The organism is Streptomyces sp. NPDC055632 (assembly GCF_053618675.1).
Genome location: NZ_JBSHHY010000032.1, coordinates 1 through 90,073, shown reverse-complemented (window position 1 = coordinate 90,073; position 90,073 = coordinate 1). Strand labels below are relative to the sequence as shown.

Sequence of the window (90,073 nt, the reverse complement as noted above, 5' to 3'; positions counted from 1 at the left end):
CCAGGAACGGGACCACGTCGTCCGGCCCCTCGGGGCCGCCGAAGGAGAGCAGCAGCAGGGCGTCGTACGGGGCGGGATCGTGCTGATCGGACATGAGGAAGGGGATCTCCGGAAACGTCGTGGTGTGGTTCCCCTTCTTCCGCGTGCGGGCCTCCCCGGATGCGGGCCACGCGGGGACGACGCGTGACCCGGCCTTGTGCGCAAACGGCCGCGAACAGCGCTTCGGTCCCTCCGTCGTCCGTGCGAGTCACGGTCCGGCGTCACGCGCACCACGGGCGGTGCCCGAAAACCGTGCGCGACCGTGCCATTACAGGTTGCATCCGAGAGGGTCATATCGCTCGAAAGGTCCTCGAAGTAGCACCTTCGAGTTGCCGACCACGGGAAGAACGGCGACCGCCGGGGTGCGTACGCGACGGCTCCGCCCCCTCCCGACCACAGGGACGTGACATGAGCGTATGCGCGTCGGGCTCCGCGCCCTTCACGAACGCCGCCGCCGTCTGGCAGGCGGAACTGGCCCAGGCGTCGGTCGGACTCGTCGTCGCCGTGGTCATCGACGCCTTCCTCCTCGGCGCGAGGATCAGGGACGGGGAACTTTCGCCCCCCGACCCCGCCTCCCAGCCGCGTCGTCCCGCGACCGACCGGCGGCCCGACAGGACGTCGGAGTACCGGCACCCCGTCAGGACGCCGTTCGTGGACGCGACGCGCCGGCTCAGGCCGTACCAGTTCCTGGGCGGCCGCACCGCGACGTCGCCCGAGCCGCCGACCGAGGAGCGGCGCAGGTGAGGAGTGGCCCGCGGAGGTCCGCCGGGCCGACCCGATCGCGGCGAACGCCCGGGTGCGGTGGGGCCGATCGCGCGAAGCCGGGACGACGCTTCGGCGAGAGCTGCCCGGGGCGACGGACGCCCGGCACGTGCCGCATGCCTCTCGATCGCGTTTCGACGCAAGAACGACGCGACTGGCACCCATCTCTCCGTCGGGGAATGGTGGAGACGGCAGCGAATCCGCCTCACCGATCGGAGGAGAGGTCATGGCCGAACCGCTCGTACCCCCCGAGGAGACCCCGCCCGTCGAGGGTTCCATCTCCTCCGCCCATCCCGAGCGGCCCGACGGGGGCATCTGGGAGCACCCCATGATCTGGGTGTCCCTCATCCTCCTCGGCTCGCTCTCCGTGGCGCTCTTCTTCGCGCTCCGGATCATCGACCTCTGACTTCCGCGTGGGGGCTCCGGGACACCGACCGGGGCCTCGGACGCGGCACGGCCGCACTCTCCAGCCCATCGCCGAACCTCACTGTCCAGTCTGTTCTCAGGCCGTCGGGACCGGTCGGCAGTGAGCTCTTTCCAAGCTGGCGATGTTGACCGTGAGCTGGACATGCCTGCGCAACGACGAAGCTCCTGGTAGACGGGTTCTCGACCAAGATCACCCGTGTCTGCCAGGAGCTTCGCGTGCTTGCCCACCCGTCGGCGATTGATCTGTCCGGCCGTACTCTGCGGTTCCTGACCGGACGGCTGACAGCCAGGCGGCGGGAGATCGGGACGCGCCGGCGGCGCCTTCCCCCCTCGCGACAGGCTCTGCTCGCCCCGGCCCACCTGCGATGCGGCGATACTTACGCTCAGCCGACCTCCGGGTTCGGCGTCGGGATCGCGACCGTCTACCGCTACATACGCGAGGCCATCGAGGCCCTGGCCGCCATCGCCCCGTCCCTGGCCGAGGCGATGCGGACGATCCAGCAGAAGGCGTTCGTCATCCTCGACGGCACCCTGCTGCCGATCGACCACATCGCCGCCGACACCCCTATCACTCCGGGAAGCACAAGCGTCACGGCATGAACGTGCAGGTCCTCACTGATCCGTTCGGACGGCTGCTCCGGGTCTCACCGGTCTTGCCCGGCTCGACTCACGACCTGACCGCCGCACGGCAGCACGGGATCATCGAAGCCCTCGTCGAAGCATGACTCAGATGCTGGAGGGACAAGGCGTACCAGGGCGCCGGCGGAGCTGTCCGGGTCCCGTTTCGAGGCCGGCGCCTCAAGCGGTGGCAGCGTCGCTACAACAGCACCCACGCCAAGATCCGCTGCCCCGGCGGGCAGGCCGTGGCCACTCTGAAAGGCTGGTGTCTCCTACGGAAGCTTCGCTGCAGCACCAACCACATCACAGCGATCGTCCAGGCCGTCCTCGTCCTTCACCACACGTCAGCGTGAGGTTGGAAAAGACTCCGTGAGCTTCTTCCATCCTGAATAACTGCAGTTCAGCAGCGTGTGTACGGATTTGGCGATGACGGTCATGCGGTTGGAACTGATGCGGGATCTGCGGAAGATCTGCCAGGACTTCAGCCGTGCCATGCCGCGTTCGACCGGTGCCCGGGCCGCCGCCAAGGCCCGATTGACGGTGCGCTGGGTGAGGATGAGCTCGCCGCCCGGTGGACGTTTGAGCCCGGTGGTGACCCAGGGGCCGGCGCCCTGATAGGTGCAGTCGGCGAGGACGGGGACGCCCTGGCGTTCGCGGATCCGGATGATGTGGTGAGTGCGGGCGGCGGTCAGGTCGTGGGTGCGGCCCGGCAGCGCGGGCGAGATCCACAGCACCTCACCGGCAGGTCCGGTGACGACCTGGACGTTCACGCCGTGCCGGCGGTGCTTGGCCGAGTAGTCGGCCCGGCTGCCGCCGACGCGGTCGCACTCGGCGAGAGTGCCGTCCAGAGGACGAACTCCGGATCATGTTCGCGCAGCGTCTTGAACAGGCCGGGAGCTCGTTCGGCGAGCAGACCGGTCACGGCGGCGACGTAGGCGTGGGCGGTGCCGACGGATATCCCGAAGCCGGACGCGATCCGGGCCAGGGTGCCGTGGCGGCGCAGATACACCAGAGCGATGAGTGCGCGCTGGTGCGGCGGGAGCTTGCAGCGGCGGTCACCCTCACGGGTGACGACGGGCATCGTGACCTACTCGACGAGGGCATGCGGAAGGGCGAGTACAGCAGGATAGGGAACCAACAGGGCTCCTGTGTCCGCGCGTTGATACTTCGAACACCTCCACCAACGACCACGACGCGCCGCGCCACCGCCACCGGCATCGGCATCGGCATCGGCATCGGCATCGGCATCGGACGTGTGCACCGGATGCCGGTGGCGTGTGCGATCAGGGGGAGCGACGCGGCCGTGGGGCCCATGGCGGGTTCGGCCGACTCCCGGGGTACTGCCGTGTTCGGCTCCCCCGGACCGGCGAAGGTACAGCGGGCGCCACGTACAGCGCCGCCCGTAGCCGGGCCGCGTCGGTGATCTGTCTCAGACGCGCCAGGAGGTCCGGGGTGAGATCCGGGATCGGGTAAATCATGACGAGGATCTCTGTACATCCGTGACAGGCTCTTCCCACCCTGACTCTTCTTCCCCACCGCCAGGGCGTGGCCGCCGACCACGTCCCGACCGGCGCATCCGCGACCTCGGCCACCGGTCCCCCCGGCGGACCGGTGGCCGAAGATGTGGGCTCCATTCGGTGGGCTCTGCTCTCCACGCAATGGAGCCCACCCGTGGAGAGCGGAGTCCACTCAGCGGCTCACCCCTCCGTGTCCGGTGCCCGGCTGCCTGGGACGCTGTCCGCGCTCTTGGTCCTCGAGGACCGGCCGGCAGGCAGGCAGGAACTTCGGGGCCGTAGGGGTAGCGCTCCTGGAGTACCTTGCCGCGCGTTTTCGTCTCCTCGATGCGGGCCTGGATGCTGCTGATCTGCTCGGCAGCCAGATCCTGTACGTCCATCCCGGCACGCGCCTTCTGGAACGCCCGCAGCCTCTTCATGTAGTTCGCCGACTCGCCCTCGGCCTTCGGCTCCTCGGTACTGGTGCCGGTGTCGGTGTCGAGGACGTGGAGGAGTTGTTCGGGCATCGCGGCCTGCTGGTGCGCGGCGACGCCCTCGTAGTACCGGGCACGTCCCGCACCGCGCGCGGCACGCAGCTGGTGGGTGAGGGCGGTGGAGGCGATGACCGCGCGGTCGTAGCGCAGCGGGACACGCGGGATGTCCCACTCCCCCACTCCCACCGGCAGGGCCGGACCGTCCGGGGCGGTGAGGCCGGCCGGGGGCCGGTGGTCGACGTCAGAGGCCGCCTGCGGGCGTGGGTCGAATCGGGGCGGGCCCAGTGGGCGGTGTAGAGGCGGTAGTCCGCCAGGAGGCCCCGGGTGGTCTTCGGTTCGGTGATGTCCAGGCAGTGTGCCGCGATGGCCGCGTTCACGATCTTGTCGTCCAGACCCAACTCGTGACGGCGGCCACGCTGGACCAGGGCGAGGAAGCGGCGGGATTCGGCCAGCAGATGACGGCGGTGGAAGAGGCCGTTACTGCTCATCACGAACACCATCGCCGGGACACCGAGAGCCGCAAGGGCGACGTCCAGGATCTCGGCGACGCGGGCGCGGATCGCGGCGGCCGCGGCCCGCACCCGCTCCAGCAGCGTGTCGACGAGATGCGCGGCCTCCCCGAGGAACGCCTTCGCGCTCGCCCGCCAGTCGGAACGCAGTTGCGTGAGCGAGCGGGACTTCGGCTTCGGCGGGCGGGTCTTCCTGGCCGCGATCCGGTTGATCTTCGTGCGGGCCTCCTCGGAGACCACGGGCCCGAAGCGCAGGTCACCGTCCTCGTCGGCGGCGGTGACGTCCTCGTGCTCCAGCTCCCGGCGGCACAGGTCGATCTCGTGGCCGCGCTGCAACATCCAGCCGATCAGCTCGTGCGGCACCCCGGCCACCTCCATCACCGGCCGACGCCCCGCGCTGACGATGCACGGCTCGAAGGCCACGTCCAGCGCCTCGCACACCCCGGCCATAACGAGCTCGTTATCGAGGGAGGAGGCCGCGACGACGTTCTCCAGCAGGGTTGTGGAGTGCACCGCGCCCCACTTCCCGTCCGGACGCAGCCCCGGCAGGTACACCAGGAGGTGGTCGTGGAGCAACGGTGCCCCGGCCCTCGACTCGTAGTGGCGGAAGCGCGCGAAGGCCAGACCGCGCACCGGCCGGGTGGGGTAACGGCCCTGAGCCCCGACGCGGATGGTCGAAGCATGGTCCTCGATCCACGCGAGCGTCGCCTCGATCGCCCGCTCGTGCGCGGCCCCGACCACCTGCCGCGTCTCCTCCTCCCCCAGCGCCCACATCAGCTGGATGGTCGGCTGCGGACGGAAGACGATGTCCATATCCGTCACTTCCACGGCTCGGCCCAGCATCCCGGCCCTCACCGAACAACTGGCGCAGCTCGTCCTCGATACGATCGGCCAGGCCCCGTCCCGTCCACCGGCCCGGCCGGACACCTACCTGTACCTGAGCTATGCCGAGGGGTGTACGGACGGGGCAGCGGTAGTCACCGACGACGACCTGCCGCAGGAAGTAGCGGTACATCTGACCGCGCCTGATCAGCCTGACATCCCTCATGACCACCACCACGCCACACCGCCCTGACCAGCAAGAAAAGGCCAGTCCGGTACACGTCCCGCCAGGCGGGAAGAAGAGCTCGACTTTCTCGCCCGCGTCCCGCCAGGCGAGGTACGGCCCGAGGCGGGCCCGGAGTGTCATCGCTCTCCGGCACCATCCCCAACCCGTCGCCTATCAGCACCACATAGCGCACTCTTTCCGCTTCACCCCGAACGCTCCCCCAGCCCCCGGTATCCACCGGGGGCCTCGTCGTGCTGCCCGGAGGTGCCGTTCCCACGTTCGAGACCCTGCCCCGCCTCACCACCGACCTCGACCGCCTCACCCCCGCCCAGCACCAGCGCTTCCGCCCCGCCGTCCTCGAGGCCTTCGTCCCCGACCTGCACACCGGACGCCGCTTCCACCCGGGCTCCGCACCAAGGGCGTCCGCTCCGCTCCGGGCGTCTACGAGCTGACCTGGACGCCGGACGGGCGCGCGACGTGGTGCTACGGCCAGGCGCGGATAACCAGGGATCGGCACATCGTGTGGCGCCGGATCGGGACCCACGACATCTTCACCCGGCCCTGAACCGAACAGGCGCCCGCGAGGAGGCCGAAGGCCGTCCTCTGCCGTACACGGCAGAGGACGGGAATCTGGCAGGGGCCTGATGGGGAACCCGTCCACCAGCCTGTGTTTCCGGCGTAGAACGAGTGGGTTCAGTCAGCTGGGCGATGAGGCCTGTCAGTGGCGGCCGATACGTTGCGACCATGGGTGTCTATCTGGTGAGTGTCACCGCACAGGACTGGTCGCAGCCCGGGGAGGACGGGTACGGGGACATCGCCGCCGCGCTGAACACCGAGCTGCAGCAGCGCGGGCTGCCCCCATACGAGGTGCCGCGGGCCGCGCGGGAGGCGTCGGGCTGGTTCGAGGAGAAGGTCAGCCCGTCCATGGACGGCTTCGTGGCGCTGTGCAGGACGCTGCTGACCGATGCGGAGCTGTCGGCCCTCCTCGACTGGAGCGTACTGGTACCCCTCGCGCTGGAGGAGACGATCGTCCTGCCCTTCGGCACCGCGTACTCCGGCGAAGAGACAGTGGTCGCCGGGGCCCCGCAGGTACTCACCCTGGCCGAACGGCTCGCCGGCACCATCGCCCTGCCCGTGGACGCGCTACCGGCAGGCGAGAACCTCGCACTGAGCCTGTGGTTCCTGGACGGCGGAGCTGAACGAACCGCCCGGACGCGGCCGGGACCGTGGGCCGAGGACCGGGACGCGGCCTTCTACGTGGCTCTCTATCTGCGCGCCGCACAGCACTCCCTGCGGTACGGCTGCCCCATGACCTACTCCTGAGCCTCGACTGCGGCCAAGGGCCGGGGGTCGTGTCCGCCGTCTGCCCGAACCCGAAGGCAGCACCGGCGTGGAGCAGGCGAAAAGGACTGTCGACAGACCGAGGCCGGGACGAAGCGGGGATCAGGGCCCGGCAGAATGCACACGATAGAGCGGAGGGGGAGGGTTGCGCCGGCCCGTGGTACTGCGTCCCAGAGCGCATCCGGGCACTGGGCCTGACTCGTGCACGCCATACCGGCACGGGCCGACACGGACCCCATCCGCCCCCGGCCGCGACCATGGTTCCGGGCCCGGGACCGGAACGTGCCGAACGGCCCGCACCATCGCCCAATGATGCGAGCCGTCCGACAACCCGAGAGCCTGCCAGCAGGGTTACAAGCAGACCCATCTCTCCACAGCGGTCCCATAGGCTCCGCCCCAACATGCCCCCGAACCCCAATCTCACACCCCGACTCCCCGACTCCCCGAGTCCCCGAGTCCCCGAGTCCCCGAGTCCCCGAGTCCCCGAGTCCCCGAGGATGTCGGTCAGGGGGTGTCGCCGGTGTAGTAGAAGCGGCAGGTAATCCCCGGGCCCGGCTTGCGGGCCTCGCCAGGGCGCGGCCGCCGGGCCACCGGCCGAGCTCGGCGGTCAGGGCGACGCCATCGTCGACCTCCCCGGCCCGCCATACAAACGACGCGCTGACCTCCATCAAGTCCTGCTGGAGATGGCTTGCAGCCTCGTGTGCCTCCGGACCTCATTCTGAAATGATCAGTTGGGTGGTCACCGGTTCTAGCCGTAGCTGCTGCGCCGGCCAGGGCGGGGGCTGCGCCGGGCCGAACCAAACCCGGATGTCCTTCCCGGTGCGGACCGGCAGGCGGGGAAAGTCGTTCTCGGTGTGCTCGGTGCGGTGCAGCGCGTGGTCCGGGCCGAGGTGCCGGGCGGCATAGGCGTCGAAGGCGCTCGACCCGGACGGGTGGCAGACGGTCGCGAGCACCTCACGGACGCCGGGCGCAGGGGTGAAGCCGGGGCCGCGCAGCAGCAGGACGTCGTCGCTGTCGATCATGGTGGCGTTGGCCGCGTCGCGGTGCTCCTGCCACACGGGGCCGCTGTAGAACGCCTCCAGTGAGCGCCGGCGCCGCGCCATGTCGGGGAAGGCGCGCAGCCAGACGAACCGGTCCGGGTCGTCCAGGTCGCGGAACCGCCCGCCGACGGTGATGCCGACCGCTTGCTGACCGGTCACGAACTCGCGCTCGAACAGCTCGATCAGGGTCTCCCGGGTTCCGGGGTGCAGGGTGTACTGCCGCAGTTCGACGATGCTCATGCGCCGGACCGCCCGGTGCGGGTGAAGTCCATGGTCCAGTTGTGCTCCCAGGTACGGCCGTCGTCGGCGGAGAACTCCTGCTCCCAGCGGGCGTGGTCCGGGCCGAGGCGGTGCCAGGTGAAGTGCACCCGGATCGGGCGCCCGTCGTAGGTGTCGTCGCCGTGGAAGTCGCCGCGGTCGCCGGTGAAGCCACCGACGACGGGCGGGTCCAGCCGGCCGGTCCGGCTGTCGGACCAGTGGATCGACCAGCGTTGCGTCTCGCGGTCGAACAGGCGCAGGGTCGCGCCCTGGCGGCCGAGGGTGGGAAAGGTGATCTCGTCGATGTTGCCGGCGCCCCCGAACAGCGGCCGGACCACCGTGTGCCCGGGGAACTCGACCCAGGTCCCGGGGCCCGCTGCGAGCGGTGCGGTGAGACGGCGGTTGGTCACGTCCCAAGTGCCGTGCAGGAAGTCGAAGTCGTTCATGCGCCGCAGAGTAGAAAGGGTCCCCTGACATCCGCTGTCAGTGAATAGGAATACTGAACGGCATGCGCGCGAGCCGGCTGGTCACCCTGCTCCTCCTGCTCCAGAACCGGGGCCGGATGACGGCCCGGCAACTGGCCGACGAGCTGGAGGTGTCCGTCCGTACCGTCTACCGGGACGTCGAGGCGCTCGCCGCCGCCGGCATCCCGCTGTACGGCGCCGCCGGCCACGCGGGCGGCTACCGGCTGGTCGACGGTTACCGGACCCGGCTCACCGGACTGACTGCCGACGAGGCGCAGGCCGCGTTCCTCGCCGCGCTCCCCGGCGCCGCCGCCGACCTCGGCCTCGGCGAGGCGCTCGCCACCGCCCAGCTCAAGCTGCACGCCGCGCTGCCGGCTGAGCTGCGCGAACACGCCGGGCGGATCAGGGAACGCTTCCTGCTCGACGCCCCTGGCTGGTACAGCGACGCCGACCGCACGCCCCACCTGGCCGCGGTCGCCGCCGCGGTGTGGGAGCGGCGAACGACGCTCCTGCGGTACCGGCGCTGGCGGGCGCCGGAGAAGATCGAGCGGCGGGTGGAGCCGTACGGCCTGGTCCTGAAGGCGGGCCGCTGGTACCTGGTCGCGGGAGGGCCGTCCGGGATCCGCACCTACCGCGTCGACCAGATCCTCGCTCTGCGTCCGCTGGCGGAGTTCGCCGCTCCGGAGGGGTTCGACCTGGCCTCGTACTGGAAGGACCATGTGGCGGGCTTCCGGGCCCGGCTGCACACCGGGGAAGCCCTGGTACGGCTCACCCCGGAAGGCGCCCGCCGCCTCGGAGTGACGCCCACGGGCGACGGGTGGACCAAGACCCGGGTGCCGATCGAGTCGATCGACCACGCCCACGGAGAGTTCCTGCGCCTGGGCATGGACATCGAGGTCCTGGCCCCGGCCGAACTCCGCGACCGCATCACGGCGACCGTCCGCACCTTGACCACCCGTTACGGGGACCGCCCCGAACAGGGTGACGCCTAGAGCCTGTCGTTCGGATCAGGCCGGCCGCGAGCTGTGGTGCATCTCGGCCGACCCGAGCGGGTTCTGGTGCGTGCAGCTGCAAGGCGGAGGAAGGCGCCAGCGCGGAGCGTTGGCAACCGACGACAACGCAGCAGATGTGCGGGCCTGACCCCGCGACGCCGGGATGATCCAAACGACAGGCCCTAGGCTGAGGGGCGCAGAGGGGGCGGGCATGGTGCGGTTGGAGAAGGCGTCGGCGCGGGTGAGACCCACGTACCGGCGGAGCGTGTGGACCACGCTCCGCCGGTTGGGGGACGCTGCTCAGCGCCGCGGGGACGGTCGGCTGCGTGTTGTGGGGCGTCGGCCCGTACCCGCCGCTGGTCACCGAGACGGGCCTGGCCGCACTGACCGTGGTCTTCGCCGTTGCCTGGATCATCGCCTCCCGTCGGGCCCCGCAGCACACGGGTCTTCTCCCGAGCAAAGGCCGCGCGCTGGTGTGGTTGGTCGCCCGGCTGGTGCCGCTGGCTACGATGGCCTGCTTCAACCTCGGGTTCATGGTGTCCCCGGAGTACGGGCGGGAGACCGAGCGCCTGGAAGCGGCCCGGCACGGGCAGTATTCCGTCACCGTCGTCCGGCTCGCAGGGGACCCGGTCCGTGGCGACAACGCCTCCGACGAGCCGGTGTTCTTCGAGACCGACCTGGTCCTGCGCATCCCGTACGACAGCGGTCCGCGCGAAGTGACCGTGCCCACGATGTACACCCGTCACCAGCCGCCGGAGGCGGGCATGAGGATCGACGTCTACTACGCGCCGGGCGATCCCCGCCCGGACTCGTCGGTCCTGGAGGACGGCCGCCGCTGGGGCACCGGCGTGATCGGCTCCCGAATGCTCCTCATCACCCTCTTCCCAGTCATTTTTGCGGGGGCCTTCCTGGCGGGGACGCTCTCGTACGAAATGCCGTGCGAAGCAAGGCGGTTCACTCCGTCCGTACATCTACCTGCCCTCGGCATCCTCCTCCTCGGTCTGCTCCTCCTCCTGCCGACAGCCCTGGGCTGGGAGGCCGGCGGCCTGGCCCGCCCGGCGGCCTTCCTGTCCTGCGTGACGCCGGGGGCCGCGCTGGCCTGGATCTGGCGCTCGCCCTTCCGACTGATCGCTTCAGAATGAGTTGAGCTGTGGGTCCTGCAGTCGCCGACCTCGGTCGGAAGGGTGTCCGTGCGCGTGTTGATCTTGTTCCGGACGACCTGTGGGAGCGGGTGGCCCCGCTGCTGCCACCCGCTCCCGAACGACGCCGCCGGCATCCCGGGCGGCTTCGCGTTCCGGACCGGGCGACTTTCACCGGCATCGTGTACGTCCTGCGGACCGGCGTTGCCTGGCGCGACATCCCGACCGAGCCCATGGACTGCTCCGGCGTCACGGCCTGCCGCCGACTGCGGGACTGGACCGAGGCCGGTGTCCGGCCACGCCTGCACGCCGCCCTGCTGACCGAGCTGCGCCGCGCGGACTCGTTGGGCCTGGGCGACTGTGCCATGGACGGCTCTCATGTCCGAGCCCTCAAAGGGGGGCATGTCTGGCCCTCACCCGTCGACCGTGCTCGACCCGGTTTCAAGCACCATCTGATCGTCGGCGGTCGTGAACGGCAGTGCCGACTGGCGGAGGTCGGTGTCCGCTTCCCGTCCGGCGGCGAAGACCAGCAGCGGGACGGCGCGCTGGAGCGCGGCGCGCAGGTCGGCGCTCTGCTGGTCGCGGATGTCGGCGGCAGGGGCGGGTGCGGGCGGGGTGTCCATGGGCGGTTCTCCCTTGGCGGCCGGTCAGGTGATGCGGGCGATCAGGGCGGTGGCGTTGTCCGCGTACGGATCCCGCTGCGCGCGGACACGCCGGACGGCGGCGCCGATGAGAACGCAGGGCAGTGTCCGGGCGACCGCGCGCCGGGGCGGGGCGCCGTCGCGACGGTAGCGCCCCAGTGCGCCCGGCCCGGCTACCACGTTGAACAGCAGATTCGTCGGCGTACTCGCAGGATTCGGCGCGCCAAGAATGATGAAGTACGGCACCTCGCGGGCCGGTGCGGTCCAGGTCCCGCTCCACCGCACCGCCGCCGTCGACGCCCTCCCCGACGCGCACCCCGAGGCCGGCTGGGAGGAGCTCCGCCAGGTCGGGGAGGGCCGACGCTCACCGCTCGCCGCACTACGCCCGGAGACGGAGACGAAGGCGGTGTCAGGACCGGCGTAGGGGCCGGGCAGGCGAGAGAGGCGGCCGCCCGGGGAGACGGTGGCTGGTTCCTCTCGGGGCTGATGCTGCCGGGGCGGTAGTCGTCGGCAGACCCGTCGCGGCCGGATACCCGAGGCGGCAGTCCCTTGGCGTAGCTGGAGAGGTTCTGACGGCGCATGCGCCCGGCGCGCGCCGCCCTGCCCTCCTGTGTGCGCTGCTGCCGGGTCCGGGCGTGACAGCCAGACTGGTCACCGTTTCGCGGCCAGGCATCGCCCGCCGGGTCGGGCCGCGGCCGTCGGACGGCCCGCGCCGCTCGGCAACGGGCTTCCCGCGCGCCGCGGTTGCGGTCTGCGGGGCGAATCGAGGAGGGGAAGACGTGTACAGACACTTACCGGGTCGGCCGCGCCGGACCGTACCGTTCCTGCATGCCGTCGCGACGTCCGGTTTGGCGTGCGTGGCGGTACTGGCCGCCGCATTGCCCGCGGCCGCCGCACCCGCGCCCACCGGAAGAACCGCGACCGTGTCCGCGCCGGTACCCCGTGCGGCGACCGTGCTCTTCGAGGAGGGGTTCGAGAACGCCCCGGGGGCTCCCCGCCTGCTGACCTCGTACACCGGGGCTCCGCCGCTCGCCGAGACGTACACCGCCGACCCGGCCTGGCTGACCGCCTGCAACGGCTGGCTGGTCTCGGCGGCCGACCCCGCCACCGCCCCGGTCGGCAGCGGCTGCGGGACGTCCTGGCCCTCTCAGCAGGCCATGGCGTTGGCGCTGGCCGAATGGGCCGGCGGCGACCCGGCCGCCAACCATGCCGTCACCGCGTACACCGCGGGGAACCCGGGAGCCGGAAAGACGCAGCTGGAGACGGTGCAGCCGGTGCCGGTGCCGGTGGCGGCGACCGGCCGCTTCCTGACCTTCTCGGTGGACGCGGCGGCCGTCAACTGCTTCGCCGCGCACCCACTGCTGGAGTTCTCCCTGCTCGACGGACAGCGGGCCGTCCCGGCGTTCACCGATCCCATCGACACGTGCACCGACGCCGGTACGGTCACCGCGAACGGCACGCACGTCGGCACCTACGCGGGCGACGACGCCGTGCTCTTCTCGGGCCCCTCGGTCGGTGTCCGCATGGTCAACGCGCAGGCCAGCGGGACCGGCAACGACGGCGCGATCGACAACCTCCGGATCCTGGACGCCACACCGCAGCTCAGTACGGCCTTCGACCCCGACCCGGTGGGCGTCGGCGACTCGACCACGCTGACCTTCACCGTCACCAACACCACCGAGAAGGCGGCGAAGCGCGGCTGGTCCTTCACCGAGCAGCTACCGCCCGGGCTCGTCGCCGACCCCGGCTCCGCCACCACCAACTGTCCTTCCGGCACGGTCACCGTCGACCCCGGTGGGCACGGTCTCACCTCCGGCGGTGACCTCGCCGCCGGGCAGGAGTCCTGCACGATCACGGTCCGGGTGACCTCGGCCCGCAGTGGCACGTACACCCTGTGCGCCACGGCGACCACCGTCCGGCACGGCATCGACCCGCCCGGCTGCACCTCGGTGACGTTCGTGGCACTGCTCATGGACGCACACGCCCAGGCCGTCACGGCCGCCCCGATCGCGCCACTGGCCCCTGCGGACGTCACCTGCACCGAGGACCCGGCCACCGACGGCGCCCAGCTCGGCACCACCCATGTCGGCTCCTCCACCGGCTCATTCACCTCCGCCACGACCCACGCGGCGGGCATCGCGGGCACCGGCGGCGCTCGTACGGCCACCTCCACCGCCACCGTGAACGGACTGCACCTCCTCGGCGGCCTGGTCAGCGCGGGCACGGCGACCGCCACGGCCACCGCGACCGCACCCACGGCACTGGGCACGATCACCGTCACCGGCGCGACCACCCTGACCGGAGCCCGCGTGGGCAACACCACGCTCGCCGCCCGCCCGGCGCCGAACACCGTCATCACCCTCCCGCAGCTCGGCACGGTCACCCTCAACGAGCAGCGGGTGTACGGCGACGGGCGCGGTCTCGTCGTCAACGCCCTGCACGTCCGGCTGTCCGACGGCACCGACATCGTCGTCGGCGGCGCCCGCGCCTCCCTCACCCGGACCCCGGGCCCCTGCCCCTCGCCCTGACACCAGATTCCCCGGATCGCCCCCCACCGGCCCCGGCGATTCCGGGTGCCGACCCGCGCAGCCCCTTCCTGTACGCGCCGACGGCAAGGGGGCCGCGCCGTGCCCGGGCACAACCGACACGTGCCCGGCCCCGGGCAGAGGGCCGGCCTCGCGCGCCGGGTGGTCGACTGCGAGGTCCGGCGGGCGGGCTCGCCGTCGGCGGGCCGGGCAGCCGGACGCACTTCCGGGGCGACGGGCGAGGTCGTCGGTCGAGGCGCTGGACGCCGGCGCTGTACGGGCCGCGATGGGCGAGGAGCCGATCTCCGGAGCGGCGGCGAACCGGACCGCCGAGGCGCTCGGCACACCGAATGTGCGCGGACAGAAGGCGGCGGTGACGTCCTTCGTGGTCGGCCGGTTCATCGCCCGCGGGCTGCTGGTCGACCTGTCCGGCAGCCCGAAGGGCACGCTGCATCACCCCGGTCAGGTCGCCGAGGCCTGCCGGGCGAGGGGACCTCGCCGGGCTCGTCGCCGCGGACATGTCGGTGAAGACGACCGCGACCGGGAGGTAGCCTTCGGGGCCGGTCGCCGGGTAGACCCGCTATCACAGCCGGGAGTCACGCCGAGCGATTTACAGTCCCCGGGAACACGGCCGCCGACGGTGCCGTGGACGCCGTGCCGCTGCGTCGGCGCGGGGTCAGTCGAGCAGTGCGGTGGCTTCCACTTCTACGAGCACGTCCGGTTCGAAGAGGTAGTCCACACCGATCAGGGAGGCCGGCGGCAAAGGGAGCCGGAGCCCGATTTCATCGGCGACGGCCTCCACACCCGCCATGAAGTCGCCGATCTTTTCAGGACTCCACCGGGTGACGTAGAACGTCAGGCGCAGTACGTCCGCGAACGACGCCCCCGCGCTCGCCAGTCCGACGGAGGTATTGCGCAGTGCCTGGGCGACCTGCCCGGCCAGGTCGCCGGGCGCGACCGGGGTTCCGTCGGCCCGGCGTGCGATCTGTCCGCTGACATGGACGTGTCTCGATCCGGTGCCGACTGCGACGTGGTGATACGGAACCGGTTGCAGCATGCCTTCCGGCGTGAAGTGCTGGACAGCCATCGTGCCCTCCTCCTGTACGGGGTATCCATAAGATACTTAGTGGAGTAAGGACACTTCAACGAGACCAGGTTTCTCCATGGATACCGTCTTCATCGGCCCCCCGCACCGCGAACTGCTCGACCAGGTTCTCGACAAATGGTCACTCAGCGTTCTCAGTGAACTGTGCGAACGGCCATGCCGCTTCAACGAGTTGCGCCGGGCGATCCCGCACGTGACACAGAAGTCGCTGACCGCGACGCTTCGGCGACTCGAGCGAAACGGGGTGATCGAGCGCGAGGTCGTGTCCACCCGTCCGGTGGCGGTCAGATACCGGATCACGCCCTTGGGCAAGACCCTGCGTCCCCCTGTCGACGTGCTGCTCGCATGGGTGTCGGAGAGCATGCCGGCCATCACACGCGCCCGTGAGGCCTTCGACGCACGGGAAGAGGCAGACCTCTGATCCCCCCTCCGCCCACAACGTGGTCACGCCGGTGTCCCGTGCTCCTTCGGACCGCGCGGGTACGTTGCGGTGGTCATGGCCGCCTTCCGAAAAGGGCGGGCGATTCGTTACGGGTCGGCACTCCGACCGGCCGCGCGATCTCGAGGCGGGGCGTACGGGGGCACGGGCCAAGTGGCCGGGCGGCGCCGATTACGGCGCCGCGCACGCGGCCAGCGCGGTTCGCGCCAGTTCGCGCAGCCAGGTGTGCTCGTGATCGGTGTCGTAGCGCTGATGCCACGACAGGTACACCGGTGCCGACGGCAGTTCGAACGGCAGGGGAAACGTCATCAGGCCGAGAGCGGCGGCCTCAAAGCGCGCGGTGGCTTCCGGGACGCTGACCAGGAGGTTCGAGCCTCGCGCGAACTCCAGCGCGGCCGCTTCCGTGGGCACGGTCGCCACCACGCGGCGGGTGAGGCCGAGCCGAGCGAGGGCGTCGTCGAGGGTATTGCCGAAGTTTCCGCGCCGCGAGACGGTGACGTGCTCGGCGGCGGCGTACTGCTGCGCGGTGACGGCCCCGGCACGGGCCAGGGGGTGTTCCCGCCTCATGGCGAGGACAAGACGGGTCTCCCCCACGTTCTCGACGCGGATGTCCGGCGCGCCAAGACGGTTGGCGTTCGCCTCCAGGTCGACCTCGCCGCGCCGCAGTCCGGGGGTGTCGGCGCTCGATTCCGCGATGAAGCGCAGTCGCACGCCCGGCGCCTGTTCACGTACGGCCGCGAGCAGCGCGGGGCCGCCGAGGGCGACCAGGGAATCGTGCCAGCGAAGCGTGAAGGTGCGCTCCAATGTCGCCAGGTCGAGCTCGCGGCTCGGCGCCAGCACCCCCTGGACCTGGTGGAGTAGCTCGTGCACCTGTTCCCGTACGGCGATCGCGTACGGCGTCGGGGTCATCGTGCGGCCGGTTCGAACCAGGATCTGGTCTCCCGTCGTGCGACGGATCCGGCCCAGGCTCCGGCTCATCGCGGGAGCGGTGACATGAAGGCGCGCGGCCGCCCCGGCCACACTGCCCTCTTCCAGCAGCGCGTCGAGTGCGGCAAGCAGATTCAGGTCCAATTGCATGACAGTAATCCTAGGCGTTCCTGACATGCAGTTGAAGTTAATCATGAGGCTCTATACGTTCGAAACGAAGCACGAGCGGGCCGCACAGCTCGGCTCGACCGCCCCGGTCACCCCTCCTTCTTCCGACGGGAGCACCACCATGTCCGAAACACTCCGGGCCACCGATGTCGCCGCCTCCGACACCGACCTGCTCGACCGGACTGCGGCCGCCGTACGCGACGCCGGTTCGGCGTTGCGTGAGCGTTTCGGCGAAACGGTTCCCTATCGGACCCGAGAAGAGCTGATGCGCGCGCTCGCCGCCAACGACGAGACGGCTCTGGACATCCTGCGACCCCGTCTGACGCGCCTGCGCCCGAACGCCGGCTGGGTGGAGGAGGAGTTGGACGGCGGGGCGCTGCCGCCCGGCGAGTGGTGGGTCGTGGATCCGGCCGAGGGCAATGTCAACCATCTGCACGCCCTGCCGGAGTGGGCGGTGACCGCCACCCTCGTGCGCGACAACCAGCCGGTGCTCACCGCGGTCCACCTGCCGCTGACCGGCGACACCTACACCGCGCTCACCGGGGCGGGCGCCCACCTCGACGGCCGGCCGCTGCGCGTCTCCGCGACGACGGACCTCGGACTGGGCATCGTGGCCACCAGCCAGGCCCGGCCGGACGAGGACGAGAAGGTGGTGCGGCGCGTCGGCTCCTCGATCACCGCGATGCTCTTCGACGCGCTCGTCGTCCGTACCTCCGTACCCGCGACCCTGCACCTGCTGGACGTGGCCGCCGGCCGGATCGACGCCTTCTGGCAGTTCGCCGGCGCCCGCGCGGACCTGCTTCCCGGGGCGCTGCTCGTCACCGAAGCCGGCGGACAGATCTCCGACGCCGAGGGCCGCCCCTGGACCCCGCACAGCGAAAGCTTCGTGGCCGCCGCGCCCGGCATCCACGCCGAGGCCGTCACCACCCTCTCCCACTGACCCCGCACCACGATCCGCAACCCGTGGAAGGACCCCGTCATCATGACCACGATCGCAGTTCTCGGAAACGGCCGCGTCGGCAGCAACCTGGCCGCGGCACTCACCCGGGCGGGACACGAGGTGTCCGTGGCGGACCGCACGCCGGGCACCGCCGCCCAGGCGGCTCGGACAGCCCGGATCGTCATCAACGCCACCCCGGGCGCCGGCTCGCCAGAGCTGCTCACAGCCCTGCGCGCGGAACTGCGGGGCAAGATCCTCGTCGACGTCTCCAACGCCACCGTGGACGGACCGGACGGACTGCCCGCCGACCTGCTCCACCCCGGTTCGAGCCTCGCCGAAAAGCTCCAGGAAGCCCTTCCCGAAACGCACGTCGTCAAGACACTCAACACCATGCTCTTCCCCGTGATGACCGCACCGGTCACCCTCACCGAGAAGCCCACCGCGTTCCTGTCCGGCGAGAACCCTCGGGCCAAGGAGACCGTACGCGAACTGCTCGTCGACCTCGGCTGGCGCGAGGAGTGGATCACCGACCTCGGCGGCATCCGCACCGCCCGCGCCACGGAGGCCGCAGTCCTGTTCGTACCGCACGTGATCCGCTCCAGCGGATTCATGCCCTTCGCAATCTCGATCACCCGCTGATCCGCATACTTACGGCGCCGCACCGGACAGACCTACGCCCCGGAGGGACACGGCAGTACCGGCCCGGAGGCCCAACACCGCACGCCGGCCTGAAGCGTGTTGCAGAAGGTTGTGTCCGGGCAGGTCAGGGCTGTTGTCGAGGCTTGCCCGGTCACGCGGTGAAAGCGATGTCGTACAGGGCGGCGACAGCTTGGACAGCGTGGTGGAGACCGTCGCCCCTTGGACGACAGTCGCGCAGGGCCTTCCAGTTAAGGATCTTCAGCGTCCCCTCTCGAGGGTGAGGACGGCCTTGGTGGTTGACGTGAGTCGGTTGGGGCTGATCCGTGCTTCGCGGAAGATTCGCCAGGCCTTGAGCCGGGCGAAGGCGCGTTCGACGGGGAAGCGGAGTCGGGCGTGCGCGCGGCTGACGGCTGCCTGTCTGGTGGTAAGAGGCCGTCCGAGGTGGCGTTTGAACGGCACTTGGAAGGTTCCGCCGGCCCCGGCGTGGGCCTTGTCGGCAAGGACAGGGATCCGCAGTCGTTCACAGATGGTCACGATGTGGTGGGTGCGGGCGGCGGTGATGTCAACCGTGCGGCCGGGCGGTGCGGGTGAGTACCGGATGAGCTCGCCGGCAGTGTCGGTGACGGCCTGGATGTTCACTCCGTGCCGTCCGGCCTTGCCCGGACAGTCCCGTTCACGGTCGCCGACCCGGTCACACTCGGCGATGGCGCCGCCCACCAACACGTACTCGGGACGGGCCCGGCACAGAGCCTGCGTCGGGGACGGCGCCCTCGAGACGAGGAGTTCGATCACACTCTGTACGTAGGCGTGGACAGTGCCCTCGCTGATACGGAAGCCCGCAGCGAGCTTCGCGTGGGTGGTGTGCTCGCGCAGGTAGACCAGGGTGATGATGGCGCGTTGCGAGGGACGCAGCTTGCACCGGCGGTCACCCTCACAGGTGACGATCAGCATCGTGACCCACTCCACGAGCACGTGTGGCAGGTCGAGTGCGGCAGGATAGAGGACCAACGAGGCCTCCGGTCAAAGCGGTTGAGACGTCAGACATCTCGAACCACTGCCCGAAGGCCTCGCCTGCTGTCCGCCCCTGTCCGTCACCCGATTGGTGACCACTCTGAAGATCCTTAGTCATACCCTCCATGCCAGGACAGCGACAACCACCAGCTCAGAACACGATCCGCTGCTGAAGTGCTAGGCCGTGTGTCGAAAGTGGATCTTGGACTGTGAATGATCACGGTTCATGGGTCGGGGAGATCTCACGGACGAGCAGTGGGCGGTGCTGGAACCGCTGATGCCGAAGGGCACGAAGGCAGGTCGGCCACCTGTTTGGTCCCGGTGGCGGTTGATCGACGGCATACGGTTTAGGGTCCGGACCGGTGTGCCGTGGCGGGACGTGCCCGTCGAGTACGGGCCGTGGGGCCAGGTCTACGACCTGTTCCGCCGATGGCAGCGGAACGGCACCTGGCACCGGATCCTCAGCCGACTCCAGGCCCTGGCCGAGGCGAAGGGGCGATCACATGGGACCTGAGCGTCGACTCCACGGTCTGCCGTGCCCACCAGCATGCGGCCGGGGCCCGCAAGCAGGGCGACCTGCAGAAGGAACCACCGGGCGGGCTCTTCACCGAGCTCCCTGATCACGGGCTGGGACGCTCGCGCGGCGGGTTCACGACCAAGCTGCACCTGGCGGTTGAGCAGGGCCAGAAGCCCCTGTCGATCGTCATCACGGCCGGGCAGCGCGGCGACTCGCCGCAGTTCGAACCCGTACTGGAGAAAGTGCGTGTGCCCCGCATCGGGCCGGGCCGGCCATGCGTCCGCCCCGACCGGGTCCGCGCGGACAAGGCGTACGCCTCCCGCAGGAACCGCGCCTACCTGCGTCGCCGCGGGACTCGCTGCACCACCCCTGACAAGGCCGACCAGGCGCGCAACCGCCGAAGGCTCGGTTCCCGCGGCGGCCGGCCGCCGCGCTTCGACCCGGCCGACTACCGTGAGCGCCACGCGGTCGAGTGCGGGATCAACCGCCTCAAGAGGCATCGCGCCGTCGCCACGCGGTACGACAAGCTCGCCGTCCGCTACGAGGCGACAGTCCTGGTCGCGGCGATCAACGCGTGGCTGTAATCCTTCACTGAAAAGGCATCAGGGTCCACGGCAACGCCTCCCGCCATCCCTGTCGATCGTGAGCCCGGTCCATCATCACCTTGGCGGTCGATTCTTCCGGGCCGAACACTTCATGGAGCCTTGGAACGTGGGCCTGGTAGTGCTTGTCTGCACTGCCTTCGCGGTACTCGACCTGGTAGCTGAGGTCGTCGTTCAGGTACACCTGAATGTAGTGCTGATCCACAGGCTCCAGATCGAGTCTTTCCAGGATCACAAACCGGTGCGACAGGTTCATCTCAGACAGCAGGTCGTGCAGAGCCTCCTCGGTCGGATCGTCCACGGTACGACCACCCGCTTCAACTACCCGCAGCACTGGCTTCAACATGCACGCGACTGTACCGACCCACAGGACTCAACTGCCCAGCAGTGCACTTCCACAACAGGCCCTAGGGAGGCAATCCCGCATGCCCTCCGTCACTACGCTGGTTGCGACAGTGACGCAGGGGGGCAACGGTGGGGCGAAAGGCACGACGGGCCGCGGGGACGCAGTCCTTCACAGATCTGCTCCGGCATCCGAGTCGTCTCATCGAGCAGCTCACAGGAGACGCTCGGCATCGCGCCGAGGAGGACCTCGTCGCGTTGGACGCGGGAGAGGCTCGCGAGGTCTCCGCGTTCGTCCGCGACGGCCACCGCTTGCGGCAGGGATCGCTGATTCTGGACCCTGCCGCAACATCGCCAGTGGTGTGGCGGCCGTTCCGAGTCCTCGGCGGACCCGGTGAAGACATCGCCTTGGTCGCTCCGTTCCACGTCCATGGGGCCGGCCCGGTCACCGGCCCGGGAAGTGTTGCAGTCGACAAGGACATGTTCCGTCTGCTGTCCCTGCAAGCCGCTGATCGCTACTGGGAAATCGCCATGCCCGCCGCGGACGTTGCTCTGGTCCGTGCTGCGCTGCGCGGGGACGGCACCCGAGGCTAGCCGGAGAGCCGCTGCCTACGGGCACCAGTCCGAAGTGCTTCACAGCCACTCGTTGAGGACCGCGGCCGGCACGGTCGCTTCGTAGCGGACGGCGAGTTTGTCATACCTGGTGGCGACCGCGCGGTGGCGCTTGAGCCGATTGATGCCGCACTCGACCGCGTGCCGCTGCTTGTAGTCGGCCTTGTCGAACCTCAACGGCCGACCACCGAGGGAACCGAGCTTCTGTCGGTTGCGGTCCCGGTCTGCCGGGACTGGGATCGTTGCCTTGATACCGCGCCTGCGCAGGTAGGCGCGGTTCTTGCGGGAGTCGTACGCCTTGTCGGCCCGGACTCGGTCCGGTCGCTTGCGCGGCCGTCCCAAACCGATCCGGGGAACTAGGATCGCCTCCAGGACCGGCTCTAACTGCGGTGAATCGCCTCGCTGGCCGGCCGTGATCACGACGGACAGCGGTTTCTGTCCCTGCTCGACAGCGAGGTGGATCTTGCTGGTCAGACCACCGCGCGATCGTCCGGGCCCGTGGTCGGCCGGCTCGACGGCAATCCCGCCCGGCGGCTCCTTCTGGAGATCCCCCTTTTCGCCGCTCCGGCGGCGTGCTGATGGGCCCGGCAGACCGTCGAGTCGACGTTCACGTCCCAGGTGATCAGGCCCTTCGCGTCCGCCTCAGCCTGAAGCCGGGTGACGATCCGGGCCCAGGTGCCGTCCCGCTGCCAACGCCGGAAGAGGTCGTAGACGCGATCCCACGGGGCGCCAGTCCGAGTCCGCCACCTTATGCCGTCTGTCAGCTGTCAGCTGTCGCCGAGTCCACACCGGCGGACGGCCCGGCTTGATGCCCTGCGGCAGCAACGGCTCAAGCCGGGCCCACTGGTCATTCGTCAGGTCCCCACGTCCCACGGAAGGTGATCATCCATGGCCAAGATCCACTTTCACAACAGACCCTAGGCGACCCGCCCGCACTGGCCACCGCCATCGGCCGGCTGGCCGCCTACAGCATGGTCACCGACTGCGGCGACGGCACCGTCACCCTCCACCGCCTCGTCCAGGCCCACACCCGCACCTCGGACCAGGACGACCCCCACCGGCAAGCCGACGCCATCGACCGCGCCCGTGACAAAGCCGCTGAACTCCTCGCCCAGGCCTTCCCCGCCGACGGCGAGCACCTCGCGAACTGGCCCCGGTACCGGACCCTGCTCCCCCACCTCGAAGCCCTCACCCGCCACCACACCCCCGACCACGACACCCCCCACACCGCCCGTGCACTCGACCGCGCCGCGAGATATCAAGTCGGGCAGGGCGTGCTCGCCCCTACCATCGAGGCCTTCCGACGGGCGCTCACCACCCGCGAGCGAGTGTTGGGCTCCGGGCATCCCTTGATCACGGTGGTGCGGGGGAATCTGGAAAGGGCGAGGTCAGCGCAGTAGTTGCGAAGCGTTGATCGCCTTCGCAGGGCATCGGATCGAGCGCGGGTGTTTCACGGGTGGTCTCCCCGGCGTGGTGAAGGTCTTTCCCGCATCCTTTGGGAACGAGCCGTAAGCGCTCTTGGAGGGTGCCGCCTGAGACGGCGGCGCTGTGCCGCTCGCCGGCGCCATGCGCCGTCGTGCGGCCTTGAACCGTTCCGACTTTCCTGCCGGTGTTTTGCTGGCCGGTGATCAGTCGGCTCGTGGTTCTGTGTCAGCGTAGTGGGCTGCCTCGAACTCGGTGGGGCTGATCATGCCCAGACTTGAGTGCAGGCGCCGGTTGTTGTACCACTCGACCCAGGAGGCGGTGGCGTACTCGACGTCGGAGACGGTTCTCCAGGGGCCGTCATGGAAGACGCTGGTGCGGATGCATTCGGACTTGTAGAGGCCGTTGATGGTCTCCATCAGGGCGTTGTCATAGGCGTCGCCGACGCTCCCGACCGAGGGGCTGATGCCCTCGAGCCGGAGATGTTCGGTGAACCGCACGCTCGTATATTGCGAGCCCGCGTCCGAGTGGCATATGAGCCGGTCCCGCCCGACCGGTGTGCCCTCGTGGCCGCGGCGCCACAGCGCCATCCTGAGTGGCACGTCGGCCAACTCCACGTCTCGTTTCACGGACGCGTGCCAGCCCACGATCTTCTGGGAGAAGCCGTCCACGATGAACGCCACGCAGGTGGACGACTGAGCATTTTCAGCGTTGACGCTCCAGGGTGAGGATGGCTGCGGCGATGGCGGTCATGCGGTTGGGGCTGCAGCGGGTCCGGCGGAAGATGCGCCAGGACTTCAGCCTTGCGATGCTTCGTTCGACCGGCGCTCGTGCCGCTGACAGGGCCCGGTTGATCGTTCGCTGGGTCGAGGTGAGGTCCCGGCCGGGGAGCCGTCTGATCGGTGTGGTCACCCAGGGCCCGCGCCGATGTAGGCGCGGTCGGCGAGGACGGGGACGCCCTGGCGTTCGCAGATCCGGATGATGCGGTGGGTGCGGGCCGCGGTCAGATCATGGGTGCGGCCGGGCAGTGCGGGTGAGATCCACAGCAGCTTGCCCGCGGGATCGGCGACGACCTGCACGTTCACACCGTGACGGCGGTGCTTCTGTGAGAAGTCGGCCCGGCTGTCGCCGACGCGGTCGCACTCGGCGAGGGTCCCGTCGAGCAGGACGTGGTCCGGATCGGTCTCGCGCAGGACCCGCAGCAGGCCGGGCGCCTTCCGGGACAGATGCCCGACGAGGGCCGTGACGTGGGCGTGGGCGGTGCCGACGGATATGCCGAAGCCGGCGGCGATCTGCGTGAGCGTGTCGTGGCGGCGGAGGCAGACCAGGCCCACGAGGGCCCGCTGGTGGGGCGGGAGCTTGCAGCGGCGGTCACCCTCACGGGTGACGATGAGCATGGATACCCACTCGACCAGAGCACGAGGCAGATCGAGTGCGTCAGGGTAGGGAACCAATGAGGCTCCTGCGCTGATGAGTTGAGACGTCGAACACCTCTCTCAACGGCACAGGAGCCTCGCGCGTTGTGGGACGTCTGCCCGTCACCCGATCAGTGGCCGCCCTGAAAGAGCTCACTGTTCTCTCTGCGCACGAGGTCAGCACCATCATGTGCAACCCGCTGGAAACACAGGGCGACGATCCAGGAGAGGCCTCGGTCGAGGCCGGTCTCGATCGGCGCGAAGGGGAGCATAACGGTGCGGAGCCAGCCGTGGAGGCGGCTGGCCGGGTCAATGAGGTACTCGGCGTAGCGGGTGAGGGAAGCCCTTACCGAACCAAGCCCAGGCCGCCGCGCGCAGGTCACCACCACCGGAGAGGTGCGATGGGAGCAGGCACTACTGGCCGACCTTGGCCGCGTGGACCGCACACCCGTGATCACACCGCCCGCCGTATCCGTGATCCGTACGTCACCGGCTCGGCACACGGCTGCTCCGGCCGGCCATGCGCCCGCCGCCGACCCACCCGGGAAAACAGCTCCGCCCCGCACCGGTACCGGGGGTGGAGCGTGTTCCTCAGCCGAGGTCGGCGGCCGAGGCGGCTGAGGGCGCGTCTCAGTAGCGGGCCGCGTCCGAGGCCCGCCGGAACCGGCCCTCGAAGGCCTCGAAGACCCGGCGCGGCGGCAGGCTCTTGTACTGGGTGATGACACCGCCGGTCCGGACGAACGTGACAGTCCGGCCGGTATCCGCCAGATCGGTCGGCAGGTCGACAATCTGGCTGCTGGACACCATGCGGAACGGCGGTTCCAGGACACGGTAGGCCAGCGCCTCGTCCCCCACCGGATACGCGGGCGGAACCTCCTTCAGCCCGAAACCATAGGAGAAATCGGCGTACTCGGCGTTGTAGGCGGCGCATCCCGGCAGTGCCGCCCGCATCTCCTCCATCACCGTCACCGCGACATCGGGGGCGTAACTGTAGGACTCCGCCTCGTACCGCTCCTGGGTACGGCCCGTTTCCGTCAGGACGACCAGGGTGGAGGCCTCCGGAGCGCGTTCGTGTGACAGCAGCGCGACGCTCATGTCGCCGCACAGGAGGTCGGGGTTCGGACCCAGTGTGAGATCGGGATACGCGAACTCCGCGCGATAACCCGGAACTTCCTTGCCGCGGGGCAGGATCTTCATCATCCGCGCCATGTCCAAGGTCCCGTCCCGGCCGGCGGAGCTGTCGCCCGCGAGCAGTACGACACCTCCGGCGGCCAGCACGACAGCCGGAAGCAGGACGGACAACAGCGGACGGTAGCGCACAGGGCCTCCTCCTCGGACAGATCCCGCCCATCCTGCCGTGTCGCCCTCCGGCCCCGGGACACCGGGTGGGTCAGCCGCCAGGCCGCAGCGAACGCTGAGCGCCGTCTGGCAGGGAAAGACAGCCCGATCGAGGCGTCACGGCCCGATGCCGGGGCAGGCACGTGGCGAACGGGCACGCATGCCATGCCCCGCAGGGAAGTCGGGCGTACGGGCCTTACCCCCTGATGTTGGACACGCGAGACACTGGATCCTGAGGATCTGAGAACGGACATCTCGTGGTCATGAAGAACTACCCGCCGCAGTTCAGGGCGGACATGATCGCGCTGTACGAGTCGCGGCCCGAAGCGACGATCAGGTCGGTCGCCGCCGATCTAGGGATCGACCCGGAGATGTTGCGGAACTGGATGAGGGCGGCCGGGGCGAGCCGGCCCCGGGGACGCCGCACGGAGGTACCGGCCGAGCCGCCCACGCCGCTGGAGGCGGAGAACGCCGCTCTGCGCAGGAAGGTCCGTGAGCTGGAGGAGGAACGCGAGATCCTGCGCAAGGCGGCGAAGTATTTCGCCGGCCAAACGCGCTGGTGAGCCGCTTCCAGTGCGTCGCCGACCTCCAGCGCCGCTACGGCGTGAAGCGGCTGTGCAGTGTCCTCGGCATCAGTTGCTCGAGTTTTTTACTACTGGCGCCAGACCGCCGCGGACCGGGCCTCCCGGCGGGCGGCCGACGCCCGTCTGGCCGCCCGGATACGGGTGGTGCATCTCGAGTCGGACGGCACCTACGCAAGCCCCGCGGATCACCGCCGAGCTGCGTGAGACGAGTGGTGAGGCGGTCAATCACAAGCGTGTCGCCAGGATCATGCGGGCGTCCGGGATCGAAGGAGTCCGGTTGCGCCGCCGGCATCGCACCACCGTCTCCGACCCGGCTGCCGGCAAGGCGCCAGACCTGATCGGCCGCGACTTCACCGCAGAGACCCCGAATACGAAGTACGTCGGCGACATCACCTACCTGCCCATCGACAGCGGGAAGTTCTGCTACCTGGCGACCGTCATCGACCTCGCCTCACGCCGACTGGCCGGATGGGCGATCGCCGACCACATGCGCACCGAGCTCGTCACTGACGTCCTGACCGCAGCGATCCACACCCGCGGCAGCCTGGCCGGATCGATCATTCACACCGACCACGGAGCCCAGTACACGAGCAGGTCCTTCGCTGAAGTCTGCAGGTCATCAGGGGTCCGGCGAAGCATGAGCGCGGTCGGGTCCAGCACGGACAACGCACTGGCGGAGTCCTTCAAAGCAACCTTCAAACGCGAGACCCTGCAGGGGCGAAAGAGCTGGCCGACCGAGCGTGAGGCCCGACTCGACGCCTTTCGATGGCTCCACCGCTACAACACCCGCCGCCGACAATCCCACCTCGGACAACGATCACCGATCACCTTCGAAAACGCCCTCCACCTCACACCGACTACGCTTGCACCAGCCACATAACCCGTGTCCAGGATCCGGGGTCAAGGCCCGTAAGTCAGGTCGGTCCCGCTCACCACGGCGGCCGGAGAGGGCTCAGGGCGACCGCAGGAGGCGCAGTAGACGCGCCGGGGCTCCTGGCCGCCCTGGCTCCGGTGACGCCGGAGGAGTCGGGCCGGCGCCCGGACAAGGCCGGGCCGGGGCGGGGCGGGGCGGGGCGGGGCGGGGCGGTCGACCGGACAACGGCAGCAGGCACCGGCCGGTTACCGATTACAGGTAACCGGTCCGGCAGGAACTGCCCGCACCACGCTGAGCAGCCAGAACCGGCAGACGCCCTGGCCTGTAACCGAGAACCGGTAACCGGTAACCACCTGAAGCGGCCGGACCGGTAGCGAGAGGGCACCGCGCCGACCACTCCAGGCCGCGCCACCGCCGTGCTTCCTGGATGCGCCTACGCGGACGAGACGGACGAGGACGCCCGGCCGTGCTTGCCAGCGCCCTGAGCTGCCGTGGTGAGCGAGGTGGTAAGTGCAGCGGTAAGCGGGCCGGCTCCTCGCCGGGCAGGGCTCCTGCGCGCCCGCCACCTCCGCCCGGCCAGGCATGTGGAGGACAGACCTATTTCTACGGCTAACGCGTACAAAGACACCTCATGCAGTTAAGCCGTCAAGCCGTGGGGTGTGAGGCCGTCCCCTTCAGATCTTGCCGAAGGTCCGCCCCTGGGCCTCAGCCGGCGCCCAGAGGCCGGTTGAGGGTGGAGGCAGGGCGGATGGGTCACCAGAGGCCGAAGAACCGTGTCCACCAGGTGGGCCGGGCCGAGAAGTGCTCCAGCGCGCTGGGGCCCTCGTAGCCGCTCTCCAACAGTTCCTCGGGGACGCTCACGTAGCCGAGGTCGGCCAGCGCCCGCTCCACGGTGGCGAGGTCGCCGAGGTCCAGCGCCCCCTCCTCGTAGGCATCGTCCGTACCGAAGAAGGCCCCCGGATTGTCGGCGCAGACCTCGGCGAGGGATCCGAACTTGCTCACGCAGACCACGATCCGCGTCTCGCAGACCGTCGCGTCCGCGGGCACGTGGACGCGCCCGTACTGGCTGGAGTCCTGGGTGTCCCGCTCGGACTCGCACATGGCACCGAAGTCCGCTTCGAGCCGACGCACCAGCCCACGGAACTTGAGTCCGGTCGCCGCGCGGTCGTAGTGCAGCGGCCGTTCCAGCCGCTCCGGGTCATCAAGCCCGCGCAACAAGGACAGCAGTTCCATCTCGCTCTTCGCCATCCACACATCCTGCCGCCCCTTTGGCGGGCGCAACGAGACAGGGCCGAGCATAAAAAATGCCCCGCACCCGAGAGGGGTGCGGGGAGGGGGGAGGGCTCAGTGGGCCGCCCGAGGACCCGTAGGAGAACGGGCAGGGGTGGGAGCGGCCCGGTGGTACTGCGTCCCAGAACAGCGTCTGGGCAACGGTGTCGGCGTACAGCTGAACGTACCCAGCCTGGTACAGACGAACGTGCCCGACGGGTTCCTCGGAGGATCTGTCGGGCAGGCAGTCCCGCCTGGGCCCGCCAGTGGTCGGCGTCGTGAGGATCGGCAAGCCAGCCAGCCAGACGCTCAGCGCCAGCTCGGAATGCCTCCGGCAATGAGCTCACCTCGCCGACCGCGAGCCTCAGGGCGTCAATGTCATGGGTGGCGTGATCGGTCTCGCACCAGCAGGCCACATTCACCGCCACATCGACTGCGAGCTGACCCAGGTCGGCCCACGCCACCTCAAGCTGGAACTCCAACTGATCGCCCTCAGCCGCATGCTCGACGACATCCAGGCCGAGGACGATCGGCGTCCACGGCTGCGCGCCCGGGAAGAGCGTGGTCAACGGCACGTCGTCAAAAGCACCTCGGTTCATGGCCATGAGTCGATCACAGTTCTCCCCGGCCCGAGCCACAAGGCGGCCCTTTCCTGAGGTCTACCGCAACAGGGCCGGCAGGTTGCCATCCACCAAGCTGGGCACGTTCATCCGTACCCGGCTGAGCACTTCAACAAGTACGGCGACACCCAGGCCCTAACGAGCTCGTGCACGGTGAGTGGTGAGACGTCGAGGGTCTCAGTGGGACCCGGTGCTCACCTCTCCCGTTCCGGGTCCAGGTCCGTGGTCTGCTGGTGGGAGAGCAGGCCGGCGACTGCTTGGATGGTGTCGCTCATATGCTCGCGGCGGCCGAGGTGGCGGGCCAGTGCCCACCAGTTCTTGAGGTGAGCGATGCCGTGCTCGACACGGATCCGCTGGAATGAATGCGCCTTGCGCTGCCGTTCGTGCATCTCCTCGACCAGTCCGGGGCGTTCTTCTTGAACTTGCGGTGTGGTGGTGTGATCACGCGTCCGCCGGTCTGGGCGCCGAGACCTTGATAGCCGGCGTCGGCGAGGAGCTCCACCGCTGGGCCGTCCGCCAGGAGCTTGACCAGCCCTGACTGGCGAGCATGGGTGATGTCCGCGCAGCTGCCTGGCCTGGCCGGGCTGCTGAACAGCACCCGTCCGTTCTGGTCGGTGAGGATCATGGTCTTGACGGCGTTCTACTTGTTCTTCCCGGAGATGAACGTGTCCCGGTCCTTGCGTCCGGCGTCCGGCGGCCGGCCGTCGGACCTGGATCTCGGTGCCGTCGACGATGCCGGTCTGTCCACTGGCTCCGAGGTGATCGATGACCTCAGCCAGCGTTCGCAGCCGGACGCCGGGGCTGATCGTGCAGCCCCGCTCGGCGAGCAGCGGCCGCACCTCACCGATGGCCTGGGTGATCGTGGAACGGTCCACACCGAACCAGCAGGCCAGCACATCATGAGTGGCACCGTGACGGAGATGAACGAGAGCGGAAAGGAGCCGGTCGACGAACACGAACCGGTACTTCGCACCGGCGCCCACAGCCCGCCTCCGCGGCCGAGAGGCAAGCCCGGCCTGGTGGCGCTCATGCCACAACGGACCCAACCCGACGACGAGTTCAGCAATCACATCAGCCGACAGCCCCGTGATCCGGCGATTGCCTATGATCACTGCACGAGCCACGGTCCCCACCACTCGACCATGATCAATCATCCGGAGCTCGACATCTCACCACTTACCGTGCACGAGCTCGCAACTGATCGTTTCAGAATGAGTTCGGCGTAGGATCTTGGCAGTCGTGTCGGGTGGCGGCAGAGTGGTGTGGGTGTCGGATGATCTTGCGCCTGATGAGCTGCGGGAGCGCATCGCCCCACTGCTGCCGCACCAACCTCCCCGCCGACACCGGTATCCAGTAGGCCTGCCGACGGACGACCGCGCCGCCCTGCGGGGCATCATCTACGTGGTGCGCAAGAACGTGAGAGGGATTTCAGGTCCAGCCCAAGCGCTGGGCGGTCGAGCGGACATTGTCATGGATCACCGCACACCGCCGCCTGGCCCGCGACTACGAGCAGCAGCCGGCACATTCCGAGACCATGATCCGCTGGGCCATGATCGGCATCATGGTCCGCCGGCTCACCCGGGGCCGACCGGCAACCCGACCAGGCCCCCGACCCCTCTCACGCGTCGATCAATGAGATCTCAAACGCGGTCTCAGGTCTCTGCTGGCCGCTGCTGCGGTCGGTTGTGGACGGTTGTGGGCGGTGATGGTGCTGGTCATGCAGACCGATGCACCGTTCTGGCACTCGCTGGTGTTCGAGGGGAGCCACGAGTCCGCCCGGGCACGGCCGCCCGACCCTCGACGAGATAGACGCACAGCCGCACCTGGCTGGCGGGGCACAAGCTCCCCCGCCAGCCGGTGATCGCCCCGGAGATCCAGCGCTCCCCCGGCGTGAAGGCCGACTACCGGTGGGCGAAGGCAGTCGCGACGGAGACGGACTTCCAGGGTGATCCCGTGGGGCGCGGCGCCTGCCGCGTGTACCGCCCATTACCTTCTTCGTGGCTCCGCAATGGGGCTACCGGCCTTCGGGTCCGGCATGACTTCCCCCCCTTGTTGCTGATGATCCGGGGGGTGGTGTCACCGGGCCCGGAGGCATCGACGGACCGCTGATGAAGGGCTTGAGCACCGGCTTCACCCGGGCCGGAAGAGCTCTCCGTAACGTGGGTGTGGCAGCTCGGTGCCGAGGCAAGGCCGGACGAAAGCGTGATGGAGGGGCCTGCACGTGATCGACACCGGCGACATCGACGTCTTTCTCGGCCTGGACGTCGGCAAGGGCGAACACCACGCCACCGCCGTCACCCCAGCCGGGAAGAAGGCCTTCGGCAAGCGGTTACCCAATACCGAGCCCAAGCTCCGCGAGCTGTTCTCGAAGCTGCAGGCCAAGCACGGAACGGTGCTGGTCGTGGTCGACCAGCCGGCCTCGATCGGTGCCCTGCCGCTGGCCGTGGCCCGGGACATGGGATGCCCCGTCGCCTACCTTCCGGGGTTGACGATGCGGCGGATCGCCGACCTCTACCCCGGTGAGGCCAAGACGGATGCGAAGGACGCGTTCATCATCGCGGACGCCGCCCGGGCGATGCCGCACACGCTGCGGGCGATCGACGGCGAGGACGAGACGATCGCCGAGCTGGAGATGATCGTCGGGTTCGACGACGACCTGGCCGGCGAAGCGACCAGAGTCGCCAACCGGCTCCACGGCCTGCTCACCCAGATCCATCCCTCGCTGGAGCGGGTCCTGGGGCCGCGGTTGCAGCACCCGGCCGTCCTGACGCTGCTGGAGCGGTTCGGTTCCCCGGCCCAGATCCGCAAGGCAGGCCGGCGCCGCCTGGTCACCCTGCTACGGCCGAAGGCACCGAGGATGGCCGAGCGCCTGGTCGAGGACGTCTTCACCGCCCTGGACGAGCAGACCGTCACCGTCCCTGGCACGGACGCGGCCGCACTGATCGTCCCGAGCCTGGCCAGCTCACTGACCGCGGTACTTGACCAGCGCAAGCTGCTGGCCGGGCGGATCGAGGAACTCCTGGAGGACCACCCTCTTTCGAAGGTCCTGACGTCCATGCCGGGAATCGGCGTCAGGACCGGAGCCCGCATCCTGATCGAGGTCGGTGACGACAGCACCTTCCCGAGCGCCGGCCACCTCGCCGCCTACGCAGGACTCGCTCCGGCAACCCGCAGTTCCGGGTCCTCGATCCGCGGCGAACAGCCTTCCCGGAGAGGAAACAAGCAGCTCAAACGTGCCTTCTTCCTCTCCGCATTCGCCTCGCTGGGCGATCCTGCCTCCCGCGCCTACTACGACAAGAAGATCGCCCAAGGGAAGCACCACACCCAGGCCCTGCTCTGCCTCGCCAGACGCCGGGCCGACGTCCTCTTCGCGATGCTCCGCGACGGAACCTTCTACGAACCCCAACCCATCCGAGCGACTTGAGACCTGCTTGCCCTCCGCCCAAGCCCATGGTCAGCTACGGCCATGGGGGACGAGAATTCCGAGCACTTGGCACTCATCCGTCGCTGGCTCGCGGGCGAAACCGTCAACAACACCGTCGGCATCAAGGTCGTCAGCGGCCCTTTCCACGGACGGACCAAAATCGTCGAGCTCGACCAGTCAGGACTGCCGCCCGCAGGCTTCCAAGGTCGCCCCGGTCGAACATCAGGACCCTGGAACTCCGCCGCCAAACACACTTACCTGGCAGTTCCAGCCCCCGACACCTCTGCGGGCTGGATCTACGAATACGCAGGCATCGACACAGCCGCAGATGCCTGACGCACGCCCGCCACCGGGGCCACCCCAACAGCTTGACCAAAGAGATAGGGGCCCCCGGGGGCGACCTCAGGCCCCGTACTGATTCTTCATGTGCGCCTCCAGCCGGGCGTTGAGCGCCGCCTGGTCAGCCGCGGCCTCCTCGTGGGTCAGGGTGAGCCGGGGAGCCCAGCCCCCCGCGCACACATCGATGAACTCGGGCAGGGTGACGATCATCATCTCCAGCATCGCGGGCCGGTAGCCAGGAGGGAAGGCGAGCTCGAACTCCTGCCACCAGTCCACCTCCTGTCGGGAGTTCATGGCCCGACCCGGCTTGACCTCGGTGTCCACGTGCCGGAAGCCGAGCGCCTGGTAGGCCCGCAGCACGGCCGCCTGCGAGGGCAGGGCGTGTACCTCGACCTCGTCAAGGTCCCCGCGGTCCACGGCGTTGTCGATCGCGAGCTCGGTACGGACCGCGCTGTACGCGCCCCTGAGCCGCTCCCCGTCGGAGTGGGTGAGCGGCATGCCCAGCGGCAGCCGGAAGGTGAACGCATGGGTTCGGACTTCCCCGGCGGCCAGCGTGAAGGGCGCACCGAACTCCCGGGCCTCCACCACGTGCAGGTAGCGGGCCTCGGCCCCGTGGTTCTCGAAGCGGACCACCAGCTCGGCCTGGAAGCGTTCGATCTCCGCGTCCACGGCGCCGCCCCGGACCGTGACCGTGCCGGACAGCTCCTGGCCGGGCTGGACCTGATACTCGTCGAGCACGGTCTCGACCTCGGGTGCGTTGACCCCCAACGCGCTGAGGAACTTGCGGAACGCCATGCGGCATACCCCCCTGAGAGAAGGCCGGAACCGGCCTTGATGATGATCGCGAACCACGCTATCCGGTCGGCTTCCGGCCGAACAGTGCCGGGCCGGGCGAACACACCGGCCGCGCCGCCGGACCCTTACTGATCTCTTCGTTAGTTGGGTGGGTTTGGTGGGTGGAGGGTGAGTCCAGTGTTGGTGAGGAAGGACCAGCGCAGTTGCGGGTTGGTGTTGATCCGGTGGATGCCTTGTTCGGTGGCGTCGGCGACGTCTGCGAGGTGGTCGCCGGCGAGGTTGGCGAGCTCGCGTTTCTTCAGAGAGGACCACAGCAGCTCCACCGGATTCAGCTCGGGTGCGTAGGCGGGTAATCGCTCCAGGGTCAGCCAGTCCTGCTCGGCTACCCAGGCCCGCATCGCCTGGCTCCAGTGGGCCGACAGCCCGTCCCAGACCAGCACCACCCGCTCGCCGCGGTAGAACACCTTCACCTGCTGAAGGACCTCGATGAGCCCGGCGGTGTCGTAGCTGCCGGGCTTGAGGTGGAAACACAGCCGAGGACCGCGATCGGGGTCGGCCGCGTGGTAGCCCAGCGCCGCGGCCATCGAGGCGCGTTTCCAGTTCAGCCGATGCCGTAGAAGAGGTGTGCGGCCGCGGGGTGCGTAGGTGCGGCGGACCTGCGGCAGCAGTGACACGCCGGATTCGCCCGGGGAAGACGATCCAGGCACGTGTGTTCACCGCCCCTTTTTTGATCCGCGGCCACTCGTGCGCGATCCAGCGGGCGATCTCCGACTCGTCCCGCTCCACCGCCCGCCGCTCCGGGCGTTGCAGACTCCACCCGAGCCGGCCGGCCGGCAACCGCCACACCGACGCCCGGGACAGGGCCACTGCGGTCACCCGCTCGACCACCAGACCGACCCGCTCCAGCGTCCACAGATCAGCCTCGAAACCATGCGCCTGGGCACCTTACTCGAGTGCGGTCCTCACCCGCTCGACCTGGTTGTCGTCCAGTTTGGGCGGACGACCGGTGGCCGGACGCCGTCGCAACCCGTCAGTACCGCCCTCCTCCAACGAAAAGATCAGTAAGACCGTGTCCTACGTGGTGAGGCGGTCGTCGGGTTTGTCATGGGGCGGGGTACGTGGAGTTGGATTGTTCCGGACGGGTTGTGGGAGATCGCGAAGCCGTTGATCCCGCCCTCTCGGGTGCGGCGGAGGCGAGTGAGCTGCGAAGCAGAGCGGTTGAAGCAGCCTGGTCGTCACAAACAAGGCATTCGACTTGTCACAGACGCTCATTCAGTAGTCTTTCTGACACAAGAAACGAAGATCGGGAGCCTGAGATCCTCCGCAGCGCCTCCATGAGCTCATGGCCACTGCATGTGCTGGGTCGGGAAGGCCAAGGGCTGTCCCGTAAATGATCTTCGAGCCGCTTTGGGCGAGGTCGGCCGTCGTGCGGATCCGCCGGCCTGTCCGGAGAGCGCGAGGTTGTACATCCGTGCGATGCCGAGCATGGCGTGGCGGACGCCATCTCCTTTGAGTCGGCAGTCGCGGAGGGTCTTCCAGGTCTTCATGCGGGCGAAGACGTGCTCGACGCGCGCTCGGACCTGCTTGTGGGCCGGTGGTGCTCTTCTTTCCAGTCGGGGAGTTCGGGCTGGTCCTTCGCCTTTCGGTGCGGGGTGACCAGACCGGTGCCCTGACGGCCGCCGTCGGCGATCGTGGTCGTGTTTCCGAGAGCGGCCTTGGCGCCGGATTCCTCCCGGCCGCGGGGGTCGTGCCGGTTGCCTGGCAGCGGCCGGCCGACCACCATGACGCGGCGGGTGTCCGCGTCGATGACGATCTAGTAGGCGGTGGAGTGGCTGTGGTTCTTTGGCTGTTTGGCGATGCTGTGGTCGCGGGTGGGTACGAGCGTGCCGTCCACGACGAGCACGATGTCCCTGGCGAACCGCTTGCGGGGCTGGAGCGCGAGCATCGGCCCGAGGCGGTCGATGATGCGGTCCGCCACCGACTTCGAGAGGCCGAACAACGGCGCGAGTTGCCGCATCGTCAAGTTCGTCCACCGGTACGCCGCGACCAGGAGAGCCCGGTCCTCCAACCGAAGGCTCCACGGTCGGCCCTTGCGGACCGCATCCGCACCCTCGCGCCGCAGAACCGTCACGAGCCTGCCGAACAGGCTGTGTCTCAGCTCGGTGAACGGGGCTGTCCGGGACTGTTTCGACGCCGTGATCACACCAGTCACGGCAGGATCGATCCTCACACGTTCCCGCCAGTACTGGTGCGCTGGTCACTTCCTTTGCAGGCACAGATCCTCTGAAGGAGGTGCGGCTCCGCGGCTCCGGAGGCATCCGAGGTGCGGTGGGCGGCGCCCGTCAGTCCGTGGAGCAGGACGCGGAAAGGCTGGTGCCCCTGCGCGATTCGCATCGCGCAGGGCACCGATTGTTCGGCCACGGGTCGGAGGATCAGCGGGCTTCCCACTGGGTGTGGGCGACCTCCGAGTTTGTCCGGACGAGCTTCCAGTCGTCCTCGATCGTGAAGAGCGAGTACCGGCCCGTTGCGTCCAGGGCGTCGAAGACCTGGTGGGCCCAAGCGTCCAAGTCCGGCTGATTTGCAGTGACCCGGGCCGGGTGGGAGTGGTGCGGCTCGTCCAGGTCCGGCGGCACCGAGACACAGACGCTCAGCCAGCGCTCGTAGTCCCCCAGGTGAAGGAGGGGCACTGCCCACCGGCGTCACCGGAGAACCCGGTGCCGAAGGCCGCTTCCAGATCAGCCCACAGGGTCTCCGCGAGGGTGACTCCGGGGGCCTGCGGCTCCCGAAAGCCGGCGTAGATGTTGTATTCGCTCAAGATGATCAGCCTCAGCCCACGTCGGAAGTCTTGTCGTAGCAGTATCCGATCAGTCGCACACCCCGGTCGGAGATCGTTTACCGGACAAGCCTCGGTCGAGGCCGCCGGCACCGAGTCCGTCTGGTCGCATCAGTGCAGCTGGGAGGACCTTTTCGCGCCGGCGGACGTCGACGCGGGCAGGTCCGGCCCGGATCTGGAGACGGCTGGACGAGACGGTGGACAGTCTCCTGGTGGGCAGACCGGGACGGTGCGCTCTGCTCGGTGCGCGATCTCGTACAGGAACCGGTGCTCACGAGCGATCCCATGCGGCACTTCACCCGGTGCCGGGACCGACGGCACCGTTCTGGCCCGCAGTTCCTGACCAGCATCGGCCGGCGCCACGACGCGAAGAGCCTGGCGAAGAGCCGGATGCCGCTGGCCCTGGACTTCGCCGGCGACGTGATGGACGTCGTCTCGCAACCGCTGAAGGTCTCCTTCGCGACCTGTGGCAAGCGCCGCGCCCACACCCCTGACTACCTCGCGGTGACCCGCCGCGGCATCTGGCCGGTCGACGTACACCCCGAGCCCTTGGTCAAGGAGGCGGACCGGGAGTCGTTCGCCCCGGCCACCGAGGTCGCCATCGCCTGCGGCTGGCGCTACACGGTGGCCACCCGCTACGACAAGCGCCATTACGTCTACCTCGGCACCGCCACTGCGGCAGCTCTCACGATCTGGCTCCGCACATGATCAACGGGAATGCTCCGTATCACTGATCCGGCAAGGTTCCGCGCTGCCGTAGTCGATGGTCTGCACCTCACAACAGCGATCGAACCGCCGCTATGCGGGGCGGAGAACGGGATCGATCTCTGCCAGGCTCTCGTGCAGCCGACGGGCCCCCTGGGCAACACGATCGTCGGTGTCGCCCGACATCTCGTCGCAGATCCGTAGCGCCTCGTCCAGATCGTCCGAGAAGATGCTGAAGACATCGACGATCGCAGTGTGGATGTAATCGGCGTGGTTGTCGTTGGCGACTGCCAGTGCGGACGCGACTATCGTCAGTCCGACCCTGTCCTTTCGCCGAAGCAAGCCCTCCGCGGTCCGCCGGGTGACGAAGGTGTCACCACTGTCAAGCACAAGGCTCAGCAGTAGCTTTACGGCCTCCGGCATCTCGGCAAACCCTGCCAGGCTGTGACCGGCATCCGCCCGGTCACGCCAGTCATCGCTTCGCCCGAGTTCGCCAAGCGTCACGACCACCGCACGCCGCAGGTCACTGTCCACGGATTCGCCCGCCCCTTCCCACGATTCCGGTCAAAGTATCACCGAGGCGCCTTACCGGATGATCGCCAGGACAGGTCCTAGGCGAACGGTCTGGGGTGCTCGTTCCAGTCGGTGAGCCAGGCCTGGATGTCGTGTTCGAGGGCCTGGACGGAGCGGTGGACGCCGCGCTTGGGCTTCTTCTGGGTGAGTTCGGCGAACCACCGCTCGACCAGGTTGAGCCAGGACGCGTTGGTCGGCGTGAAGTGCAGGTGGAACCGGGCGCGGGCCGGCGGCAGTCACTCCTTGATGTCGGACGCCCTATGGGTCGCATAGTGGTCCGGGACCAGACGACCTTGAAGATCGACCGGTGGTGGCCCGTGCCGCATGATGGGCGGCATGGGTCACATAACCGAGAGTTCCTGGGTGCCTTCGGTCACCCTGCGGGTCGGCGTCGGGACCGCGGACGTGGCGGTGTTGCTGCTGGACTCGGACGGCCGGGTCCGGAGTGACGCGGACATGGTCTTCGCCGGGCAGCCCGTTCACCCCTCCGGCGCGGTACGGCACGACAGGGGGTCGCTGGCCGTCGCCCTGCACGAGGTGGAGGCGGAGGTCGAGCGGATCGCGATCGTCGGGTCGGCGGCCGGCGGCTCCCTGGCCGCGATGGCCCCGGACAGGGCGGTCGTCGTCGCGTACCTGGTGGGAGTTCCGGAAGGCGCGGAAGCCGTCGTGTTCGGTGAGTTCTTCCGCGAGTCCGGGGGCTGGAAGTTCACCGGGATCGGCAAGGGGTACGCGTCCGGGCTGGCGGCGCTCGTCACGGATTACGGCGTCGAGGTCGCGGAGGAGGAGCCGGCCGCGAGCGCGGTGGGGAAGCCGGCCCAGGGTCTGGTGAAGCAGCCGGCCGTGGCGCCGGTGGCTGCCGGTCCGGTGTCGCTGACCAGCGTGGCGAAGTTGCCCGCCGAACGCGACGCGGCGGGCGACGACGGCGGTCACCCAGCCTCGTCGAGTAGCGCGAGCGGTGTGAACGCCTCTACGAAGGACGGGTGGGCCGCTGCGGACAGCGGCGGAAAGAACGGCAAGGGCGGATGGGCCTCTTCGGTCGCCGGCCGGATGTACGGGTGGGTGTCGGGCGGCGGTGCCCGGGGGCTCGGCGAGGACGGGGAGTTCGGGCCGGACTTCAAGCCCTTCACTGCCAAGGGCGAGGGCGATTCGGTCGTCACCGTGGACTCCCGGGTGCCGGCCGGCCCGGTCCTCATCGAGGTGACGCACCAGGGCACCGACACCTACATCGGGGTCCTCTCCCTCGACGAGAACAATGAGGACGACGGGCCCTCCCTCTTCAGCAGTCGGCTCCCGGACTTCACGGGCAGCACCGTCGCCGAGGCCCCCGAGGGCCGTCCTCTGCGCCTGCGACTGGCCGCGTACAACGCCTGGACCGTGCGGGTGCGTCCGGTGGGCGCCGCCCGCCGACTGCGCGGGACACTGAAGGGATACGGCCCCGAGGCCCTGCTGTACACGGGCGGGCCCGCCGACCTGACGGTCGATTTCAAGGGCGACAAGGACGGCGAGGGCTACGTCGGCCTCCAGTGCCACAAGGTCGTCGACGGCACGGTGCTCTCGCCCCGCCCCACCCTGCTCCTCAACAAGACCGGACGGCAGCGGGCGACGGTCCCGCTCCCCGGGGGCCCGCTGCTGCTGCTCTTCATGGGCGACGGCAGGTGGTCGCTGACCGTCCGTGAGCTGGACTTCTAGTGATCCGAGTCGGAGATTCGTCGACAGTGGGCGACGACTTTGTCGAGGATCTCGTCTGCGGTTTTCGTCCAGACGAACGGTCTGGAGTGTTCGTTCCAGTCGGTGAGCCAGGCCCGGATGTCGCGTTCGAGGGCTTGGATGGAGCGGTGGACGCCGCGCTTGGGCTTCTTCTGGGGAAGTTCGGCGAACCACCGCTGGACCAGGTTGAGCCAGGACGCGCTGGTCGGCGTGAAGTGCAGGTGGAACCGCGGACGGCTTGACGATCACCCGCTCGACGTCGACATCGGTGATCTTGCGCGGGACGCCCGGCAGTGGCAAAGCGGCGGTCCGCACTCTGACCCGGCGGAGAGCCAGCCGCGCAATCCCGGCAGACTCACCGTCCCCGCAAGCTCGTTCAATAGATGCCGGGGCCGGAACATGTCGAACGGCCCGCACCATCACCCAGTGGTGCGGGCCGTTCGACAACCCAAGGGCCTGCCGGAAGGGGGGAAGACCGGCAGGCCCTGCCCTTTTGAAGCGGTCCCACTCGCTCCGCCGTCTCCTGCCCCCGAACCCGGCCTCCATGCACCCGGACTTCCGGGAAGGGATCGTTCAGGGCATGTCGCCTTCCCAGTCCCAGCGAGCCGGGATCATCAGGGCGCGGATCGTACACACGGTGGCCAGTGGTAGAGGAAAGGTCTTGATCCATCCACCCGACCGGGCAGCCGCCGAGGACGGCCGCCGCCGATCGTGGACGTCCTTGTGGCTTGCATCCCCGATTGCTTTCCTAGGACCCCTAGGCTAAAACTAGGATCTCAAGGATCTTGGGAGGGTACATGGTGCGGGCCGGGCTGACAGCGGAGCGGGTGACGGTCGCGGGCGCAGAGCTGGCGGACGACGTCGGGCTCGACCAGGTGACCATGTCGCAGGTGGCGCGGCGGCTGGGCGTGAAGGACGCGAGCCTCTACACGCACGTGCGCAGCCTGGAAGATCTGCGCGGTCGGATCGCGCTGCTGGCGGCGGACGAGAAGACCATCCGCATCGCGGAGGCGACCACCGGGCGAGCGGGCAAGGACGCGCTCGTCGCCTTCGCGAATGCCTGGCGGGAGTACGCCCACCGGCATCCGGGCCGCTACACGGCGACGCAGACCCCGATCCAGATCGACCCCGAGCTGGCCGCGAAGGCGCCCGGACCACGGCGCGCGGTCGAGCTGACCTACGGCATGCTGCGCGGCTACGGACTGGCCGAGCCGGACCTGACCGACGCGGTCCGGTTGCTGCGCAGCACGTTCCACGGGTTCGTCGCCCTGGAAGCGGCGGGCGGCTTCGCGCACGAGCGTTCGCCACAGCAGTCCTGGACCCGCGCGCTCGACGCCCTGCACACCCTCCTGGAGCACTGGCCCCCGTCCCGAGAAGGAGACTCCTCATGACCGCCCCGACCATCGGCAGCCTGCGTGTGAACGGCGCGACCCTGCACTACGAAGTGCGAGGCCAGGGCCCGCTCGTGCTGCTGATTCCCGGAGGGACGGGAGGCGCGGCATCCTTCGACGGCATCGCCGACGACCTGGCCGCCGCATACACAGTCGCCACCTACGATCCCCGCGGCATGTCCCGCAGCACGCTGGACGACCCCGACGCCGAGCAGCAAGTGGCCGATCACGCCGATGACGCGTTCCGGATACTGGAACTGCTGTCGCCCGGTGAGCCCGCCCTGGTGTTCGGCGCCAGTTCGGGCGCGATCGCCGCCCTGCACCTGCTCACCGCCCACCCCGAACGCATCGCACGGGTTGTGGCGCACGAGCCGCCGGTGGTGGAGGTCCTGCCGGACGCGGCTGAACACCGCGCACTCATCGCACACGTGCAGAACACGTTCCGCACTCAAGGGCTCATGCCGGCGATGGCCGTGTTCGCTGCGGGCCTGAAGAAGGAGGACGACGCCGCCGAGCCGAAGGCCGAACCCGAGCTTCCGCCCCAAGCAGCGGCGCGGGCCGAGCAGACCATGGCCGACCTGCCGTACTTCGTCGGGCGGATCGTGCCCGGCTTCATGTCCTACGCGCCGGACATCCGTCGGCTGGAGGGGCTGTCGGACCGGCTCGTGATCGCCGGTGGCCAGGACTCACGCGGTGAACTGCCCTACCGCTCAGCGGCTTTCCTGGCCGAGCGTCTCGGCACGGAGCTCCAGCACTTCCCCGGTGGACACATCGGACTGACCACGCACCCCACAGAGTTCGGCGAGCTCCTGCGGAAGGCCCTCCGAGCCTCGATCTGAATCGCGCACAACCTGCTCAACTCCGCCGGAGGCGGTCGAAGGAAGCGACACGATCCCGAGACTCAACTCATCCGTGACCGTCTGAGGCAGGGGGGAGAACAGCAGTTCATAGCACCGCCATATGACGATCAGCCAAGGCTTGCCCCTCTCTCGGACCTGTGACCGGTCGGCCCTTCACCATCGGCCGGCCCGCACATCAGCACCGTGACCGGTCCATGCAGCCCCCGGGCCGGTCATCGGCCCCGCCGTCGGCAGGGGGCCCATCCCTGCTTTCGCGCCGTACGCCGGTCAGGCCTTCGCCGTGCTCACCAGGAAGCGCACAGAGCCAATCTGTCCAGCCATGACCCTGTGCGCTCCTGCCGGCCGCGCAGAGCCGCGACGCCCGAGCATCGGTGTTTCGGCCAACCTGCCGTCGACTGAAGGTTCTTGCGCGACAAGGGTCGGTGCACCGTGCACCTTCGCCCAACCGCTCAACCCCGGCGCGCGCAGCCCGTCCGAAAGACATGTGTTCGAAATCGTGGTGGCGTCGTTAACCATGCTGGCCCGCCTGTCACGTCCACGAGAGGAAACACCTTGACGTCAGTCGAACCAGACGGCAACGAGCCCGCGAACTCACCGAAGGCCGCCGCGACGGCCACGACCGGCATTTCGGACGCCGAGCAGGAGCTGTACGGCGGCCGACTGCGCTACGACCAGTCCTACGTCCAACACGAAGGCCCTCTGACCCGGCTCGGTTTCGGGCACATGGCAGCAGCGCTGCCCCACATGGTGGGCATGGTGCTGCGTACCGGCTGGCAGACGGACCGGCGCGCACTTGCCGGGGTCGTGGCGGCGCAGCTCGGGCAGGGCATGACGGCCGGCTGGGGACTGGTGGCGGTCAACAGCGTCCTCACGCGGCTGTTCGCCGACGGTCCGACCGCGGACAAGCTTCGCGAGGCGCTGCCGTCGCTGGCGGTGCTCGCGGTCGCGGCGGTGGCGACCGCGGTGCTGTCGGCATGGTCCACGGCGATGTCGGGTCGACTGGAGCCGCAGGTGGAACGGGCGGTCTCCGCCCGGTATTACACGGCCGTCACCCACGTCGAGGTCGAGGCTGCCGAGCGGCCGGAGGTCCAGCGGGTCCTGGAGGCCGGGAAGTTCGGCACGGACTCGGCCCGCAGCATGCTCCGGCTGTCGGTCGGCGTGGGCAATGTGGTGATCGGGATGGCGGCGGCCGCGGTCGTGCTCGCGGCGCTGCACTGGACCTTGCTGCCGATGCTGCTGGCGATCGTTCTGCCCAAGGGGTGGGGGGCGGTCCGCTCAGCGCGCCGCGAGTACCTCTCCCGCCTGAACTGGGTCGACCACCGCCGGGCGATCGCTTCCCTGCTGGCCTACCTGACCCGCCCGCACGCCGCCGGGGAGATCCGCGTGCACGCCGCCGGCAAGAAGTTGCTGTCCAGCTATGAGGAGATGTCGCGGCAGACGGAGGCCGAGCAGCGGCGTCTGGCCCGGGCGCAGGCATCCACGGACCTGATCGCCGGCGGCTTCGCCGGTGTGGCGTCGCTGGCCTGCTACGGGGTGCTGTGGTGGCTCCTGGCATCCGGTGGTCTGCCGCTCGCCATCGGCGGCACGGCGGTGATCGCCATCCGTACTTCCACGGCGCGCCTCACCTCGCTGGTGCAGCAGGTCAACCGCTTGTACGAGGAGTTGCTCTTCCTCACCGACACCGAGGACGCCATCAAGGTGGCGGGCGAGAACGCCATCCCGTCCTCCGGTACGCCGCTGCCCACGCCGGCGCTGGAGGTCCTGACAGAGGAGGTGTCGTTCACCTACCCGGGGGCCGACGCCCCCTCCCTGAACGGCGTGAGCGTGCGGGTGCCCCGGGGAAAGGTCACGGCCCTGGTGGGTGCGAACGGGTCGGGCAAGACCACGCTCACGAAGGTGCTGGCAGGGCTCCTGCTGCCCTCCGAGGGGAACGTGTGGTGGGTGGACGAGTCGGGCGGGCGGGTCGAACTGCGTGAGGCGGACCGCGCCCAGGTCTTCGCCGGGGTCGGTTTGTTGAGTCAGGACTTCCCGCGTTGGGAGATGACGGCGGCTGCGAACGTGGCCATCGGCATCGGCGACCGTCCCCGGGACATGGACCGTGTCCGCAAGGCCGCCGGGGAAGCGGACGTGCTCAAGCTGGTCGAGGGCCTGCCGCACGGCTGGGACTCGATCGTGTTCAAGGGCTACGAGCGCGGTGTCCAGCTCTCGGGCGGTCAGTGGCAGAAGCTGGGGTCCGCTCGGACAAGGTATCGGCAGGCGCCATTTCTGCTGGTCGACGAGCCGACCAGCGCCCTTGACCCCCATGCGGAGATCGCCGCGTTCGAAGGGCTGTGGTCCCTGGCCGAGGAGGGGCACGCGGTCGTACTCGTCACCCACCGGCTCGCCGCCACCATGCACGCCGACCACATCTACGTCCTCGATCAGGGGCGCGTCGTCGAGGACGGCACCCACGAAGACCTGATGGCCCGCGCCGACGGCCTGTATCAGGGCATGTTCACTGCCCAGGCCGCCCAGTACGGGCACGCGTCCGCGACCGATGCGGTTCCCGGCCCCCGCGGCACCCGGTCGTCCGACCACCAGACGGCGGGCTGACCCGCCCGCACCGACCGCCCCACATCGAAGGCGAGAGGACATACCCGTGCCACCCAGCTCTTCCGCGATCCGCAAAGCCATCGAGAGCTACCTCGCCCGTCATCCCGACGAGCGTGACGCCCTGACCGGGCTGCTCGCCCTGCTGGAACAGCCTGTCGACGTGACCGCGCGTACGACGCTGCCCGGCCACATCATGTGCAGCGCCGTCGTCATCGACCGCCAGGCCAGGGTCCTGCACGTCCAGCACCGGGCCACCGGCGGCCTGACGCTCACCCCGGGCGGTCATGTCGAGCCCGAGGACCGCACGCTGCTCGCCGCAGCGCTGCGCGAGGTGTCGGAAGAGGACGGGATCGCACCGGGTGTCCTGTGCCTGACCCCGCAGATGCTCGGCTCCCCCATCGACATCGACGTTCACGGCATCGACGCCAACCCCTCCAAAGACGAACCGGCTCACCTGCACTACGACTTCCGCTACGCGTTCTACCTCGCCGGCGAGGAACCTCCGGCGATCACGCTGCAGGAAGAAGAAGTGTCCGGCGCCCAATGGCTGCCCCTGGCCGAGGTCACCTCGCCGACACTGCGCGCAAAGCTCCTCCAGGCACAGCTGGACGGCCGGCCCGAGCCGGTGAACGCCTCCGCGCTCATCCACGACGGCCACGGCCGCTACCTGCTCCACCTGCGAGACCACAAGGACGGCATCTGGGAGCCATGGACCCTCGCCCTGCTCGGCGGCGGACGTGAACCGGGCGACTCCTGTCTGGAAGCGACCTTGCGCCGGGAACTCGCCGAGGAGGCACCCGGCCTGGAACCGGTCGGCCTGACGCCGTACGCCGTGGAGGAGGCCATCAGTGTCGACGGCCTGGCGGTGCCCGTCGTGGTCCACGCGGGCTGCTGGCACGGTGATGCGGACGCGGTGGACCTTCGTGAAGGTGTCCTGCTGAAGTGGTTCACCGTCGACACTCTCGACCGGCTCCGGCTCAGCCCCGGGCTCGGGGACCTGATCCGCCGCCACGCAGCCGAGCATCCCGCCGTGGAAGGGCCGCCGGACACCGCTCGTCCGCTGCCCGGCACGGCCCCGGCCGGGACCGTGCCGCACGTCGTCGGCGTCCACCTCCACCTGGAGCGTGACGGCAAGGTCCTGCTGGGACTGCGGCACCCGGACTCGGCGTACGCGGGCAGGACGTGGCACGTCCTCGCCGGTCACCTGGAGGCGGAAGCGGCGACCGCCGGCCTTGCGCGCGAGGCCTACGAGGAGGCCGGGCTGGTCATCGATCCGGCCGACCTCAAACTCGTCCACACGGTGCACACCGTCGATCGGCCCGGCGCGCGGCCGAGGATGCAGCTCTTCTTCCGGCCCCGCCGCTGGGAGGGCGCTCCCGAGGTACGCGAACCCGACCGGTGTCTCCGCTGGGAGTGGTTCTCCGTCAAGGACCTGCCGGAGCCGATCGTGCCCTACACCCGGGTCGCGATCGAGGGGATCCGGGCCGGCCGCTCCTACAGCGAGCTGGGGTGGTCCCGGTGAACGACTTCGCGGCGGTCGGCGCCGCCTACGCCACCCGTTCGCACAGCGCGCGAGGCCGCCCGCGCCACGACATGGTGGCCCGCCGGCTCCTGGACGAGCTGCCGTGTCCGCGTGCCCGAATCCTGGACGTCGGGTGCGGGGACAAGGAGATGACGCTGCGACCGGCGGTGGCCGGGCACCGGGTGACCGGCCTGGATTCCTCCTCCGGCATGCTCCGGGCCACGGCCGAACGCGTCTCGGCCGACCCGCGCGTTCATGAGGCACCCGTTTTCGTCGAGGCGGATCTGTGCTCTCTTCCCTTCGCCGTGGCGAAGTTCGACGCGGTCTGCTGCCACGGCGTACTGATGTACCCGGATGAGCCGGCCAGCGCCGTGGCGCGGCCGGCCGCTCCGGTCGCGCCGGGCGGGGTGTCGAGCATCCTGATGAAGAACCGGCGCGCGATCGGGCTGCTCCCGTGGCAGGGCGTACGCGCCTTCCACGATCGCCTTCCCGGCGACCGGGCCCCGGACGAGGACGCGTACGCGGCGGCCCTGGAAACGGAGTGGACCGCGTCCTCGCACAGCCCCTTCCGGGACATGGGACGCCAGGTGCACGTCCCGGCCCGTCGCGAAACGGGAGGCGGAACACCATGACTCCGACCACGGCGCCTGCGCCGTCAGGTCTCCTGCGGAGCGATGGTTCACAGCGCTCAACGGCTGTACCTGCCCGTGCTCCCGTTCCGCATGCGGCAGACCCCGGCTTGACCGGTCGCCGCCCCTGGTTCCCGGGCCACTTCGGTGCTCGTCGCCGTGTCCACCCGGCCCTGGCCTGCCTGCTGTGGATGTCTCGGGCCTGCCACCCGACTGCCATGTCCGATGCCTCGGCGCCCTGCTGCCTACCGCGTCAGGAGGAGGACCGTCATGTCTGTTGACCTCTCTGCCACGACAAGCGCTCGGCGTGCCGCGATGGTGGAGCGTCTCGAGGCTGAGGGCGTGCTGACCGACTCCCGGCTGCGTGAGGTGCTGCTGTCCGTGCCGCGGGAGGTGTTGCTTCCCCACGCGTACATACGGGTAAGCGATCCGGACGTCGAGCCGATTGGATGGCGTCTGCTCGACGGTGCGCATCCGGACGACCGGGAGGAATGGCTCGACCTGATTCACAGCGGTGAGTCGGTCCTGCTGCAGCGCGACGGGGAGCGGCTCAACGCGCTCACGCGCGGGCCGGCGACCGGCGGGCACATGACGTCGATGTCGACTCACGGCCAGGCCACCGTCGAAGCGCTCCAGACGCTACAGCTAGCACCCGGGCAGAGGCATCTGGAGCTCGGTCCGGGCCCGGGGGTCTCCCTCGCGCTCGCCGCCACGGTCACCGGCCCCCGCCTCGGCCTCGGCGTCGGTGTCGGTGTCGGTGTCGGTGTCGGTGTCGAACGGGACGGTCACATGGCCGCCTTCGCGCAACGCAATCTCGACCAGCTCCGTCTGGGCGCGACGGTCGTCGAGGGCGACGCCCTCGACGGGCACCCGGCAGGAGAGGTGTTCGACCGGATCCACTCCGGTATCGGCGTGCCCTGCGTCCCACCGGCGTGGGTGGAGCAGCTCGCGCCTGGCGGGCGGCTGCTGACGACGCTCACCACCCGCACCCCCGGCTGGCCCGGACAGCTCCAGGTCACCCGGAGCAGGACGGGCGGAGTCGAGGCGGTGCTGCGGGGCCGGCCGCGCGGATACCGGCCCATGCTCGGCTACCGGTGGCTCGACATGGCGCCGATGCGGCCCCGGATCAAGGCCGAACCCGGCCTGTCGCGCCCGACCCGGCTCGTGCCGCCGCCGGACGACGCGTACGGCTTCTGGCTCGCGGCCGCCTACCTGGCGCCCGGACTCGTCCGCGACTCCCAGGCCGAGAGGATGACGATCGCCGCCCCCGTCGAGCACTCCTGGGCGGTCGCCGAGCCCGGTGAGGGCACCGTCCGCGTCCACGGGCCCCGGGACGTATGGGCCGAGCTCGAGGACGTCCACGCCCGCTGGGTCCTGGCCGAACGACCCGACACGTACCGGGTGACCGTCCCGGAAGACGGCGGGCCCCAGCACGTCGCCTCCGGCCCGGGCCCCCACGCCCTGGAGTGGTCTCTGCCTCCGCTCACGCCCGTGCCCCACCAGCCCACCACGCCCTGCCCGACCGAGCACCACGCGGAGAAAGCCCTGTGACCCTGTTCCACGCCACGGCGGACGCCTACAGCCGGCACCGTCCCGGTCTGCCCGACGAAGCTGCCCACCTGCTCGCGGGTACTCTGCGCGGCATTCGCCGCCCGGCTCTGCTGGATCTGGGCACCGGGACCGGCCAGGTGCCGGCCGCCCTGCTGCCTGTCCTGCCGCGGCTCGCCCGCCTGGACCTGGTGGATGCCGACCGGGGCATGCTTCATCAGGCCGGCATCGCCCTCCGCCCTCTTCTCACGGGCCGGGCCGCCGCCTTCCATCCCGTCCGGGCCGAGGAGTTCACCGCGCCCGAGGAGTGCTACCGGGCTGATCTGGTCACCTGCGCGCGAGCCTTCCACTGGATGGACCGCCCGGCCGTCCTGGCCATGGCCGACCGCGTCACCACTCCCGGCGCCACCCTGGCGATCATGGGCGAGGGCAGCCTCTGGACCCATCAGGCGCCGTGGACCGTCGCGCTGCGAGAGCTGATCCAGTCCCACCTCGGTGCCGAACGCCGCGCCGGAAGCACCGGAACCTACAGGAATCCGGACCGTAGGTACGAGGACGACCTGGCCGAATCCCCGTTCAGCGAGGTCGAAGAGCATCGCTTCCCGCTCCGCCGCACGTGGACCCCGGACGAGGTGATCGGCTACCTGCGCAGCACCAGCTTCGCCCGCCCCGACCTCTTCGGCGACAGGCATCCCCGGTTCGAGATCGAGGCCCGGGCCCTGCTGGAACAGCACGCGGCGAAGGAGGACGGGCTCGTCGAGGAGACGGTGTTCGACGTCCTGCTCGCCCACCGCCCGGGAGGTGCCCGGTGAGCGGCGGCGCACGGCACACAGTGCCGCTGGACGTGCATCCGATCGCCGTCGGAGGTGCCCGGCGATGACACAGAGCACTGCTGCGCCGGGCGCGGCAGCAAGGTACGTGCCGCGTCCGGCCACTGCGGACGACGCCGCCGAGATCACCCGGCTGCGCTCGCAACTCGTCCTGTCCGAACCGCTCGACGAGGAGTGGCTCCTCGTCTGCCGCGACCAGCTCGCATCTCGGCTGCGGCCCGGGGGCGACGCCCGCGCCTGCGTCGTCGACGCGCCGGACGGCGGGCTGGCCGCCTGCGCACTCGCACTGGTCCACCCCGTCCTGTCGGCCCCGAAGTACCCCAAAGGGTTGGCCGCCCGGATCCACGTCGTGGCCACTGAACCCGCCTACCGGCGGCGCGGCCTCGCCCGGGCGGCCGTGTCCGCGCTGCTGGAAGCGCTGGAACGGGAGGGCGTCACGCTCTACGAACTGCATGCGAGCAAGGAGGCCGCGCCGCTGTACGAGGAGCTCGGCTTCGCGCGCGATCCGGCCCTCATGCGGATGACGAAGCTCCCGCAGGGCCGGGACGGGGGCGCGGGATGACCGAGGAGAGGATCGATCCCGAGGAGTACGCGGCGACGCTGCCGAAGGCGGTCGTGTCCGCCGCCGTGTTCTTCACCGACGAGCACGACCGGCCCGTGCAGCTCCACAGCGTCCACAGCCCCGAGCACCCCTGGCAGTGGCCCGGTGGGACGGCGGAGGCGGGCGAGCGGCCGTGGGAGGCCGCGGTCCGCGAGACCGCCGAGGAGACCGGGCTGGTGGTGTCCGGGCCGCCGCGGCTGTTGGCGGCGGTGTTCGGCCTGCCGGGGCCGGGGTTCCCGCCAACAACCGTCACCTTCGTGTTCGACGGCGGGCGGCTCACCGGCGAGCAGCTCGCGGGCATCGTCCTCGCTCCCGAGGAGCACGACGAGGTACGAACGCTGCCGCTGGAGCAGTGGCGGGCGCTGATGCCGGTGAGGGACTTCGACCGGCTGACGGCCGTCATGGGGGCCCGCCGGAGCGGGGTGGCGGCCTACGTCGGCGCCTGGGACTGGGAGACCGGGCCGGACGGTCCTGTCGCGCAGGGCGAGGAGGCGGCACGGTGAGCACGGCAGCGTCAGCACCGGGCCGGGACGGCCCCTCCCTGCCCGCCGCGTACTGGGAGCCGCTCTGGGCGGGCGGCCGCCGTTATCGGGAGGTGTGCGCGGCCGAGAAGCGGCTGATGGCCGAGCACCTCGACCTCGGTGGGAACCGCCCCGCCCTCGACATCGGCTGCGGCGACGGCGCGCTGGCCCGCCACCTCCACCACGAGTTCGGCTACCGGACGACCGGCATCGACTGCTCTCCCAGCGCGGTCGCGCTCGCCGCCGCCCACAATTCCGATCCCGTCCTCGGGGCGGGGCCGGTCTGGCGGTGCCTGGATGTCACCACCGCCGACCTCACCGCCCTTCCGTACCCCGCCTACGCCCTCATCACCTGTCGCCTGGTCTACCGGTGGGCGGACGACAAGCCGGCCTTCCTCGACCGGATCCGCCGCCTCCTCGCGCCCGGCGGAGTCTTCTGGGTCGTCACCGAGATCGCCGGCCGCCGCACGACCACCGACCCGGCCCTCCAGAAGCTCGGGATCTCTCCCCTGGACGCCGAGCTGCTGACGACCGGCTGGTCCTCCGTACGGACCACCGACCTCGACGTCCTGCGCTGCTACGCCCTGCGCCTCTGATCCCCTGATCCCCTGATCCCCTGATCCCCGTGAACGGAAGGAAGAACCACCTGGTGTCGGACATCGAGGAACACGCCCGAGGAATCCGGATCCGCTACGGCCGCGCCGTCCGCGCGGAGCCCGTGGCGTGTCGGCAGGAGGTGATCCCGTGCGCGCGCTGATGGCCGGTCCCCGCTTCGCCGTGACGACGCTCGTGGTGATCGACTTCGAGGGGCTCACCCCGGCGGGACGGCCTGCCGAGCCGATCGAGGTCGCGGCGCCGGCGCTGCACCCTGTGGCCGGCCGGCTTGTCGAGGTCGGCCGGTTCGAGGAGCCGATGCGGCCGCCCGCCGACGTGCCCGTGACCGCGCGGGACGTCCGGCTCAAGGGCATCACCCCGCAGATGCTCTCCGCGACATGTCCGGCCGCTGAGCAGGCAACGCTCCTCGCACAGAACGGCGTTGACGTCCGGGTGGTGGTGGTCGGCAACGGTTGCCGGCCCGAAGTCGCCCCGCCCGGCACGCTCACCGTATGCCTGCCCAAGAACATCGGCATCCCCGGCGGCCGCAACGCCGGCGCCGACGCGCTGCGCGACGCAGGCGATCCGGCCGACTGGCTGTACTTCCTCGACAACGACGCGACCTTCCCGCGTCCCGACGTCCTTGCCCAGCTCGTCGCCGAGGCCGAGCGACATCACGAAGCTGCCTGGGTGCAGCCTCGGCTGACCGGCCCGGACGATGTGACCACGCCGCGCCGCTGGGTCCCCCGGCTGCGCGCCTCGAACCCGGGGCGGCCGGGCAGGGTCACCTCGATGACCGAAGGCGTCGTCCTGATCCGGCGCGACGCCTTCGATGCCGTGGGCGGCTGGGAAAGCCGCATGTTCCTGTACCACGAGGGGCCTGACCTTGCCCGGCGGCTGTACGAGGCGGGCTGGAGCGGCTGGTACGCGGCGTCGATCCGCATGCACCACCCGCTCACCGCACCCGGCCGCCACGCTCTGCACCACCGGCTCGCCGCTCGCAACCGGATCTGGATCGCCCACCGCAACCTCCCCGCCCCGTTCCTCCCTCTCTATCCGAGTGTGTGGACCGCGATCACTCTGGCCCGGGCCCTGCGCGGGGGTGGTCTGGGCGAGACTCTGCGCGGCATGCGCGAAGGGTGGACGACGCGGCGTACGCAGCCGCGCCGTCCGATGAGCCGGCTCACCATCTACCGGCTCACCGCCGCCGGACGGCAGCCGATCATCTGACCTCTCCCGCCCGCCCATCGTTTCGAGGAGTACTCTTCGCCATGCCGACCCCGTCCCTGCCCTCGCTGCTGGGGGTGTTCGCGCACCCGGACGACGAGAGTCTGTTGGCCGGTGGTGTGCTCGCGCAACACCACGCCGCCGGCGCCCGTACCGCCGTCGTCACCGCCACCTGGGCGCCGACGAGCCGGCGCGCACCCGAGCTCGCCGACGCCCTCGCCGTCCTGGGCGCCGGCCCCCCGCGTCTGCTCGGCTACGGTGACGCGCGCGATCCCGAGTCGGCTTCCGGCGAGCCCCGGCTCGTCGACGCGTCCCTCGACCAGGCCGTCGGCCGTCTCGTCGCCCACATCCGTGACTTCCGGCCCGAGGCGGTCGTCACGCACGACGCGGTCGGGCAGCTGACCGGTCACCCGGACCACCGGCGCACCCATCAGATCACCCTGCTCGCCGTCGAAGCCGCCGGCCTGGCGCACCTGTACCCCGAGACGGGCGATCCCTGGCAGCCACGGACGCTGTACGCGGCCACGCACTCGGAGTCCGGGGCAGGCCGGCTCGGCGCCCTGCTGGAGGGGGTCGGCAAAAGCGTGCTGGCCATGCCGGACGCGTACGTGACCACGACCGTCGACATCAGCCCGTGGGCAGGAACCAAGTGGCGGGCGATCCTTGCCCACCGGGGCGAGGTTGCGCGCGAGCGGCCCCTGCCCGGCATCCTCGCCCGCCTGCCCGAGGCAGAACGCGAGGAGATCATCCGTACCGAGTTCTTCACCCGGCTCACCCCCGGTCCAGTACCGGGCGATCCGCACCGTCTCAGCGTCTGACAGCCACGCCACCCGCTCCTTCCCGCCCGGACGGAAGCACCGCACGAACGGAAGCACCGCATGACTTGGAGGCAGAGATGACGACGACTTCTGCACACGCCGAACACCCTGGTGCGGCACGGACGTTGCGGTTGGCGGTCGCGCAGAGCACGGTGCCGGAAGATCCCACTGATCGAGGCGCACTGCGGGCGGGCGGACAGGAGATCCGGGCCTTGATGGTCGAAGCCTCCGCGGCCGGTGCGCGGTTGGTGCAGTTCCCCGAGGGGGCGGTCACCTACCCCAGTAAGCACGTGATGGCGGCAGGCCCGGCCGGCGAGCCGGTGCCGGCCGACTGGAGCCGTGCCGCATGGGATGTCCTGCGCGAGGAAGCGGAGTCGATCACCGCGCTGGCGGGAGAGCTCGGCCTGTGGACGGTGTTCGGATCGATCCATCCGCTCACGCCGCCGAACCGACCGCACAACAGCCTCTACGTCGTCTCCGACCACGGCCGGCTGGTCGCACGGTACGACAAGCGGTTCCTGTCGCACACCGAGGTGTCCTTCCTGTACTCCCCCGGGCACCAGCCGCTCGTCCTCGATGTGGACGGCATCCGGCTCGGCTTCGCGCTGTGCATCGAGGCCAACTTCCCGGAGGTCTTCGCCGAGTACGAGCGCTTGGACGTCGACTGCGTCCTGCTGTCGGTGATGGTCGACGACGCGCCGCGGGCCCGTGTCGCCCAGGCGTACGGAACGCTCTACGGCTACTGGCTCGGCTACTCCGTTCCAGCCCAGTTCAGCGCTACGGTGCCGTCCGGGATCGTAGCCCCCGGCGGCCGGTGGCTGGCGCGCTGTCCCGGGAACGGCCGTCCCGCCCTGGCGATCGCGGACATCGACCTCGACGCGCAGGACGAAGACATCCGCATGGCCCTTCACTGCGCCCGTCCGTGGCGGCGCTCTGCCCGAGCCGGCCTCTACGACGAACTGCCCCCTGTGGGAGACCCCCGCAGCGATGCCCGCACATCGTTTTGAGACCGTCCGACCGCCAGAGCCGCCGAACTCGAGGAACTGGGCAGCGCAGCGTCGGTCGCCCCACCCCGTCCCCCGTAGCCGACCGCAACCAGATCATCCGGTTCGAGCAGCTCAATCGGATCGGCCCCGGCTTCTCCCCCGACACGACGGGCCGTCTCACCTTATGACAGGCCCTCCCACGGCAGGGACACTGCACGATCGGAGACCCAAGATGACCACCACATCCGCCTCTGACGAGAGACCGAGCATGTCGATCACCGACGAGAGGTACGGGGCCTTACGCACTGCGGCCGCCGTGTGGGCCGGGGCGTCCGTGCTGATCGCCGACCGGTACAGCCGGATCCTGATCGAGCGCGTCGGCTACCGCGACACCTGCCTTCTGCCGGGTGGCGCCGTCGACAGGGGCGAATCCCCCGCTCACGCCGCCGCTCGCGAGCTGCGTGAAGAGCTCGGCGTCACGATGACCGTCGACCGCGGGCTCGCCGTGGACTGGGTCTCCGCCGCCGGCGTCGACGCGCGCCCCGCCCTGCGGTTCCCCGGCGAGATTCTGCACGTCTTCGACGGCGGCGCGTGGAGCGCCGAACAGATCGCCGCCATCCGGCCCCGCACAGGCGAGATCGAGGCCGTCGAGTTCGTCGAGCCCGCCCGCCTGCCCGATCTGATGTCCCCCGACAACGCCCGCCACGCCCTGTCCAGCGCTCTGCGCTCCGCGCCCGCATCAACGCCGCCGGCCCCGCCCTGCTGCAGGACGGCCTGCCGATCGCCCCCACCGTCCTGGACCGGGCCGGCATCCTGCGCACCGCCCGCGCCCGGCACCACTTCCCCTTCCGTACGGGCCCGGCCCCGGAGCACCTTGCCATGCGCCAGATCTGGGGACGGCTGTTCGCACCGGACGGCCGAGTTCGGCAAGCCGCTGCTCCTCGGGCACCTCACCGATCCCGACAAGCCGCCGCACGTCCGCCTCCGTTATGCCGCTGCTCTCACCCGCCTCGGCCTCCCGCCCGTCGATCCGGCCACCGGTCGCACCCACCTGCGGATCTTGACCACGCCCGAACAAGCCCTGGAGCTCTTCGACCGGGGCGAGGCGGTCACCGACCAACTCGCCGCCCTCCACAAGGCCCGTGCCCGGCTCGGCATCGCCCGGGCCGTACGCCGGCCTGTCACCGAACCGGGGACGACATCCTCACCCTCCAGTAACCCGCGCCCGACCCCATAGGGCCGGGCCTGTACCGAAACGAGAACCCGTATGACCAACACATCCCCCATGGCGAACCAACCGTCCAAGCTCACCCGCCGCCTGCCGCTGCTGGACGATGTTTCCGGGGCCGGCCTCCCGCTCCCGGTGCCGACCCGGACGGGACATTGCGCGTGCGGCCGGATCTCCTACCAGGTCAGCGGCATTCCTGACGATCCGCACCTGTGTTCCTGCGAGCGAGACACTCGGGTGTGCGGCGGGCCGGCCGTGCTGTGGGTGGGATTCCCCAAGGACTCCCTCATCTGGACGAATTCCGGCGAGGAGCCGAAATGGTGGAACCCCTACTCAACCCTGCGCTGCGGTTTCTGCCCCGACTGCGGATCACAGTTGGTATCCGAAGCCGAAGGGTCCGACATGGTGACGGTGACCGGGTTCAGCCTCGTCGACCAGAGCGACATTGAGCCGGTCGGCCACTCCCACCGTGAGAAGGCCGCGTCGTGGATGCATGTCGCCCTCGCCCCGAACCTCACTCCCGGCCCCGACCTCGACCTTGACCTCGACCTCGACTAGAGCGTGAGCTTTTTCCAACCTCATGCCGACGCGTGGTGAAGGACGAGGACGGCCTGGACGATCGCTGTGATGCGGGTCCTGCAGCGGAGCTTCCGCAAGAGCTGCCAGCCCTTCAGGGTGGTCCTGGCCTGCTCACCGAGGCAGCGGATCTTGGAGTGGGTGGTGTTGTGGCAGTGCTTCCACCGCTTGAGGCGCCGGCCCCGGAACGGGACGCGGACGGGTCCACCGTCGCCTTGGTACGCCTTGTCCGCCCGGCATCTGAGTCCTGCTTCGGTGAGGGCTTCGATGATTCCGTGCTGTCGCGCGGCGGTAGGGTCGTGAGTCGAGCCGGGCAGAGCCGACGAGGCCCGGAGCAGCCGCCCGAACGGATCGGTGAGGACCTGCACGTTCATGCCGTGGCGCTTGTGCTTTCCGGAGTAGTAGGGGGTGTCGGCGGTGATGCGGCCGATCGGCAGCAGGGTGTCGTCGAGGATGACGAACGCCTTCGTCCGGATCGTCCGGATCGTCACGGCCAGGGGCGGAGCGGAACCGGCCAAGGCCTCGACGGCCTCGCGTACGTAGTGGTGGACAGTCGCGATCCCGACGCTGAACCCGGCGGCCGACTGGGCGTAGGTGTCACCGCAGCGTAGATGGACCAAGGCGAGCAGGGCCTGTCGCGAGGCGGGAAGACGCCGCCAACGCCTCCCAATCTCCTACTGCTTGGCCTTCAACCGACCGGTCAGGAACTGCAGAGTGCGATTGGAGAGATCGATCGAGGACGGGTGGACAAGCACGCGAAGTTCCTGACAGACACGGATGATCTTGGTCGAGAACCCGCCTGTCAGGAGTTTCGTCGTCGCGCATGCATGTCCAGCACACGGTCAGCACCGACAGCTCGGAAAGGGCCGGCGGCAGCGCTGCTCGATCAGAGGGTCGTACGGCTTGCGCAGGGCTGAAGTGCGTCGGACTCAGTGATCAAGGTAGCGCAGGCCGCGCTCGCACTCGGGCCCTAGCGTTGACGGGGTGGACGCACCGCCGCCTCTGCCCAGGCGGGCGGTGCGCGGTTACCCCGGACGCATCCGGCCTCCCGACCGCCGCCGGGCGGCCGGGGGGCCGCGCACCGGGAGCTGGGGCACACGGTGGCGGCCTGCGGCTCGCCTCCCCGGGCAGGATGCCTCGCGACCCGGTACTCACCTCGTTCGTCCGGGGAATCGGAGGCGCCCCGGTGTGAAGGCGTACGAGATCCCCGACCGTCCCAGGTTCGAGGAATTCCGCGCGTTCCTGTGGGCGACTCCTGCGGAGGGTGCGGCGGCTGCGGCGGCGAATGACCCGTACCCGGCCCGCCGTAGCCTGGGAACCGTGAACGGCGGGAGAGATCTGCGGTGAGATCCAGCAGGAGACCGAGCGCGGATGCCAGGTTGGAAAAGGCTCACCGCCCAGGGCTCACTCCCCTGCAGACCAAGAGAACGCTGGCGTCGTGTGGTCAGAACAGTCCCAGGTCTTTGTCGCTGGTGTCTGCGATGACGGGTCGGAATTGGGTGGGGAGGTCGTCCAGGCGGTCGGGGCCGGCCGCGGCGGCCACGGTGGGGGCGGTCTCCGCCAGCCAGATGCGGAACTGTTCGGCGGCTTGGCGGTAGGGGACTTGCGTCAGGTCCCGGTGTTCGCCGGAGGGGCAGAAGTCGACTTTGACGGTGAGCAGGCAGGAGTGTGGGGCGTGGTGGCTGCCGGTCCAGGTCACGCGCAGGGTGCCGCACGGTTTGCGTCCGCGGGAGCTGTGGGTGTCGCGGTGGGTGGGGCGCAGGGAGCGGCAGGCGGTGTGGGCTGTCCATGCGGCGAGGTGGGGCAGGGGCAGGGTGGTGCGGGTGCGGCAGCCGGGGCAGCGGTGCCAGTGGCGTAGCCAGTCGGTGGCGTGGGTGGCGAACAGGCGTGTGTAGCGGTCGGTGACGCGGATGTCGTCGGGATAGAGATGGTCGGGGCGTTCTTGCGTATTGCAGGACTGGCAGAGGGGTGCGCGGACGTAGCCGTGTTCGTGGCAGTGGTCGAGGACGGTGGCGGGTGCTGTGTGGCAGACGGCGCAGACCCATCCGGCCACTTTGCGGGAGGTGTCGGGTTTCCTGCTGAGCACTGAATACAGCAGGCCTTTCAGTTCCTCGTTGTACGGGCGCAAGGGAGCAGCCGGACGATCAAGCCTCGTTGCCTGCCGGCTGCCGACGGTCGGAGCCTGCTCGCGCGGAGAGCATGGCTCAGCAGGTTCCGCGGTCCCTGGGTCAGTCCGTGCCGTTTGCAGCCACCGCCTTTCGGCATGCTCTGCCGCGTCCAGCAGCCTGACCGCAGAACGTGGCAGCCACCATGTCCGTCCTGCTCGGCCACTGTCGTGTTCTACAAGTATTCGCCGCCAGTCGACCCCTGCCAGATGGCCCGCCCCGCCGTCTCCGTCCCCTACCGCCTGCTCCGGCCGGCCCAACCCCTGCAGCTCACGGACGATGCGCCGGCGCCACCCCAGCAGCACTCCCCTACCGTGCTCCTGTTTCGCCATAGCGCCGAACGGACCGATACGGACGAGGTCCTGAAGATCCACCTCCACCGCACACAGCTCCGCCGCGGCCCGGCGCACCTCGCCCTCCGAAACGCACCGGCCGTCACCTGCCTTCATCGTTACCACCACACGGCTACCAAGCAGGGCATAACCTGTCTGAACACCGACAGCAGAGCAGGCGAGCACCGAGGAAGCCGTCGGCACAGCACTACCGGCCGTCAGATCAGCCCACAGAGCGTCCGCAGCCTCCAAAGTGATCACATCGTTCTTACGACCTGGAATGACACGTCCCGACACACCCCCAGGCTAACGACACGCTCCGCGAACTCACCGGCATCCAACTCCTCCCCTGGACAGGTGGAGAGGACTTCGACTGCCGGCCGGCTTCGTTCATCCCCAGGAAAAGCGTTTGTCGATGGGTTGCGGAGGCGGTTTGTGATCAACCGGCTCGGGAATGCCGACGAGAGATGACGGCACGTGTCCGGCCCCGATGAGGACTGGTCGATCTCGCGGAGCCGGCGATCGGTGGGTCGTGTCGTCGAGCGCTGAGTCGCCTGTTCGAAGGGGTGGGGCCGGGGTGGAAGAGACAGGGGTCACGATCAAGCTCACCCGCGACGAAGCGACGATCCTGTCGGACTGGTTGGAGCGGTTGCAGATGACCGACCTCAGCAACACGGTCGACGATCCGGCGGCATGGGCACCGATCCATCGGATCGCCGGCCAGTTGGACAAGATGCTGCCCGCGCTGTTCTTCCCCGACCATGACGTGCGACTGGAGGAGGCCCGGCGTCGTCTGCGTCCGCTCGATGACGACAGCCCTGAAGACTGAGCCGATCGGATCTCGCGACAGGACAGCCCGCGAATGCGGGCCGGCCCGCCGCCCGTCAGAGCGGCAGGCCGTCGAGTCGGGCAGCGACAGATGTCAGTTGGCCTTGGCGGGCTCCCCGGCTCGTGCCCGGGTGCCGGCGAGGCGGTAGGGGTCGGTGCCGGTCTCGATGATGGTGCCGTTGAACGTGAACCGGTCGACGATGGCCGCGCAGAGGCGGGGGCCGGTGAACGTCTTCGTCCAGCCGCCGAACGACTCGTTCGAGGCGGTGGCGACGCTGTTCTTCTCCTCGCGCTCGGTCAGGACCTGGAAGAGGAGTTCGGCGCCGTGGCGGCCGAGTTCCATGGAGTCGAGTTCGTCGATGCAGAAGAGGTCGACGCGGCCGTAGCGGGTGATGGTCCTGTTCAGCTGTTTCTCATCGGCGGCCTCGACCAGCTCGTTGACCAGCTTGGTGGCGAGGGTGCAGCGGATGCGGTAGCCCTTCATCGCGGCTTCGGTTCCCAGCGCACGTCCCACCTGCTCATCTGCCGGAGTCGCCGATGAGGCAGAGTCGCTGGCTCTTCTTGGTCCATTCGCAGCTGGCGAGGGTGTGGATGGTAGCGGGGTCGATGTTCGGAGAACCAGTTGCGGATCGACGGCACCCGCAGCAAGCAGCAGGCGGAGTCGATCGCGGCGTCGGCGGCCTGCTCGGTCAAGCCTCGCCGGCGGGGCATGGTCACTGCGCTTCTCCCTCACGGTGGCCGCTGCCGCTGGTGCGGCGGCGTCGGAGCAACTGGTCGTAGTGAGACACCGAGGGCAGCGGCCTGGTGCCCGGCTGAAGATGCGCCAGGCGCCACTCGTACAGGGACGTCACCGTCGCCGACGGCTGGCCGAGGGGCCGGGCTGTCCGCGTACGAGCGGAAGTGCAGAACTACGTACGGGTGAACGTACAGAGGAACGTGGCGTGTCTGCGTGCCGCGTTGAGGATCCTTCTGCCTGCCTGACGGGTGACCGAGGTGGAGGGCGGCAGGCGATGGTCATGGAAGCTGACCGATGGCTGCAGTTGCGGCGGTTCGAGGTCGCCCCCGGCGCCCAGACCCAGGTGGACTGGGGCGACGAGGGCCGGATCCTCGCCCACCTCGGCATTCCGGAGGTCCACTCCTTCCACATGGTGCTGTCCTCCTCCCGCGATCCGTTCTACTGCTTCACGACCACGCAGGACCTGATGACGTTCCGGGACTACCACCGGCGGGCGTTCGCGCACTTCGGAGGTGCCCCGAAGGCGACCGTCCACGACCGCACCAAGACCGTCGTGCGCCGGCACGTCGCACCGGGTGGGGTGGTACCGCTGCATCCGGAGGCCGTGGCGTTCGCCGGGCACTACGACTTCGACATCGACGTGCTCGCGGCCTACCGTCCCACCGGCAAGGGCCGGGTCGAGCGGCAGGTGAGCATCGTGCGTGACCATGTCTTGGCGGGCCGGGCATCTTCCTGCCTGGAGGAGCTCGACGCCGCGTTCACTGCTTGGGTGCCGATGCGTCGGGCCCGCACCCACCGCATCCACCGCACCCACCGCACCCACGGCGAGGTGATCGGGGCCCGCACCGCACGGGATCACGCCGCCCTGCGGCCACTGCCACCGGACCCGTACGTGGTGGCCGACCGGCACCTGCGACACGTCGGCAAGGACTGCCTGGCCGCCTTCGACTCCAACCTCTACTCGGTTCCGGCCCGGAACGGACACCGCGATCCACGAAGCCCGCCGAGGAGTACGGCCCGCCGCAGGCCCTGCTCAAGCAGTCAGCGGCCGCCCAGGTCTCCGAGACCTGGCCACCCTGTCGTTCGCGGAGACCAAGACCAACGTCGCCCTGCTCGGCCCGCTCGGGGTCGGTAAGACCCACATCGCCGTCGCCCTGGCCGTCGCGGCCTGCCGGGCCGGGTTCAACATCCACTTCACCGCCCTCGACGACATGGTCCGCCAGCTCAAGGCCGCCGACTTCACCGGCCGCCTCGGTCGCAAGCTCCAGACCTACCTGCGACCCCATGTCCTCGTCGTCGACGAAGTCGGCTACCCACCGCTCGAACGCGAGGAGGGCGACCTCGCCTTCCAGCCGATCTCAAAAAGGTGCGGAAAGGTTGCGATTGTCTTGACTTCGAGCAAGAGCTTCAATGAGTGGGGCCAGGTCTTCGGCGACGAAGGCCTGGCCACCGCCATCCTCGCCCGGCTCCTCCGCCACTGCGACGTCGTCCCGATCAACGGCCCCAGCTACCGGCTCAAAAACCGGCTCACCGCCGTCGAAGGAGACGTCGGCGTCGCCTGACGGGCTGCCACACCATCAGCGACCGGATGGTGAACTCTTGCCCCGGGCCTGCCTGTCCAGGTACTCGATCAACCTGGTTTCGCTCCGCTTAATACGCTCCTGCTGGTCGTCGGGCAGCGATGACAGCGCATCAACGAGTACTCGTTTCCGGGGAACGTGAACCATCGCGCCGGAGTAGATCCGGCAGCCGGAACACCATGCGAACCCGATGCACCGCTCAAACATGGAGGACTCAGGCGGATAGAAGCGGTACTGGTACGAGCGGACAGGCGTCCCGCAGGTCGCACAGATCCGCCCATCCCCATCGGGCACCGTCTCGCAGACCGAGACCTTGAGCCATCGCCACCGTTCGCCGGGCGCTCTTCAAAGCGCCCGGTTTACGAACCAGGGCCTTCAAGTAGTGGTCCAGCTCCAGGCGGAAGGCGCCTTTGGCGATCAGCCGGGTGGGGACCGGGATCTGTTCGCGTGGACCGGGATCTGCCCGTAGCGGTCGACTCGCGGGGTGAACAGCCTCCCGGTCTCAAACGGCTCCTCCGGCAGTGGCATCAGCAGTGATTCGTTCGAGCGTGAAGTCCTCGGCGATGGTCCGGGACCTGGAGCCGATCCGGCGGGCGTCGTCCTGTCGGTCCCACTGATCGACCATCTCGTTCAGCTCGGCGAGCGAGGAGACCTCGGTGGACGGCCCTGCCGGAATACGACAGGCGGAAGGAGAACAGACAGCGGGTCACCAGCTCGCCGGCGAGGCGGATCGTCACGTCGCCGAAGTCGACCTCCGCCTCGTGACCGGGCTGGTGAGTCCGGGGGACGAACGCCTCCAGCGGGGCCTTGCCCGACTCGACCAGGATCTCGGGCTTCCGGGCCTCGGCGGAGGAGCGGACCACCCTGTAGGAGACGTCGGCGCCGTGTTCCTCGACCAGCCGGTGGAAGATCCGGGCGACCGTGTGCCGCTGCTTGCGCGGCACGTCCAGGTCCGCCCGCAGGATCTCATCGATCACCGGCTTGCAGCGGTCCCGTCCGATCGCCCGCGGCGGCAGCTTCTTGCGCGGCTCCGGCCAGGACGAGTCCAACACCTTCCGCACCGTCCGCCACGTCACGCCGTGCTTGCACTCAAGCTCCCGCATCGACATGCCGCCACGATGGTCATGCCGGATCGCCGCGTACAGCTCGACCTTCGACATCCGCAGCGTGACCAGCACCTTTCACCAGGAGCATCCCGATGCTGCCCTGGCAAGAGCCCCGGCACCTCCTAAACCCATCGACGAGCGACATCGCCCCTGCTCGACAAAGCCGGTTCGAAGTCAGTCGGGCAGGGCCACAGTGAGGTCCACCTCGACGAGCTGTCCGTGAAAGCCCAGCTGGGCAACGCCCAAGAGCGTGCTGGCGGTGGTGAACGCCGGCCCCAGGGCGGACTCGGTGAGCCGATGCCATACGGCTCCGAGGTTGTCCCTCTCGTCGCTCCGCACGTAGATCACTGACCGCACTACGTGTTGCGGCCAGGCACTCGCCGCGGCCAGGGCAGTGAGTGCGTTCGCGACCACCTGGTCGACCTGCTTCTCGAGGGAACCGGCACCGACGAGGTCACCGTTCCGATCAAGCGGGCACTGCCCCGCCAGGTAGGCCGTGCGCCCTGCCTCCACCACCGTGATGTGGTGGTAGCCGGGCGTCTCATGCAGCTGCTCGGGGTTGATGCGGGTGATCTTCTCGGTCATGTCCGCAAGTCTCCCTGGCGTGGCGCCGACACGCACCGCAATTTCCCCACCGGCAAGCACTCCGCGGCAACCTGAGGTTAAAGAACAAGCCTGGTACTCCAGCGTGACTTCGTGATCCGGTTCGATGACCTTGCGCGGTAGGCAGCCAGGCACGTTGTGGGGGCCCTACCTGCCCGACACACCTTGGTCCAGGAACGCGGAGCGCCGCACCCGTGCCGGGGTGCCCGACCAGGTGGAGTTCGCGACCAAGCCCATGCCGACCGGGCAGATGATCGCGGTCGCGCTGGACACTGGTATCGGCGCGTCCTGGGTGACCGGCGATGAGGCGTACGGCCAAGGCCCGGCCTGCGGGCCCTGTGGGAGTCCCATCGGACCGGTCACGTCCTGGCCGTCGCCTGCAGTACCCGAGTGCGGAGCAACCAGGGCCGGACCACTATCCGGGCGGATGCCGTCGCCGACCGCCTGCCCGCCTCGGCCTGGCACCGGCGCATCACCCTGGCCGTACTCACCCTGGCATTCCTGGCCGCCCTTGCCCCCGACGCGACACCGGCCAGGACCGCACAGCCGAAACGGCCCGCCCGCAGCCCCGACCCCATCGACCTGACCGTTCTTGAGATCCGCCACCTGTTCGGCACCCTGTTGAACCCGCCGAACACATCCCCGTGCAGGCTGCTGAACTGGTCGAACCGGTGCGGAAACCACCAGGCCACAGCCCGGCGCAGCCACCAGCAGCGACGATTTGCCGCCCTCTCGGCCGGATAGATCACGAAGTCGCACTGGAGCACTGACCGGAAGGGGTCAGTGGCGGGACCAGGGTCGGCGTCTGCCGGTGGTGTGGTTGGTGCGGGCCGCTCCGATACCGGCGAGGTGCAGGGCCAGGGCGGTGAGCCCGAGGAGCATCACGTTCGTGGAGGAGAACACGTCGTTGGTGCCGATGTCGGCCGCGTTGATCAGGAAGGCGATGAAGAACAGTACAGCGGCGGCTATGCCCAGCATGTCGAGGTTCCTTTCGGGAGGATGCTGCTCGTACACCCCGCTGCGCCCTGTTACATGCAGAAGCGGGGGCAGGGTGGGAGGGGGTCAGGCCTGCTGGGGGTGTCCGGCGTCGCCTTCGACGACCAGGCGGTCGGTACCGGGCTCTTCGGCGCGTTCGACGATCGTGACGTCGATCCGCCCGTCACCGGTGGTGTCGAACTGGTAGAGATCCGCCTTCCCGTCACCGGTGGTGTCGGTCATCCACACGTCGGGCTTGCCGTCACCGTTGGTATCGGCGCTCAGGACGACATGGTGCTCGTCGCCCTGGGTCTCGACTGCTTCTTCGGTGTGCGCTGAGGTGTCCATGACCGCCGGATGCCCCCGAGTCGGGAGGTGAAACGAGCACGGGCCGGTCGCGGTAAAGGTGCCTTCTCGTTCGCTGCGCTTACTGGAACGGTAGGGCTGTTCGCTGAGGGCCCGGGCTTTTGCTGCACCCCGGCCCCGAGACGGCGGGCCCGCTACGCTCCCCCGCCCCGAAGGGCCCTTCCGGCTGCGCCCGCAGTCCCGTTCGACCGGCCTCGCGGACCGGGCCTGGCCGGCTTGGGGGTGGGGGTGCGGTTGTCGTCACGTCACTGCGGGTCGGGTTCCCTGGAAGGGAACGCCGCGTACAGGGCTTCCGCGTGCACTCCGTCCCACTGGCTGATCAGCAGACGCTCCACCCTGCCGTCATGTCCGCGCAGTTCGACTTCCTGTCCTTTGTCGAACTCCACCCGCACCTGGGGATCCCGGCACACCGCCTCGGCCTCGCCCCGCATCATCTCGAACCAGACACCGCGTACGGCGTAGCGCAGGTCGTTGCCTCGATGACGCAGTACCCGTACCCGGCGGTCGGTCAACAGGAGTGAAGCCCGCCGCGGCACCAGGCCCCACAGCGCACGTCCATATGTCACCGCACAGCCGGCTGTCATTCGCTCGCCCTGGGGAACCCACCGCTCCAGGCGTTCACGGTCCACCGACCACTTGGCCGCTTCCATCACCACTCCCCCTGCCCCTCGGACGACAGCATCACCGGTTGCCGCCCGTATACCCGAAATCCACACTCGCACCGCCTCACGATCGTGCCCGGGCCGTGCTCTTCGCCGGGCCGCTCAAACCGATCGGGCATTGGTACGAGGCTGCCGCTCGCGTCACCGCACCTTCGCCACGGCAGGAACGGGTCGGGCCCCTGTCCTCCGGAAAGAAACAAAACAGAGTGGAGTACTACCCCGCTGAGGAGAGACAGGGTCCGCTGCACCTCTCCTGCTTTCAAAGGTCCTTCCGGCCGCGCCTGCACTTCCTGAAGGTCGGCCCACGCGGGCCGGTGACCGAGAAGCGGGAGGTTGTCAGGTTTGATCGGTCTTGTCTTCAGGTGCCCAGGTCCAGGGCTTCACTGCAGGCGGCGGGCCCTCCATGGCACTGCGGAACTTTTCCTTCAGGCTCTTCGGCGGTGCTTCCTTCTCTTCCCGCGAGTGCACGAGCCGGGCCGTGGTCACCCGTATATGGCATTCGCGGTGGCGTTGCTTCACGAGCACGATCCATGCTCCGTCCTGGGCGAGCAGGGCATGGCGGGCAGGCTCGTCTCCCGGGCGTGCGTGCCGGGCCAGGATGCCCGGCAGGTAGTGGAGGGCCGCGTCCTCGGCGGCCGCGGCCGCTTCTGTGTGGTCCGGGCCGATGCGGTGTGTGCCGGCGAGCATCCAGCGGTGCAGTTTGAGTTCCGTGCCGTCGGCGCGTTCGGTGGTTCGAGTGTCCTCTTCGATGAGGATGTACCAGTCGGCGGTCATGGGCGGGCCTTATCCGTCGGCGAGGGGGCGAGGCGTCTGCAAGGTTGATGCGGCATATAGAGATGGTGGAATCACGGGATATCCTGGGGGTCGTCTACTGGGCCCAGGTGCTGAATCTTGTTTTCGGTGGATCGCATTGACCGTACTCGACAGCTTTCTCGTAGGAATGATTGCCGAAGTAGGCGCACGACGGGTAGACGGGCTGCATGCCGTACCAGACTGCCCAGATCAGGGCGGCGAGGGCGAGAGCGGACGCCAGATGCTTCCACGTAGGAGGCCCTGCGACGGGATGGATCATGGCGGCGATCATAGGGCAGGGAGCAAGGAGCGTGATTTCGCTCAGGGAACACCAGGTGGACCAGCGGGCGGCATTTCGTAGGTGGGTGGGATTCCCTGCAAAGCGACCTGTCCCTCCGGAAGGAGCCCGGAGCACGATCGTGTCGGCAACCGGGTCGGGCAAGACGATCACGGCCGCCGCATGCGCGCTGGAATCGTTCGCGGACGGCCGGATCCTCGTCACCGTCCCGACTTTGGACCTGCTCGTACAGACCGCCCGGGCCTGGCGGGCGGTGGGGCATCGGACGCCGATGGTCGCGGTGTGCTCGCTGGAGAACGACCCGGTCCTGAACGAACTGGGGGTGCGCACCACCACGAATCCGATCCAGCTCGCGCTGTGGGCCGGAACGGGGCCGGTGGTCGTGTTCGCCACATACGCGTCTCTGGTCGACCGGGACGACCCGGAGGACCCGACGGCGGGCGGGCGGAAGGTCCGCGGGCCGCTGGAGGCCGCACTCGCGGGCGGGGAGCGGCTCTACGGGCAGCGGATGGCAGGCTTCGACCTCGCGATCGTGGACGAAGCCCACGGAACCGCCGGCGACCTCGGGCGGCCATGGGCCGCGATCCATGACAACGCCCGGATCCCGGCGGACTTCCGGCTGTACCTGACCGCGACCCCGCGCATCCTGGCGGCGCCCCAGCCGCGAAGGGGTGCGGGCGGCCGGGAGGTGGAGATCGCGTCGATGGCCGACGACCCGAACGGCACGTACGGCACGTGGCTCGCCGAACTCGGGCTCGCGGAGGCGATCGAGCGGGAGATCCTTGCGGGATTCGAGATCGACGTGCTGGAGATCCGCGACCCCTCCCCCGTCCTCGGCGAGTCCGAGGAGGCGCGGCGGGGCCGGCGCCTGGCCCTGCTGCAGACCGCGCTGCTGGAGCACGCCGCGGCGTGGAACCTGCGGACCGTCATGACGTTCCACCAGAAGGTGGAGGAGGCGGCGGCGTTCGCGGAGAAGCTGCCGGAGACGGCCGCCGCGCTGTATGCCGGCGATATCTCGGTCGATGACCTGGCGAAAGCGGAGGGGCCGCCCGCCTCGTCGATCGACGCGGAGTTCTACGAACTCGAGGCCGGCCGCCACGTACCGCCGGACCGGGTGTGGTCGGCGTGGCTGTGCGGCGACCACCTCGTCGCCGAGCGGCGCGAGGTGCTGCGGCAGTTCGCGAACGGCATCGACGTGGCCGGGCGCCGGGTGCACCGGGCGTTCCTCGCCAGCTGTCGCGTGCTCGGGGAAGGCGTCGACATCACCGGCGAACGGGGCGTACAGGCGATCTGCTTCGCCGACACCCGCGGCTCGCAGGTCGAGATCGTGCAGAACATCGGCCGCGCCCTCCGACTCGACCGCAAGGGGACCACGAAGGTCGCCAGGATCATCGTGCCCGTGTTTCTGGAGCCCGGCGAGGACCCAACCGACATGATCGCCTCCGCCGGCTTCAAACCGCTCGTCGCCGTGCTCCAAGGTCTACGCAGCCACGACGAGCACCTGGTCGAGCAGCTCGCCTCCCGTGCGCTCACCAGCGGCAAGCGCACGATCCACGTCCAGCGCGACGAGGACCGGCGGATCGTCGGCGCCGGTGAGGACGGGGACCAGGAGCACGACGGCACCGGCACGGCCACCGAGTCCGCGCTGCTGCACTTCTCCACCCCACGCGACGCCGCCACCATCGCCGCCTTTCTGCGCACCCGGGTCTACCGGCCCGAATCGCTGGTGTGGCTGCAGGGCTACCGAGCCCTCATCCGCTGGCGGGCGAAGAACGACATCACCGGCCTCTACGCCGTCCCGTACGACGTCGAGATCGAAGTGGGGGCGACCAGGGCGTTCCCACTCGGGAGGTGGGTCCACCAGCAGCGCAAGACCCTGCGGGCCGGGGAGCTCGACCCCCACCGCAAGGAGCTCCTCGACGCGCCGGAGGCCGGGATGGTGTGGGAACCGAGCGAGGAAGCGTGGGAGAACAAGCTCGCCGTCCTCCGGTCCTACCGGCGGGCCACCGGGCACCTCGCGCCGCGGCAGGACACGGTGTGGGGCGAGAGCGAGGCCGGGGGCCTGGTGCCCGTCGGGCAGCACATGGCCAACCTCCGCCGGAGGGACGGTCTGGGGAAAGACCCGGAGCGAGCCGCCGTACGCGCGGCGCAGCTGGCGGAGGTCGACCCGGACTGGAACTGCCCCTGGCCACTCAACTGGCAACGCCACTACCGCGTCCTCACCGACCTCGTCGACGCCGACGGTGCCCTGCCCCACATCGCACCCGGCGTCGTCTTCGACGGCGACGACATCGGATGGTGGTTGCAGCGGCAGAGAAACCCGGGCACCTGGACGCAGCTGTCGTCCGAGCAGCAGGAACGGCTGACCGCACTCGGCGTCCAGGCGCCGTCTCCCACCCCGGCACCGGCACCGGCCCCGGCAGCGGGCGGCGCGGCCAAGAAGGCACCGAGTAAGGCACAGCAAGCCTTCCAGCGCGGCCTTGCGGCCCTGGCCCAGTGGGTCGAACGGGAAGGCCATCGGCCTGTCCCGCGCGGCCACGCCGAGGAGATCACGGTCGCCGGAGAGACGGAACCGGTGCCCGTACGGCTGGGGGTATGGATCTCCAACACCAGAACGAGGCGAGAGAAGCTCGACCAGCGGCAGCGGGACGCACTACGGGCGCTGGGAGCCGACTGGGCGTGACGGACGTCGCCGTCGTTGGGTCGTGGCGCTCGTGGCCAGCCGCCTCCTCTGGCGCCTTCGTCAGTGCTTTAAGTTGGCTGACGTGATTGCGCGGGGGCGGATCTACAGATACGTCGGACCGGTCGAGCTGAAGGCTGTGGTCCGGCCTGGCGGCGGGCGCCGGGTCGGCTCGGCGGCCGACTTCGACGGCTGGATCACTGGGCGATCGGCAGCAGAACTGGCCGAACCGTTCACCTTCGTGGTCGACACGGACGGTGTGCTTCGGCTGGCGCCGCGGCGAAGTGAGCACGTAGCCTGCGCCGGCGGGGACATGGTTCTGAGCGCCGGCGAGATCGGCTTCACGCGTGAGGCAGGCCGGTGGACCGTGAGCGAGGTCAGCAACCAGTCCACCGGGTACTGCCCGGACGCCACCTCGTGGTCGGCGGTCGCTCATGCTCTGGACGGCGCAGAGCTCGGGCGGCCCTCCGGCTTCACCCATGAAGTGGTGTTCCGACGGTGTCCCGACTGCCAGGAGCACAACATCGTGCGCGAGGAGGACTTCGTCTGCGTCTTCTGCGGCAGCGATCTGCCGGAGACGTGGAATGTGGATCCCGCCGCGCCTGTAACGGACGGTACATTTGCCTGCATGAGAACGGGTTCACGTCCACATTGCCCTGATGCGTGCCGAAGTGCATCAGGCAGGTCGGCAGGTCGGACACCCGGTGGCCCGAACCCCGGCCGTACGGCCGGAGCGTCCGGTGTTCTGCGAGCGGACAGCGGTGGGGCCGAAACGCAGGGCCAGAACAGGAGCGAGCTGTGAGCAGCACCCTCGCGGATGAGATCCGCGACAGGCTGGGCGACCTGAGCCCCGCTGAGCGCAAGGTCGCGCGCGTGCTTCTGGCCGGGTACCCCGCGTCCGTCTTCGAGACCGTGGCCACCATCGCCGAGCGGGCCTCGGTTTCGGCGCCCACCGTCCTGCGCTGCGCCTCGAGGCTCGGCTATCGCGGTTTCCCCGACTTGCAGGCGGCGCTGCGGGCGGAGCTGGACGCACGGACCGCGTCTCCCGTGACGCTCTACGAGACGTCCGGCGCCCGGGACGGCACGGCTTCCGGCAAGGCGGACGGGAGCGAAGGTGCCGTGCCAGGGTCGACCGTCGTGCTGCGGGCGGTGGAGAAGACCTTCAGAGAACTGACGACTCACGAGTTCCACGAGGCGGTGGCGCTCATGTCGGATCCGCGAAGGCGCATCCATCTGGTGGGAGGACGCTTCACGCACCTGTTGGCCCAGTATCTGGGGCTGCACCTCATGCAATTGCGCCAGTACGTCTCCTTCCTGCCGGACGGTCACGTGGAGCGGGTCTCCGCCCTGACCCAACTCGGCCGCAAGGACGTCGTCGTCCTCTTCGACTACCGGCGCTACGAGGAGGACAAGACGGCCGTCGCGGAACTGGTCAGGGAGCGGGGCGGAAAGGTCGTCGTGTTCACCGATCCCTGGTTGTCCCCGGCCACGGCGCAGGCGGATGTCGTACTGACGAGTCAGGTGACCTCCGATTCGCCCTACGACAGCCTGACACCGACCCTGGCTCTGATCGAAGCGCTGATCGGATCAGTTCTCGACCGCCTGGGTGCGGACGCTCACGAACACATGAAGGCGGGTGAGGACACGGCGCGTCGCCTGGGACTGCTCTAGGAGGGTGATGCTTTCCGGATTCTCCGACGGCCTTTCTGCCGGTCATGGTGGAGAAGGCCGCTCCGTTGTCGGCCGTACCCGGGAGGTGGCCGGCGGTCACTTCGTCCTTCCTCCCGGCCGTCACGTTCCCGGCCCGGCCGTGCGTGCCGGTCCGGCCGGCCGTGGGACGGCCGAACCGGCGAGTCGGACGGGGTTCACCGTGGCGCGACGGCGACCTGGAGTCCGATGAGCGTCTGGACGGTGCCGGGTACCCCGGTCAGGGCGCGGAAGCCGTGGGGCTTGGTCAGCGTGACGGTGAAGCGGGGGCCGCTTTCGAAAGTGGTCGCGACAGCGGTTCGCTGCGTTCGGACGGCGAGGTCCCGGGTCGTGGTGCGGAAGGAGTAGGGCTTGCCGCCGGGGTTGGCGGCCGAGTAGAAGACATCGGTGTTGACCGGGACGGGGCTGGTGTCGTCGGCGGTGACGGGCTTCTTGCCGGGGGCGGGGTGGGCCGACCAGGTGCGGGCGGTGTAGCGGTCGCCGTCGGTGAGGTAGGTGTAACGGGCTCCGTGCAGGGACCAGCCGGCCTTCGTCGTGCGGGCGTGGGTGTGGCGCAGGTCCAGGATGGCGACGCCGTTGGTGCCGAGGACGCTCAGGCGTTCGTCGCGGGTGCCGGGGGCGTCGACGACCAGGGCGGTGTTCTCCTCGAGGGCGTAGACGCGGTCGTGGCCGGTGTCGGCGGCCAGGCGCAGTGCGCGGCCTTCGCGTCCGTAGGCCCCGGTGTGGGTGTCGACGAGTCCGGAGCGCAGGAAGCCGAAGCCGCCCTCGGGGATGTGTCCGAGGCGGGTCGGGTCGTCGAAGTAGCCGGGGGCGCTGCCGTCGCGGAGGCCTTCGTAGGATTCGCCGCCGCTGACCATGTCCGGCCCGGAGGCGATCTGCGCGCCGGCGGAGGAGCCGGAGACCACCGCTCCGCGGGCCAGTTTGGCGCGGATGGCGGCGAGGACCTTGGAGTCGGTGTGCTCGTCGCCGTGGAGGAGGGTGGTGAGGTAGTGGTACTGGTCGCCGCCGCCGAAGAAGAAGCCGGTCATGGAGTTGACCTGGGCGACGACGGCATCGGAGTCGGCGTTGGCGATGTGGTCGAGATCGATGGGGATCCACTGGGCGTCGGCGGCGCCGTGCTTCTCGAACAGGCCGGCGTAGTAGGCGCCGTTGCACGCCGAGTTGCTGCACAGGTCCGGGTCGTCCGCGTCCGGGTCCTGGCTCTCGGGCACGGAGGCGGCGGTGATGACGCCGATGCGTGCCGCGGGGCCGCCGGCACGCTTGACGATCTCGCCGTAGACCGCCGCGTTGTCGTCCTTCAGGGCGCCGCCGACCAGGACGAGGGAGCCCGCCCTGTCCGCGGGACGGGCGGGCTGGGCGTGAGCGACGGGTGCGGTGAGGAGGAGGGCGATGGCGATGCCGCAGGCCGGAGCGGTGCGACGGGCGGGACAGGTCGGTGCGCGCATGGTGCCTCCGTGAATCGGATGGGTGGAGGGGTGGTCGGGGCCCCGCTTCCGTGGTACGGGGCCCCGACCGGTCCGGCAGGGCGTCGGGAGACTGCCGGAGACGAGGCGGGCGGTACGTACGTCGGCCCGCTGGGGTGCGGGTGGTTGCCGGGGTGTGGGTGGTTGCCGGGCTGTGGGTGGTTCAAGAACCGCCGGCGCTGCCGAGGGCGGCGATCAGAGCGGCCAGCATGGCGACCCGCTGGGGAACGCTGGAGGTGTCCAGCCACTCCTCCGGAGTGTGGTCCGCGCCTCCCACAGGGCCGAGGCCGTCCAGGGTCGGCACCCCCATGCCCGCGATGAGGTTGGCGTCGCCGACTCCCCCCGTGGCCGCGGCCCCCAAGCGCACGCCGAGGGTCTCGCCCGCCTGTTTCGCGAGGTCAAACATGCGGCGTGAGGCAGGGGTGTCCTCCATGGGTGGGCACAGGTCGAGCTGTTCGACCGTCACGGAGGTGCCGGGGACCGCGGGGTGGTCGGCGACGTACTGGATGGCTTCGGTGACGCGCCCCACGTCGGCCGTGGTGGCGGCCCTGACTTCGAGGTGGAGTTCGGCCTGGGGGCAGACGACGTTGGCGCGGGTGCCCGCGCGGACGATGCCGACGTTGACGGTGACGTCGTCCCAGTGGCCGTTGAGTGCCTGGAGGGCGACGGTCAGGTGCGCGGCGGCGAGGGCGGCGTTGGCGCCGCGTTCGGGTTCGATGCCGGCGTGGGCGGCCCGGCCGGTGACGGTGAGGCGGAAGTCGGCGACGCCCTTGCGGGCGATGACGAGGTCGCCGTTCTCACGGGCGCATTCGAGGCCGAGGCCGTAGTGCATGCCGTGGGCGGTCCGTTCGATGACCGGTCTGCCGGCCGGGGAACCGATCTCCTCGTCGGGCGTGGCCAGGAAGACCAGCTCGTCGTAGGTCTCGATGCCGGCGGCGTCGAGGATCTCCAGTGCCGCGAGGCCGGCCAAGAGACCTCCCTTGTCGTCGCTGACGCCGGGGCCGTGTGCGAGGCGCCCCTTCGTCCGAAACGGACGGTCGACAGCCGTCCCCCTGTCGAAGACCGTGTCCATGTGTCCGGCGAGGAGGATCTTGCGGCCCCCGTCCGAGGGGCTGAGGGCACCGGTTCTGCGAGCGACGACGACGTCACCGGCTTCGCGGGAGCCTACGAACGGGCAGGGGACGCGTTCGACAGTGAAGCCCGTTCTCGTCAGCCTGTGCTGCACCCAGTCGGCCACGCGGTTGACGCCTTCGGCGTCGTAGGAGCCGGAGTCGATGGAGACGAGTTCTCGTAGGTCGTCCAGGTAGCGGTTCTGGCGGGCGCGGGCCAGTGCCAGCAGTTGCCCGGAAAGCGTCTGCCGGTGGACAGGCACGTTCACAGGACCTTGGACAGGAAGGCGCGGGTGCGGTCCTGCTCCGGTTCGACGAGGACCCGGCGGGGGTCGCCGGCCTCGACGACAACGCCCTCGTCCATGAAGACGGCGGTGTCGCCGACCTCGCGTGCGAAGCCGATCTCGTGGGTGACGACGACCATGGTCATGCCGTCGGCGGCGAGCTGTCGCATGACGTCGAGGACGTCGCCGACGAGTTCGGGGTCCAGGGCGGAGGTCGGCTCGTCGAAGAGCATCAGCTTGGGCTTCATGGCGAGCGCGCGGGCGATGGCCACGCGCTGCTGCTGTCCGCCGGACAGCTGGGCGGGGTAGTGGCCGGCACGGTCGCCCAGGCCGACCCGTTCGAGCAGGGCGTGGGCCTGTTCACGAGCCTCCGCCCGCGCCACTCCGGCGACCTTGACGGGGGCCTCCATGACGTTGTCGAGGGCCGTCATGTGCGGGAAGAGGTTGAAGCGCTGGAAGACCATGCCGATGTCGCGGCGGCGGTCGGCGACCTCGCGCTCGCGCAGCTCGTACAGCTTGTCTCCCTGCTGCCGGTAGCCGACGAGGTCGCCGTCGACGGTGAGCTTTCCACCGTCGACCTTCTCCAGGTGGTTGATGCAGCGCAGGAAGGTGGACTTGCCCGAGCCCGAGGGTCCCAGGAGGCAGCAAACCTCTCCCCGTTCCACGGTGAGGTCGATGCCCTTGAGGACCTCCAGCCTGCCGAAGTGCTTGCACACGCCCTCGGCGCGCACCATGGGGGTGCTCATCGGTCCTCCTCCTTCTTCTTCTTGTGTCCCGCCGGGCCCGCGGTTCCGCCGAGCAGGCGGCGCAGCGGGGAGACGTGTCCGTCGCGCGCGGTGCCGCGTCCGTAACGGCGCTCCAGCCACGCCTGGGGGATGCTCAGCAGGGTCACGAGGGCCAGGTACCAGAGGCTGGCGACGACCAGCATGGGGATGACCTGGTAGTTCTGGGCGTACACGTCCTGGATGTTGGACATCAGGTCGTGGGCGGAGATGACCGAGACCAGGGCGGTCATCTTGAGCATGTTGATCGTCTCGTTGCCCATCGGCGGGATGATCACGCGCATGGCCTGGGGCAGGACGATCCGGCGCATCGTGAGCGCGGGCCGCATGCCGAGCGAGTGGGCGGCCTCGGTCTGGCCGGGGTCGACGGACTGGATGCCGGCCCGGACGATCTCGGAGGCGTAGGCGGCCTCGTTGAGGCCGAGGGCGAGCAGGGCCGCGATCGCGGGGGTCAGCAGGCTGTTCGTCTCGGCCTGGAAGAAGGTGATGTCGGTGAAGGGGACACCGATCTTCACGTACTTGTAGAGGGCGGCGGCGTAACCCCAGAAGATGATCTGTACGAGCAGCGGGGTGCCGCGGAAGACCCATACGAAGGCGCCGGCGAGACCGTAGAGCACGGGGCTGGACGACAGGCGCATGACGGCGATCAACGTGCCGAGCGCCAGGCCGAGGAGCATGGCGACGGCGGTCAGCCACAAGGTGGTGGCCAGGCCGTCGAAGACGAGGTCGGCGAAGAGGTACTTCCCGACGACGTCCCAGTGCAGGTTGTCGTTCTTGGCCAGGGAACCGATCAGTCCGACCAGGGCGAGCAGCGAGGCGACGGCGGCGATCCAGCGTCCGTAGTTGCGAACGGGCACGATCTCCAGGTCGTGGGTACCAGTCGCACCGGCGGTCGTGGCGCTGTCGGGGGTTCTGGTGTCGATCATGCTCAGTCCACCGCCGCGTTCCTGGTGGCTTCCTTGACCGCGATCGAGGCGACGCCGTACTTGTCGTAGATCTTGACGAGGGTGCCGTCGTCGATGAGCGCCTGCAGTGCCTTCTGGACCGCTTCCGTCAGTTCGGGCAGCTGCTTGCTGATCGCGATGCCGTTGGGCGAGGCGTTGTAGCCGCCGGGCGCCGTCGGGTCCTCGACCAGGTCGAAGGCCTTGCCGGCGTCGGCGGTCTTGGCGACCCAGCCGGCGGCGGGCTTGGTCAGCACCTGGGCGACGGCCTTGCCCGAGCGCAGGGCGAGCTGCGCGTCGGAGTCCTTGGGGAAGGTCTGGATGTCGATCCTGCCCTTGCCCGCCTTCGCGCAGGCGTCCTGGTGGGACTTGAGCAGGTCGAGCTGGTTGGTGGCGGCCTGGACGGCGACCTTCAGGCCGCACAGGTCGTCCAGGTTCTCGATCCCGGAGGGGTTGCCTTCAGCGACGAGGACGCCCGAGCCGGACTGCGAGTAGTCGACGAAGTCGACGACCTGCTGACGCTCCTTGTTGTCCGTGATCGCCGACATGGCGGCGTCGAACTTGCCGGCCTGGATGGCCGGAACGATGCCGTCGAACTTCTGCGGGGCGAAGGCGAAGGTCACGCCGAGCTTGCCGCCGAGCGCCTGGCCCAGGTCGTAGTCCAGGCCGGTCAGTGCGGTCCCTCCCTCCTTCACGTACATCTCGAAGGGCGGGTAGGGGACGTCGGTGGCGACCCGGACCTTCCCCGCCTTCCTGATGGCGTCCGGGAGGAGGTCGTGCAGGGCCTGGTCCTTCTTGATCTCCACACCGGCGACCGAGACCACGGCGTTCCCCGCGGGGGCGGGGTCGGGGTCGCCGCAGGAGGCGAGGGTGACAAGGGCCGAGGCCGCTACAGCGGCAGCCACGAACGGGCGGGTAACACGAGTACGCATCGGGTCGGACCTCTCGGGGGTTCTTCGCCAACGGATTTCAGCCGTCAGGACACACCCAGGAAGTTACAGATCGAGCAGCTCATTGCATAGATGTACCTCACGTTACATTCACGTAACGTGACACTTTCCCTTCAGTCCTATCACCCAAAAGCTTTGATTGACGGACATAACAGCCGTCCATCGAGAGGCTCACGAAAGAAGACGCTCTTACATCTTCCGCCTTACAAGGCTTGCTTGTATGTTCCGCTACCAACCCACATCGCCAAGGAGTTGGCCGAAAGCTCGGCTGTCGGAGTCTTGGCGTTCCTCCTCCCCCGTTCAGGAGCAGACCCATGCCACTACGCCTCGCCCGCAAGGCGGCCCCCATGGCCGCAGTGGCCGTACTCGCCACAGCCATGACCCTCACGGCCCAGCACCCCTCGGAAGCAGCCGCCAGTCGCATCCGGCTCGGATCGGCCTCGGACGTCAGCCGTACGTCGTGGAACGGCCCCGCGTTCACGATGAACGGCGCCGGCGGCGTCGTGGCCGCCTCGATGTCCCGCGCCGTCGACGAGATCCGCGGCGGCTCCGGCAGCATCGACGTCGTCGTCCTGGCCGGATCGGCCCCGACGTCGGGAAGCCGGACCCCCGAGTGCGACACCGTGATGGGCCTGACCGGCGTCAACTCCTGTACGACGTGGACGCTCACCGCGGCAGCCGACGGGAACAACAGCCAGGTCAACACGGACGTCCGCAACGCCGAGTTCGTCTACTTCGCCGGCGGCGACCAGTGCCGGTACGCCGCGTGGAAGGGCACCGCGCTCGAAGCGTCCGTCGAATCCGTCGTCGCCAAGGGCGGCGGCTCCGGCGGCGGAAGCGCCGGCCACCACATCAACAGTCCCCTCGTCTACGACGCCTGCAACGGCAGCGTCACCAGCTCCGAGGCGCTCGCCAACCCCTACGACCGCTACATCGGCTTCACCACCGGCATGTTCCAGTGGGCGAACTACGGCGGTGTCATCAACGACTCCCACTTCGTCGCCCGCGACCGCATGGGCCGCAGCATGGCCTTCGTGGCCAGGGCCATCAAGGACGGCCTGACCACGAACGGTGCCGCGTGGGCGGTCGGGGTGGAGGAGGGCGGGGGTTCCCTGTTCCTGGACCGCAACGGCATGGCCACGCAGTACGGCAAGGACGCCTACGTCGTGCTCGGCGACCACCAGCCGGAGCAGGCGGTCGACCGCAAGCCGCTGACCTACTCCGACTTCAAGATCTGGCGCCTCACACCCGGCACGACCTTCGACTTCAAGAACCGGCCCACCTGCGGCTACTACCTGCGCAGCGTCACCAACGGCACGCCGGACCCCAACCTCTACAGCGGCACGCCCGTGACGGACTGCGGCAGCCAGGGCGGGGGCGGCAGCCTCGCCGAGAGCGAGCCGAACGACACCCGGGACACGGCCGACGACGCCACCGCCCTGGCACTCCCCGGATCGATCACCGGCAGCATGAAGTCCACCAGCGACCGCGACTACTTCAAGGTCGGCCTCGCCTCCGGACAGACCGCCACCGTGAACTGCGCCGTCCCGACGGCTTACGACGCAGATCTGTACTGGCTCGACTCCACCGGAAGCACGCTCGAGCGCTCGGTCAACGACGGCGCGGGCTCCGACGAATCGGTGACCTTCACCCGCACGGCAAGCGGATCCAGCACCTACTACGTGGACGTGGAGGCCTACAGCGGGTCGGGCTCCTCGACCTACGGCTGCACCGTCAGCAAGAGCTGACAGAGGGGGAACACTCCAATTCCCGCGCGGAGTTCGCCCCACTCCTTCCGGCGCATGAGGCGAGGTGCTGCTCCGCGACGGTCCCTCGCATCCGAGGAGTCCGCGGCGGCCCGGACACAGGCCGGGCCGGCCGTTGTCGCTCGCGCAACATCACGGCCCCTGACACGGGAACAGCGGGCCGTGGTGGGGACGTATTCAGTCGTCGCTCGGAAGAACCGGTTCCGTGCGGCCCCGCATCTGGTGCGGTCGCAGCCGGTGCGCATGGTCGCGCCGGGGGACGGCCGCGGGGCGGAGGTATTCGGACCACTCCCCCGGCGGCCGGTCGGTGGCCGGTCGCCGAGGATGGTCCTGCGGCCGTGGGCAGGGGCCTTCCTTCTCCCGGAGACGTGCTCCAAGAACGAAGGCGCCCGTCAGGACGGCGACAACGATCAGTCCGATCACGATGTGCATGGAAAGCCTCCGACGTGGGGCCGGGAACATCCTGTCGAGCTGTATACGCCGGGCTCGAACTCGACGGATGCCGGGCCGGCACGTGACCACCCGGTTGGCGGCGGTCGGGTTGCAGCCACCAGGGCGATTCCACCGTGGTCGATCGCTGCGGCCTCGCTGGTCAGGTGGAGCCGACGACGCTCGTCGAGATGCGGCAGGATCCGATCGGACCTGGCCCACAAGGCGGTGAGCGGAGGACGCGCGGGCATGGCCCACCTGACGACGTCGTCGACAAGCCACCGCCAGACGCTGCCACTGCCGGCGAAGAACCGGCTCAGGACACGAACCGCTGCTGGAGTGCCAGTACTCCGACCGGGAAAGTCCGCCGGAGCGGCAGTTTCGCCTCAGTAGGCTGCACGGCATGATCAACTCATACGCAAGTTCCGACGACGCTGCGGTCGCGATAGCGGGGGCGCGGGCCGGCGCGGACGTGATCCGCAACATGTACGGCCGGCGACTCGACCGCATCGACAAGGGTGCCGGGGACTTCGCCACCGCCGCCGATGTGGAGGCCGAGAAGAAGATCCTCGGCGTCATCCGTGCCGCACGGCCCGACGACTCGGTGCTCGGCGAGGAAGGCGGGCAGCAGGGCGCCGCCGGCGCCGTGCGCCAGTGGTTGGTGGATCCCCTGTGCGGCACGCTGAACTACGCCGTCGGCAACATGCTGGTGGCCGTCAACGTGGCGCTGCGCGACGGGGCGGCGGCCGTGGCCGACCCGTTCAGCGGCGAAATCTTCTTCACCGACGGGGAGACCGCCTGGGTGCGGCGTGACGGGGCCGACGACGCGCTGCTGACGCCCACGTCCGCCACCCGATTGGTGGATGTCAACCTGGATCCGCCGTTTCCGAGTGCGCCGGGATTCCGGGCCGTGGATCTGCTGGCCCGCTCCGAGTTCATCGAACGCTTCCGGCCGCGCGTCGTCTCCACGACGCTGGCGCTGGCCTGGGTGGCTGCCGGCAAGCGCGCCGCGTATGTCACCGATGGCGGCGACCTCTCCGGCAGCGTGCATTTCGCGGCCGGTATCGCTCTGTGCCGTGCCGCCGGCTGCGTCGTCACCGGCATCGACGGTGCCCCGACAGGTGAGGCGGGCCGTGGACTTGTGGTCGCCGCCGACGAGGAGACCCACGGACTGCTGTTGTCGATGATGCGCAGCCGAGGCTAGTGCCGCATCAAGCAGCGTTTGCCCTGTCGCTGCCCGGCTGCGTCGGATCGATCGAGCCGACGCGGCCGGTGGGCGGCGCCCATCCGGCTCCGGCGAGGGCCCGTTCGGCGTTGGTGTCCCGTTGCCGATCCATGTCGACGACCTGAGGCTGTCGCTGATCGGGGCCCACGGCTACCCGTTCGACGCCCGCCGTAGACCCGTCGGCGGTGTGAGTGTTCCTTCCCCGAAGGTCCACCGCGTCTTCGTCTCCGCCGGGCGAGCGTGCCAGGGTTCGGCACCGGACGACGGGCCTGGCTGGACAGCGGGCCGGCCAGCGTCCGGGCCGTACCGAGACGCCGCGGTCGTGGGCGACACCGTCCGGCGCATGGCCGACAAGGCGCGTGGAGCCCTGCCCTCGCAGGAAATCCTGGCCTCCGGTTGAGTCTCCCGTGGGGGGAGACAGCAAGCTGGGGGCATGGAACGCGACACGCTCTATTCCATCGGAGAGTTGTCCCACAGGACCGGCTTGACGGTGAAGACCATCCGGTTCTACTCCGACAAGGGCATCGTCCCGCCGACCGAACCGACTCGCCACGCTTTGCCGAGCCGAACGGCACCAGTTGGTCTCCGACTTCGTCGACGACGTGTTCGGGGACCTCGACGACAACCCCGAGTTCGTGTCGCTCATGCGATCCGCCGTTCCCGAGCTTCCCGACGATCCCGCGCCCGAACAGGCCGAGGCCTGGGTGGAACTCGCCGAACTCTGCCAGAACGCGGACTTCCGTACCGCGTTGCGCCGCACAGCCGCGGACCAGGCGCAAGAGCCTTCCCCACAGGACGTCAGCGCGCTGCACGACGCTCTCGACCACGCGATGCGGGAACGGTTCGACGAAGCCGTGTCCGCCGGCGTCCTCTCGGCCTCTGCCGAAGACGCACCCCTCGGTCATTCACTGGGCGGCCTCTACGGCTACGCATTCGAGCATGCCGACGACGGCGATCTGCGGCGCTGGCTCCTCGCCCGCCTGCAGACGGCCACCGACCCGCACACCGAGCGCTACTGGCGACTCGTGGCGACGATCAACGGCTGGCCCGCGTCACCCACACTCGCTCCCGTTCACACCTGGTTCGCCACCGCCTTCCGCCATGGGCGATAAGGAACCGCACATCTGCCGCGTTCCACGGGCGACTGTCTGAAGGGCTCGCGGTGCCTAAAGCCGCACGAGGCAGCCTCTGCGTGATGCCACCGGCGCCGTCGCGCGCTGCCGCGGTCCTACACGCCGGTCGCAGCGGGGCCGAGGGAGTCGACGTCCTCCATGAAGGACAGCATGCGGGCGTTGACCACGTCGGGGTGGTCGATCTGCGGGCCGTGCCCCGCCGCGGTGATGATCTCGGCGCGGGCTCCGGAGACGAGCCGCGGGACGCGTTCCAGCTGCCGCCCGGGGTGCACGAGCAGGCTGTGCTTGCCCATGATGACGTAGAGCGGGGTACGGATGGACCGCAGCGCGTCCTCGGTCAGCGGCAGCGGCGCGGGCCGGCGGATCCGGTACGCGCGTGCGCCGAGCTGGATCCACTCGCGCATCTCGGGGACGGCGATGACCGGCTGGTCCAGCCACTTGGCGAGCCGGGGACGCAGCGCCTTGGGGGCGAAGGTGGCGAACAGGCTCACGAAGACCCAGGCGAAGAAGCGCAGGCCGACCTTCTCCAGGCCGCCGGGGTCGAGGGCGGTGACCGAGGCGAGCCGTCCGGGCCGCCGGTGCGCCTGGTTGAGCACCAGCCAGCCGCCGTAGGAGGAGCCGACGAGGTGGACCCGGTCGAGACCCAGCGCGTCGAGGGCCTCGTCCATCCACTGCGCGGCCCGCTCGGGCTGCCACATCGGCTCGCGGTGGACGCTGCGGCCCGCGTCGCCCGGGGTGTCGAGGGCGTAGACGGGGCGGTCGAGACTGAGCCCGGGGGTGTTGGGATACCACATCGCCGAGCTGTAGCCGGCGCCGTGGATCAGGACGATCGGCGTCCGGGAGTCGGCGGCGGGGTCCGACGGCCCGTACCGGTAGACGTGGGTGGTGCCGAAGCTGGTCTCCACATCCGTTTCGGAGCGGACAGGTGCCCCCATCGCGTAGAGGACGTCGGCGGCGGCGAAGAAGCGGTCGCGCAGAGCGTCGTTGACATAGCGGCCGACGTCGCGGCGTATGCGGGCGGTGGTCTCGGGCACGGCGGCACCTCCTGTGAAGATCCGTTCTTCGTGGTACGACCGTATCATCAATGTGGTACAGCAGTATCATGAAAGGATTCGGTCAGTGGAGCGCGAACCCATCGACGACAGGCGGAGACACGGGAACATGCCGAAGCGTGTGGATCACGAGGAGCGGCGCGCTCAGATCGCCGAGGCGCTCATCCAGGTCGCGGGGCGGCGGGGGCTGCATGCCGTCGGCATGCGCGAGGTGGCCGCGGAGGCCGGCGTGTCGCTCCGCCTCGTGCAGTACTACTTCGAGACCAAGGAGAAGCTGCTCTTCTACGGTCTCCACCACCTGACCGAGCGCTTCACCGCAAGGGCGGGTGCCCGCCTGGCCGCCGCGGGTCCGGACCCGGGCCCGCGGGCCACTGTGGAGGCCTTGCTGCTGGCCTCGCTGCCGACCGACGGGGAGAGCCGTACTTTCCACCTGCTGTACACCTCCTACGCGATCCTGTCCGTGACCGATGGGGCACTGGCCGCGCAGCCCTTCATCGACAGCCCCGACGCCGCGGAGGACTCCCTGACCGGACTCCTCGAGCAGGCGCAGGGGGCCGGCCTGGCCGACCCGGACGCCGACGCCCGTACGGAGGCGATCAGCCTGCTCGCGATGGCGGCGACCATGGGCACCGGCATCCTCGTGGGCCAGCGGAGTCCGGAGTCGGCGATCGCGGTGCTCCGTCACCACCTGGACCGGATCTTCACGACCGCCGGGCCGTCCGAGCGGGGAACGGGAGAGAACTGACGTGTCACGAAGCACTGTGGGAGGTTCCGGCGTGTTCGTAGCGACGGAGGACGTGTTCGATCCGGCGGAAATGCTGGACCTCTACGAGTCTGTCGGATGGGAGGGTTACACCCGCGACGTCGACAGGCTGTGCCGGGGCCTGGCCAACTCCCACCTGGTCGTCACGGCGCGAGACGGCTCGGGAAGGCTCCTCGGCCTGGCCCGCACGATCTCCGACGACGAACACGTCTGCTACGTCCAGGACGTCGTGGTCAACCCCGCCCATCACCGGCAGGGCGTCGGCCGAGCCCTGGTCGGGCACCTCATGCGGCGATACTCGCACTGCCGCTTCTTCCTCCTGTCCACGGACCACGAGTCGACGGCGGAGGGCAGGCGCAACCACGCGTTCTACCGAAGCCTGGGATTCCTGTCCTACGAGGAGAAGGAGATGGCGGGCTTCGGACTGCCCAGGAACCGCCCCGACCTGCGCGATACGACGTCCTGACCGGATCCGGCACGGAGCCCCGCGCCGACCGGAGCACCCACTTCGGGCCACGCGGGGACCGTGTGGCGCGCAGGCCGCGCGTGGTTCCGGAACCGGATCGGGCAACGCAGAAGCCCCAGGTTCCCGACCTGGGGCTTCACAGAGGGGCGGAGGTCAGGGACCGACGTACTCGAAGATCCCGCCGTAGGGGTGCCGCAGCACGGCACGGCGGCCGTTCGGAGTCGGGGACGCGGCGGCCACCACCTCGGCACCGGCCGCCACCGCTTCTTCCACCGCCGCGTCCAAGTCTGCGACCGCCAGGGTGGCCGCCACGCTCGCGACGCGCTGCACGGCCTCGTCCGGACCGCTGAACAGCAGGAACGGGCCGACGCTTGCCAGAGCGACCCCGGCGAAGGCGAAACGGGATGCGGTGCTTCCCGTGAGTTTCTCGTAGAAGGGCACGGCCGCGTCCAGATTCTCAACGCGCTGCCGCACGACCACTGATTCGATAGCCATGACCGACATCATCACACCGCCGCATCGCCCGGCCCGACTTGGGTGCTGTCTCTTGGACCTGCCACGAGATCGTCGCGCTCTTGGCCGGAGGGCTCGTTGCCGCCGGATCGCCTATGAATCGGTGGGCGGTCTGTTGTGACCGGCGGACCGCGGACCTGGAGGCTCGACGACAGGGTCGAGCACCGGCACCACCGAAGCCCTCGACGTCCCACCCTCTACCGTGCACGAGCCCGTAAGGGAGTGAGGGAGGCGCCACCCCGGGCGCGTCACCATGCGGGCCCTCTCCCGGATCGCCTCCCGGGCACTTGCGCCACCCCACATCTGGGGTGGCGAGAGCACCACCTGCCCAGATGTAGTGTTGGCGGGGCTGGTGGTGCACCGGCCGCTCGTGCGCCCGCGGAGTGCGGGAGGCCAGGGAGAAGTGAGGAATGGCAGTGATCTGCGTCGGCGGCATGATCGGTATCGGCAAGACGAGCGTCGCCGAGCTGCTCGCCAGGGAACTGGGGAGCGAGGTCTTCTACGAGAGCGTGGACGACAACCCGATCCTCCCGCTCTTCTACACGGCGACGCCCGAGGAGATCCAGGCGAAGCGCTACCCGTTCCTGCTCCAGCTCTACTTCCTGCAGACGCGGTTCGCCTCGATCAAGCAGGCGTACAAGCAGGGGAACAACGTCCTGGACCGCTCGATCTACGAGGACTGGTACTTCGCCAAGGTCAACCACGACCTCGGCCGCATCAGCGCCCTGGAGATGCGGGTGTACGAGGGGCTGCTCGACGAGATGATGCGCGAGATCGACGGCCTGCCCTACCGCAAGGCGCCCGACCTCATGGTCTACCTCCGGGCCGACTTCGAGACGGTGCTGCGCCGCATCGGGCTCAGGGGCCGCGACTTCGAGCAGGATGCGGGCCTCGTCGAGTACTACCGGACGCTGTGGTCCGGCTACGACGAGTGGGTCCACCTCCACTACTCGGCCAGCGACGTCCTCGTCGTCGACATGAACCGTACGGACGTGGTGAACAACCCCGCGGACGCGGCCCGCGTCGTGCGCGAGGTGAAGGACGCCCTGGCGGCGGCCGGCCACCGCCGGGCCGAAGCCGGTCTGGAACCTGCCTGAAGCCACATCGCGGAGGATCGGCGGGAGGCGGGACGGGGCGGGAGGCAGGGCGGGAGGCGGGAGGCAGGGCGGGGCGGGTGACCTGGTAGGTGTCGGCCCCACCGTGAGATGGTCGTTGCCATGTCCTTTACATTTAGCCGCCCTTTACCTTCCGGTTCCCGTCTCCGGTCGCGTACGGGTACGGATACGCCGGGTCTTCGCCGGCCAGGCGGCCCCGCCCGGGTCCTCGCCGCACTGCTCACCGCCGTCGGTCTAATCGCCGCCGCGCCCGCGCCCCAGGCGACCGCCGCGCCCGTCAAGCCGGTCGTCAACGGGCCCGTCTTCAACGACCCGTTCGGCACCCCCGCCCAGCAGAAGGCGATCTTCACCCAGCTCGTCGACCTCGTCAACGCGACGCCCGCCGGGCAGACGATCCGCGGCTCGATGTTCGAGTTCGCCGACCAGGCGGTGGCCGACGCGCTGCTCGCCGCGCACGGGCGCGGGGTCGACGTCAAGCTCGTCGTGGACGACTCGACCTACGTCGACGCCAACGGCAAGGAATACGCCAACGCCGCCTACACCTCCCTCAAGAACGGCCTCGACACCACCAACACCGCCCGCTCCTGGGTCGTCGTCTGCGACGACCGCTTCGAGGACGCGGACGGCGTCGACGACGTGCAGCGCGGCTGCCTGAGCGTGGCGCCACCCGGCCCGGCGTACAACCACAACAAGTTCTTCCTCTTCTCCTCCATCGGCCCCTTCGGCGACGGGACCACCTACTCCAAGGTCGTCTTCCAGACCTCCTCCAACCTCACGAACTGGTACAAGGTCGAATCCTTCAACGACGCCGTCACCTTCACCGACGGCCCCGTCTACGACGGCTACGCCTCCTACCACGAGAAGCTCCGCGCCGGCCGGTACCTCGCGGGCGGCAACAACAACGCCTACTTCTCCACCCCGACCGGCTCCGCCTACCGCGGCTACTTCTTCCCGCGCGGCGACTCCTCCTACAACAACCCGGCCAGCGACATCATCGTCAACGCCCTCGACGAGGTGGCGTGCGCCTACACGGGCACCGACGGCAAGCGGCACCAGACCGACATCCGCATCGTCGTGCTCTACTTCAACGACTCCCGCATCCAGGTCGCGAACAAGCTCGCCGACCTGCGCGCCAAGGGCTGCTGGATCGACATCGTGTACGCCTCCGCCGAGGCCAAGGTGAAGACCACGCTCACCAACGCCTCCATCCAGCACCGCGCCTGCATGATCCCGAACGGACCCGGCATCGACGTGCGTCCGCACAACAAGCAGATCCTGATCGACGGCGACTACAACGGCGACATCACGCCCCGCGTGTACACCGGCAGCGCCAACCTGAACGGCTCGTCACTGCGCTCGGCGGACGAGGCGTTCGTCCGGATCACCAGCGCGGACCACCACGCCAAGTACCTCTCCGCCTTCTACAAGATCCGCTCCGCCTGCGGCGGCTGACCCCGGCCGACGGCCTGGGCACGGAGCCGTCCGCGCCCGGGCCACTCGCTCCCTCCGGCCCAGCGTCCACAGGACGTGGGCGCCGTCGTGACGGACACCGGTCGAGGAGATGACGGCGGCGACGAGGCCGCGCCCGGGGAGATGCGTGATGTGCATGTCGACCACGATTCCGGCCGGGCTGCGGCGCCGGTAGGACTTGCCCATTGCCTCCGAGGGCTGCCAACGGGCAACGAGACGCGGCATCCTGGCATGGCATGCAGAGCGTGGCGAGGATGTCGGTCAGGGTCGCTCCGTCCATGGGGACGGGTTCTGGCACGGCTTCTGTGATGGGCGATGGGCCGCTTTCGGTCAGGCAGGAGACTTGCTCGTGGGTTCCGCAGTGTCGTGGACCAACTCGGCGAGCTGGAGCAGAAACCCGTACGTCGCCATTCGGCCGTGGATGCGGAGGAAGTAGGACCGGCCGGAGCACTTGAAGATCTCTCGTCGGTTCACCTTCCAGAGCTTGTGCGTGTACGTGTTCGCCGCCTCCAGCAGGGCCGATTCGGCTTCCTCCGCACTCCCGTCGAATTCCGCGAGCGTTCGTGCGTTTCGATCCATCTCACTGACACCGTCAACGGGTATGGCAAGCACAATCCATCTGGACACGCTGAGATCCGTTCTCCCCCGCGCCGCCAGTCGCGGCACGCACCGCTCAAGTGTGGCAGGCGGGCCCGGCCCGCCGATGAAGCACGGTTCCTCTTCCCCCAGGGCTGTCGCGCGGGAAAGAAGTGTCCTCGCACGTGACCGGCTGCCCACCCGAAGCGCCCTGCGGAAACGAGGGGTGTCCCTTTTACACGGCTCCCACCGCCAGGTCGCCCGTCGCTCCGCGTACGTGAAGACGCCGGACCGTTCGGCAAGCATCGCCAACACCTGGGCACGGACGTCGTCGACGTCCTGGTGCTCGGCGCCGGAGACGATGCCGAGGCGGCGTACGTGCGCGTACTCGTCTTCGTCCTTCCACTCCTAGGGCTTGTCCGGCCGACCATGTGATTCCTCCGTTTCCCCGTGCAAGAGTCGTTCCTGTGGGCAGGGGCGGAGTGGTACGAGCGGTGTTGAATCGTTGTCCGATCCCTGGTTGCCGAACCTCGCTACCGGGCTCAGCGGTCCGGGAGTGGATCAGCTGTGCCGTGCGGTCGAGCGCGGGTCGGAGGTGTCGATATGTTCGGCGAACCGACGGACCTGGTCCTCGACGGGTTCGTCCCCGGTGACGGGCATGGTGTAGTGGCGAAACGCCGTCGTGAGGAGCGAATCCTCGACGCGGAACCGCATCGTGATGTGGGCCTTCTCGCCACGGTCGCCGACCGAGACGCCGAAGCCCCAGGGCGGGGTCAGGCAGTTCCATCGCCGGTACCAGTCGAGGGCGAGCAGTTCCCGGGCCAGGAGGCGTGCGGCGGTGTCGACCGGCTCCTCCCAGCCGTGGTCGGCGACGAAACGGTCCAGCTCGGCGTCGTACCGGTCGGCGTCGAAGTGGGAGTCCGGTGGCAGCCGCACCCGGATGTCGTCCGTGTTCTCCCACGTCCACACCACCAGACCACCAGATCGCTCGATGGTCACGAAGACGCCCCCGCAGCAATCGGTGACGCAGTAGTTGTTCGACAGCTCGACCCGCCGCGGTTCGCTACCGGTCCTCAGCGGCCACGTTTCGGGCGGGCCGATCAGCATCTCGTGAAAGAGACTCGAATCGCTGTCGGGGTGGATCGTCTCCACGACATCCGCCCCGTCGACCAGCACGCGGATCCGCGCCGCCGATCGCCATGACCTCGGATCCGCGGGAACATGGCGAAGGGAAAGGACATTGAACGGCTCGGAAGGCTCCATCCCTTCATGATCACACCTTCGGAACCGAACCTCCCGATGGGCGGACGGCGTCCACACCCCCGGAGCCTGGCGCCACGCGAGCACCTCGACGAGCAGCACGTCCGTCCGGACAGGATCCGGGCGGACGAGTCCCTCCACGGCTTCAGCGCGGGCAACGTGTTCGCCGAGTCGTTCAAGGCGGCGTTCGAACGCGAGCCGCTCCAGGGCCGGTAGAGCTCGCCCAGCGGATGTGAGGCCCGCCTCGATGCGTTCCGCCGGCTGTACCGCTGCAACATCCGACGCCGCCACTCCCCTCGGGCACCGCAGCCCGATCGCCTACGGGGCAGTGCCCCGGACAACACCGACTGCGCTGGCATCAACCGCGTGACCCGTGTCCGAGGTTCGAGGTTCGAGGTTCGAGGTTCGAGGTTCGAGGGAAAGCGTCGTCGAAGTCGGCCGACGGCCTGATGGTCCATGGCGCATGATGAGCGGCACGGACCACATAGAGAAGGCCACTGGTCACTGGGTTCCATCGGTTGTTCTGCGCATCGGTACGGCCGGCGCGGAAACGGCGGCGTTGCTGCTGGACCCCTCCGGCCGGGTCCGTGGCGATGCGGATCTGGTCTTCCACGGTCAGCCCGTGCGCCCGTCGGACGCGGTCCGGCTCGGCCCCGACGGGCTCGTCCTGGATCTGAACGGTATCGAGCCGGCGGTGGAGCGGATCGTGGTCGCCGGCTGGACCCGGCACAGCGCCTTCAACACGATTCCCGCCCTCAAGGCCGTCGCACCGGATGGAGCGGACATCATCACGTACACGGTGGCGGAGGAAGTCGGTGTGTCCGCAGTCGCCCTCGGCGTCTTCTTCAGGGAGGCGGACGGCTGGAAGTTCGAGGGTCTCGGTCAGGGGTACGGCCCAGGGCTCGCGGAGCTCATCACGTCGTACGGCATCGAGGTGGCCGACCCTGACCGGCCGACGATCCTGCCCGGACTGCCGTCCGGTCCGGTCCTCGTCGACGTCGCGCACGAGGGGAAGGGGCACTTCGCCCTCTATCCACTCGACGAGCGCAACAAGGACGGGGAGTACGTCTTCGCCGTGTCGCTTCCCGACCTGCGGGGCAGCCGGGCCTTTCACCCGCCCAAGGACCGCCCGCTGCGGTTCCGGGTCCCTGACGAGCTGGTGCACAGTGGGCGGCGAGCCGTCGAGGATTCCGGCCGGGCTCGATGTTCATCTCTGCCGTGCGGGGATCAGACCTGTGGTCTGCCCGTAGGAGAGCAGGCCGGCGACGGCCTGGGCGTTGTCGCTCATGTGCTCGTGGCGGCCGAGGTGACGGTACGGCGGTGTCACCGCGCGTGCGCCGGTCCGAAGCATGTTGCAGAAGGCTGCGAAGCGGGCGTTTCCCCTGTATGCGTGGGGCGTTGAGGGCTGAACCGTTGTGGCTGGAGACGTTCACGGGGCTGCGGATGCGGCAGTTCGAGCGGCTGGTGAAGGTCGTACGGGAACGGGGCGGGAACGGTTCTGGTGGCGGTCGGCCGTGGTGCCTGCCGCCGGCGGACCGGGTGCTGCTGGTGGCCGTGTACTACCGCACGAACCTCACGATGCGGCAGCTCGCGTCGCTGTTCGGGGTCTCGCCGGCGGCGGTGTGCCGGGTGATCAAGCGACTGCGGCCGCTGCCAGCCCGCCACCGCCGACGGCCTCGCCCTCGTCGCGGCCCTCGCCGTCGTGGTGGTGCCGCACCGCAAACGCCCGGGCCCTGCTGCCCGGCGGGGAGGAGGACAACTCCGAACACCGGCGGGTCAGAGCCCGGGTCGAGCACGTCTTCGCCCGCATGAAGCACTACAAGATCCTTCGCGACTGCCGTCAGCGCGGCGACGGCCTCCACCACGCGGTCCAGGCCGTCGCCCACCTGCACAACCTCGCCCTCGCCGCATGACCGGGCAGGCCCTGAAACCGGCCCTGCCCTGCGCCCGGATACGACCCTCTGCAACACGCTTTAAAGGGTGTTGCAGAAGGCTCGGTTCTGGGTATTTCGCAACACCCTTTAGAGCTCGTAACACGATCTTGTTGAACGTTCCTGGTCGGCCGTGACCGGTGTGACGATTCGGCCGTTCGGGATGGTGTGAGTACCCGGCCGTGGATCGTGGACGATGACCTGTGGGTGTTGATCGAGCCGTCGTTGCCGCCCTGGCCGGAGAAGGCTCCCGGCCCTCGGCCGATGCCGGACCGGCAGTGCCTGCAGGGCATCCTGTACGTGCTGATCAACGACATCGCCTGGCAACTGCTGCCCTCGGAGCTGGGGTTCGGCTCGGGCCAGACATGCTGGCGGCGGCTGGACCGCTGGCAGCAGGCCGGGGTCTTCGAGCGGCCGCACCGGATCCTGCTCACCGAGCTGAACGCGGCCGGCGAGCTGGACCGGTCCCGAGCATGCGTCGACGGCTCCCATGTCCGCGCGAAAAAGGGGGTGCCGACACCGGCCCGTCGCCGGCCGACCGGCGGACCGGCGGAAGACGGCAGCAAACACCATCTGATCCGCGACGGACGCGGCACTCCGCTCAAGGTCGTCACCACTGCGGCCAATGTCAACGACATCCGCCCAGACCCTTGCCCTGGCCGACGGCATCCCGCCCGTCGTGGGTCGCCCCGGCCGCCCGGGACGACTCCGCCGACGCCCCCAGGCCCTGCTCGGCGACAAGGGCCACGACTCCGACCCCAACCGCCGTGAACCACGCAAGCGCCGGATCCTGCCGGTCATCTCCCGCAGAAACGCCCCGAACATCGAGGGCCCGGGCAAGCTCCGCTACGTCGTCGAGCAGACCTTCGCGCTCCTCCACCAGTTCAAACGCCTCGCCGTCCGATGGGAACGCCGCACCGAACTCCACGACGCCCTCGTCTCCCTCACCTGCAGCCTCATCTGCTGGAGACGCCTCAAGAAGACCCAAACATGATCGTGTTACGAGCTCTTAGAGGTTGTCTCACGTGGTGAGTTTCGCGAGTTTCTTGTAGCAGGTGAGAGCTGCGGCGAGGCCCAGGAAGGCAAGGAAGTGGCTGCCCTTG

The 90,073-nt window shown here is 69.4% G+C and carries 82 protein-coding genes and 21 pseudogenes; 59 read left to right on the top strand and 44 right to left on the bottom strand.

What is annotated here, in order from left to right; genetic code table 11:
* The first annotated feature begins 447 nt into the window (after positions 1–447).
* The 3 genes and pseudogenes from ACWGSR_RS30350 to ACWGSR_RS30340 all read left to right on the top strand — a co-directional run bounded on the left by ACWGSR_RS30350 (position 448) and on the right by ACWGSR_RS30340 (position 2,198).
* A complete protein-coding gene (locus ACWGSR_RS30350; RefSeq protein WP_453571169.1) occupies positions 448–783 on the top strand; it encodes a DUF6479 family protein in 336 nt (111 codons plus the stop codon).
* A 244-nt stretch (positions 784–1,027) separates the two neighbouring features.
* Positions 1,028–1,207 carry a DUF6480 family protein gene (locus ACWGSR_RS30345; protein ID WP_366379450.1) on the top strand — a complete coding sequence of 60 codons (180 nt, stop codon included), beginning with the start codon at positions 1,028–1,030 and terminating at the stop codon, positions 1,205–1,207.
* A gap of 236 nt (positions 1,208–1,443) precedes the next feature.
* A pseudogene (locus ACWGSR_RS30340) lies at positions 1,444–2,198 on the top strand (transposase family protein).
* Here the strand turns inward: ACWGSR_RS30340 and ACWGSR_RS30335 are convergent.
* Both ACWGSR_RS30335 and mobF read right to left on the bottom strand, forming a co-directional pair.
* A pseudogene (locus ACWGSR_RS30335) lies at positions 2,190–2,926 on the bottom strand (transposase family protein). The pseudogenes ACWGSR_RS30340 and ACWGSR_RS30335 overlap by 9 nt on opposite strands.
* A gap of 848 nt (positions 2,927–3,774) precedes the next feature.
* Entirely contained in the window at positions 3,775–5,154 is a 1,380-nt protein-coding gene (gene mobF / locus ACWGSR_RS30330; RefSeq protein WP_453571165.1) for a MobF family relaxase, read from the bottom strand.
* On the opposite strand from mobF, the gene ACWGSR_RS30325 reads away from it, so the two are divergent.
* Both ACWGSR_RS30325 and ACWGSR_RS30320 read left to right on the top strand, forming a co-directional pair.
* A complete protein-coding gene (locus ACWGSR_RS30325) occupies positions 5,147–5,416 on the top strand; it encodes a hypothetical protein (RefSeq protein ID WP_453571162.1) in 270 nt (89 codons plus the stop codon). The genes mobF and ACWGSR_RS30325 overlap by 8 nt on opposite strands.
* A gap of 717 nt (positions 5,417–6,133) precedes the next feature.
* A complete protein-coding gene (locus ACWGSR_RS30320; RefSeq protein ID WP_453571159.1) occupies positions 6,134–6,712 on the top strand; it encodes a hypothetical protein in 579 nt (192 codons plus the stop codon).
* Between the two features lie 731 nt (positions 6,713–7,443).
* Here ACWGSR_RS30320 and ACWGSR_RS30315 read toward each other — a convergent pair.
* Positions 7,444–8,010 (bottom strand): NIPSNAP family protein, encoded by a 567-nt coding sequence (locus tag ACWGSR_RS30315; protein ID WP_376244675.1) that lies wholly within the window; start codon positions 8,008–8,010, stop codon positions 7,444–7,446.
* Positions 8,007–8,474 carry a hypothetical protein gene (locus ACWGSR_RS30310; RefSeq protein WP_453571156.1) on the bottom strand — a complete coding sequence of 156 codons (468 nt, stop codon included), beginning with the start codon at positions 8,472–8,474 and terminating at the stop codon, positions 8,007–8,009. Before ACWGSR_RS30310 ends, ACWGSR_RS30315 begins: the two co-directional genes overlap by 4 nt.
* 62 nt (positions 8,475–8,536) lie before the next feature.
* Between ACWGSR_RS30310 and ACWGSR_RS30305 the strand changes: the two genes are divergently transcribed.
* From ACWGSR_RS30305 to ACWGSR_RS30295, 3 genes and pseudogenes are all read left to right on the top strand, one after another.
* Positions 8,537–9,484 carry a helix-turn-helix transcriptional regulator gene (locus ACWGSR_RS30305; protein WP_453571153.1) on the top strand — a complete coding sequence of 316 codons (948 nt, stop codon included), beginning with the start codon at positions 8,537–8,539 and terminating at the stop codon, positions 9,482–9,484.
* A gap of 326 nt (positions 9,485–9,810) precedes the next feature.
* Positions 9,811–10,626 carry a hypothetical protein gene (locus tag ACWGSR_RS30300; protein ID WP_453571150.1) on the top strand — a complete coding sequence of 272 codons (816 nt, stop codon included), beginning with the start codon at positions 9,811–9,813 and terminating at the stop codon, positions 10,624–10,626.
* An 8-nt stretch (positions 10,627–10,634) separates the two neighbouring features.
* A pseudogene (locus tag ACWGSR_RS30295) lies at positions 10,635–11,081 on the top strand (transposase); the annotation flags it as partial.
* Here ACWGSR_RS30295 and ACWGSR_RS30290 read toward each other — a convergent pair.
* Positions 11,037–11,246, bottom strand: a complete 210-nt coding sequence (locus ACWGSR_RS30290; protein WP_453571148.1) for a hypothetical protein — start codon at positions 11,244–11,246, stop codon at positions 11,037–11,039. The pseudogene ACWGSR_RS30295 and the gene ACWGSR_RS30290 overlap by 45 nt on opposite strands.
* A 24-nt stretch (positions 11,247–11,270) precedes the next feature.
* Positions 11,271–11,444 (bottom strand): hypothetical protein, encoded by a 174-nt coding sequence (locus tag ACWGSR_RS30285; protein ID WP_453571145.1) that lies wholly within the window; start codon positions 11,442–11,444, stop codon positions 11,271–11,273.
* A 1-nt stretch (position 11,445) separates the two neighbouring features.
* Here ACWGSR_RS30285 and ACWGSR_RS30280 point away from each other — a divergent pair, with 1 nt between their 5' ends.
* A complete protein-coding gene (locus ACWGSR_RS30280; protein WP_453571142.1) occupies positions 11,446–11,688 on the top strand; it encodes a hypothetical protein in 243 nt (80 codons plus the stop codon).
* 499 nt (positions 11,689–12,187) lie between these two features.
* Positions 12,188–13,792: a choice-of-anchor P family protein gene (locus ACWGSR_RS30275; protein WP_453571139.1), complete on the top strand. Its 1,605-nt coding sequence runs from the start codon at positions 12,188–12,190 to the stop codon at positions 13,790–13,792.
* Between the two features lie 673 nt (positions 13,793–14,465).
* Here the strand turns inward: ACWGSR_RS30275 and ACWGSR_RS30270 are convergent.
* Positions 14,466–14,876 carry a RidA family protein gene (locus ACWGSR_RS30270; protein ID WP_376244694.1) on the bottom strand — a complete coding sequence of 137 codons (411 nt, stop codon included), beginning with the start codon at positions 14,874–14,876 and terminating at the stop codon, positions 14,466–14,468.
* 76 nt (positions 14,877–14,952) lie between these two features.
* Between ACWGSR_RS30270 and ACWGSR_RS30265 the strand changes: the two genes are divergently transcribed.
* Positions 14,953–15,315 (top strand): winged helix-turn-helix transcriptional regulator, encoded by a 363-nt coding sequence (locus tag ACWGSR_RS30265; RefSeq protein ID WP_376244697.1) that lies wholly within the window; start codon positions 14,953–14,955, stop codon positions 15,313–15,315.
* A 189-nt stretch (positions 15,316–15,504) separates the two neighbouring features.
* Here the strand turns inward: ACWGSR_RS30265 and ACWGSR_RS30260 are convergent, their stop codons facing one another.
* Entirely contained in the window at positions 15,505–16,410 is a 906-nt protein-coding gene (locus ACWGSR_RS30260) for a LysR family transcriptional regulator (RefSeq protein ID WP_453571135.1), read from the bottom strand.
* A gap of 139 nt (positions 16,411–16,549) precedes the next feature.
* Here ACWGSR_RS30260 and ACWGSR_RS30255 point away from each other — a divergent pair, with 139 nt between their 5' ends.
* Positions 16,550–17,368, top strand: a complete 819-nt coding sequence (locus tag ACWGSR_RS30255) for an inositol monophosphatase family protein (RefSeq protein ID WP_453571132.1) — start codon at positions 16,550–16,552, stop codon at positions 17,366–17,368.
* Positions 17,369–17,410: 42 nt separating this feature from the next.
* Entirely contained in the window at positions 17,411–18,007 is a 597-nt protein-coding gene (locus tag ACWGSR_RS30250) for an NADPH-dependent F420 reductase (protein WP_376244705.1), read from the top strand.
* 258 nt (positions 18,008–18,265) lie between these two features.
* On the opposite strand, the gene ACWGSR_RS30245 is transcribed toward ACWGSR_RS30250, so the two are convergent.
* On the bottom strand, positions 18,266–19,015 hold the full coding sequence (locus ACWGSR_RS30245) for a transposase family protein (RefSeq protein WP_453571129.1): 750 nt from the start codon (positions 19,013–19,015) through the stop codon (positions 18,266–18,268).
* A gap of 229 nt (positions 19,016–19,244) precedes the next feature.
* Here ACWGSR_RS30245 and ACWGSR_RS30240 point away from each other — a divergent pair.
* Positions 19,245–20,119 (top strand): IS5 family transposase gene (locus ACWGSR_RS30240; RefSeq protein WP_453571126.1). Its coding sequence is split into 2 segments (ribosomal slippage): positions 19,245–19,506 and positions 19,506–20,119, totalling 876 coding nucleotides; the frame shifts between segments, so codons are not numbered across the junction.
* A 4-nt stretch (positions 20,120–20,123) separates the two neighbouring features.
* On the opposite strand, the gene ACWGSR_RS30235 is transcribed toward ACWGSR_RS30240, so the two are convergent.
* Entirely contained in the window at positions 20,124–20,483 is a 360-nt protein-coding gene (locus ACWGSR_RS30235) for a hypothetical protein (RefSeq protein ID WP_453571123.1), read from the bottom strand.
* A 254-nt stretch (positions 20,484–20,737) separates the two neighbouring features.
* Here ACWGSR_RS30235 and ACWGSR_RS30230 point away from each other — a divergent pair, with 254 nt between their 5' ends.
* A complete protein-coding gene (locus ACWGSR_RS30230; RefSeq protein WP_453571120.1) occupies positions 20,738–21,073 on the top strand; it encodes a hypothetical protein in 336 nt (111 codons plus the stop codon).
* Between the two features lie 39 nt (positions 21,074–21,112).
* Here ACWGSR_RS30230 and ACWGSR_RS30225 read toward each other — a convergent pair.
* A pseudogene (locus ACWGSR_RS30225) lies at positions 21,113–21,964 on the bottom strand (IS5 family transposase).
* A gap of 5 nt (positions 21,965–21,969) precedes the next feature.
* Here ACWGSR_RS30225 and ACWGSR_RS30220 point away from each other — a divergent pair.
* Positions 21,970–22,491 (top strand): hypothetical protein, encoded by a 522-nt coding sequence (locus ACWGSR_RS30220; protein WP_453571117.1) that lies wholly within the window; start codon positions 21,970–21,972, stop codon positions 22,489–22,491.
* Positions 22,492–22,719: 228 nt separating this feature from the next.
* On the opposite strand, the pseudogene ACWGSR_RS30215 reads toward ACWGSR_RS30220, so the two are convergent.
* The 3 genes and pseudogenes from ACWGSR_RS30215 to ACWGSR_RS30205 form a co-directional block, all read right to left on the bottom strand.
* Positions 22,720–23,199 (bottom strand): annotated as a pseudogene (locus ACWGSR_RS30215) (transposase); the annotation flags it as partial.
* A gap of 19 nt (positions 23,200–23,218) precedes the next feature.
* Positions 23,219–23,967: pseudogene (locus ACWGSR_RS30210) on the bottom strand (transposase).
* Positions 23,968–24,558: 591 nt separating this feature from the next.
* A complete protein-coding gene (locus ACWGSR_RS30205) occupies positions 24,559–25,248 on the bottom strand; it encodes a hypothetical protein (RefSeq protein WP_453571114.1) in 690 nt (229 codons plus the stop codon).
* A gap of 275 nt (positions 25,249–25,523) precedes the next feature.
* Here ACWGSR_RS30205 and ACWGSR_RS30200 point away from each other — a divergent pair.
* Positions 25,524–26,730, top strand: a pseudogene (locus ACWGSR_RS30200) (IS3 family transposase).
* Between the two features lie 747 nt (positions 26,731–27,477).
* Here the strand turns inward: ACWGSR_RS30200 and ACWGSR_RS30195 are convergent.
* A complete protein-coding gene (locus ACWGSR_RS30195) occupies positions 27,478–27,972 on the bottom strand; it encodes a hypothetical protein (protein WP_453571111.1) in 495 nt (164 codons plus the stop codon).
* A 410-nt stretch (positions 27,973–28,382) separates the two neighbouring features.
* Here ACWGSR_RS30195 and ACWGSR_RS30190 point away from each other — a divergent pair, with 410 nt between their 5' ends.
* The gene (locus ACWGSR_RS30190; protein ID WP_453571108.1) at positions 28,383–28,649 is read left to right on the top strand and encodes a hypothetical protein; all 267 of its coding nucleotides are present in this window, start codon (positions 28,383–28,385) and stop codon (positions 28,647–28,649) included.
* 158 nt (positions 28,650–28,807) lie between these two features.
* On the opposite strand, the gene ACWGSR_RS30185 is transcribed toward ACWGSR_RS30190, so the two are convergent.
* The 3 genes and pseudogenes from ACWGSR_RS30185 to ACWGSR_RS30175 form a co-directional block, all read right to left on the bottom strand.
* The gene (locus ACWGSR_RS30185; RefSeq protein WP_453571181.1) at positions 28,808–29,002 is read right to left on the bottom strand and encodes a hypothetical protein; all 195 of its coding nucleotides are present in this window, start codon (positions 29,000–29,002) and stop codon (positions 28,808–28,810) included.
* Positions 29,003–29,046: 44 nt separating this feature from the next.
* Positions 29,047–29,238 (bottom strand): annotated as a pseudogene (locus ACWGSR_RS30180) (transposase family protein); the annotation flags it as partial.
* Between the two features lie 244 nt (positions 29,239–29,482).
* Positions 29,483–29,767, bottom strand: a pseudogene (locus tag ACWGSR_RS30175) (transposase family protein); the annotation flags it as partial.
* Between the two features lie 269 nt (positions 29,768–30,036).
* On the opposite strand from ACWGSR_RS30175, the pseudogene ACWGSR_RS30170 reads away from it, so the two are divergent.
* The 3 genes and pseudogenes from ACWGSR_RS30170 to ACWGSR_RS30160 all read left to right on the top strand — a co-directional run.
* Positions 30,037–30,249 (top strand): annotated as a pseudogene (locus tag ACWGSR_RS30170) (IS5 family transposase); the annotation flags it as partial.
* Between the two features lie 585 nt (positions 30,250–30,834).
* The gene (locus ACWGSR_RS30165) at positions 30,835–32,037 is read left to right on the top strand and encodes an IS110 family transposase (protein WP_453571105.1); all 1,203 of its coding nucleotides are present in this window, start codon (positions 30,835–30,837) and stop codon (positions 32,035–32,037) included.
* Between the two features lie 42 nt (positions 32,038–32,079).
* On the top strand, positions 32,080–32,373 hold the full coding sequence (locus tag ACWGSR_RS30160; RefSeq protein WP_453571102.1) for a hypothetical protein: 294 nt from the start codon (positions 32,080–32,082) through the stop codon (positions 32,371–32,373).
* Between the two features lie 66 nt (positions 32,374–32,439).
* Here the strand turns inward: ACWGSR_RS30160 and ACWGSR_RS30155 are convergent, their stop codons facing one another.
* From ACWGSR_RS30155 to ACWGSR_RS30145, 3 genes and pseudogenes are all read right to left on the bottom strand, one after another.
* Positions 32,440–33,171, bottom strand: coding sequence for a sporulation protein (locus tag ACWGSR_RS30155; RefSeq protein WP_376239791.1), 732 nt, complete (start codon positions 33,169–33,171; stop codon positions 32,440–32,442).
* 140 nt (positions 33,172–33,311) lie between these two features.
* On the bottom strand, positions 33,312–33,845 hold the full coding sequence (locus tag ACWGSR_RS30150; RefSeq protein ID WP_453571098.1) for a transposase: 534 nt from the start codon (positions 33,843–33,845) through the stop codon (positions 33,312–33,314).
* A gap of 85 nt (positions 33,846–33,930) precedes the next feature.
* Positions 33,931–34,086 (bottom strand): annotated as a pseudogene (locus ACWGSR_RS30145) (helix-turn-helix domain-containing protein); the annotation flags it as partial.
* Positions 34,087–34,275: 189 nt separating this feature from the next.
* Here ACWGSR_RS30145 and ACWGSR_RS30140 point away from each other — a divergent pair.
* A pseudogene (locus ACWGSR_RS30140) lies at positions 34,276–34,359 on the top strand (IS5/IS1182 family transposase); the annotation flags it as partial.
* Between the two features lie 152 nt (positions 34,360–34,511).
* Here ACWGSR_RS30140 and ACWGSR_RS30135 read toward each other — a convergent pair.
* Both ACWGSR_RS30135 and ACWGSR_RS30130 read right to left on the bottom strand, forming a co-directional pair.
* Positions 34,512–35,383 (bottom strand): annotated as a pseudogene (locus tag ACWGSR_RS30135) (transposase).
* 220 nt (positions 35,384–35,603) lie between these two features.
* Entirely contained in the window at positions 35,604–35,858 is a 255-nt protein-coding gene (locus ACWGSR_RS30130) for a hypothetical protein (RefSeq protein WP_453571095.1), read from the bottom strand.
* Between the two features lie 389 nt (positions 35,859–36,247).
* On the opposite strand from ACWGSR_RS30130, the gene ACWGSR_RS30125 reads away from it, so the two are divergent.
* The gene (locus ACWGSR_RS30125; RefSeq protein ID WP_376239704.1) at positions 36,248–36,712 is read left to right on the top strand and encodes a hypothetical protein; all 465 of its coding nucleotides are present in this window, start codon (positions 36,248–36,250) and stop codon (positions 36,710–36,712) included.
* A gap of 90 nt (positions 36,713–36,802) precedes the next feature.
* Here the strand turns inward: ACWGSR_RS30125 and ACWGSR_RS30120 are convergent, their stop codons facing one another.
* Positions 36,803–37,243 (bottom strand): hypothetical protein, encoded by a 441-nt coding sequence (locus ACWGSR_RS30120; RefSeq protein WP_453571092.1) that lies wholly within the window; start codon positions 37,241–37,243, stop codon positions 36,803–36,805.
* Positions 37,244–37,618: 375 nt separating this feature from the next.
* Between ACWGSR_RS30120 and ACWGSR_RS30115 the strand changes: the two genes are divergently transcribed.
* Positions 37,619–38,971, top strand: a complete 1,353-nt coding sequence (locus tag ACWGSR_RS30115) for a TerD family protein (protein ID WP_453571089.1) — start codon at positions 37,619–37,621, stop codon at positions 38,969–38,971.
* Here the strand turns inward: ACWGSR_RS30115 and ACWGSR_RS30110 are convergent.
* Positions 38,968–39,228 (bottom strand): annotated as a pseudogene (locus ACWGSR_RS30110) (IS630 family transposase); the annotation flags it as partial. The gene ACWGSR_RS30115 and the pseudogene ACWGSR_RS30110 sit on opposite strands and share 4 nt — an antisense overlap.
* Positions 39,229–39,786: 558 nt before the next feature.
* On the opposite strand from ACWGSR_RS30110, the gene ACWGSR_RS30105 reads away from it, so the two are divergent.
* From ACWGSR_RS30105 to ACWGSR_RS30035, 15 genes are all read left to right on the top strand, one after another.
* Positions 39,787–40,380, top strand: coding sequence for a TetR/AcrR family transcriptional regulator (locus tag ACWGSR_RS30105; protein WP_453571175.1), 594 nt, complete (start codon positions 39,787–39,789; stop codon positions 40,378–40,380).
* A complete protein-coding gene (locus ACWGSR_RS30100) occupies positions 40,377–41,219 on the top strand; it encodes an alpha/beta fold hydrolase (RefSeq protein WP_453571086.1) in 843 nt (280 codons plus the stop codon). The genes ACWGSR_RS30105 and ACWGSR_RS30100 overlap by 4 nt, the downstream gene beginning before the upstream one ends.
* 573 nt (positions 41,220–41,792) lie before the next feature.
* Positions 41,793–43,832 carry an ATP-binding cassette domain-containing protein gene (locus ACWGSR_RS30095; RefSeq protein ID WP_453571083.1) on the top strand — a complete coding sequence of 680 codons (2,040 nt, stop codon included), beginning with the start codon at positions 41,793–41,795 and terminating at the stop codon, positions 43,830–43,832.
* A 46-nt stretch (positions 43,833–43,878) separates the two neighbouring features.
* Positions 43,879–45,354 carry an NUDIX domain-containing protein gene (locus tag ACWGSR_RS30090; protein ID WP_453571080.1) on the top strand — a complete coding sequence of 492 codons (1,476 nt, stop codon included), beginning with the start codon at positions 43,879–43,881 and terminating at the stop codon, positions 45,352–45,354.
* Entirely contained in the window at positions 45,351–45,986 is a 636-nt protein-coding gene (locus tag ACWGSR_RS30085) for a class I SAM-dependent methyltransferase (protein ID WP_453571077.1), read from the top strand. The genes ACWGSR_RS30090 and ACWGSR_RS30085 overlap by 4 nt, the downstream gene beginning before the upstream one ends.
* A 339-nt stretch (positions 45,987–46,325) precedes the next feature.
* Positions 46,326–47,534 carry a protein-L-isoaspartate O-methyltransferase family protein gene (locus ACWGSR_RS30080; RefSeq protein WP_453571074.1) on the top strand — a complete coding sequence of 403 codons (1,209 nt, stop codon included), beginning with the start codon at positions 46,326–46,328 and terminating at the stop codon, positions 47,532–47,534.
* Entirely contained in the window at positions 47,531–48,343 is an 813-nt protein-coding gene (locus ACWGSR_RS30075) for a class I SAM-dependent methyltransferase (RefSeq protein ID WP_453571071.1), read from the top strand. The genes ACWGSR_RS30080 and ACWGSR_RS30075 overlap by 4 nt, the downstream gene beginning before the upstream one ends.
* 64 nt (positions 48,344–48,407) lie before the next feature.
* Entirely contained in the window at positions 48,408–48,923 is a 516-nt protein-coding gene (locus tag ACWGSR_RS30070; protein WP_453571068.1) for a GNAT family N-acetyltransferase, read from the top strand.
* Complete coding sequence (locus ACWGSR_RS30065; RefSeq protein WP_453571065.1) at positions 48,920–49,465, top strand: NUDIX domain-containing protein; 546 nt, start codon at positions 48,920–48,922, stop codon at positions 49,463–49,465. The genes ACWGSR_RS30070 and ACWGSR_RS30065 overlap by 4 nt, the downstream gene beginning before the upstream one ends.
* Complete coding sequence (locus ACWGSR_RS30060) at positions 49,462–50,079, top strand: class I SAM-dependent methyltransferase (protein WP_453571062.1); 618 nt, start codon at positions 49,462–49,464, stop codon at positions 50,077–50,079. Before ACWGSR_RS30065 ends, ACWGSR_RS30060 begins: the two co-directional genes overlap by 4 nt.
* Before the next feature lie 148 nt (positions 50,080–50,227).
* Complete coding sequence (locus ACWGSR_RS30055) at positions 50,228–51,307, top strand: glycosyltransferase family 2 protein (RefSeq protein ID WP_453571060.1); 1,080 nt, start codon at positions 50,228–50,230, stop codon at positions 51,305–51,307.
* Between the two features lie 41 nt (positions 51,308–51,348).
* Positions 51,349–52,122: a PIG-L deacetylase family protein gene (locus ACWGSR_RS30050; RefSeq protein ID WP_453571058.1), complete on the top strand. Its 774-nt coding sequence runs from the start codon at positions 51,349–51,351 to the stop codon at positions 52,120–52,122.
* 77 nt (positions 52,123–52,199) lie between these two features.
* Positions 52,200–53,129 carry a carbon-nitrogen hydrolase family protein gene (locus tag ACWGSR_RS30045; RefSeq protein WP_453571055.1) on the top strand — a complete coding sequence of 310 codons (930 nt, stop codon included), beginning with the start codon at positions 52,200–52,202 and terminating at the stop codon, positions 53,127–53,129.
* A gap of 247 nt (positions 53,130–53,376) precedes the next feature.
* Positions 53,377–54,345: an NUDIX domain-containing protein gene (locus tag ACWGSR_RS30040; protein ID WP_453571052.1), complete on the top strand. Its 969-nt coding sequence runs from the start codon at positions 53,377–53,379 to the stop codon at positions 54,343–54,345.
* Positions 54,346–54,375: 30 nt separating this feature from the next.
* On the top strand, positions 54,376–54,894 hold the full coding sequence (locus ACWGSR_RS30035; RefSeq protein ID WP_453571049.1) for a GFA family protein: 519 nt from the start codon (positions 54,376–54,378) through the stop codon (positions 54,892–54,894).
* 20 nt (positions 54,895–54,914) lie between these two features.
* On the opposite strand, the pseudogene ACWGSR_RS30030 reads toward ACWGSR_RS30035, so the two are convergent.
* Positions 54,915–55,667, bottom strand: a pseudogene (locus tag ACWGSR_RS30030) (transposase family protein).
* A gap of 689 nt (positions 55,668–56,356) precedes the next feature.
* Positions 56,357–57,040 (bottom strand): endonuclease domain-containing protein, encoded by a 684-nt coding sequence (locus ACWGSR_RS30025; protein WP_453571046.1) that lies wholly within the window; start codon positions 57,038–57,040, stop codon positions 56,357–56,359.
* Positions 57,041–57,986: 946 nt separating this feature from the next.
* Between ACWGSR_RS30025 and ACWGSR_RS30020 the strand changes: the two genes are divergently transcribed.
* Entirely contained in the window at positions 57,987–58,238 is a 252-nt protein-coding gene (locus tag ACWGSR_RS30020; RefSeq protein ID WP_376239760.1) for a hypothetical protein, read from the top strand.
* A gap of 93 nt (positions 58,239–58,331) precedes the next feature.
* On the opposite strand, the pseudogene ACWGSR_RS30015 reads toward ACWGSR_RS30020, so the two are convergent.
* A pseudogene (locus tag ACWGSR_RS30015) lies at positions 58,332–58,954 on the bottom strand (ATP-binding protein).
* A 101-nt stretch (positions 58,955–59,055) separates the two neighbouring features.
* On the opposite strand from ACWGSR_RS30015, the gene ACWGSR_RS30010 reads away from it, so the two are divergent.
* Both ACWGSR_RS30010 and ACWGSR_RS30005 read left to right on the top strand, forming a co-directional pair.
* Positions 59,056–60,108 carry a Mu transposase domain-containing protein gene (locus tag ACWGSR_RS30010; protein ID WP_453571043.1) on the top strand — a complete coding sequence of 351 codons (1,053 nt, stop codon included), beginning with the start codon at positions 59,056–59,058 and terminating at the stop codon, positions 60,106–60,108.
* Positions 60,032–60,535: pseudogene (locus tag ACWGSR_RS30005) on the top strand (ATP-binding protein); the annotation flags it as partial. The gene ACWGSR_RS30010 and the pseudogene ACWGSR_RS30005, both read left to right, overlap by 77 nt.
* Positions 60,536–61,080: 545 nt before the next feature.
* Here the strand turns inward: ACWGSR_RS30005 and ACWGSR_RS30000 are convergent.
* Both ACWGSR_RS30000 and ACWGSR_RS29995 read right to left on the bottom strand, forming a co-directional pair.
* Positions 61,081–61,731, bottom strand: coding sequence for a hypothetical protein (locus tag ACWGSR_RS30000; RefSeq protein WP_453571040.1), 651 nt, complete (start codon positions 61,729–61,731; stop codon positions 61,081–61,083).
* Between the two features lie 102 nt (positions 61,732–61,833).
* Positions 61,834–62,244, bottom strand: a complete 411-nt coding sequence (locus ACWGSR_RS29995; RefSeq protein WP_453571037.1) for a RidA family protein — start codon at positions 62,242–62,244, stop codon at positions 61,834–61,836.
* A gap of 124 nt (positions 62,245–62,368) precedes the next feature.
* Here ACWGSR_RS29995 and ACWGSR_RS29990 point away from each other — a divergent pair.
* Positions 62,369–62,527: pseudogene (locus ACWGSR_RS29990) on the top strand (hypothetical protein); the annotation flags it as partial.
* A gap of 125 nt (positions 62,528–62,652) precedes the next feature.
* Positions 62,653–63,006: a hypothetical protein gene (locus ACWGSR_RS29985; RefSeq protein WP_453571178.1), complete on the top strand. Its 354-nt coding sequence runs from the start codon at positions 62,653–62,655 to the stop codon at positions 63,004–63,006.
* Positions 63,007–63,042: 36 nt separating this feature from the next.
* Here the strand turns inward: ACWGSR_RS29985 and ACWGSR_RS29980 are convergent, their stop codons facing one another.
* From ACWGSR_RS29980 to ACWGSR_RS29965, 4 genes are all read right to left on the bottom strand, one after another.
* Entirely contained in the window at positions 63,043–63,240 is a 198-nt protein-coding gene (locus ACWGSR_RS29980) for a hypothetical protein (protein WP_376239769.1), read from the bottom strand.
* Positions 63,241–63,324: 84 nt separating this feature from the next.
* Positions 63,325–63,585, bottom strand: a complete 261-nt coding sequence (locus tag ACWGSR_RS29975; RefSeq protein WP_376239772.1) for a hypothetical protein — start codon at positions 63,583–63,585, stop codon at positions 63,325–63,327.
* A gap of 263 nt (positions 63,586–63,848) precedes the next feature.
* Positions 63,849–64,253 carry a hypothetical protein gene (locus ACWGSR_RS29970; protein WP_453571034.1) on the bottom strand — a complete coding sequence of 135 codons (405 nt, stop codon included), beginning with the start codon at positions 64,251–64,253 and terminating at the stop codon, positions 63,849–63,851.
* A gap of 348 nt (positions 64,254–64,601) precedes the next feature.
* The gene (locus ACWGSR_RS29965; protein ID WP_453571031.1) at positions 64,602–65,039 is read right to left on the bottom strand and encodes a hypothetical protein; all 438 of its coding nucleotides are present in this window, start codon (positions 65,037–65,039) and stop codon (positions 64,602–64,604) included.
* A 296-nt stretch (positions 65,040–65,335) separates the two neighbouring features.
* Between ACWGSR_RS29965 and ACWGSR_RS29960 the strand changes: the two genes are divergently transcribed.
* From ACWGSR_RS29960 to ACWGSR_RS29950, 3 genes and pseudogenes are all read left to right on the top strand, one after another.
* The gene (locus tag ACWGSR_RS29960; protein ID WP_453571029.1) at positions 65,336–68,038 is read left to right on the top strand and encodes a Helicase associated domain protein; all 2,703 of its coding nucleotides are present in this window, start codon (positions 65,336–65,338) and stop codon (positions 68,036–68,038) included.
* Positions 68,039–68,165: 127 nt separating this feature from the next.
* Positions 68,166–68,636: pseudogene (locus ACWGSR_RS29955) on the top strand (hypothetical protein); the annotation flags it as partial.
* Positions 68,637–68,833: 197 nt separating this feature from the next.
* Positions 68,834–69,706, top strand: a complete 873-nt coding sequence (locus tag ACWGSR_RS29950) for a MurR/RpiR family transcriptional regulator (RefSeq protein WP_376239785.1) — start codon at positions 68,834–68,836, stop codon at positions 69,704–69,706.
* A 194-nt stretch (positions 69,707–69,900) separates the two neighbouring features.
* Here ACWGSR_RS29950 and ACWGSR_RS29945 read toward each other — a convergent pair whose 3' ends face one another.
* The 5 genes from ACWGSR_RS29945 to ACWGSR_RS29925 form a co-directional block, all read right to left on the bottom strand.
* Positions 69,901–71,187 carry a cyanophycinase gene (locus ACWGSR_RS29945; protein ID WP_453571026.1) on the bottom strand — a complete coding sequence of 429 codons (1,287 nt, stop codon included), beginning with the start codon at positions 71,185–71,187 and terminating at the stop codon, positions 69,901–69,903.
* A 181-nt stretch (positions 71,188–71,368) separates the two neighbouring features.
* Positions 71,369–72,577 (bottom strand): M20 family metallopeptidase, encoded by a 1,209-nt coding sequence (locus ACWGSR_RS29940; RefSeq protein WP_453571023.1) that lies wholly within the window; start codon positions 72,575–72,577, stop codon positions 71,369–71,371.
* 2 nt (positions 72,578–72,579) lie between these two features.
* Positions 72,580–73,344, bottom strand: a complete 765-nt coding sequence (locus ACWGSR_RS29935; protein ID WP_453571020.1) for an amino acid ABC transporter ATP-binding protein — start codon at positions 73,342–73,344, stop codon at positions 72,580–72,582.
* Positions 73,341–74,306, bottom strand: a complete 966-nt coding sequence (locus ACWGSR_RS29930; RefSeq protein WP_453571017.1) for an amino acid ABC transporter permease — start codon at positions 74,304–74,306, stop codon at positions 73,341–73,343. The genes ACWGSR_RS29935 and ACWGSR_RS29930 overlap by 4 nt, the downstream gene beginning before the upstream one ends.
* A 2-nt stretch (positions 74,307–74,308) precedes the next feature.
* The gene (locus tag ACWGSR_RS29925; RefSeq protein WP_453571014.1) at positions 74,309–75,226 is read right to left on the bottom strand and encodes an ABC transporter substrate-binding protein; all 918 of its coding nucleotides are present in this window, start codon (positions 75,224–75,226) and stop codon (positions 74,309–74,311) included.
* Between the two features lie 359 nt (positions 75,227–75,585).
* Between ACWGSR_RS29925 and ACWGSR_RS29920 the strand changes: the two genes are divergently transcribed.
* Complete coding sequence (locus tag ACWGSR_RS29920) at positions 75,586–77,019, top strand: hypothetical protein (RefSeq protein WP_453571011.1); 1,434 nt, start codon at positions 75,586–75,588, stop codon at positions 77,017–77,019.
* A gap of 195 nt (positions 77,020–77,214) precedes the next feature.
* Here ACWGSR_RS29920 and ACWGSR_RS29915 read toward each other — a convergent pair whose 3' ends face one another.
* Complete coding sequence (locus ACWGSR_RS29915) at positions 77,215–77,469, bottom strand: DUF6479 family protein (RefSeq protein ID WP_376236844.1); 255 nt, start codon at positions 77,467–77,469, stop codon at positions 77,215–77,217.
* A gap of 400 nt (positions 77,470–77,869) precedes the next feature.
* On the opposite strand from ACWGSR_RS29915, the gene ACWGSR_RS29910 reads away from it, so the two are divergent.
* From ACWGSR_RS29910 to ACWGSR_RS29900, 3 genes and pseudogenes are all read left to right on the top strand, one after another.
* A complete protein-coding gene (locus ACWGSR_RS29910; RefSeq protein WP_453571008.1) occupies positions 77,870–78,670 on the top strand; it encodes an inositol monophosphatase family protein in 801 nt (266 codons plus the stop codon).
* Between the two features lie 454 nt (positions 78,671–79,124).
* Positions 79,125–79,196: pseudogene (locus ACWGSR_RS29905) on the top strand (hypothetical protein); the annotation flags it as partial.
* Positions 79,197–79,269: 73 nt separating this feature from the next.
* On the top strand, positions 79,270–79,803 hold the full coding sequence (locus tag ACWGSR_RS29900) for a hypothetical protein (RefSeq protein ID WP_453571005.1): 534 nt from the start codon (positions 79,270–79,272) through the stop codon (positions 79,801–79,803).
* A gap of 116 nt (positions 79,804–79,919) precedes the next feature.
* On the opposite strand, the gene ACWGSR_RS29895 is transcribed toward ACWGSR_RS29900, so the two are convergent.
* Positions 79,920–80,858, bottom strand: a complete 939-nt coding sequence (locus ACWGSR_RS29895) for an alpha/beta fold hydrolase (RefSeq protein WP_453571002.1) — start codon at positions 80,856–80,858, stop codon at positions 79,920–79,922.
* Positions 80,859–80,985: 127 nt separating this feature from the next.
* Here ACWGSR_RS29895 and ACWGSR_RS29890 point away from each other — a divergent pair, with 127 nt between their 5' ends.
* Positions 80,986–81,621, top strand: a complete 636-nt coding sequence (locus tag ACWGSR_RS29890; protein WP_453570999.1) for a TetR/AcrR family transcriptional regulator — start codon at positions 80,986–80,988, stop codon at positions 81,619–81,621.
* A 31-nt stretch (positions 81,622–81,652) separates the two neighbouring features.
* Complete coding sequence (locus ACWGSR_RS29885; RefSeq protein WP_376236831.1) at positions 81,653–82,105, top strand: GNAT family N-acetyltransferase; 453 nt, start codon at positions 81,653–81,655, stop codon at positions 82,103–82,105.
* 153 nt (positions 82,106–82,258) lie between these two features.
* Here ACWGSR_RS29885 and ACWGSR_RS29880 read toward each other — a convergent pair whose 3' ends face one another.
* Positions 82,259–82,609 (bottom strand): VOC family protein, encoded by a 351-nt coding sequence (locus ACWGSR_RS29880; protein WP_453570996.1) that lies wholly within the window; start codon positions 82,607–82,609, stop codon positions 82,259–82,261.
* 419 nt (positions 82,610–83,028) lie between these two features.
* Here ACWGSR_RS29880 and ACWGSR_RS29875 point away from each other — a divergent pair, with 419 nt between their 5' ends.
* Both ACWGSR_RS29875 and ACWGSR_RS29870 read left to right on the top strand, forming a co-directional pair.
* Positions 83,029–83,715, top strand: a complete 687-nt coding sequence (locus ACWGSR_RS29875; protein ID WP_376236825.1) for a deoxynucleoside kinase — start codon at positions 83,029–83,031, stop codon at positions 83,713–83,715.
* Positions 83,716–83,835: 120 nt separating this feature from the next.
* Positions 83,836–85,185 (top strand): phospholipase D-like domain-containing protein, encoded by a 1,350-nt coding sequence (locus tag ACWGSR_RS29870; RefSeq protein ID WP_453570993.1) that lies wholly within the window; start codon positions 83,836–83,838, stop codon positions 85,183–85,185.
* 348 nt (positions 85,186–85,533) lie between these two features.
* Here ACWGSR_RS29870 and ACWGSR_RS29865 read toward each other — a convergent pair whose 3' ends face one another.
* Positions 85,534–85,830 (bottom strand): hypothetical protein, encoded by a 297-nt coding sequence (locus ACWGSR_RS29865; RefSeq protein ID WP_376236821.1) that lies wholly within the window; start codon positions 85,828–85,830, stop codon positions 85,534–85,536.
* 510 nt (positions 85,831–86,340) lie between these two features.
* On the bottom strand, positions 86,341–87,042 hold the full coding sequence (locus ACWGSR_RS29860; protein WP_453570989.1) for a hypothetical protein: 702 nt from the start codon (positions 87,040–87,042) through the stop codon (positions 86,341–86,343).
* 6 nt (positions 87,043–87,048) lie between these two features.
* Here ACWGSR_RS29860 and ACWGSR_RS29855 point away from each other — a divergent pair, with 6 nt between their 5' ends.
* From ACWGSR_RS29855 to ACWGSR_RS29840, 4 genes and pseudogenes are all read left to right on the top strand, one after another.
* Complete coding sequence (locus tag ACWGSR_RS29855) at positions 87,049–87,255, top strand: hypothetical protein (protein ID WP_376236817.1); 207 nt, start codon at positions 87,049–87,051, stop codon at positions 87,253–87,255.
* A 247-nt stretch (positions 87,256–87,502) separates the two neighbouring features.
* Positions 87,503–88,441, top strand: a complete 939-nt coding sequence (locus ACWGSR_RS29850) for a TerD family protein (RefSeq protein WP_453570986.1) — start codon at positions 87,503–87,505, stop codon at positions 88,439–88,441.
* A pseudogene (locus tag ACWGSR_RS29845) lies at positions 88,426–88,952 on the top strand (transposase family protein). The gene ACWGSR_RS29850 and the pseudogene ACWGSR_RS29845 overlap by 16 nt, the downstream one beginning before the upstream one ends.
* Before the next feature lie 204 nt (positions 88,953–89,156).
* Positions 89,157–89,964 (top strand): IS5 family transposase gene (locus tag ACWGSR_RS29840; protein WP_453571172.1). Its coding sequence is split into 2 segments (ribosomal slippage): positions 89,157–89,609 and positions 89,611–89,964, totalling 807 coding nucleotides; the frame shifts between segments, so codons are not numbered across the junction.
* Positions 89,965–90,073: the final 109 nt, after the last annotated feature.

What these genes read in the sequence shown, in the direction of transcription:
- ACWGSR_RS30350 (WP_453571169.1), top strand. Translation starts at nt 448, where the DNA reads ATGAGCGTATGCGCGTCGGGCTCCGCGCCCTTCACGAACGCCGCCGCC.
- ACWGSR_RS30345 (WP_366379450.1), top strand. Translation starts at nt 1,028, where the DNA reads ATGGCCGAACCGCTCGTACCCCCCGAGGAGACCCCGCCCGTCGAGGGT.
- ACWGSR_RS30325 (WP_453571162.1), top strand. Translation starts at nt 5,147, where the DNA reads ATGTCCATATCCGTCACTTCCACGGCTCGGCCCAGCATCCCGGCCCTC.
- mobF (WP_453571165.1), bottom strand. Translation starts at nt 5,154, where the DNA reads ATGGACATCGTCTTCCGTCCGCAGCCGACCATCCAGCTGATGTGGGCG.
- ACWGSR_RS30320 (WP_453571159.1), top strand. Translation starts at nt 6,134, where the DNA reads ATGGGTGTCTATCTGGTGAGTGTCACCGCACAGGACTGGTCGCAGCCC.
- ACWGSR_RS30315 (WP_376244675.1), bottom strand. Translation starts at nt 8,010, where the DNA reads ATGAGCATCGTCGAACTGCGGCAGTACACCCTGCACCCCGGAACCCGG.
- ACWGSR_RS30310 (WP_453571156.1), bottom strand. Translation starts at nt 8,474, where the DNA reads ATGAACGACTTCGACTTCCTGCACGGCACTTGGGACGTGACCAACCGC.
- ACWGSR_RS30305 (WP_453571153.1), top strand. Translation starts at nt 8,537, where the DNA reads ATGCGCGCGAGCCGGCTGGTCACCCTGCTCCTCCTGCTCCAGAACCGG.
- ACWGSR_RS30290 (WP_453571148.1), bottom strand. Translation starts at nt 11,246, where the DNA reads ATGGACACCCCGCCCGCACCCGCCCCTGCCGCCGACATCCGCGACCAG.
- ACWGSR_RS30270 (WP_376244694.1), bottom strand. Translation starts at nt 14,876, where the DNA reads ATGGCTGTCCAGCACTTCACGCCGGAAGGCATGCTGCAACCGGTTCCG.
- ACWGSR_RS30265 (WP_376244697.1), top strand. Translation starts at nt 14,953, where the DNA reads ATGGATACCGTCTTCATCGGCCCCCCGCACCGCGAACTGCTCGACCAG.
- ACWGSR_RS30260 (WP_453571135.1), bottom strand. Translation starts at nt 16,410, where the DNA reads ATGCAATTGGACCTGAATCTGCTTGCCGCACTCGACGCGCTGCTGGAA.
- ACWGSR_RS30255 (WP_453571132.1), top strand. Translation starts at nt 16,550, where the DNA reads ATGTCCGAAACACTCCGGGCCACCGATGTCGCCGCCTCCGACACCGAC.
- ACWGSR_RS30250 (WP_376244705.1), top strand. Translation starts at nt 17,411, where the DNA reads ATGACCACGATCGCAGTTCTCGGAAACGGCCGCGTCGGCAGCAACCTG.
- ACWGSR_RS30235 (WP_453571123.1), bottom strand. Translation starts at nt 20,483, where the DNA reads ATGTTGAAGCCAGTGCTGCGGGTAGTTGAAGCGGGTGGTCGTACCGTG.
- ACWGSR_RS30195 (WP_453571111.1), bottom strand. Translation starts at nt 27,972, where the DNA reads ATGGCGAAGAGCGAGATGGAACTGCTGTCCTTGTTGCGCGGGCTTGAT.
- ACWGSR_RS30185 (WP_453571181.1), bottom strand. Translation starts at nt 29,002, where the DNA reads ATGCACGAACGGCAGCGCAAGGCGCATTCATTCCAGCGGATCCGTGTC.
- ACWGSR_RS30160 (WP_453571102.1), top strand. Translation starts at nt 32,080, where the DNA reads ATGGGGGACGAGAATTCCGAGCACTTGGCACTCATCCGTCGCTGGCTC.
- ACWGSR_RS30155 (WP_376239791.1), bottom strand. Translation starts at nt 33,171, where the DNA reads ATGGCGTTCCGCAAGTTCCTCAGCGCGTTGGGGGTCAACGCACCCGAG.
- ACWGSR_RS30115 (WP_453571089.1), top strand. Translation starts at nt 37,619, where the DNA reads ATGGGTCACATAACCGAGAGTTCCTGGGTGCCTTCGGTCACCCTGCGG.
- ACWGSR_RS30105 (WP_453571175.1), top strand. Translation starts at nt 39,787, where the DNA reads ATGGTGCGGGCCGGGCTGACAGCGGAGCGGGTGACGGTCGCGGGCGCA.
- ACWGSR_RS30100 (WP_453571086.1), top strand. Translation starts at nt 40,377, where the DNA reads ATGACCGCCCCGACCATCGGCAGCCTGCGTGTGAACGGCGCGACCCTG.
- ACWGSR_RS30070 (WP_453571068.1), top strand. Translation starts at nt 48,408, where the DNA reads ATGACACAGAGCACTGCTGCGCCGGGCGCGGCAGCAAGGTACGTGCCG.
- ACWGSR_RS30065 (WP_453571065.1), top strand. Translation starts at nt 48,920, where the DNA reads ATGACCGAGGAGAGGATCGATCCCGAGGAGTACGCGGCGACGCTGCCG.
- ACWGSR_RS30050 (WP_453571058.1), top strand. Translation starts at nt 51,349, where the DNA reads ATGCCGACCCCGTCCCTGCCCTCGCTGCTGGGGGTGTTCGCGCACCCG.
- ACWGSR_RS30045 (WP_453571055.1), top strand. Translation starts at nt 52,200, where the DNA reads ATGACGACGACTTCTGCACACGCCGAACACCCTGGTGCGGCACGGACG.
- ACWGSR_RS30040 (WP_453571052.1), top strand. Translation starts at nt 53,377, where the DNA reads ATGTCGATCACCGACGAGAGGTACGGGGCCTTACGCACTGCGGCCGCC.
- ACWGSR_RS30035 (WP_453571049.1), top strand. Translation starts at nt 54,376, where the DNA reads ATGACCAACACATCCCCCATGGCGAACCAACCGTCCAAGCTCACCCGC.
- ACWGSR_RS30010 (WP_453571043.1), top strand. Translation starts at nt 59,056, where the DNA reads ATGCGCCAGGCGCCACTCGTACAGGGACGTCACCGTCGCCGACGGCTG.
- ACWGSR_RS29995 (WP_453571037.1), bottom strand. Translation starts at nt 62,244, where the DNA reads ATGACCGAGAAGATCACCCGCATCAACCCCGAGCAGCTGCATGAGACG.
- ACWGSR_RS29980 (WP_376239769.1), bottom strand. Translation starts at nt 63,240, where the DNA reads ATGCTGGGCATAGCCGCCGCTGTACTGTTCTTCATCGCCTTCCTGATC.
- ACWGSR_RS29975 (WP_376239772.1), bottom strand. Translation starts at nt 63,585, where the DNA reads ATGGACACCTCAGCGCACACCGAAGAAGCAGTCGAGACCCAGGGCGAC.
- ACWGSR_RS29970 (WP_453571034.1), bottom strand. Translation starts at nt 64,253, where the DNA reads ATGGAAGCGGCCAAGTGGTCGGTGGACCGTGAACGCCTGGAGCGGTGG.
- ACWGSR_RS29965 (WP_453571031.1), bottom strand. Translation starts at nt 65,039, where the DNA reads ATGACCGCCGACTGGTACATCCTCATCGAAGAGGACACTCGAACCACC.
- ACWGSR_RS29960 (WP_453571029.1), top strand. Translation starts at nt 65,336, where the DNA reads ATGGCGGCGATCATAGGGCAGGGAGCAAGGAGCGTGATTTCGCTCAGG.
- ACWGSR_RS29945 (WP_453571026.1), bottom strand. Translation starts at nt 71,187, where the DNA reads ATGCGCGCACCGACCTGTCCCGCCCGTCGCACCGCTCCGGCCTGCGGC.
- ACWGSR_RS29935 (WP_453571020.1), bottom strand. Translation starts at nt 73,344, where the DNA reads ATGAGCACCCCCATGGTGCGCGCCGAGGGCGTGTGCAAGCACTTCGGC.
- ACWGSR_RS29930 (WP_453571017.1), bottom strand. Translation starts at nt 74,306, where the DNA reads ATGATCGACACCAGAACCCCCGACAGCGCCACGACCGCCGGTGCGACT.
- ACWGSR_RS29920 (WP_453571011.1), top strand. Translation starts at nt 75,586, where the DNA reads ATGCCACTACGCCTCGCCCGCAAGGCGGCCCCCATGGCCGCAGTGGCC.
- ACWGSR_RS29915 (WP_376236844.1), bottom strand. Translation starts at nt 77,469, where the DNA reads ATGCACATCGTGATCGGACTGATCGTTGTCGCCGTCCTGACGGGCGCC.
- ACWGSR_RS29910 (WP_453571008.1), top strand. Translation starts at nt 77,870, where the DNA reads ATGATCAACTCATACGCAAGTTCCGACGACGCTGCGGTCGCGATAGCG.
- ACWGSR_RS29890 (WP_453570999.1), top strand. Translation starts at nt 80,986, where the DNA reads ATGCCGAAGCGTGTGGATCACGAGGAGCGGCGCGCTCAGATCGCCGAG.
- ACWGSR_RS29880 (WP_453570996.1), bottom strand. Translation starts at nt 82,609, where the DNA reads ATGTCGGTCATGGCTATCGAATCAGTGGTCGTGCGGCAGCGCGTTGAG.
- ACWGSR_RS29875 (WP_376236825.1), top strand. Translation starts at nt 83,029, where the DNA reads ATGGCAGTGATCTGCGTCGGCGGCATGATCGGTATCGGCAAGACGAGC.
- ACWGSR_RS29870 (WP_453570993.1), top strand. Translation starts at nt 83,836, where the DNA reads ATGTCCTTTACATTTAGCCGCCCTTTACCTTCCGGTTCCCGTCTCCGG.
- ACWGSR_RS29860 (WP_453570989.1), bottom strand. Translation starts at nt 87,042, where the DNA reads ATGGAGCCTTCCGAGCCGTTCAATGTCCTTTCCCTTCGCCATGTTCCC.
- ACWGSR_RS29855 (WP_376236817.1), top strand. Translation starts at nt 87,049, where the DNA reads ATGATCACACCTTCGGAACCGAACCTCCCGATGGGCGGACGGCGTCCA.
- ACWGSR_RS29850 (WP_453570986.1), top strand. Translation starts at nt 87,503, where the DNA reads ATGATGAGCGGCACGGACCACATAGAGAAGGCCACTGGTCACTGGGTT.